The 113,772-nt window shown below is 62.7% G+C and carries 105 protein-coding genes and 2 tRNA genes (1 of these 107 only partly in view); 49 read left to right on the top strand and 58 right to left on the bottom strand.

What is annotated here, in order from left to right; all coding sequences use genetic code 11:
• From AC1D0I_RS09435 to AC1D0I_RS09445, 3 genes are all read right to left on the bottom strand, one after another.
• On the bottom strand, positions 1-1,131 hold a 1,131-nt coding region (locus tag AC1D0I_RS09435), incomplete at its 3' end, for a M24 family metallopeptidase (RefSeq protein WP_477394614.1).
• A gap of 9 nt (positions 1,132-1,140) precedes the next feature.
• Positions 1,141-3,711 carry a GcvT family protein gene (locus tag AC1D0I_RS09440; protein WP_477394616.1) on the bottom strand — a complete coding sequence of 857 codons (2,571 nt, stop codon included), beginning with the start codon at positions 3,709-3,711 and terminating at the stop codon, positions 1,141-1,143.
• Between the two features lie 92 nt (positions 3,712-3,803).
• A complete protein-coding gene (locus AC1D0I_RS09445) occupies positions 3,804-5,381 on the bottom strand; it encodes a trimethylamine methyltransferase family protein (RefSeq protein WP_477394618.1) in 1,578 nt (525 codons plus the stop codon).
• A gap of 251 nt (positions 5,382-5,632) precedes the next feature.
• On the opposite strand from AC1D0I_RS09445, the gene AC1D0I_RS09450 reads away from it, so the two are divergent.
• From AC1D0I_RS09450 to AC1D0I_RS09460, 3 genes are all read left to right on the top strand, one after another.
• Positions 5,633-7,540, top strand: coding sequence for a phospholipase D-like domain-containing protein (locus tag AC1D0I_RS09450; protein WP_477394620.1), 1,908 nt, complete (start codon positions 5,633-5,635; stop codon positions 7,538-7,540).
• A 183-nt stretch (positions 7,541-7,723) separates the two neighbouring features.
• A complete protein-coding gene (locus AC1D0I_RS09455; RefSeq protein ID WP_477394777.1) occupies positions 7,724-8,905 on the top strand; it encodes an MFS transporter in 1,182 nt (393 codons plus the stop codon).
• Complete coding sequence (locus AC1D0I_RS09460; RefSeq protein WP_477394622.1) at positions 8,902-10,065, top strand: MFS transporter; 1,164 nt, start codon at positions 8,902-8,904, stop codon at positions 10,063-10,065. Before AC1D0I_RS09455 ends, AC1D0I_RS09460 begins: the two co-directional genes overlap by 4 nt.
• Here AC1D0I_RS09460 and AC1D0I_RS09465 read toward each other — a convergent pair.
• On the bottom strand, positions 10,057-10,626 hold the full coding sequence (locus tag AC1D0I_RS09465) for a hypothetical protein (RefSeq protein ID WP_477394624.1): 570 nt from the start codon (positions 10,624-10,626) through the stop codon (positions 10,057-10,059). The two genes, AC1D0I_RS09460 and AC1D0I_RS09465, sit on opposite strands and share 9 nt — an antisense overlap.
• Positions 10,627-10,775: 149 nt before the next feature.
• Here AC1D0I_RS09465 and AC1D0I_RS09470 point away from each other — a divergent pair, with 149 nt between their 5' ends.
• The 4 genes from AC1D0I_RS09470 (at position 10,776) to AC1D0I_RS09485 (ending at position 15,816) form a co-directional block, all read left to right on the top strand.
• Positions 10,776-12,851, top strand: coding sequence for a prolyl oligopeptidase family serine peptidase (locus tag AC1D0I_RS09470; protein ID WP_477394626.1), 2,076 nt, complete (start codon positions 10,776-10,778; stop codon positions 12,849-12,851).
• A 348-nt stretch (positions 12,852-13,199) separates the two neighbouring features.
• Entirely contained in the window at positions 13,200-14,579 is a 1,380-nt protein-coding gene (locus AC1D0I_RS09475; protein ID WP_477394628.1) for an aspartate aminotransferase family protein, read from the top strand.
• Between the two features lie 136 nt (positions 14,580-14,715).
• Positions 14,716-15,081, top strand: coding sequence for a hypothetical protein (locus tag AC1D0I_RS09480; protein WP_477394630.1), 366 nt, complete (start codon positions 14,716-14,718; stop codon positions 15,079-15,081).
• Between the two features lie 90 nt (positions 15,082-15,171).
• Entirely contained in the window at positions 15,172-15,816 is a 645-nt protein-coding gene (locus AC1D0I_RS09485) for a cytochrome c oxidase assembly factor Coa1 family protein (RefSeq protein ID WP_477394632.1), read from the top strand.
• 281 nt (positions 15,817-16,097) lie between these two features.
• On the opposite strand, the gene mmsB is transcribed toward AC1D0I_RS09485, so the two are convergent.
• Together mmsB and AC1D0I_RS09495 are read right to left on the bottom strand one after the other, a co-directional pair.
• Positions 16,098-16,982, bottom strand: coding sequence for a 3-hydroxyisobutyrate dehydrogenase (gene mmsB / locus AC1D0I_RS09490; RefSeq protein WP_477394634.1), 885 nt, complete (start codon positions 16,980-16,982; stop codon positions 16,098-16,100).
• A 26-nt stretch (positions 16,983-17,008) separates the two neighbouring features.
• Positions 17,009-18,175, bottom strand: coding sequence for an isobutyryl-CoA dehydrogenase (locus tag AC1D0I_RS09495; RefSeq protein WP_477394636.1), 1,167 nt, complete (start codon positions 18,173-18,175; stop codon positions 17,009-17,011).
• A gap of 289 nt (positions 18,176-18,464) precedes the next feature.
• Between AC1D0I_RS09495 and AC1D0I_RS09500 the strand changes: the two genes are divergently transcribed.
• Both AC1D0I_RS09500 and AC1D0I_RS09505 read left to right on the top strand, forming a co-directional pair.
• Positions 18,465-19,079: a dimethylsulfonioproprionate lyase family protein gene (locus AC1D0I_RS09500; protein WP_477394638.1), complete on the top strand. Its 615-nt coding sequence runs from the start codon at positions 18,465-18,467 to the stop codon at positions 19,077-19,079.
• The gene (locus tag AC1D0I_RS09505) at positions 19,079-20,554 is read left to right on the top strand and encodes a cobyric acid synthase (RefSeq protein WP_477394641.1); all 1,476 of its coding nucleotides are present in this window, start codon (positions 19,079-19,081) and stop codon (positions 20,552-20,554) included. Before AC1D0I_RS09500 ends, AC1D0I_RS09505 begins: the two co-directional genes overlap by 1 nt.
• Positions 20,555-20,561: 7 nt before the next feature.
• Here AC1D0I_RS09505 and AC1D0I_RS09510 read toward each other — a convergent pair whose 3' ends face one another.
• The 4 genes from AC1D0I_RS09510 to AC1D0I_RS09525 form a co-directional block, all read right to left on the bottom strand.
• On the bottom strand, positions 20,562-20,981 hold the full coding sequence (locus AC1D0I_RS09510; protein WP_477394643.1) for a VOC family protein: 420 nt from the start codon (positions 20,979-20,981) through the stop codon (positions 20,562-20,564).
• A gap of 120 nt (positions 20,982-21,101) precedes the next feature.
• Positions 21,102-21,929 (bottom strand): helix-turn-helix domain-containing protein, encoded by an 828-nt coding sequence (locus tag AC1D0I_RS09515; protein WP_477394645.1) that lies wholly within the window; start codon positions 21,927-21,929, stop codon positions 21,102-21,104.
• 103 nt (positions 21,930-22,032) lie between these two features.
• A complete protein-coding gene (locus AC1D0I_RS09520) occupies positions 22,033-22,203 on the bottom strand; it encodes a hypothetical protein (RefSeq protein ID WP_095088023.1) in 171 nt (56 codons plus the stop codon).
• Positions 22,204-22,256: 53 nt separating this feature from the next.
• On the bottom strand, positions 22,257-23,042 hold the full coding sequence (locus AC1D0I_RS09525) for a TSUP family transporter (protein WP_477394648.1): 786 nt from the start codon (positions 23,040-23,042) through the stop codon (positions 22,257-22,259).
• A gap of 151 nt (positions 23,043-23,193) precedes the next feature.
• On the opposite strand from AC1D0I_RS09525, the gene AC1D0I_RS09530 reads away from it, so the two are divergent.
• The gene (locus AC1D0I_RS09530; protein WP_095087434.1) at positions 23,194-23,625 is read left to right on the top strand and encodes a TerB family tellurite resistance protein; all 432 of its coding nucleotides are present in this window, start codon (positions 23,194-23,196) and stop codon (positions 23,623-23,625) included.
• 45 nt (positions 23,626-23,670) lie between these two features.
• Entirely contained in the window at positions 23,671-24,156 is a 486-nt protein-coding gene (locus AC1D0I_RS09535) for an NUDIX domain-containing protein (protein ID WP_477394649.1), read from the top strand.
• A 152-nt stretch (positions 24,157-24,308) separates the two neighbouring features.
• Here AC1D0I_RS09535 and AC1D0I_RS09540 read toward each other — a convergent pair whose 3' ends face one another.
• From AC1D0I_RS09540 to AC1D0I_RS09560, 5 genes are all read right to left on the bottom strand, one after another.
• Positions 24,309-25,931, bottom strand: a complete 1,623-nt coding sequence (locus AC1D0I_RS09540; protein ID WP_477394651.1) for an ABC transporter ATP-binding protein — start codon at positions 25,929-25,931, stop codon at positions 24,309-24,311.
• A complete protein-coding gene (locus AC1D0I_RS09545) occupies positions 25,928-26,797 on the bottom strand; it encodes an ABC transporter permease (RefSeq protein ID WP_457153535.1) in 870 nt (289 codons plus the stop codon). The genes AC1D0I_RS09540 and AC1D0I_RS09545 overlap by 4 nt, the downstream gene beginning before the upstream one ends.
• Positions 26,794-27,741, bottom strand: coding sequence for an ABC transporter permease (locus AC1D0I_RS09550; protein ID WP_477394654.1), 948 nt, complete (start codon positions 27,739-27,741; stop codon positions 26,794-26,796). The genes AC1D0I_RS09545 and AC1D0I_RS09550 overlap by 4 nt, the downstream gene beginning before the upstream one ends.
• A 265-nt stretch (positions 27,742-28,006) precedes the next feature.
• The gene (locus tag AC1D0I_RS09555) at positions 28,007-29,485 is read right to left on the bottom strand and encodes an ABC transporter substrate-binding protein (protein WP_477394656.1); all 1,479 of its coding nucleotides are present in this window, start codon (positions 29,483-29,485) and stop codon (positions 28,007-28,009) included.
• A 162-nt stretch (positions 29,486-29,647) separates the two neighbouring features.
• Positions 29,648-30,928, bottom strand: coding sequence for an acetylornithine deacetylase/succinyl-diaminopimelate desuccinylase family protein (locus AC1D0I_RS09560; protein WP_477394658.1), 1,281 nt, complete (start codon positions 30,926-30,928; stop codon positions 29,648-29,650).
• Here AC1D0I_RS09560 and AC1D0I_RS09565 point away from each other — a divergent pair.
• The 4 genes from AC1D0I_RS09565 (at position 30,927) to AC1D0I_RS09580 (ending at position 34,523) form a co-directional block, all read left to right on the top strand.
• Entirely contained in the window at positions 30,927-31,124 is a 198-nt protein-coding gene (locus tag AC1D0I_RS09565) for a hypothetical protein (RefSeq protein WP_143748794.1), read from the top strand. The two genes, AC1D0I_RS09560 and AC1D0I_RS09565, sit on opposite strands and share 2 nt — an antisense overlap.
• A gap of 25 nt (positions 31,125-31,149) precedes the next feature.
• A complete protein-coding gene (locus AC1D0I_RS09570; RefSeq protein ID WP_095087450.1) occupies positions 31,150-31,578 on the top strand; it encodes a L,D-transpeptidase in 429 nt (142 codons plus the stop codon).
• A gap of 359 nt (positions 31,579-31,937) precedes the next feature.
• The gene (locus tag AC1D0I_RS09575; protein ID WP_477394660.1) at positions 31,938-33,146 is read left to right on the top strand and encodes a carboxylate--amine ligase; all 1,209 of its coding nucleotides are present in this window, start codon (positions 31,938-31,940) and stop codon (positions 33,144-33,146) included.
• 168 nt (positions 33,147-33,314) lie between these two features.
• The gene (locus AC1D0I_RS09580; protein ID WP_477394662.1) at positions 33,315-34,523 is read left to right on the top strand and encodes an NAD(P)-binding domain-containing protein; all 1,209 of its coding nucleotides are present in this window, start codon (positions 33,315-33,317) and stop codon (positions 34,521-34,523) included.
• Here AC1D0I_RS09580 and AC1D0I_RS09585 read toward each other — a convergent pair.
• The 9 genes from AC1D0I_RS09585 to AC1D0I_RS09625 form a co-directional block, all read right to left on the bottom strand.
• Positions 34,502-35,434, bottom strand: coding sequence for a class I SAM-dependent methyltransferase (locus AC1D0I_RS09585; RefSeq protein ID WP_477394664.1), 933 nt, complete (start codon positions 35,432-35,434; stop codon positions 34,502-34,504). The genes AC1D0I_RS09580 and AC1D0I_RS09585 overlap by 22 nt on opposite strands.
• Positions 35,435-35,443: 9 nt before the next feature.
• Positions 35,444-36,430: a lipid A biosynthesis lauroyl acyltransferase gene (locus AC1D0I_RS09590; protein ID WP_457154324.1), complete on the bottom strand. Its 987-nt coding sequence runs from the start codon at positions 36,428-36,430 to the stop codon at positions 35,444-35,446.
• A gap of 12 nt (positions 36,431-36,442) precedes the next feature.
• Positions 36,443-37,471 (bottom strand): zinc-binding dehydrogenase, encoded by a 1,029-nt coding sequence (locus tag AC1D0I_RS09595; RefSeq protein WP_457154322.1) that lies wholly within the window; start codon positions 37,469-37,471, stop codon positions 36,443-36,445.
• Between the two features lie 36 nt (positions 37,472-37,507).
• Positions 37,508-38,779, bottom strand: a complete 1,272-nt coding sequence (locus AC1D0I_RS09600; RefSeq protein ID WP_477394666.1) for a beta-ketoacyl-ACP synthase — start codon at positions 38,777-38,779, stop codon at positions 37,508-37,510.
• A gap of 54 nt (positions 38,780-38,833) precedes the next feature.
• A complete protein-coding gene (locus AC1D0I_RS09605; protein WP_477394668.1) occupies positions 38,834-40,024 on the bottom strand; it encodes a beta-ketoacyl-ACP synthase in 1,191 nt (396 codons plus the stop codon).
• A 56-nt stretch (positions 40,025-40,080) separates the two neighbouring features.
• Positions 40,081-40,362: an acyl carrier protein gene (locus AC1D0I_RS09610; RefSeq protein WP_010909964.1), complete on the bottom strand. Its 282-nt coding sequence runs from the start codon at positions 40,360-40,362 to the stop codon at positions 40,081-40,083.
• 177 nt (positions 40,363-40,539) lie between these two features.
• On the bottom strand, positions 40,540-41,658 hold the full coding sequence (locus AC1D0I_RS09615; RefSeq protein ID WP_477394670.1) for a slipin family protein: 1,119 nt from the start codon (positions 41,656-41,658) through the stop codon (positions 40,540-40,542).
• Between the two features lie 371 nt (positions 41,659-42,029).
• Positions 42,030-42,098 (bottom strand) — tRNA-Leu (locus AC1D0I_RS09620).
• Positions 42,099-42,100: 2 nt separating this feature from the next.
• Positions 42,101-42,174 (bottom strand) — tRNA-OTHER (locus AC1D0I_RS09625).
• Positions 42,175-42,443: 269 nt separating this feature from the next.
• On the opposite strand from AC1D0I_RS09625, the gene AC1D0I_RS09630 reads away from it, so the two are divergent.
• The gene (locus AC1D0I_RS09630) at positions 42,444-42,683 is read left to right on the top strand and encodes a hypothetical protein (RefSeq protein ID WP_477394672.1); all 240 of its coding nucleotides are present in this window, start codon (positions 42,444-42,446) and stop codon (positions 42,681-42,683) included.
• Positions 42,680-43,150 carry a hypothetical protein gene (locus AC1D0I_RS09635; RefSeq protein ID WP_477394673.1) on the top strand — a complete coding sequence of 157 codons (471 nt, stop codon included), beginning with the start codon at positions 42,680-42,682 and terminating at the stop codon, positions 43,148-43,150. Before AC1D0I_RS09630 ends, AC1D0I_RS09635 begins: the two co-directional genes overlap by 4 nt.
• On the opposite strand, the gene AC1D0I_RS09640 is transcribed toward AC1D0I_RS09635, so the two are convergent.
• Positions 43,147-43,695 carry a histidine phosphatase family protein gene (locus tag AC1D0I_RS09640; RefSeq protein WP_477394675.1) on the bottom strand — a complete coding sequence of 183 codons (549 nt, stop codon included), beginning with the start codon at positions 43,693-43,695 and terminating at the stop codon, positions 43,147-43,149. The genes AC1D0I_RS09635 and AC1D0I_RS09640 overlap by 4 nt on opposite strands.
• A gap of 96 nt (positions 43,696-43,791) precedes the next feature.
• Positions 43,792-46,812: a caspase family protein gene (locus AC1D0I_RS09645; protein ID WP_477394677.1), complete on the bottom strand. Its 3,021-nt coding sequence runs from the start codon at positions 46,810-46,812 to the stop codon at positions 43,792-43,794.
• Positions 46,813-46,924: 112 nt separating this feature from the next.
• Between AC1D0I_RS09645 and AC1D0I_RS09650 the strand changes: the two genes are divergently transcribed.
• From AC1D0I_RS09650 to AC1D0I_RS09660, 3 genes are all read left to right on the top strand, one after another.
• On the top strand, positions 46,925-47,872 hold the full coding sequence (locus tag AC1D0I_RS09650; RefSeq protein WP_477394679.1) for an AEC family transporter: 948 nt from the start codon (positions 46,925-46,927) through the stop codon (positions 47,870-47,872).
• Positions 47,873-48,099: 227 nt separating this feature from the next.
• A complete protein-coding gene (locus tag AC1D0I_RS09655; protein WP_095087470.1) occupies positions 48,100-49,557 on the top strand; it encodes an NAD-dependent succinate-semialdehyde dehydrogenase in 1,458 nt (485 codons plus the stop codon).
• 98 nt (positions 49,558-49,655) lie between these two features.
• Positions 49,656-50,672, top strand: a complete 1,017-nt coding sequence (locus AC1D0I_RS09660; RefSeq protein ID WP_477394681.1) for an aldose epimerase family protein — start codon at positions 49,656-49,658, stop codon at positions 50,670-50,672.
• Between the two features lie 141 nt (positions 50,673-50,813).
• Here AC1D0I_RS09660 and AC1D0I_RS09665 read toward each other — a convergent pair whose 3' ends face one another.
• A complete protein-coding gene (locus tag AC1D0I_RS09665; protein ID WP_477394683.1) occupies positions 50,814-51,734 on the bottom strand; it encodes a sugar kinase in 921 nt (306 codons plus the stop codon).
• Between the two features lie 151 nt (positions 51,735-51,885).
• Here AC1D0I_RS09665 and AC1D0I_RS09670 point away from each other — a divergent pair, with 151 nt between their 5' ends.
• Together AC1D0I_RS09670 and AC1D0I_RS09675 are read left to right on the top strand one after the other, a co-directional pair.
• Complete coding sequence (locus tag AC1D0I_RS09670) at positions 51,886-52,335, top strand: FixH family protein (RefSeq protein WP_095088046.1); 450 nt, start codon at positions 51,886-51,888, stop codon at positions 52,333-52,335.
• Between the two features lie 7 nt (positions 52,336-52,342).
• On the top strand, positions 52,343-53,542 hold the full coding sequence (locus AC1D0I_RS09675) for a cytochrome-c peroxidase (RefSeq protein WP_477394685.1): 1,200 nt from the start codon (positions 52,343-52,345) through the stop codon (positions 53,540-53,542).
• Between the two features lies 1 nt (position 53,543).
• Here the strand turns inward: AC1D0I_RS09675 and AC1D0I_RS09680 are convergent, their stop codons facing one another.
• Complete coding sequence (locus AC1D0I_RS09680; RefSeq protein WP_027029407.1) at positions 53,544-53,996, bottom strand: Lrp/AsnC family transcriptional regulator; 453 nt, start codon at positions 53,994-53,996, stop codon at positions 53,544-53,546.
• A gap of 162 nt (positions 53,997-54,158) precedes the next feature.
• Here AC1D0I_RS09680 and putA point away from each other — a divergent pair, with 162 nt between their 5' ends.
• Positions 54,159-57,767: a bifunctional proline dehydrogenase/L-glutamate gamma-semialdehyde dehydrogenase PutA gene (gene putA / locus AC1D0I_RS09685; RefSeq protein WP_477394687.1), complete on the top strand. Its 3,609-nt coding sequence runs from the start codon at positions 54,159-54,161 to the stop codon at positions 57,765-57,767.
• 12 nt (positions 57,768-57,779) lie between these two features.
• On the opposite strand, the gene AC1D0I_RS09690 is transcribed toward putA, so the two are convergent.
• Genes AC1D0I_RS09690 through AC1D0I_RS09710 form a run of 5 tightly spaced genes read right to left on the bottom strand, consistent with a single transcriptional unit; the run spans position 57,780 to position 62,260 of the window.
• Positions 57,780-58,151 carry a bleomycin resistance protein gene (locus tag AC1D0I_RS09690; RefSeq protein ID WP_457150913.1) on the bottom strand — a complete coding sequence of 124 codons (372 nt, stop codon included), beginning with the start codon at positions 58,149-58,151 and terminating at the stop codon, positions 57,780-57,782.
• Between the two features lies 1 nt (position 58,152).
• Positions 58,153-58,467, bottom strand: a complete 315-nt coding sequence (gene hmuQ, locus AC1D0I_RS09695; RefSeq protein WP_457150912.1) for a heme-degrading protein HmuQ — start codon at positions 58,465-58,467, stop codon at positions 58,153-58,155.
• Positions 58,468-58,513: 46 nt separating this feature from the next.
• Positions 58,514-59,605 (bottom strand): energy transducer TonB family protein, encoded by a 1,092-nt coding sequence (locus AC1D0I_RS09700; protein ID WP_477394689.1) that lies wholly within the window; start codon positions 59,603-59,605, stop codon positions 58,514-58,516.
• 1 nt (position 59,606) lies between these two features.
• Positions 59,607-60,050, bottom strand: a complete 444-nt coding sequence (locus tag AC1D0I_RS09705) for a hypothetical protein (RefSeq protein WP_457150910.1) — start codon at positions 60,048-60,050, stop codon at positions 59,607-59,609.
• Positions 60,051-60,055: 5 nt separating this feature from the next.
• On the bottom strand, positions 60,056-62,260 hold the full coding sequence (locus AC1D0I_RS09710) for a TonB-dependent hemoglobin/transferrin/lactoferrin family receptor (RefSeq protein ID WP_477394691.1): 2,205 nt from the start codon (positions 62,258-62,260) through the stop codon (positions 60,056-60,058).
• Positions 62,261-62,459: 199 nt separating this feature from the next.
• Between AC1D0I_RS09710 and hemP the strand changes: the two genes are divergently transcribed.
• The 5 genes from hemP to AC1D0I_RS09735 are packed head-to-tail and all read left to right on the top strand — an operon-like array spanning position 62,460 to position 66,596.
• Positions 62,460-62,666, top strand: coding sequence for a hemin uptake protein HemP (gene hemP / locus AC1D0I_RS09715; protein ID WP_477394693.1), 207 nt, complete (start codon positions 62,460-62,462; stop codon positions 62,664-62,666).
• Positions 62,667-62,688: 22 nt separating this feature from the next.
• Positions 62,689-63,741: a hemin-degrading factor gene (locus AC1D0I_RS09720; protein ID WP_477394695.1), complete on the top strand. Its 1,053-nt coding sequence runs from the start codon at positions 62,689-62,691 to the stop codon at positions 63,739-63,741.
• 11 nt (positions 63,742-63,752) lie between these two features.
• Positions 63,753-64,661 (top strand): heme/hemin ABC transporter substrate-binding protein, encoded by a 909-nt coding sequence (locus AC1D0I_RS09725; RefSeq protein ID WP_477394697.1) that lies wholly within the window; start codon positions 63,753-63,755, stop codon positions 64,659-64,661.
• An 11-nt stretch (positions 64,662-64,672) separates the two neighbouring features.
• Positions 64,673-65,776, top strand: coding sequence for a FecCD family ABC transporter permease (locus tag AC1D0I_RS09730; protein WP_477394699.1), 1,104 nt, complete (start codon positions 64,673-64,675; stop codon positions 65,774-65,776).
• A 28-nt stretch (positions 65,777-65,804) separates the two neighbouring features.
• Positions 65,805-66,596 (top strand): heme ABC transporter ATP-binding protein, encoded by a 792-nt coding sequence (locus AC1D0I_RS09735; RefSeq protein ID WP_477304355.1) that lies wholly within the window; start codon positions 65,805-65,807, stop codon positions 66,594-66,596.
• A 152-nt stretch (positions 66,597-66,748) separates the two neighbouring features.
• On the opposite strand, the gene rirA is transcribed toward AC1D0I_RS09735, so the two are convergent.
• The gene (rirA, locus tag AC1D0I_RS09740; protein WP_095087491.1) at positions 66,749-67,213 is read right to left on the bottom strand and encodes an iron-responsive transcriptional regulator RirA; all 465 of its coding nucleotides are present in this window, start codon (positions 67,211-67,213) and stop codon (positions 66,749-66,751) included.
• Between the two features lie 276 nt (positions 67,214-67,489).
• Between rirA and AC1D0I_RS09745 the strand changes: the two genes are divergently transcribed.
• From AC1D0I_RS09745 to AC1D0I_RS09755, 3 genes are all read left to right on the top strand, one after another.
• Positions 67,490-68,785 (top strand): DUF445 domain-containing protein, encoded by a 1,296-nt coding sequence (locus AC1D0I_RS09745; RefSeq protein ID WP_477394701.1) that lies wholly within the window; start codon positions 67,490-67,492, stop codon positions 68,783-68,785.
• A 107-nt stretch (positions 68,786-68,892) separates the two neighbouring features.
• The gene (locus AC1D0I_RS09750) at positions 68,893-69,321 is read left to right on the top strand and encodes a phasin family protein (protein ID WP_095087495.1); all 429 of its coding nucleotides are present in this window, start codon (positions 68,893-68,895) and stop codon (positions 69,319-69,321) included.
• A gap of 193 nt (positions 69,322-69,514) precedes the next feature.
• Complete coding sequence (locus AC1D0I_RS09755) at positions 69,515-70,012, top strand: MaoC family dehydratase (protein WP_477304349.1); 498 nt, start codon at positions 69,515-69,517, stop codon at positions 70,010-70,012.
• Between the two features lie 3 nt (positions 70,013-70,015).
• Here the strand turns inward: AC1D0I_RS09755 and AC1D0I_RS09760 are convergent, their stop codons facing one another.
• Positions 70,016-71,455, bottom strand: a complete 1,440-nt coding sequence (locus AC1D0I_RS09760) for an MFS transporter (protein ID WP_477394703.1) — start codon at positions 71,453-71,455, stop codon at positions 70,016-70,018.
• A 131-nt stretch (positions 71,456-71,586) separates the two neighbouring features.
• Between AC1D0I_RS09760 and AC1D0I_RS09765 the strand changes: the two genes are divergently transcribed.
• Positions 71,587-72,477: a LysR family transcriptional regulator gene (locus AC1D0I_RS09765; RefSeq protein WP_477394705.1), complete on the top strand. Its 891-nt coding sequence runs from the start codon at positions 71,587-71,589 to the stop codon at positions 72,475-72,477.
• A 13-nt stretch (positions 72,478-72,490) separates the two neighbouring features.
• Here AC1D0I_RS09765 and AC1D0I_RS09770 read toward each other — a convergent pair whose 3' ends face one another.
• Positions 72,491-73,840 carry an aminotransferase-like domain-containing protein gene (locus AC1D0I_RS09770; protein ID WP_477394707.1) on the bottom strand — a complete coding sequence of 450 codons (1,350 nt, stop codon included), beginning with the start codon at positions 73,838-73,840 and terminating at the stop codon, positions 72,491-72,493.
• Between the two features lie 160 nt (positions 73,841-74,000).
• Here AC1D0I_RS09770 and AC1D0I_RS09775 point away from each other — a divergent pair, with 160 nt between their 5' ends.
• On the top strand, positions 74,001-74,864 hold the full coding sequence (locus AC1D0I_RS09775; RefSeq protein ID WP_477394709.1) for a DMT family transporter: 864 nt from the start codon (positions 74,001-74,003) through the stop codon (positions 74,862-74,864).
• Between the two features lie 23 nt (positions 74,865-74,887).
• Here the strand turns inward: AC1D0I_RS09775 and AC1D0I_RS09780 are convergent, their stop codons facing one another.
• From AC1D0I_RS09780 to AC1D0I_RS09790, 3 genes are all read right to left on the bottom strand, one after another.
• Complete coding sequence (locus AC1D0I_RS09780) at positions 74,888-75,928, bottom strand: zinc-dependent alcohol dehydrogenase family protein (protein WP_477394711.1); 1,041 nt, start codon at positions 75,926-75,928, stop codon at positions 74,888-74,890.
• A 107-nt stretch (positions 75,929-76,035) separates the two neighbouring features.
• Complete coding sequence (gene maiA / locus AC1D0I_RS09785; protein WP_477394713.1) at positions 76,036-76,686, bottom strand: maleylacetoacetate isomerase; 651 nt, start codon at positions 76,684-76,686, stop codon at positions 76,036-76,038.
• Between the two features lie 4 nt (positions 76,687-76,690).
• A complete protein-coding gene (locus tag AC1D0I_RS09790) occupies positions 76,691-77,386 on the bottom strand; it encodes a fumarylacetoacetate hydrolase family protein (protein ID WP_477394715.1) in 696 nt (231 codons plus the stop codon).
• 276 nt (positions 77,387-77,662) lie between these two features.
• Between AC1D0I_RS09790 and AC1D0I_RS09795 the strand changes: the two genes are divergently transcribed.
• A complete protein-coding gene (locus AC1D0I_RS09795; RefSeq protein ID WP_477227478.1) occupies positions 77,663-78,346 on the top strand; it encodes a response regulator in 684 nt (227 codons plus the stop codon).
• A 551-nt stretch (positions 78,347-78,897) separates the two neighbouring features.
• Here AC1D0I_RS09795 and AC1D0I_RS09800 read toward each other — a convergent pair.
• The 3 genes from AC1D0I_RS09800 to AC1D0I_RS09810 form a co-directional block, all read right to left on the bottom strand.
• Positions 78,898-79,326: a hypothetical protein gene (locus AC1D0I_RS09800; protein ID WP_477394717.1), complete on the bottom strand. Its 429-nt coding sequence runs from the start codon at positions 79,324-79,326 to the stop codon at positions 78,898-78,900.
• A 557-nt stretch (positions 79,327-79,883) separates the two neighbouring features.
• Entirely contained in the window at positions 79,884-81,224 is a 1,341-nt protein-coding gene (locus tag AC1D0I_RS09805) for a hybrid sensor histidine kinase/response regulator (protein WP_477227477.1), read from the bottom strand.
• A gap of 1 nt (position 81,225) precedes the next feature.
• Positions 81,226-82,410, bottom strand: a complete 1,185-nt coding sequence (locus AC1D0I_RS09810) for an FIST N-terminal domain-containing protein (protein ID WP_477394718.1) — start codon at positions 82,408-82,410, stop codon at positions 81,226-81,228.
• A gap of 248 nt (positions 82,411-82,658) precedes the next feature.
• Between AC1D0I_RS09810 and AC1D0I_RS09815 the strand changes: the two genes are divergently transcribed.
• The 4 genes from AC1D0I_RS09815 to AC1D0I_RS09830 all read left to right on the top strand — a co-directional run bounded on the left by AC1D0I_RS09815 (position 82,659) and on the right by AC1D0I_RS09830 (position 87,745).
• On the top strand, positions 82,659-83,159 hold the full coding sequence (locus AC1D0I_RS09815) for a (2Fe-2S)-binding protein (RefSeq protein WP_477394720.1): 501 nt from the start codon (positions 82,659-82,661) through the stop codon (positions 83,157-83,159).
• A 123-nt stretch (positions 83,160-83,282) separates the two neighbouring features.
• Positions 83,283-85,634 (top strand): xanthine dehydrogenase family protein molybdopterin-binding subunit, encoded by a 2,352-nt coding sequence (locus tag AC1D0I_RS09820; RefSeq protein ID WP_477394722.1) that lies wholly within the window; start codon positions 83,283-83,285, stop codon positions 85,632-85,634.
• 12 nt (positions 85,635-85,646) lie between these two features.
• The gene (locus tag AC1D0I_RS09825; protein ID WP_457153142.1) at positions 85,647-86,444 is read left to right on the top strand and encodes an FAD binding domain-containing protein; all 798 of its coding nucleotides are present in this window, start codon (positions 85,647-85,649) and stop codon (positions 86,442-86,444) included.
• 278 nt (positions 86,445-86,722) lie between these two features.
• Positions 86,723-87,745 (top strand): acyltransferase family protein, encoded by a 1,023-nt coding sequence (locus tag AC1D0I_RS09830; RefSeq protein WP_477394724.1) that lies wholly within the window; start codon positions 86,723-86,725, stop codon positions 87,743-87,745.
• Positions 87,746-87,764: 19 nt separating this feature from the next.
• On the opposite strand, the gene AC1D0I_RS09835 is transcribed toward AC1D0I_RS09830, so the two are convergent.
• The 3 genes from AC1D0I_RS09835 to AC1D0I_RS09845 all read right to left on the bottom strand — a co-directional run bounded on the left by AC1D0I_RS09835 (position 87,765) and on the right by AC1D0I_RS09845 (position 89,597).
• Positions 87,765-88,250 (bottom strand): SRPBCC family protein, encoded by a 486-nt coding sequence (locus AC1D0I_RS09835; RefSeq protein ID WP_457153144.1) that lies wholly within the window; start codon positions 88,248-88,250, stop codon positions 87,765-87,767.
• Between the two features lie 94 nt (positions 88,251-88,344).
• A complete protein-coding gene (locus AC1D0I_RS09840) occupies positions 88,345-88,842 on the bottom strand; it encodes a GNAT family N-acetyltransferase (protein WP_457153145.1) in 498 nt (165 codons plus the stop codon).
• The gene (locus AC1D0I_RS09845) at positions 88,839-89,597 is read right to left on the bottom strand and encodes a copper homeostasis protein CutC (protein ID WP_457153146.1); all 759 of its coding nucleotides are present in this window, start codon (positions 89,595-89,597) and stop codon (positions 88,839-88,841) included. The genes AC1D0I_RS09840 and AC1D0I_RS09845 overlap by 4 nt, the downstream gene beginning before the upstream one ends.
• Positions 89,598-89,846: 249 nt before the next feature.
• Here AC1D0I_RS09845 and AC1D0I_RS09850 point away from each other — a divergent pair, with 249 nt between their 5' ends.
• On the top strand, positions 89,847-90,302 hold the full coding sequence (locus AC1D0I_RS09850) for a carboxymuconolactone decarboxylase family protein (protein ID WP_457153147.1): 456 nt from the start codon (positions 89,847-89,849) through the stop codon (positions 90,300-90,302).
• Positions 90,303-90,333: 31 nt separating this feature from the next.
• Here AC1D0I_RS09850 and AC1D0I_RS09855 read toward each other — a convergent pair whose 3' ends face one another.
• Together AC1D0I_RS09855 and AC1D0I_RS09860 are read right to left on the bottom strand one after the other, a co-directional pair.
• A complete protein-coding gene (locus tag AC1D0I_RS09855) occupies positions 90,334-90,765 on the bottom strand; it encodes a cupin domain-containing protein (protein WP_457153148.1) in 432 nt (143 codons plus the stop codon).
• 78 nt (positions 90,766-90,843) lie between these two features.
• Positions 90,844-91,677 carry a PA3715 family protein gene (locus tag AC1D0I_RS09860; protein WP_477394727.1) on the bottom strand — a complete coding sequence of 278 codons (834 nt, stop codon included), beginning with the start codon at positions 91,675-91,677 and terminating at the stop codon, positions 90,844-90,846.
• 280 nt (positions 91,678-91,957) lie between these two features.
• Here AC1D0I_RS09860 and AC1D0I_RS09865 point away from each other — a divergent pair, with 280 nt between their 5' ends.
• Positions 91,958-92,326: a hypothetical protein gene (locus AC1D0I_RS09865; RefSeq protein WP_477394729.1), complete on the top strand. Its 369-nt coding sequence runs from the start codon at positions 91,958-91,960 to the stop codon at positions 92,324-92,326.
• Positions 92,327-92,415: 89 nt separating this feature from the next.
• Here the strand turns inward: AC1D0I_RS09865 and AC1D0I_RS09870 are convergent, their stop codons facing one another.
• The 6 genes from AC1D0I_RS09870 to AC1D0I_RS09895 all read right to left on the bottom strand — a co-directional run bounded on the left by AC1D0I_RS09870 (position 92,416) and on the right by AC1D0I_RS09895 (position 98,888).
• A complete protein-coding gene (locus AC1D0I_RS09870) occupies positions 92,416-93,156 on the bottom strand; it encodes a ribonuclease activity regulator RraA (protein WP_457154462.1) in 741 nt (246 codons plus the stop codon).
• 21 nt (positions 93,157-93,177) lie between these two features.
• Positions 93,178-94,341, bottom strand: coding sequence for a mandelate racemase/muconate lactonizing enzyme family protein (locus AC1D0I_RS09875; RefSeq protein WP_477394731.1), 1,164 nt, complete (start codon positions 94,339-94,341; stop codon positions 93,178-93,180).
• Between the two features lie 33 nt (positions 94,342-94,374).
• Entirely contained in the window at positions 94,375-95,472 is a 1,098-nt protein-coding gene (locus AC1D0I_RS09880; RefSeq protein ID WP_477394733.1) for an ABC transporter ATP-binding protein, read from the bottom strand.
• Positions 95,473-95,482: 10 nt separating this feature from the next.
• On the bottom strand, positions 95,483-96,373 hold the full coding sequence (locus AC1D0I_RS09885; RefSeq protein ID WP_477304304.1) for a carbohydrate ABC transporter permease: 891 nt from the start codon (positions 96,371-96,373) through the stop codon (positions 95,483-95,485).
• Positions 96,370-97,329, bottom strand: coding sequence for a carbohydrate ABC transporter permease (locus AC1D0I_RS09890; protein ID WP_457153281.1), 960 nt, complete (start codon positions 97,327-97,329; stop codon positions 96,370-96,372). Before AC1D0I_RS09890 ends, AC1D0I_RS09885 begins: the two co-directional genes overlap by 4 nt.
• Before the next feature lie 80 nt (positions 97,330-97,409).
• Positions 97,410-98,888, bottom strand: a complete 1,479-nt coding sequence (locus tag AC1D0I_RS09895) for an ABC transporter substrate-binding protein (RefSeq protein WP_095087549.1) — start codon at positions 98,886-98,888, stop codon at positions 97,410-97,412.
• A 214-nt stretch (positions 98,889-99,102) separates the two neighbouring features.
• Here AC1D0I_RS09895 and AC1D0I_RS09900 point away from each other — a divergent pair, with 214 nt between their 5' ends.
• The 5 genes from AC1D0I_RS09900 to AC1D0I_RS09920 all read left to right on the top strand — a co-directional run bounded on the left by AC1D0I_RS09900 (position 99,103) and on the right by AC1D0I_RS09920 (position 104,098).
• Positions 99,103-99,813, top strand: coding sequence for a GntR family transcriptional regulator (locus tag AC1D0I_RS09900; protein ID WP_477227464.1), 711 nt, complete (start codon positions 99,103-99,105; stop codon positions 99,811-99,813).
• 54 nt (positions 99,814-99,867) lie between these two features.
• Complete coding sequence (locus AC1D0I_RS09905) at positions 99,868-101,034, top strand: mandelate racemase/muconate lactonizing enzyme family protein (RefSeq protein WP_457153279.1); 1,167 nt, start codon at positions 99,868-99,870, stop codon at positions 101,032-101,034.
• A gap of 64 nt (positions 101,035-101,098) precedes the next feature.
• Positions 101,099-102,457: a mandelate racemase/muconate lactonizing enzyme family protein gene (locus tag AC1D0I_RS09910; RefSeq protein ID WP_457153278.1), complete on the top strand. Its 1,359-nt coding sequence runs from the start codon at positions 101,099-101,101 to the stop codon at positions 102,455-102,457.
• Positions 102,458-102,565: 108 nt separating this feature from the next.
• Complete coding sequence (locus AC1D0I_RS09915; RefSeq protein WP_095087556.1) at positions 102,566-102,892, top strand: NIPSNAP family protein; 327 nt, start codon at positions 102,566-102,568, stop codon at positions 102,890-102,892.
• Positions 102,893-102,901: 9 nt separating this feature from the next.
• Entirely contained in the window at positions 102,902-104,098 is a 1,197-nt protein-coding gene (locus AC1D0I_RS09920) for a mandelate racemase/muconate lactonizing enzyme family protein (RefSeq protein ID WP_477394735.1), read from the top strand.
• A gap of 395 nt (positions 104,099-104,493) precedes the next feature.
• On the opposite strand, the gene AC1D0I_RS09925 is transcribed toward AC1D0I_RS09920, so the two are convergent.
• Complete coding sequence (locus tag AC1D0I_RS09925; protein WP_477394737.1) at positions 104,494-105,630, bottom strand: mandelate racemase/muconate lactonizing enzyme family protein; 1,137 nt, start codon at positions 105,628-105,630, stop codon at positions 104,494-104,496.
• Between the two features lie 68 nt (positions 105,631-105,698).
• Here AC1D0I_RS09925 and AC1D0I_RS09930 point away from each other — a divergent pair, with 68 nt between their 5' ends.
• Positions 105,699-106,400: a GntR family transcriptional regulator gene (locus AC1D0I_RS09930; RefSeq protein ID WP_477394739.1), complete on the top strand. Its 702-nt coding sequence runs from the start codon at positions 105,699-105,701 to the stop codon at positions 106,398-106,400.
• Between the two features lie 18 nt (positions 106,401-106,418).
• Here the strand turns inward: AC1D0I_RS09930 and AC1D0I_RS09935 are convergent, their stop codons facing one another.
• A complete protein-coding gene (locus tag AC1D0I_RS09935; protein WP_477394741.1) occupies positions 106,419-107,234 on the bottom strand; it encodes a helix-turn-helix domain-containing protein in 816 nt (271 codons plus the stop codon).
• A 112-nt stretch (positions 107,235-107,346) separates the two neighbouring features.
• On the opposite strand from AC1D0I_RS09935, the gene AC1D0I_RS09940 reads away from it, so the two are divergent.
• The gene (locus AC1D0I_RS09940; protein WP_477394743.1) at positions 107,347-108,237 is read left to right on the top strand and encodes an NAD-dependent epimerase/dehydratase family protein; all 891 of its coding nucleotides are present in this window, start codon (positions 107,347-107,349) and stop codon (positions 108,235-108,237) included.
• A 38-nt stretch (positions 108,238-108,275) separates the two neighbouring features.
• Here the strand turns inward: AC1D0I_RS09940 and AC1D0I_RS09945 are convergent, their stop codons facing one another.
• Genes AC1D0I_RS09945 through AC1D0I_RS09955 form a run of 3 tightly spaced genes read right to left on the bottom strand, consistent with a single transcriptional unit; the run spans position 108,276 to position 111,832 of the window.
• On the bottom strand, positions 108,276-109,091 hold the full coding sequence (locus AC1D0I_RS09945) for an alpha/beta hydrolase (RefSeq protein ID WP_477394745.1): 816 nt from the start codon (positions 109,089-109,091) through the stop codon (positions 108,276-108,278).
• A 9-nt stretch (positions 109,092-109,100) separates the two neighbouring features.
• Complete coding sequence (locus AC1D0I_RS09950; RefSeq protein WP_477394747.1) at positions 109,101-110,588, bottom strand: NAD-dependent succinate-semialdehyde dehydrogenase; 1,488 nt, start codon at positions 110,586-110,588, stop codon at positions 109,101-109,103.
• A complete protein-coding gene (locus tag AC1D0I_RS09955; RefSeq protein WP_477394749.1) occupies positions 110,585-111,832 on the bottom strand; it encodes an iron-containing alcohol dehydrogenase in 1,248 nt (415 codons plus the stop codon). The genes AC1D0I_RS09950 and AC1D0I_RS09955 overlap by 4 nt, the downstream gene beginning before the upstream one ends.
• A gap of 257 nt (positions 111,833-112,089) precedes the next feature.
• On the opposite strand from AC1D0I_RS09955, the gene AC1D0I_RS09960 reads away from it, so the two are divergent.
• Together AC1D0I_RS09960 and AC1D0I_RS09965 are read left to right on the top strand one after the other, a co-directional pair.
• Positions 112,090-112,788, top strand: a complete 699-nt coding sequence (locus AC1D0I_RS09960) for a GntR family transcriptional regulator (RefSeq protein WP_095087567.1) — start codon at positions 112,090-112,092, stop codon at positions 112,786-112,788.
• 20 nt (positions 112,789-112,808) lie between these two features.
• Positions 112,809-113,772: the 5' portion of a sugar ABC transporter ATP-binding protein gene (locus AC1D0I_RS09965; protein WP_477394751.1), read on the top strand. Its footprint extends 602 nt past the window's final position; 964 of the gene's 1,566 nt are visible here — the first part of the coding sequence; the start codon lies at positions 112,809-112,811; the stop codon falls past the right edge of the window.

Consider the following 113,772-nt stretch of genomic DNA (forward strand, 5'->3'; position numbering starts at 1 on the left):
GTGATAGAGCACGCCGTAACGCGTCGGAAAGCAGTCTCCGGGCGGTACCGCCGAGCGTTCGACAAGGTCGCGGAACGAGGTGCCCGGCTGCATCAATTGCGTGTTGTGCCCGATCTGATCGGCGGCGATGCGGAACAGGTCGCGCTGTTCGTTGGTCGGCTTTGCATCACCGCACAGCCAGGTGCGCGACAGGTCCGCGCAGAAGCCGTAGGGGCCGATCAGGTCGGTGTCGAAGGCGACCAGGTCGCCGGCTTCGATCTTGCGCGACGAGCATTCCTGGAACCACGGGTTGGTGCGCGGGCCGGACGTCAGCAGCCGTGTCTCGATCCATTCGCCACCGCGCGCAATGTTGCCGCGATGCAGTTCGGCCCACAGCGCGTTCTCGGAAATGCCAGGTTGCAGAGCCTGCTCCATCTCGCCCATCGCCGCCTCGCAAGCGACGATGGCGCGGCGCATGGCGAGAATTTCGTCCGATGATTTGATCAGCCGCGCATTTTCCATCACCGCTTCGCCATTGCCGATCGTCACACCCAGACGCGCGAGTTCCTCGACGCCTTCCGGGTTGATGTGATCGACCGCGATGCGGCTGTTGCCGCCGCCATGTTCCCTGACCAGATCGGCAATGCCGGCGGCCCAGCGGCGGACTTTTTGCTCGGTCAGTTCGCCGCCATAGAGATACATCCATGAGACAGCCGGCCGCACCTCGTCGACGACGCCGGAATGGTCGGACAGGTGCTCGCAGGAAAAATAATCGAACAGCACCACCGGCCCGTCGGTGGCGACGAAACAATGCCGTGTCGGGTTGTGCGCCACCCACAGCTGCATGTTGGTGGAATCGGTGGCGTAGCGGATGTTGACCGGGTCGTAGAGCAGGGCGCCGGCATAGTCACGACGCTTCAACTCGGCGCGGATGCGGTCCAGCCGGTATTGGCGCATCGCCGGCAGATCGGGAGCGGCAATACCCGCCGCTGCCCATTCAGCTTCCGCCTGGGCGCCATAGCCCAGCACATGCTGGTTGAGCGACGCCGCCTTCTGGCGGGAAGCGTCGCGCAGCGCCTCGATCGAGCCCGGCTCGAACGGCATGATCTTGCGATGACGGCCAAAGCTGCCCTTCGGCCCCGCGGTGTCCATGACCGAACCTCAGGCCCGCATCTTCTCGCCACTCGGGTCGAAAGGCGCTTCGACGTTGATGCGGGCCGGGCGCCGGTGTCCCAAGATCTCGATCTCGAACAGCCCGGCACTTTCGTCCTCAGCAAGTGCCGCCGGAACGTAGCCCTGCGCCATCGACTTCTGCACATAGTGCGCATAGCCGCCTGATGTCACCCAGCCGACCACGCGCCAGTCGCCGTCGACGATACCGCGCACGGCCGAAGCGCCTTCAGCCGCCTTGGAGCCGCGTATTTCCTCGCCGCCATCGTCGAAGCGCGGCGCGCCGTAGCCATGCGGCTTTTCCACCGTGCCGTAGTCCTTGGAGACCTTGGCCCAGATCGGCTCGTCGCCCATCACATCGGCGTCGGCGGCATCGACGATGAAGGAGACGCGGCGCAGTTTTGGCCCCTGGGCCTGTTCCTTGGCGGCAGCCTCGCGGCCTATGAAATCGTTCTTCTCGAGCTTGATGAAGCGGTCCATCGCGCCTTCGAACGGTCCGTAGATCGGCCGCAACTCGCGGAACCAGGTCGGGAAGTTCTTTTCCAGGCGCATCGACAGCAAAGCGCGCATGCCGAAATCGACGAGGCCGAATTCCTCGCCGGCATCCTTGATCGCCTTATAGACAAGGCGCTGGTAGGCCGGCGCCATCCAAATCTCGTAGCCGAGATCACCGGTGTAGGTGATGCGATTGACCAAACAGGGCGCACCGCCGACCGCCATCTCGCGGAAATCCATGAAGCGGAAGGCTTTTGTCGAGATGTCGACATCGACGAGCTTCTGCAAGAGGTCGCGGGACTTAGGCCCGGCGATCGACAGACCGACCAGCGTCTGGTCGAAACGGTGGATGCGCACGGAACCGTCCTTAGGCAGATGCTTCTCGAACCAGCGCATGTGATATTTCTGCGCCGCCGACGAGCCCCAGATCATGAAGCGGTCCTCGCCGGCCTTGGCGATGGTGAAGTCGCCGATCAGCTTGCCGAATTCGTTGATCATCGGCGTCAGCACGATGCGGCCGGTCTTCGGCATACGGTTGGTCATCAGCCGGTTGAGGAAATCCTCCGCCCCTGGTCCGGCCACTTCGTATTTGGCGAAGTTGGCGATCTCGGTGACGCCGACGCGCTCGCGGGTAGCGCGCACTTCCTCGCCGATCGGCCCAAAATCATTGGAGCGGTGGAAGGAGACGATGTCCTTCGGCTCCTTGCCCTTCGGGGCGAACCAGAGAGGGGTTTCGAGACCCCAGGAGTCGCCCATGACGGCGTTGTTGGCGAGCATCGTGTCGTAGAGCGGCGTCGTCTGCGCCGGGCGCGCGGCCGGCAGTTCCTCATTGGGGAAGCGGATGGAGAAGCGGCGCGAATAATTTTCGCGCACCTTGGCGTTGGTGTAGCGCAGGCCGGCCCATTCGCCGAAGCGGGCGACGTCCATGCCCCAGACGTCGAAGCCGGGATCGCCGTGGACCATCCAGTTCGACAGCGCCAGGCCGACGCCGCCACCCTGGCTGAAGCCGGCCATAACGGCGCAGGCGCACCAGAAATTGGTCAGGCCCTGCACCGGGCCGACCAGCGGGTTGCCGTCGAGCGCGAAGGTGAAGGGGCCGTTGATGATCTGCTTGATGCCGGCCTTCTCGATGCCGGGGAAATGCTTGAAGCCGATCTCCAGCGAAGGCGCAATGCGGTCGAGGTCGGGGGCGAGCAATTCATGGCCGAAATCCCACGGTGTGTTGACCGGCGACCACGGCTTGCACGCCTTTTCATAGGTGCCGAGCAGGATGCCGTTGCGCTCCTGGCGGGTGTAGATCTCGCCCTTGAAGTCAAGCACGCCGATCATCTCGCGGCCGGTCGACTTGTTGAATTCCTCGACCTCCGGCATTGGCTCGGTGAGCAGGTACATGTGCTCCATGGCCAGCACCGGCAGTTCGACGCCGACCATGCGGCCGATCTCACGTGCCCACAGGCCGCCGCAGTTGACAACGTGCTCGGCGTGAACCGTGCCCTGTTCAGTGACGACGTTCCAGGTGCCGTCGACCTCTTGCGTCAGCTCGACGACGCGGTTGCGCAGCACGATCTCGGCACCGAGCTTCTTGGCCGCCTTGGAATAAGCGATCGTTGTGCCGGACGGATCAAGATGGCCCTCGACCGGATCCCACATGGCGCCGACGAAATTGGTCTCGTCCATCAGTGGGAACATCGCCTTGGCTTCGGATGGCGTGATCAACTCGGTGTCCATGCCGAGATAGCGGCCCTTGGCGTGGGCGAGCCGCAGGAAGTCCATGCGCTCCGGGGTATCGGCCATCATCACGCCGCCGGTCAGGTGCAGCGAGCAGGACTGGCCGGAAATCTCCTCGATCTCCTTGTAGAGCTGCACCGTATAGGCCTGCAGCTTGGCGACGTTGGGGTCGCCGTTCAGCGTGTGGAAGCCGCCCGCCGCGTGCCAGGACGAGCCGGAGGTAAGCTCCGAGCGCTCGATCAGCATGATGTCGGTCCAGCCGGCCTTGGCCAGATGGTAGAGAACCGAGCAGCCGACGACGCCGCCGCCGATGACAACCGCTTTTACATGAGATTTCATCAAGATAGGTCCGTTTTTGCGTAAACTGAATCAGGTTTTTGGGTCGGCGGTGGAACGCCTCGACGCCGAGGTCAGCGGTCGCCGCGTGCCATTCAAAAGTCGGTCGGTGCACCGCCCTCGGACCGGCGCTTTTCGACGAAGGCGTTGAGTTCCTCGCGAATGGCCGGGTCCATAAAGGGCTCTTCGTAGGAGGCCAGGCGCTCCTTCCACACCTTGTTGGCCTTTTCCAGCGCCGTCGGCGAGCCGGCTTCCGCCCAGGTCTCGAAATTGCGCCAGTCGGAGAGGATCGGCGAGTAGAAGGCGGTCTTGTAGCGGTCCTGCGTGTGCTGGGTGCCGAAGAAATGGCCGCCGGGACCGACCGACTGGATGGCATCGAAGCCGAGCGCTTCTTCGGACAGGTCGAGCGGGGTCAGGAACTCCGCCACCATCTGCAGCAGGTCGATGTCCAATATGGTCTTCTCATAGGAGYAGCGCAGGCCGCCCTCGAGCCAGCCGGCCGCATGCATCATCAAATTGCCGCCGCCCTGGATGGCGCCCCACAGCGAGAACACGCTCTCGTAAGCCGCCTGCGCATCGACCGTGTTGGCGGCGCAGGTGTTGGAGGTGCGGTAGGGTATGTTGTAGCGGCGGGCAAGCTGGCCGCCGACCAGCTGTGCCTTCATGTATTCGGGCGTACCGAAGGCCGGTGAACCGGACTTCATGTCGACATTGGAGGTGAAGCCGCCATAGCCGACGGGCGCGCCCTTGCGCACCATCTGGGCAAAGGCGATGCCGGACAGCGCCTCGGCGTTCTGCTGCACCAGTGCGCCGGCGATCGTCACCGGCGCCATGGCCCCCGACAGGGTGAACGGCGTGACGACGACGACCTGGCCCTTGCTCGACATCTGGATGATGCCTTCCATCATCGGCACATCGAGCTTGAGCGGCGAATTGGTGTTGATGATGGTGAAGACCGACGGCTCCTCGAGCAACTGCTCGTGGCTGATGCCGCGCGCGATCCTGGCGATCTCGATGCCGTCGACGTTGCGCTCCTTGCCGAGCGAATAGATGTGAAACACCTTGTCGGTCAGCGTGGCGAGGTCGCGGACGCACTCCAGGTGCCGGACCGACGGATGGATATCGGTCGGCTCCACCGGATAGCCGCCGGTGCAGTTCAGGATGTTGTGCATCTGAGCGAGCTTGAGGAAGTTGCGGTAATCCTGCTGGTTGCCAGGCCGGCGGCCGCGATCGATGTCGGAGCAGTTGGGCGCCGATGCCATCATCGAGATGATCAGATTGTTGCCGCCGAAGCGCACATTGTGCGCCGGGTTGCGCGAGTGGATGGTGAACTCCGAAGGGCAGTTCGACACCAGCTCGAGGATCATGTCGCTGTCGAAGCGCACCCGCTCGCTGCCGTCGCGCACGTCGGCGCCATGTGCCTTCATGATGCGGCGGGCTTCGTCATGCAGAACGTCGACGCCGATTTCCCTCAGCACGCGCAAGGAAGCGAGATGGATCGATTCCAGCTCGTCGTCCGAAACCAGCCTGGTCGGTGCGAGCGGGTTCTTCAGCTGGCGGAAAGCCGGCTGCTCGAACGCGGCCGAACCGCCGGCGCGCTTTCCAGCGCGGCCGCCACGACGGGCGCGGTCGGTGGCCAATGCCGGTTCTGCAGGTTGTAGGGCGGCGGTCATGATGGTCCTCGTACGATGCGGTGGCGGGCGGCATAATGGACCGGCGACCCGCCGGTCGTTGCGGAGGCGGCGACCACTAGGGCGAGGGAAGCGACATGCCGGAACGGCAGTTGCACGGTCAGAATATCGCCCGATCGTGGCGATGCGCTGGCCTGAGAGCGGCGGCCGGATCGACGCTAAGTGAAACGCGTTACACATCCGTCTTTTACTTCTGCTATATTGGCGCGCCGAACGTCTCTGGAGGGAACGCCATGCCTGACGTCGTCAAAGTGCGCGCCGCGACAAACAACGAAGTCGCATTCCTTTCCTGGGATATAGACGGCATGATCCCGGGCTGCCTCGGCTTCGAGATCGTGCGCATCTATCCCGACACCGGCGAGGAACGCTGCCTGGCCTCCTGGGTGCCTTTCAAGGGCCAACGCAATCCACGATGGATTCCCCAGGATACCGGCGTCTGGCCGGTGCAGAAGACATTCTGGCGCGATCTCACCGTGCGGCGGCGGCGCGACAGCATCGACGTCAGGCCGGAGGGTGAAATGATAGCCTACCGGGTGCGCCCGGTCGGCGACATGAAGCCGGGTCTCGACCCGGTGCCGGTGCGACCCGATCAGATCGTCGATGGCAAGCCCGCCTATACCGGGCCGGCGCGTCCGCTCGGTTATCTCGGCCAGGGTGCGGTCAGCCCGTCGATCTTTCTCGGCCAGATGTTCGGCAAGGCGCGGGTTGCCTTCACCAATGGCGTGCTGTCGACGCAATGGATGTCGCATGCGCTGCAAGAGGCCGGCATCAAGGTCGGGCAGCGCGACAAGATCAGGGCGGTGCTGCAGGATCCGACCAGCAAGATACGCGCCTATCTGCATGGCGATGTGCCTGATGTGCTGACCAGCCTGCTGAAACGGGCCAAGACCGAAGGCGGCACCGTCAGGCTTGCGCTCTACGAGCTTGGCGACGACGAGCTGTGCGACGCGATCATCGCCGCCAAGGATGTCGTCGAGGTCATTCTTGCCAATTCGGGCAGGGACGACCAGACCAAGGCCTGGGACGCCGGCAACGCGCCGTACAGGAAGCGCTTGCACGACGCGGGCGTCGTGGTGAGCGACCGCCTGTTCAACAACAACCATATCGGCCACAACAAGTTTGCCGTCTACCGCGATGGCCAGGGCAAGCCGCAAGCGGTGATGACCGGCAGCACCAACTGGACGTCGACGGGCATTTGCGGACAGTCCAACAACGCCTTCATCCGCGACGATCCGGCGATGGCCGAGATCTTCGACGCCTATTGGCAGCGCATGAAGGCCGATGTGTTCCCGCCGCCAGCCTCGGAAAGCGCCGCCGGCCACGTCGTGCAGACGCAAGGCGTGCCGTTTCGCAGGGAAAACCACCTGCCCAATCCGCTGAACGGCGCCACGGCAACGCTGGACGGTATGACGGTCTGGTTCTCGCCCAACGATCCCGACCGCAACAAGAAGGACATCTCGGTGCGGCCGGTCGACCTCGAGGATGTATTCGCCCGCATCAAGGCGGCGAAACGCGCGGTGCTGTTCCTGGTGTTCAATCCGTCGCTGCTCGGCGAAAACTCGATCGTCGACCAGGCGGTCGCGGCAGCCAAGGCCGATCCGAATCTGATCGTGCAAGGCGCGATCAGCGACGAAACCGCGATGCCCAATTATGTCGCGCCGACCAAGGATCCGGTCACCCACAAGTCGAACAAGGACGGCAAGTCGCCCTTCGTATTCCCTGAGAAGGTCTGGGAGATGCCCAACGTCTCCATTGTGCGGGCGGCAAACCTGACCGGCGCCACGATCGCCCGCGACTTCCAGGCAGAAGTACTGACCGTCGGCCATGCGATCGTGCACGACAAGATCGTCATCATCGACCCGATGGAGGACAACGCCACGGTCATCACCGGCAGCCACAATCTCGGTTACAAGGCGTCCTATGAGAATGACGAGAACATGGTGATCGTGGAGGGCGACAAGACCTTCGCCGCCGCCTATGCAGTGCATATGCTCGACGTGTTCGACCACTACAAGTTCCGCGCCTGGCGCAGGACGATCGGCAAGGGACCTTCCGACGATGACGGGATTTCCATCGACGACAAGTGGCTGAAGCCTTACGCCGACGGCAAGAAGGGGGCGATCGCCCGGTATTTTCCGTAGCCTCCACCAGGTTCAGCACCTGCCTCCATTCGATGAGGGGCCGATCGGCTTCAGCCGACAGGACGGGTCCGGTGGCGCAAGCGGATTTCACCGTCCGGCCCTTCCTTTCCCTAAATCGAACCAGTAGCTAGTCGGGCTTGCCGGCGGGATGGCCTGCACTTTCACATGGATGACAGTATCAGCATGGTCGCGACCGGCTCGAGCGAAGGCGAAGCGGGAACGCAGTGGGCAGCGCTTGCCGGCGTCACCGCAGCACTTGCCATGTTCGGCGCCGCGCAAGGGCTGAGCTCGCCGCTGTTCACGCTGCTGATGCAGAAGCAGGGAATGTCGCCCGCGCTGATCGGCTTGTCGGCGGCGATGATGCCGCTCGGCCTGATCCTTTCGGCTTCCTTCGTGCCGGCCGCGGTGCGGCTGGTCGGCGCACGCACGCTGGCGGTCGGCTGCTCGCTGATCGGCGCGCTCTGCTTCCTGGGCATCGGCTATCTGCAGGACTGGGTGGCCTGGTTCGTCATCCGCTTCATCATCGGCGTGGTCATCAATCCGCTCTACATCCTTGGCGAGGTCTGGGCGCTGTCGCTGGCGCCGCCATCGCGACGAGGCCGGGTCATGGGCGTGTTCAACACGCTGCTGGGCGCCGGCTATGCGGCCGGGCCATTCGCACTGACCCTGCTGGGCACGTCGGGTTGGGCTCCCTTCCTGGTCGGTGTCGCCGGCTTCACACTCTGCGCGGTGATCCTGCACGCCGTCTCTTCCAGGCTCACCGGTTTCGAGGATGACGGCCAACCTGCCAGCGGCCTTGTCGGCTTTGCCAAGGTGGCGCCGGCACTGCTGCTTGCCGTCCTGGTTTCGGCCGCGGTCCAGCAAAGCACCTATGCGCTGCTGCCGGTGTTTGGCGCCAGCTACGGCCTGGTGGAGGCCGTGCTTGGCTCGCTGGTGATGGCGCTTTCGCTGGGCAACATCCTGCTGCAGATCCCACTCGGCCTGCTGGCGGAGCGTTTTGGCGGTCGTGCCATGATCATCGTCTGTGCGCTGGCAACCGCGACTTGCGCGCTTTTGCTGCCGCTGCTGGTCATGACGCCGCTGATCTGGGTCGTGCTGCTGGTGATGGGCGCCGTCGGCTACGGCGTCTACACAATGGCGCTGGTCGAACTGGGCAGCCGCTTCAAGGGCTCGGTGCTGGTCGCCGGCAACGCCGCCTTCGCGCTGATGTGGGGCGTCGGCGGTATTGTCGGCCCGCCGGGTGCCGGGCTGCTCATGCAAGGCATCGGCCCGCTCGGCCTGCCGGTCGTGATCGCCGGTCTCGACGCGTTGCTGGTGATGTTCGCGCTGTATCGCTCGTCCGTGCGCCGGAGCGGCAAGGCATGATCGCGAACGGTTCGAGCGACAGTGAGACAGCGATGCAGTGGGCGGCGATCACCGGCGTGATCGCGACCGTCTCGGTGTTCGCCATCGCGCAAGGCCTGTCCTATCCGCTGCTGAGCTTCATCCTGCAGCGCCAGGGCGTCTCACCGGCGATGATCGGCTTGTCGGCGGCAATGACACCGATAGGTTTCATCGTCTCGTCACCACTGATCCCGGCGCTGGCGCGCCGGTTCGGGGCAGGGCGCACGGCACTCTCCTGCGCGGCGCTTTCGGCGATCGTGCTGGTGCTGATCGGCTGGACGCAGGATGTCTATCTCTGGTTTCCCCTGCGCTTCATGATTGGCGTGGTGACCAACCCGCTTTACGTGCTGAGCGAGATCTGGGTGATCGCGCTGGCGCCGCCGGCCCGGCGCGGCCGCGTCATGGGCGTCTATTCGACGATCATCTCGGCCGGCTTCGCGGCCGGGCCGCTATGCCTGCTTGCCGTCGGCACGGAGGGCTGGCCGCCTTTCCTCGTCGGCATTTTCGCCTTCGTGCTGTGCGGCATCTGCCTGGCCTCGGTGCTGCCGCGTCTGCCCAAGGTCGACGAGGCCGGGCATCAGGTTTCCGTCCTGGGCTTCGTGCGGTTGGCGTGGCTGCTTTTGTTTGCCGTTATCGTTGCCGCCGGCTTCGAGCAGGGCGCGCTGGCCTTGCTGCCCGTCTATGGCACCCATCACGGCATCTCTGAAACCCGCATGTCGGCGCTGCTTTCGGTGATGATCGCCGGCAACATCGCCATGCAGGTGCCACTTGGCCTGCTGGCCGAAAGGCTCTCCGCGCGTCTGGTGCGGCTTGCCTGTGTCGCGATCACGGTGCTTGGCTGCCTGCTCCTGCCGTTTCTCATCGAGACGCCACTGATCTGGCCGATGATCTTTGTCTGGGGTGCGGTTTCCTACGGCATCTACACGATGTCGATCATCGAGCTCGGTGAGCGCTTCACCGGCTCGACACTGGTTGCCGGCAACGCCGCCTTCTCCCTGATGTGGGGCGTCGGCGGCATCGCAGTGCCGCCGCTGGCCGGTACAGCGATGGATGTTCTGGGTGCAAGAGGCCTGCCGATTATCCTTGGCCTGATGTGTCTGACGCTGGCGGTTGCGAGCATCGTAGGTCGAAGGTTAGCCTGACGCTATTGTGGGATGCTGCTGCTCGTCATCGCCTCGCCATCTCGAAATTGCCCATATGTCACAATGGGCGTGACGTTCCTCGGGGTGTATCCGGCGCAGCATGTCCTGAATTTCAGCGGCACGATCAAAGTCGGGTATCAGCCCAACTTGAGATAACTCCGAATTCGAAAACACGTCGGGAAATCCGCCGCAGTTGGTCAACGCGCTTATGGAACCTTCTTGATCCAACAAATCGTAGCCCAGGAAGATGAAACCGCCCCAATCAATCGAATGCACGTCCGTCGACGGCTTTCGAATTACGCTTAAAATATTCAGTTCGTTCGTATCCGCCAGTTGCGAAAGCAGAAACTCAAGATCCACAAAGAAATCGAGCATCCAGTCCTCGTTGACAATGTGGGGCCAGTAGCTGTCCTTTGTCTCGCCAAGCGCGACCGGGCCAAGCATTCCATCGAGGGTGACGACTTCGGTCAGTTGGGTGAGGCCCGACCACTCGATGTATTTCGTCCATTCCGTGCCCCTGGACGGATCAAATCTCTCTTTCGCAATGTAGAGAAATTGCATGCGGCTTCCTCGTAGCGACACATGGCCGGATAAGGTTTCGCACTTGATGCGGTATGGCGGGTCGCTTCTTTCGCGCGTTCCAATTGAATTTCGGTAGTGGCATGACGATGTGTGCGACACCGAGCCTTGATGAGTTTACCGGAGACCCTATGACCAAGTCGACCACGCAGACCCTGCCAAATTCCACCCCTTCGACCGAAGATCCCTTTCTCTGGCTGGAGGACAGGACAGCCAAGCAGTCGCTCGACTGGGTGCATGGTCAGAACGAGGTAACGGTCGGTGAACTGCAGGGCGATCCGTCCTATCAGGCGTCGTTCCAGACGGCACTCGACCTGATGACTGCCGAGGACAACATCGCGGTCGGTGCCGCGATTGCCGGCCATGTCTACAATTTCTGGCAGGACAAGACCAATGTGCTCGGCCTGTGGCGCCGCACGACGGTCGCTTCCTACAAGACCGAGAAGCCCGACTGGGAAACGATCGTCGACTTCGACCAGCTTGCGGCCAAGGACGGAATCAAGTGGGTGTTCAGCGGTGCCAGCCGGCTCTATCCGGACTTCAACCTCTGCCTTGTCTCGATGTCGCCGGATGGCGGTGACGCCAGCGAGATGCGCGAATTCGACATCGCGACCAAATCCTTTGTCGAGGACGGATTTCGCGCACCCGCTTCCAAGTCGGGCTTCGGCTGGCTGGACAAGGACACCGTCATCGTCTCGGCGGCTTTCGAGGAGGCTGACAAGACGCAATCCGGTTATCCGCGCGTGGTCAAGCTGTGGAAGCGCGGCACCAAACTGGAAGACGCGACACCGATCTTCGAGGGGCAGAAGGAGGATCTCGCGGTTGGCGCTGGCGTCGAGTTCGACGGCGACAGACGTTATCTGATCCTGGCCCGGACGCTCGATTTCTTCGCCTCACATATCTTCCTGCGGCTTCCTTCCGGCGAGAACAAACGCCTGCCGTTGCCTGACTACGTGACCGATACGGCGATCTTCAAGGATCAACTCGTCTTCGGCGTGCGCAGCCCGTGGACGGCGCCCGACGGCACTTCGTGCAAGCCTGATGGCCTCTATTCGCTGGATCTGGCACACTGGGTCGAGGCTGGCACGCTCGGCCCAGTGGAGACCTTGCTGGAGCCGGCGTATCGCGTGTCGATTGCCGGCATTGCCCGCACGCAGGACCGCCTGTTCATCAACCTGATGGACAATGTGCGCGGCAAGATTGTCGTCTGCGAGCGCAAGGATGGCGGCTGGTCGCAGAAGCCCGTGGCACTGCCCGAGAATGGCAATGTCGGCATCAGCCACGCCGAGCATTTCGGCTCCAGCGTTTCCTTCTCCTTCACCGACTTCCTGACACCGAGTTCGATCATCTGGTCGGACGACGATGGCGAGACGCTCGCCACCGTGAAGTCGCAGCCGGCCCGCTTCGATGCGGCGCCGCTGATCTCGGAGCAGTTCGAGGCGCGCTCGAAGGACGGCACGATGATCCCGTACTTCGTCGTCCGGCGGCGCGACCAGAAGGGTCCGGTGCCGACGCTGCTTTATGGCTACGGTGGTTTCGAAGTCCCGCTTCTGCCAAGCTATGCCGGCGTGCGCGGCAGGTTGTGGCTGGAAAGCGGCAATGCCTATGTCCAAGCCTGCATTCGCGGCGGCGGTGAGTTCGGCCCGGCCTGGCATCAGGCGGCGCTCAAGGGCAACCGTCAGAACGCCTTCGACGATTTTGCCGCGGTCGCGCAGGACGTCGTCAAGCGCGGGATTGCCACGGCGGCTTCGCTCGGTATCCAGGGCGGCTCGAACGGCGGCTTGCTGACCGGCGTTTCCATGACGCAGCATCCCGAGCTTTTCGGTGCCGTCATCATTGAGGTGCCGCTGCTCGACATGCTGCGCTACACCGAATTGCCGCCCGGTGCCTCGTGGATGGCCGAATATGGCGATCCGTCGAAACCGGAAGATGCGAAGTGGCTTTCGGCCTATTCGCCCTACCAGCATGTCGCGGCCGATGCCGCCTATCCTCCGGTGCTGCTGACCACCTCGACCGCTGACGACCGCGTCCATCCCGGTCATGCGCGCAAGATGGCGGCCCGCCTGCAGGAAGCCGGCCACACCCGGACGCTGTTCTTCGAGGAGACCGAGGGCGGACATGGCGGCCGCGGCGACCGCCGGCCGCAGGCGGCGCAGACGGCGATGAAGTATGTGTTCCTGCAAAGGGCGCTGAGCGGCAAGGCATGAGCCGAAGTCTCGGCGCTGCAAACGCAAAGGGTGGTTCACTTCGACCGCCCTTTGCTCGATCTTTGTTTTGATGCAATTCCCTGAGGGAGAGCGATACGAGCTTTTCCCGGGAAAACCGCTTCACTCTTTTCCCGGAATTGCTCTAAGGTGCCGTCCATGGCTTTCGTCAGGACCTTGGCTCCCGTATTTGGGGCTCGCGCATTCCGGGTCGCGGTGACACCGTCACCGCGCACGCTGCGCGCCGAGCTTCTGCGCCTGTGCGCCCGCATCGGTTATTCGCCACCTGCTTGCCTCTGACGCATTCGCTCCCGGCACGGCCGGATAGAATCCAGAGGAAAGATCAGATCAATGACCTATCAGAATTATTCGCTGAAGCAGCTTCAGCAGATCGACGCCGCGCACCATCTCCACCCGTTCACCGACCATAAGGATTTGCGCGAAGCCGGCTCGCGCATCATCACCCATGCCAACGGGCCGTTCATCTACGATACCGAGGGGACTGAGATCCTCGACGGCATGGCTGGGCTGTGGTGCGTCAACATCGGCTATGGCCGCGACGAACTGGCCGAGGCCGCCTACGCGCAGATGAAGGAACTGCCCTACTACAACTCCTTCTTCAAATGCTCGACGCCGACACCGGTGCTGTTGTCCAAGAAGCTGGCGGAGATCGCGCCGAAGCACGTCAACCAGGTATTCTACGGCTCGTCCGGTTCGGAAGCCAACGACACGGCGCTGCGCCTTGTCCGCCACTACTGGGTGCTGGAAGGCAAGCCGGAGAAGAACCGCATCATCTCGCGCAAGATGGCCTATCACGGCTCGACCGTTGCCGGCACCTCGCTCGGCGGCATGGATGCCATGCACAAGCAGCTCGGCGGCGCGGTGCCCAACATCGTCCATGTGATGATGCCTTATGCCTATGAACTCGCACTGCCGGGCGAGAGCGATCATGACTTCGGCCTGCGGGCGGCCAAGGCCGTCGAGGATGCGATCCTCGAAGCCGGTGCCGACAAGGTTGCGGCCTTCATCGGCGAGCCGGTGATGGGGGCAGGCGGCGTGAAGATACCGCCGGTCAGCTACTGGCCGGAAGTGCAGCGCATCTGTCGCAAATACGATGTCCTGCTGATGCTGGACGAGGTCATCACCGGCTACGGCCGCACCGGTGAATGGTTCGCATCACAAACGCTCGGCATCGAGCCGGACACCATCACCACGGCCAAGGCACTGACCTCGGGCTACCAGCCGCTGTCGGCATTGCTGGTCGGCGACCGCATCGCCGCGACACTGGTCGGGAAGGGCGGCGAGTTCAATCACGGCTATACCTATTCCGGTCATCCGGTGGCGTGTGCCGTGGCGCTGAAGAACCTTGAGATCATCGAGCGGGAAGGGCTGGTCGATCGCGTCAGGAACGATACCGGGCCGTATTTCGCCAAGGCGTTGCAGGAGCGCATTGCCGGGCATGATCTGGTCGGCGAGGTGCGCTCGATCGGGCTGATGGGCGCGATCGAAATCGTCAAGGACAAGGCCACCAAGGAGCGGTTCCTGCCGTCGGGAAGTGCGGCGGTGACCGTGCGCGACCATGCGATCGCGCAAGGCATGATGCTGCGCGCCACCGGCGACACGATGATCCTGTCGCCGCCGCTGATCTGGACCCGTGACACGATCGACATGGCTTGCGAGCGCATCTCCAAGGCGCTGGACCTGGCGCAGGCGGATCTGCGCAAGCGATAGGGATCGGTACCTCGACCGGGCGTTCTCGATGGGAATGCCCGGCTTCGAGAAACATTTCGTTAGGGAACGAATTTCACCCTCAGCGCTTAGTGTGCGGGTCAGCAGCCGACGTGGCTGCGACAAGGGGACTGTTTCCATGAAAAAGACCGGCAAGAGCCGACGGCTGCAAGATGCAGCCAGCATCGGCGGTGACCTGATGTTGGCGCCGATGGTGGCGCTGATGCGGCTGCCGTTGATGGCGCTGGATGCCGGGAGCGGGAAGCCATGGGGCACGGAGACGGCGCGCGCCGTGAACGAGAAGACCGTAGCGGTGGCCGAAGGAGCGTTTGCGGCGCAAATGTCCTTCCTGCAGTCGGCATCGCGGTTCTGGCCGGAAATCCTTGCCGGCCGCACGCCGTCGTTGTTCAACGGCGTCGCCGCGGAACGGTCGATCAGCGCCGCGCTGAAGCCGGCAAGCCGTACGGTGAAGGCGAATTTTCGCCGGCTTTCCAACAAGGCCTGACAAAGAAAGGCCGCTCCGGAAAAACCGATTCCCGTTTTTCGAGGTCATACGCTAGAACCCATCAAGCACATCTGCCGATGGGGGAACATCATGGCCGGACAGCCGCTCAACCAGCCTGCCGAAATTCCCGCCGAACTTGACCGCTGGAACTGGGGCGCCTTCTTCCTCAACTGGATCTGGGGTATCGGCAACAGCACCTTCATCGCGCTGCTGGCACTGATTCCTGTCGTCAACATCGTCATGATCATCGTACTGGGTGCGCGCGGCAGCCGCTGGGCCTGGCAGAACCGCGCCTGGCGCGACGCGGAACAGTTCCGCAAGACGCAACGCAACTGGGCGATCGCGGGCCTTGTCATCTGGGTGGTCAGCATCGGCGGCTGTGCGGCGATGGTCGGCGGTATTCCTTACGTCCTGAAAGGCAGCGATGCCTATCACATGACCATGGACAAGCTTCGCGCCGACGACCGCGTCAAGGCCGCCCTCGGTGATGACCTGACCGAGAGTTTTTGGGTCGGTGGCCATCTCAATGTCAATGCGAATGGGGCGGGCGATGCCCAGTTCAGCATTCCGGTCCATGGTACCAAGGGCAAGGGCACCGCCTTCTCGACCGCTGTCCGGACAGCAGGCACGTGGAGCCTGCGCCTGCTGGTCGTCCGGGTCGAGGGAGCCGATGCACCGATCGTGCTGATCAATGAAGATCATGTCGCGATCCCGAATGCGGCAATCGGTATATAAAACAGGCTGCGCTGATGAAGCCGGCGGAAATGCAAAAACCGCGCTCCAACGGGAACGCGGCTTTGCCAGATACGCATGGCGTTTCGCTACGCAAACACTTGGCGAAACTTACGGGCTCCGGTACGCGAGACCTGATCCGGAGCGCCGGGCGGATGCGATATGTCCGCCTCGCATTCCGTTTTACAGAAACATCGTTACCGGGGGGTTATCGAGAGCTTAAGCAAACCTAAATTTGACCAGTTTCTCTCAAGATAAGCAAAAAAACCAGTTATATTAGGAGCTTATGGATTGGCTCCGCGCAGAAAATTAATGATTCCGGAAAAATCGGCGCCTGCATGCCCCTGGGCGTTGAACAGCGCATAGAGCTGAGCCGCCTCAGCACCAAGCGGGGTCACCGCGCCGCATCCTTGTGCTGCCTCCTGCGCCAGCCTCAGGTCCTTCAGCATCAGAGCGGCGGCAAAGCCCGGCTTGTAGTCGCGGTTGGCGGGCGAGGTCGGCACAGGGCCGGGCACCGGGCAGTAGGTGGTCAGCGACCAGCACTGGCCGGACGAAGTCGAGGCGACGTCGAACAGCGCCTGGTGCGAGAGGCCGAGCCTTTCCGCCAGCACGAAGGCCTCGGCGACGCCGATCATCGAAATGCCGAGGATCATGTTGTTGCAGATCTTGGCGGCCTGTCCTGCGCCGTCGCCGCCGCAATGGACGATACGCCCGGCCATCGGCTTCAGGATCGGCTCGGCGGCGGCGAAGGCATTGTCGGAGCCACCGGCCATGAAGGTCAGCGTGCCGGCCGCCGCACCGCCGGTGCCGCCTGAGACCGGTGCGTCGATGGACAGCAGGCCGTGCTTGGTGGCGACGGCATGCGCCTTGCGGGCCGATTCGACATCGATGGTCGAGGAATCAATGAACAGCGCGCCCTTTTTGGCCTTGGGAGCAATGTATTCATAGACCGACAGCACATGCTTGCCGGCCGGCAGCATGGTGACCACCACATCGGCGTCCTTCACCGCGGCCGGTGCATTGGCCATAATGATGACGCCATGCTCGCGGGCGACCGTCAGATTCTCCGGCATCAGGTCGAAGCCATGCACGGCATGCCCGGCCTTGACCAGATTGGCCGCCATTGGATTGCCCATGTTGCCGAGCCCGATGAAGGCGATCGTCGTCATTGTCTGTCTCCCAGGTTCTTCTGGCGTCAGCGGCCGATCAGGGCTCGCGCGATGATGACGCGCATGATCTCGTTGGTGCCTTCGAGGATCTGATGGACGCGCAGGTCCCGCACCAGCTTCTCGATGCCGTAATCGTGCAGGTAGCCGTAGCCGCCGAGCAGCTGCAGCGCGTCGTTGGCCACGGTGAAGCCGGTGTCGGTGACGAAGCGCTTGGCCATTGCCGACCATTTGCCGGCGTCCGGCGCCTTGCCGTCGAGCTTCGAGGCGGCGGCGTAGAGGAAGATGCGCGCCGCCTGCAGTTCGGTCTCCATATCGGCCAGCCTGAACTGCAGCGCCTGGAACTGGTTGATCCTGGAGCCGAACGCCTTGCGCTCGGCGGCGTAGGACAGCGCCTTGTCGAGCGCCGATTGCGCGCCGCCCAGCGAACAGGCGGCTATGTTCAGCCGGCCGCCGTCGAGCCCGGCCATGGCGATGCCGAAGCCGGCACCTTCGCCCGATAGCAGGTTTTCCGCCGGCACCTTGCAGTCTTCGAAGATGACCTGGCGGGTCGACTGCATGTGCCAGCCCATCTTGTGCTCGTTGGCGCCGAAGGAGAGGCCGGGCGCGTCCCTGGGAACGACGATGGTGGAAATGCCTTTCGGCCCGTCGGCGCCGGTGCGCACCATGACGGCGTAGACGTCGCTGTCACCTGCGCCCGAGATGAACTGCTTGGTGCCGTTGAGGACATAGTCGCCGCCGCTCTTCACCGCGCGCGTCTTCAGCGCCGCGGCATCCGATCCGGAGCCCGGTTCGGTCAGGCAGTAGCTCGCCAGCCATTCCATTGAGGTGAGCTTAGGCAGGATGCGCTGGCGTTGCTCTTCATTGCCGAAACGGTCGATCATCGAGGCGACCATGTTGTGGATCGAGATGAAGGACGAAAAGGCCGGATCGGCGCGCGAGAGCGCCTCGAAGATCAGTACAGCGTCGAGCCGGCCGAGCGCGGAGCCGCCGACATCGTCTCGGACATAGATGCCGCCGAGGCCGAGCGGCCCGGTCTCGCGGATCACGTCGGCGGGGAAGTGTTTCCTGCGGTCCCAATCGAGTGCGTTCGGCGCGACGCGGTCGGCAGCGAAGGCCTGCGCCATCTCCTGGATGGCGCGCTGTTCCTCGTTGAGTTCGAACTGGCTGGTGCTCGCATCGACCGCGGCGTCCATGGCGTGCTCCCTATGTGCTGGCCAGCTAACTTATGTTGATACTCAGGTGATGCCGGCCTGCAAACGTCGGTTTCCTGCGCTTCCGGTGCTCACGTACCTTAAGGACGCTCCGCTCCGGTTCTCGAAAACCGCCGTTTTCAGCTCGGCCTGACCTGAATCTCAACACATCTTAAGCTCGCTGGCCTGTTGTTTTTGGCTTTGCGCGCGCACCAATCTAGACCAATGATGCCGCCGCGCAACCCGACCTCCTGCGGAGCGGCTGTGCACCAATGCATGTTCGGAGCGAGACGTGGCGACAAAATTCGATGAACTGCTGGAACAGTTCCACGCCTATCTCGCTTCCGTGGACGACGCCTTGGTGCGCTACGCCGTGGCGGGGATCGCCTGGGACATGCCAGCCCGCGCGCTGGAGCCGCATCCGCTTGGCTGCCTGCGCCACCTCGATCGCGCCGCCGAACTGGCGCCGCCCGATGCCAAGCCGCTGGTGCGATTGCTTGCGGAACGTCGGAATGATCTCCGCTGGGGGCAGACCTATAGCAAGGCGGATTTCGGTGAGGCATTCATCGACAATTACGGCTGGCTCGAAGTGTTCGGCACCCGTGGCCACTTCGCCAATGACCAGGTTGCGGCCGGCCTGCTGATTCTTGGCCCCGATGTCGTCTATCCCGACCATCATCATGTTGCCGAGGAGATCTACATCCCGCTGACCGGCGGCACTGAGTGGCGGATGGGTGAGAGCGGGTTTCGCCGGCGCGCGGCCGGCGAGGTGGTCCACCATGCTTCCAACGTCAACCACGCCATGCGCACCGGCATAGAGCCATTGCTGGCGCTCTACATCTGGCGCGGCGGGCCACTGGCTGCAAAATCCACGATCACCGGAACCGTGGCGCAGGGCAGGGGCTGATGGCCAAGGCGATCATGCTGCAAGGCACGGGTTCGGATGTCGGCAAGACGGTGCTGGTCGCCGGCCTTTGCCGGGCAGCAAAAAAGCGTGGGCTGAAGGTGCGGCCCTTCAAGCCGCAGAACATGTCGAACAACGCTGCGGTCGCCGACATTCCCGGCGACAACAAGGCCGGCGGCGGCGAGATCGGCCGCGCGCAATGGCTGCAGGCGATCGCTTGCGGTGTGGCGCCGTCGGTCCACATGAACCCGGTGCTGCTCAAGCCGCAGACCGATGTCGGCGCGCAGGTCATCGTGCAGGGCAAGGTGTTTGGCGAAGCACGGGCGCGCGACTATCAGGCGCTGAAGGGCCAACTGATGGACGCCGTGATGGACTCCTGGAACAAGGTCGGCGAGGGCGCCGACCTGGTCATCGTGGAGGGCGCCGGTTCGCCGGCCGAGATCAACCTGCGCAGCCGCGACATTGCCAATATGGGCTTTGCGACCCGCGCCGACGTGCCGGTGGTGCTGGTCGGCGATATCGATCGCGGCGGCGTCATCGCCTCGGTGGCCGGCACGCATCTGATCCTGCCGGAAGAGGACCGGCGCATGATCGTCGGCTACCTCATCAACAAGTTTCGCGGCGACGTCTCGCTGTTCGACGACGGCATCAGGTCGATCGAGAAATTTACCGGCTGGCGGTGTTTTGGCGTGGTGCCGTGGCTGAAGGCGGCAGCGCGGCTGCCTCCGGAGGATTCGGTGGTGCTGGAACGGCTGGCGTCCGGCGAGACGCGCGCGCTGAAGGTGGCCGTGCCGATGCTTGGCCGCATCGCCAATTTCGACGATCTCGATCCGCTCAAGGCCGAACCGCAGGTCGAGGTGGTGTTCGTGCCGCCCGGAAAGCCTTTGCCGGCCGATGCCGGGCTGGTGGTCATTCCCGGCTCCAAGTCGACGATCGGCGATCTCTTGAAATTCCGCGAGAACGGCTGGGACCGGGACCTTCTTGCCCACTGCAAGCGGGGCGGCCATGTCGTTGGCATTTGCGGCGGTTTCCAGATGCTTGGCCGCTCGGTGCGCGACCCCGACGGTATCGAAGGCAGCGTCACCGAAGCCGAAGGGCTTGGCCTGCTCGACGTCGAAACGGTGATGGAACCGGAGAAGACGGTGCGCAATGTCAGTGCCCGCTCGGTACAATTCGATCTGCCGCTCGAGGGCTACGAGATCCACCTTGGCCACACCACGGGTCCGGACACCATGCGACCGTCGGCGATCATCAATGGTGTCGAAGATGGCGCTGTCTCCGCCGACGGCAAGGTGATCGGCACCTATATGCATGGCCTGTTCGGCGCCGACGGCTTTCGCGGGAAATTCCTTGAAAGCCTCGGCATCAAGGGTGGCGGCATCGATTATCGGGCCGAAGTCGAGCGGGCGCTGGACGAGGTCGCAGCCGAGCTGGAAATCCATCTCGACTGTGATGCGATTTTTGCGCTGGCGCGCTAGACCTTGCCTATGCCTTGTCGCCAGCCTTCGGCCAGTAGGTGCCGAACGACCAGACACTGCCTTCGGGATCGCGGCAGATGAACTCGCGGCTGCCATAGTCGCGGTTGGTCAATTCCTGGATGATCGTGGCACCGGCCTTCCTGGCTTTGGCATAGGCGGCATCGGCATCGTCGACCGCAATGTAGATCGACTTGCCGCCGCCTAAGCCGGGCTCGCCGACCATCTTGCCGTAGTCGTCGTCGCGCACCGTGCCCAGCATGATCATCGACGAGCCGAAAACCAGTTCGGCATGGTGCACGACATCGCCTTCGCCATAGCGGGCACGGACGCTGAAGCCGAAGGCTTCGCACAGCCAGTCGATCATTTTTGCCGAGTTCTTGTAGCGCAGGGCGGGGTAGAGACGCGGCGCTTCCGTGGTGGTGGGCATGGGAACTCCTTCACTTGGGTTGGTCGATGAACCTTGATTGTGCATGCCCAAAACCGCTGCGCACTTTTGGGCGACATGCATCACTCTGGTCGAAGGCCGTTCCAGCGTCTTGAAGAAATGTTACCTGGCAAGTGCGGTCGGCGTCTCGCCGGCAAGGTCGCGGAATTCGCGTACCAGATGCGCCTGGTCGGCATAGCCGCAATCGGCGGCGATATCCGCCCAGTCGACGGTCTGCTGCCTTGACAGGCCGAGCGCCCGGTTGAAGCGCACGATGCGCGACAGCGTCTCGGGGCCGATACCGATCGCATCGGAAAAGCCGCTGGCGAGATGCTTGCGGCTCCGGCCCAGCTTTTCGGCAAGCACCGAAATGCGGGTCCGGCCGCCAGAGGTGATGATGCGGTCATAGGCCCAGGCGATTTCGAGCGGGGTTTCGGCGGCATTCTTGAGACGGGCCGCGACGAAGGCTTCGGCGATGTCGAAACGCGCCGCCCAGTCCGGCGCGTTGCCAAGCCGCTCGCGCAGCGCCATGCCTTCGGCGCCAAGCACGTCGTCGAGCACGACCATGCTGTCGGTCAGTTCGCTCATCGGCTGCTTGAAAAACCGGCGTGCGCCGAGCGGCGTGAAGTTGACCTGGACGCAGCAGGCGCCGCCGAAGGATTCGATCACCACCGGTCCGGCAAAAAGGCCGGCGGCGAAACTGGCGAAGCGGTCATTGTCGCCCGGCGTCTTGCCGAGGCCGATGGCGAAGGGCTCGGCAAAGCTGATCACCAGCGGCACGGTCAGCGATGCATATTCGACATTGTGGAAATGGCCTGGCGCCGTTTCGCGATAGCCGCAGATGTCGGTGACGATGCCTTCAAGTGCAGGACTGGGCAGGCGCCGGCGCATCTCGAACCGCCCGGCAATGGAGCGGTCCTGTTCCTTCCGGTGCTGCATCTCGACTGGCATCGGCCATCCTTCCGCCGAGGCAAATCTAGCAGACCATTGGCCAGAATCAAAAGCGCCCGGCTTTTGGCCGGGCGCTCCAGGTCCCCACTTGAAGGGAAACTGGTCAGGCGCCGCGCATCAAGCAGCCGCCGGCAAGCACGATGAAGGCAATAAGAACAATCCACACCGATGCGAGTGGAATGAACGCAAGAACGCCAAGCGCGGCAAGAACACCGATGATGGCGATAACAACTGCAATGATGAAAACAATTTGGGTCGGTGCGCTAAGATTCATGTCTGGCTCCTCGCAACATGATTCGAACAGCGGCATTCTATCAGGGCGGGTGTTCACACACCAATCATGACACGCAGCGGGTTCGCCGGGTCGGCCAAGAGCTTCACGGCCAGCGCAAGGCAGACGACCACCAGCAGCGGCTTGATCAGTCTTGCACCGATGCGCATGGCCAGGCTGGCGCCGACGCGAGCGCCGAGGAATTGGGCAACGCCCATCATCAAACCGATCTTCCAGTAGACGACGCCGACCGCGGCGAAGACGATGAAGCCGCCGATGTTGGAGGCGAAATTGAGCAGCTTGGTATGCGCGGTCGCCTTGAGCACGCCGTAACCGGCGAGTGCGACGAAGGCCAGCATGTAGAAGGAGCCGGCGCCGGGTCCAAACAGGCCGTCGTAGAAGCCGATCGCGGGCGCGACAGTCAACCCGAACAGGAACGGTGACAGCCGCTCGGCACGGTCGACATCACCCATGTTGGGTTTTATGGCGAAATAAAATGCGATGGCGATCAGCAGAAGTGGCAGCGAGGCGCGTAGAACATCGCCCGGCACAATCGTTGCTAGCAAGGCACCGGCAGTGCCGCCGGCAACCGCCAGCAAGGCTGACGGCAGCTGTCGTCGCAGGTCGACATGGCCATTCGCGGCATAATGCATTGTGGCCGAGCCAGAGCCGAACATGCCTTGCAGTTTGTTGGTTCCAAGCGTTTCGATCGGTGAGAAACCGGCGAGAAGCAGTGCGGGAATGGTGATCAATCCGCCGCCGCCGGCGATCGAGTCGACAAAGCCCGCGGCAAAGCCGGCGAACGCCAGCATGGCGACGGTCTGGGTGGTGAGGTCGATCATTTGTTGTATGGAAATGTCCGGTCGGCTGAGATATCGGGCGTTCGACCACGACGGCCCTGTTTGCGCAAGGCCGATTCCGCGCTACCTCTATTCAAGCGCGTCGCGCTTGGGTGAAATCATGCGACGCATCTGAATCGGAAAGGGGCTCCTGATGGCATTCGCATTGCTGGACCAGATACGCTCGATCTTCGACGGCGACCCGGGCGTGCGCAAGGTGGCGGACGATCCGGTCCTGTCGGCGGAACTCTTGATGCTGTTCCGCATGATCCTGGCCGACGGGTCGGTCAGCGAGAGCGAGATGGTTGCCTTCCGACGCATCTGCAAGGATGCCTTCGGCATTGCCGAAACCAGCATCGACAGCGTCATCGAATATCTCAACGAGTTCGGCTACGAGACCAACGGCTCGCAGGCCATCGCGCTGTTCCGCGATCTAGACCTCGAGCGGCGCAAGCAACTGGCCCGCCATATGGCCGAGATCGCCAAGGCGGATTCGCAGCTGGCCGAGAGCGAGGTGCGGCTGCTCCGCCGCACGCTCGACCTGCTCGACATCAGTCCGGTCGACGTGGTCAAGCCGGAAGGCTGAGGTATTGCTCGCACAACGGTTTTGCTAGCTGCGGGGAGCGTTGGAATGGCCTTTGCCGACAGCTATCTGGGACAATTGCGGGCGCTGATCGGGGATCGTCTGGTGCTGATGCCGGGCGCTCGCATCRTCATCGAACGCGCCGACGGCAGCATCCTGTTGCAGAAACGAACAGATTTTGGCTTGTGGGGCCTGCCTGGCGGCAATGCCGAGGAAGGCGAGGGCCTAGAGACCGTGGTTATCCGGGAGGTGCTCGAGGAAACCGGGTTGATCGTCAGCGATGTCGAGCCGTTCGGGTTCGGCTGTGACCCGCACTATGAAACCTTCCAGTTTCCGAATGGCGATCGCGCCCAGTTTTTCGCGCTGATGTTCTACACGCGCTCCTTTGAAGGCGAGCCGGCCGTCACCGATGACGAGAGCAGTGCCGTCGGCTGGTTCGCGCCCGACGACTTGCCGGAAATGCTGCCCAATATGGCGCGCAGCATCGAGGCCTATCTCCGGTTCAAGACCACTGGAAGATTCCAGATGATCTGAGAGGCTATTTGGAAATTCTACTCTGGCGGCCATCTAGCGGCGTTTTCTGCGCTTCCGGTGGTCACGGACCCAAATGTCCGCTGCGCTCCGGTTCTCGAAACCCGGCACCATATGGCTCACCAGAGCGATTTCGAAACAGCCTCTGAGAATTTCTAACCTTGCTCCTGCATCCGCCGAGCGATTGCCCGCTGCAGGTTCGGGGCAGCAGTGACCAGCGCCTTGGCCGCCTCGGATTGCGGGTGATCCAGCACCTCGTTCGTCTTGCCGCGCTCGACGATCTTGCCGTCATGCATGACCAGCACCTCGTCCGTGATGGCACGGGCGACGGACAGGTCGTGTGTGATGAAGAGATAGGCGATGCCGAGTTTTTGGTTGAGCTCGGCGAACAAATCGAGGATCTGGGCGCGGATCGAGACATCGAGCGCCGAGACCGGCTCGTCGGCGACGACCAGCTTGGGGCGGGTGATGATGGCGCGGGCGATCGAAAGGCGCTGGCGCTGGCCGCCGGAAAACTCATGCGGATATTTGTCCATGTCGCGCTGGTCGAGGCCGACTTCATGCAGCGCATGCGCCACCATTTCGTGGCGCTCGGCGCGCGTCGGCTTCTTGTCCAGAACATACAGGGTTTCGGCGACCAGTTTTTCAACCTTCTGGCGCGGGTCGAAGGAGCCGTAAGGATCCTGGAAGACAACCTGCATGTCACGCCGGGCCGGCTTCAGTTCCGCTTCGCTCTTGCCGGTGATGGACTCGCCGCGAAACCGGATCGTGCCCGAGCTTGGTCGGTCGAGCGCCAGGATCATGCGGGCGAGCGTTGACTTGCCGCAGCCGGAGCGACCAACCAGCGCCACCGATTGGCCTGGCGCCATCGACAGGGATACATCGTCCACGGCACGGATATCAGGCGCACGCCTGAACAGCGAGGTGCGCCGGCCGGGATAGTCGCGCGTCACGCCCTCGACCTGAAGCAAGAGTTGGCTCGATCCGACGCCATGCGGCCTCGCCCGCGCCGGCACATGCATCGAGGCCTGCGCCAGTTGGCGCGTGTAGGGGTGGAGCTGTTCGGACAGCGTGCGCGCCGTGTCGCCGGCCTCCATCACCTCGCCGTGGCGCAGGATGGTGATGCGGTCGGCCATCTCGGTCACCACCGCAAGATCGTGCGAGATCAACAGCAGGCCCATGCGGCTCTCCGCGACGAGGTCGCGCAGGAGGTCGAGGATCTGGGCCTGCAGCACCACGTCGAGCGCTGTCGTCGGCTCATCGGCAATCAGCAGCTTCGGTTTCAGCGCACAGGCGATGGCGATGACGACGCGCTGGCGCTGGCCGCCGGACAGTTCGTGTGGATAGCGCGAGAGCGGGAATTTTGCCGAGGGCAAGCCGACGCGGTCGAGCATTTTTCGCGCACGCTCCTCGGCCTCGGCGCGGCTTGCCCTGGTGTGCCAGCGTATGCCCTCGGCGACCTGTTCGCCGATCGTCTTGACCGGATTGAGCGCCGTCATCGGCTCCTGGAACACCATGCCGATGTCGTCACCGCGCAGCGCGCACATCTGGTCCTCGGTTGCCGCGAGGATGTCGATGCCGTCGAACGAGACGCGCCCGGTGGCGCGCGCGGCATGAGGCAGAAGCTGCATCACCGTGAGCGCCGTCATCGACTTGCCCGAACCGGATTCACCGACCAGTCCCATGACCTCGCCAGGCACAACGGACAGCTCCATGCCTCTGAGGATCGGCGTGTCGCCTATGGTCAGCGACAGGTTCTCGACCTCGAGCAGGCTCATCGCTGCCGCCGCGATTTCGGGTCGAGGATGTCGGCGATGCCATCGCCCAGAAGGTTGAGCCCAAGCACGGTGACGACGATCGCCATGCCGGGAAAGATTGCCATCCACGGCGCCACCACCATGCGGGTCTGCGCGTCGAACAGCATGCGGCCCCAGCTCGGCATTGGCGGTTGGGCGCCCAGGCCCAGATAGGAAAGCCCAGCTTCGGCCAGGATGCCCAGCGCGAACTGGATGGTGCCTTGCACCAGAAGCAGCGTGGCAATGTTGGGCAGCACATGTTCGATGCTGATCTGCGTGCTGCTCTTGCCGGCGGCGCGCGCGGCAAGGATGAACTCGCGCGGCCAGATCGCCAGCGCGCCGGCCCTGGCGACACGGGCAAACACCGGAATGTTGAAGATGCCGATGGCGATGATGGCGTTGACGGCGCCCGGTCCGAAGATGGCGGTGATCATGATGGCCGACAGCAAAGCGGGGAAGGCGAAGACGAGATCGTTCAGCCGCATCAGCGCCTCGTCGACGAGGCCGCTGCGCGCCGCGGCAAAGGCGCCGAGCGGCACGCCGACACCCATGCCGATGCCGACCGCGACCAACGCCACGGCAATCGAATTGCGGGCGCCGACCATGACCATCGACAGGATGTCGCGGCCGAAATGATCGGTGCCGAACCAGTGCGCCAGCGAGGGGGCCTGCGTCTTGTCTGATATCACCAGTTTCGTGACGTCGTAGGGTGTCCAGACGTAGGAGATGATCGCCATCGCCAGGATCAGCAAGGTGATGACGAAACCGGCAACGAACGCGGTGTTCCTGAAAGCCTTGACCAGGATGCTGCCGAACGTCTCCTCGGGAATTTCGATGTGCAGCGTCATTGCCGGCTCCTCAGGCGCGGATCGACGACTGCATAGGAAAGGTCGACGAGGAGGTTGACGGCAATGACGGCGGCGACCAGCAGCATGACGACGCTTTCGACGACGATCAGGTCGCGCTGGGTGATCGCCTGGAACACCAGCCGGCCGAGGCCGGGCAGATAAAAGACATTCTCGATGATGATGGTGCCGGCAAGCAGGAAAGCGAACTGCAGGCCAAGAATGGTCAGCACCGGGATCATTGCGTTGCGCAGCGCGTGCCGCCATAACACCGCGCGGTAAGGCAGGCCCTTGGCGCGGGCGGTGCGGATATAGTCCTCGTTCAGCACCTCGATCAGCGCCGAGCGGGTGACGCGTGCCAGGATGGCGGCCTGCGGCAAGGCAAGCGCCACTGCCGGCAGCAGCAGCGATTTCAGCGCCGGCCAGAGGCCTGCGCTCCAGCCGGGAAAGCCGCCGGCCGGAACCAGCCGCAGCCAGACGGCGAAGACATAGATCAGCATCAGCGCGAACCAGAAATTGGGGACAGCGACGCCAAGCTGAGCGGCGCCCATCGCCACCGTATCGCCGGCCCGTCCGCGCCGGCTGGCGGAAAACAAGCCGACCGGAATTGCGATGATGGTGGAGAGCGCCAGCGCAATCAGCGCCAGCGGCAGGGAGACAGCCAGCCGCTCGCACACGAGATCGATGACCGGCACCGAATAGGTGTACGAACGACCGAAATCGAGACTGAGCAGGCCGCCGGCCCAATGCAGGTAGCGCCAAGGCAGCGGCGCGTTGAGCCCCATCTGATTGCGCAACAGCTCGACCTGGTCGGCGCTAGCGTTCATGCCCAGCATCAGCCGCGCCGGGTCGCCGGGCAGGATTTCCAACACGGCGAACACCACGATGGAGGCCAGCACCAGCGTGGCAATGGCGATGGTGAGGCGCTTGAGGAGATAGACGGTCATGAGGCCGCTGCGTTGCCGATGGCAAAGAGCTGGGAATGGTGTCGCTCCGTCCCACCCCACTCAGCCCTGCCGGGCATCTCCCTCGCAAGGGGGGAGATTGCGCTCTCACCGCGGCTTTCGCCAACCACCGATGTCGTGCAAATCAATAAGATCGCAAAACGGGGGCCATCGGCCGAACTGCCGATCTCCCCCCTTGCGGGGGAGATGCCCGGCAGGGCAGAGGGGGGTGGGACGGAACGCAAGTTCCGCAGGAAAGAATGAGTCTTCAATCCGACCACTTCACCTTGGTCAGGTCATTGGCCTGGATCGGCGCGTTTTCCCACAGTCCTTGCAGCTTGGCATCCCAGACGCCGACCTTGGGCAGTTCGAACAGGAAGCCGACCACGGCATCATCGGCCAGGATCTTCTGCGCCTGTCCGAGCAGTTCCTTGCGCTTGGCCTCGTCGGAGGTGAGGTTGAGGTCGGCAATCACCTTGTCGAAGGCGGGGTTGTCGTAGTTGAAGTAATAGTCCTTGCGCGAATAGATATCGATGTCGTTGGGCTCGGTGTGCGAGACGATGGTCAGGTCGTAATCCTTCTTGGTGAACACCTGATCCAGCCATTGCGCCCATTCCACCGGGATGATCTCAAGATCGATACCGACGTCGCGAAGTTCCGAGGCGATGATCTCGCCGCCGAGCCGCGCGTAGGAGGGCGGCGGCAATTTCAGCGTCGCCTTGAAGCCGTTCTCCAGTCCCGCTTCCTTCAGCAGTTCCTTGGCCTTGGCGACATCATGCGGATAACGGCCGGTGAGGTCGACATAGTCCTTGTTGGCCGGCGACATGTGCGATCCGATCGGCTGGCCGAGGCCGGCCGAGGCGCCGTCGATGATCGCCTTGCGATCGAGCGCATAGGAGATCGCTTGTCTCACCTGCAACTTGTCGAAAGGCGGCTTCTTGTTGTTGATCGACAGGAGGGTTTCGCCTTCGGTCGCGCCGATCACCACTTTGAAGCGCGGGTCGTCCTTGACCTGGGCGACGCTGTCGGCATCGAAGAACGGGAAAGCCTGGATGTCGCCAGACAGCAGCGCCGGTACGTAGGCCGCCGCATCCGGTACGATACGGAACTCGGCCTTGTCGAGGGACACAGGCGTGCCCCAGTAATTGTCCGACTTGACCAGCGTGATCGACGACCCCTTGGCCCAGCTCTGGAATTTGAACGGGCCGGTGCCGATCGGCTTCTCCTTGTTGGTGTCGGCCGATTCAGGCGCCACGATCACCGCGTCGCCCCAGCCCATATTGTAGAGGAAGGACCCTTGCGGGTTCTTCAATGTCACCTTGACCGTTGCCGGGTCGACGACATCGACCTTGTCGATCGCTGCGAACAGACCCTTCTGCGCATTGACCGAATTGTCGGCGCGGGCGCGGTCGAGCGAGAACTTAACGTCACTGGCGTCGAAATCGGTGCCGTCGTGGAATTTGACGCCGGTGTGCAGCTTGAAGGTGTAGACCTTGCCGTCATCGGAAATGGTCCAGCTTTCGGCCAGGTCCGGCAGCACCTCGCCATTCGGCCCGATACGGGTCAGGCCCTCGAACACATTGGCGTAGAGAACCTCGTCGATGGCCGCGGCAGCACCGGCGGTCGGATCGAGGTGCGGCGGTTCGAGCGGGATGCCGATGACGAGATCGGTTCGCGCGGCGAATGCCGACGTGCCAGTGGCCAGCGACAGCACCGCTGCGGCCAGGATGGTTTTCCACAATCTCATCGTGCAACTCCCCATGCGTTTTCAGACACGTGCTCAAACCCGGGCGATAGAAGCGTGATTTGGCCACGGAGTAAATTGCGTTTCGTTCTGCCCGGCAGGATGGCTGGGAATGTTTTTGCCGTGACAGCCCTGTCGGCTGGTCGAAGCTTGTTTGCGATGCGACTATCCCGTGGCTGTGCCGCGCAGCAGCACGTTGAGCCCGATCGCCATCACCTTGGCCGCTTCCACCATGTCCGATATCCCGACCCATTCGTCCGGCCGGTGGGCGAGGTCGAGAATGCCCGGACCGTAGGCGATGCAATCATAGATATGGCCGATGCGGGCAATGTGCTTCTGGTCGTAGGTGCCGGGCGAGATGACATAGTCCGGTTCGCGGTCGAAGATCGCCATGATGCCTTGCGCCACCGCCTTGACCACTGGCGCGTCGCGCTCCGTCATCAGCGGCAGCACTTCCATCAAGTCGCGGATCTCATAGTCGAATTTTTTCCGCTCGCGCTTCAGCCGGTCGAGAATGCCGGTCACTTCACCTTTGACCGTGTCGAGGTCCTCCTCGAGCAGGAAGCGGCGGTCGATGGTCAGCCGGCAGGAATCGGGCACGTTGGGCGAAGGCAGGCCGGGCCGGAAATCCTCGGTCTGGCCACCGTGGATGGAGTTGATGTTCATGGTCGAGCGCTTGGCGCCTTCGGGCACCACCGGCATGCGCGTCGTCTTGCGATCGAGCGCGGGGAATAGTTCATCCTCGAAGGCCTGCAGGACGGCGCCCATATGGCGCACCGCATTGTCGCCGAGAAACGGCATCGAGCCGTGCGCGATCTCGCCCTTGGTCTCGATCTCCGCCCACCAGACGCCGCGATGACCAAGGCAGATGCGGTCCTTGTTCAGTGGTTCGGGGATGATGACGTGGTCGACCCTGGGTTTCGAGAAATAGCCGAGCCTGGCCAGATGGGCGACGCCGCCGAAGCCGCCGGATTCCTCGTCGACAGTGCCCGATATTTCGATGGCGCCTGGAAAGTCGGGAAACACCTCCATGAAGGCTTCCGCTGCAATGACCGAGGCGGCAAGGCCACCCTTCATGTCGCAGGCACCACGGCCGTAGACCTTGCCGTCGCGGACCACGCCGGCAAAGGGATCGACGCTCCATCCGTCGCCGGCTTCGACAACGTCGATATGCGAGTTGAAGTGGACGCAGGCGCCCGGCGACCGTCCGTCGAACCGTGCAACGACATTGACACGCGGGTAGCGATCGGTATCGCCGGGTGTGCCCTCGGCACGGATGAATTGGGTCTCGAAACCACTCTTCTTCAGTCGCGCACCGAGATATTCGGCGCATGGCCGATAGGCCTCGCCGGGTGGGTTGATGGTCGGAAATCGGATCAGGTCGGCGGTTAGCGCGACGACATCGTCGCGCCGGTCATCGATCGCCTTGAGGAGTCGCTCGTTCATGCGACGAGTTGAGCAGCGATATCAGCGGTTTTGCAAGCCCGACGGTGAACAGACCGGTGCGGCGTGTCGTTGCGGCAACTATCGCGCGAAATCGTTCAAATTCGCTGCTTTGGATTGGCGAATTGGTCAAGGAGTGTGTGCTATCGCATCACTCGCCATTAAAAAGATGAAAAACAACGTGATGGCAGGCAAGTAAGGGGCAATCAAAGGGGTTTGATCGCATGAAAAAGACTGTTCTCATGGCAGCCGTGTTTGTCGCGATGCTGTTCGGTGCCGCGGGGCAAGGCTGGGCGGCCAGCCTCGTTGCAAACATAGACGTGTCGTCGCAGACGATGACGGTCAGATACGGCTTTTCGGTTTACCGGTGGAGCGTGTCCACCGCGCGATCCGGCTATTTCACGCCGCGCGGCACCTATCGGCCGCAACGCACGGCCCGGATGTGGTATTCGCGCAAATACCATATGTCGCCAATGCCTTATTCCGTGTTCTTCCATGGCGGCTATGCCATTCATGGAACCGGCGCCGTCAGGCAACTCGGCAGGCCGGCATCGCATGGCTGCGTGCGGCTGCACACCGCCAACGCCGCGACCTTCTATTCGATGGTGCGGGAAGTGGGTTTCGGCAACACGCGGATCGTCGTGACGAACTAGGGCCGTCAGTCGGGCATCGTCCACGGCGCAGTCTTGTCTTAGCCGGTTCAACGTCGGTGGATTGCTGAACCGGTCCAACTGTTTGTTGGCACTTTCTTGTGAATTGCTTTGGCTGTCGACGCCAGTGGCAAGTCGGAACGCATAACAATCCTGGCATGGTCACTGCCGACTGCCGGGGCCTCTTTCTAAAGTGGCGCCAATTTTCATTACCATGTGGAAAGCATTGGTATGAGACGTTCCGCCGGCGGTGGCAGCACCTGGGCGACCAGTTTCTATATTAGATGTCTCTTACTTTTTGCAGGCCGGTCAATCGGTAACCAGAAGTCTCGCCACTGCGCACCGATTGTCGGATTTGACGGATGCTCTCCCAGCCAGAAATGGACGATCGTCTTTCCAGTCGGCCCGCCGGGGTGGTTATTCTTGGTGGGGCGCACGGGACGCTGGCGCTGGCCAGGAGCCTTGGCGCGCAGAAAGTGCCGGTCTGGCTGATAAGCGCCGACACGCCTTTGCCCCGCTTTTCACGTTACGCTCATCGGCAGATGACGTGGCCCGGCCCCGAGGATGAAGGCGCCGTTGCCTTCCTGCTCGACCTGGCTGCGACCCAGGGATTGGGCGGCTTTCTTCTGGTTCCCGGCGGCGACCCTGAAGTTCGCCTGGTGTCGCGAGCCATCGAGCAACTGTCCGATATATTCGACGTGGTGCTGCCACCATGGCAGCAGCTGAAATGGGTTTGTGAGAAGCCGCTCCTGTATCGCCGTGCCCGTGAACTGGCGCTCGCCATTCCGCTGACCTACGAGTTTACTTCGGTCGAGCAGGCAGGGGCGGCCGAGCTTCGCTTCCCCGTCATCCTGAAGCCGAACATGGGCGGGCGCAGCCGTTTCGCCCGTGCAAAGGCCATTCTCGCCAACGACCAGGCGTCGTTTCTGACCGCCTACAAATGGGCCGCCGAAGAGATCGGTTTCGAGAATGTCGTCGTCCAGGAAATGATACCGGGAGGAGGTGAAAACCAGTTTTCCTACGCGGCGCTGTGGAACCGGGGCGCGCCGGTGGCCGAGTTCACTGCCTGCCGCAGCCGGCAATATCCGGTCGATTTCGGCTATACCAGCACCTTCGTGGAGGTCGTCGACGAGCCGCAACTGATCGACGCCGCGCGCCGGCTTCTGGGATCGATCGGTCACCACGGACTGGTGGAGGTCGAATTCAAGCGCGACCCCCGCGATGGCTCGTTGAAGATACTCGATGTCAATCCGCGACCCTGGACATGGTTTGGGCTTGCCGCTGCCGCGGGCGTCGATCTCGGCGCCATGCTTTGGGCGATCAGATCGGGCCGCGAGGTCGGGGCGGTCTCGGCGCGGCCGAATACATCCTGGATGTACCTGGTTCGGGATATAGTGGCCGTCAGCAAGTTGATTTCAAGTGGCCGGCTGACAAGGCGGGCCTATTTGCGCTCGTTCGGTTCGGTGCGGGCATGGGCGACATTCACGGCAAGCGACCCGATGCCAGGCCTGATCGACATACCCTTGACCATGTGGAGAGTGTTGACGAGGCGAATACTTCGCAGGCGGTGAAACCATTAACCGACAACGCCAGGTCATCTGTCGGACAGGCGGTAGGATGCGGTTCATTTCCGCATTCTTAACCTGGGAATGTTTAGGACGACGGGTGTCCGACCGGGTTTCAGTCGGGATCAGGCGTCGAGAAAACGGAACCACGAGACCAGTGACATGATCGCTCCCATGCCCAGGACCGATTGCGAGATGGCTGTGATCGGTGCCGGACCGTTTGGGCTGGCCGTTGCTTCCGCCCTTAAGGCGGCGGGCATTGAAACGATCGCCTTCGGTGGCGCCATGTCTTTCTGGCGCGACCACATGCCAAGAGGCATGCGGCTGCGCTCGCCCTGGCATGCGACCTATATCGGCCACACCAAAGGTCCGCTCTCGCTTGATTCCTACGCAGCGGTCCTTGGAATCTCGCCGCGCGAACCGCTGCTGCTTGAAAACTTCGTCGACTATGGACTGTGGATACAGGCCCAGACGGTTCCCGATCTGGATACGCGCATGGTTGTCCGTGTCGAGACGGCGAGGGGAGGGTTTCGCCTCGCCCTTGCTGATGGTGATGCCGTCCAAGCGCGGCGTGTCGTCGTTGCCACCGGGCTGATGAACCAGCAGATGATCCCCGCCGTCTTCAATGGAATGCCCGCCGAACTGGTCAGCCATGCCAGCGAACATGCCGGCTACGAGGCCTTTCGCGGCAAACGGGTTGCCGTCATCGGGCGCGGGCAGAGCGCCTGCGAATCCGCGGTGCTGCTCAAGCGTAGCGGGGCGGATGTCGAACTTGTCTGCCGTGGCGACATCCATTGGCTCGGGTATCGAACGCTGTCGGGAAACAAAAGCTGGAGTTTGCGCGACTTCGCTTCGGAGCATCTTGCGTCTCCCTCCAGGGTCGGCCCCTTCCCACTGTCCTGGCTGGTCGAAGTTCCAGGCTTCGTGCACCGGTTTCCGGAGGCGGCCAGAGACGGGCTCAACATCCGCAGTCTTGGGGCCGGCGCGTCGGGCTGGCTGAAGCCGGACTTCGATGGAATAACGGTCAATGCTGGCAGCAGGATTGTCGGTGCTGCCGCCAAGGACCACGCCATCGAACTGCGGTTCGAGAAGGATGTCGCCACCTTCGATCACGTGCTGCTGGGAACTGGCTACCGGATCGATATCGCCAGGCTCGGGCTGTTCGCGCCAGATGTGCTTGCCGCCATCGCGCGCCGGGAAGGGGCTCCGGTGCTCTCCGCGGGGTTCGAGTCGAGCATTCCAGGCCTGCATTTCGTCGGTGCGAGCGCCGTCGGCAGTTTTGGCCCGCTGATGCGTTTCACTGCCGGCACGCCATACGCCGCGCGCAACGTCACGCGTTTCGTCAAGGCCAGAAGCAAGAGCTACGCTCCGGCGCGAAACTGAAAGACCGCGTAGTCGATGGTTCGGATCGCATCGAGGAAGCCGGGCATCGGCGGCACGGGAATTTCCATGAAAATGCCGGCCGCCCGGATTGCCGGCCTTGCCCAATCGATGGCGCGGTGGCTTGAGCTTCCGTAGACGATGAAACAGTTTCTCGGGTGCCGTTCGAGCGACGACACGAGATTTTTCAGCACGATGTCGAAAACGTCTTTGGAAAAAGGATTGTAGAAATAGACCACCAGGGGCGCGTCGGGAAATTCGTAGGTCGCCGCGTCCGCCTCGACGACACTGAGCGCGCGGCATTTCTGCGACGGATTCCTGAAGCGCCTTATGTTGCTCCTGGCGATTTCGACCAGCTCGCGAGCGAACTCCACCCCGATGATCTCTGCAAACGGATAGCGCGACGCCAGCAACAGCGTCCGCGATTTTCCAGAGCCGATGTCGATGAATGTGCGGCCCTGGAGGTCCTGGGGCAGCGACTTCATGATGAAATCAAAGGTCTTCGGCGAGGTGCATACCGCTTCGTTGCCCTTGCTGCGATGCGGGCCGACGACATCGAGCGCAGCGAGCTGGATCGAACCGGCCGTATCGACATCGTGCCGGCGATCCCATTTTCGCGCGAGGCGGTCGGCGACGATATAGCGGACGTTCCGCAGGACAAATCCAACGCTCTCGCCGATCCCATGCTGACGAACGAGCCTGATCGGCTCCAGCAAGCCTCGCTGGCGGATAAAGGACCAGGCCCTGCCAAAACGGCCAAACGAGCGGTCTTCGAGCCTATCCCGGTCGGCGCGACGCGTTTCGAGACTAACCATGCAACGGTCCCAGCCGATGAACATCCCTGGGATATCTGCGCCCCGGCCGTTTAAGATTCCCTGACCAACAACGCTACGAATGTCAGGACCGGTGGCCAATCAACGGGCTTAGGCGCCAGCGACTGGCGCTCCCGCCTGCGGGGGCCGCTTTCTGCGCCGGCCGCCGATCTCCCACCTTTTGTGGAACCACATCCACTGACCAGGGTCTTCGCGCACCCAGCGCTCGACCACGTCGTTGAGAAGCTGGGTGGTGGCACGGACGTCGACGATGCCGTCAGCGGTCCGCGGCAAGGTCAGCTTGTCCTCGATCTCGAGCCGGAAGCGGTTGCCCGGAAGCCTGACGCAGCGCGCCGGATAGACGTCGCAGTCGTAGTGACGGGCAAGGGTTCCCAGGACGCGATTGCTCTGGCAGGGGCGGCCGAAGAACGTCGTCTCGAGGCCGTTGGTGAATTTCTGGTCGACCAAGACACCGATGTTGCCGCCTTTCTCCAAGACCCCGGCCAACGCAAACGAGGCGCCGGCCATCGATGGCAGCAGTGATCCCATGGTCGAGCGGCGCGTCGAGAGGATGTAGTCGGCGAGATAGGGATTGTTGGGAGGGCGAAACAGCGCCGTGATGTTCATGCCGAAGGTTGCGGCGGCCACCGGCAGCAATTCGAAATTGCCGAGATGGCCGGTGAAGACGATGTGCGGCTGCTTTTCGGCGGCGATCTCGATGAAGTGTTCTATCCCCTTGACCTCGACGCGTCCCGGACTGGTGGCAGCGGGATCGTAGTCGAACAGGGCGTCGAGAAAGATGTATTCGGCGGCCAGGCGGGCCATGTTGCCCCACATGTCGGAGGCGATGGCCTGGATCTCGGCTTCGCTCTTTTCCGGATAGGCCCTGCGCAGATTGTCGACGGCGACCTGATGGCGCCCGACCCGAGGGCCGACACGGCGTGCGACGCGGTCGGCGAAATTCAGCGCGCTGTCGGCCGGCAGCAGGCGCAGCGCCGAGATGATCATCATCGCCGCACGCGCCACCAGCCAGTAGTTCAACTGGCGCAACTGCCTGCCATAGCGAAATTTGAGATCCCGGCGAAACTTCTTGAGCACTGAGGTCAAGCTCTAGTCGACGCGCAGGATGATCTTGCCGAACACGTCGCGGCCTTCCATGCGCTTCAGCGCGGCATCGATATCGTCGAAGCCGACTTCGGTGTCGATGACCGGTGCGACCTGTCCCGCCGCCATTTTCTGCATGGCGTTGGCCATGTTCTCCATGCGGCAGCCGAAGGAGCCGAGCAGTTTCAACTGCTGCTGGAACAGCTGCATCAGGTTGATCTGCGTCGACACGCCCGAGGTCGAGCCGCAGGTCACCAGGCGACCGCCGCGCTTCAGGCACAGCATCGAGGCGGCAAAAGTGTCGGCGCCGACATGTTCGAAAACGACGTCGACGCCCTTCTTCCTGGTCAGCTTGCGCACGACGCCTTCGAAACGGTCGTCGCGATAGTTAATGACATGATCGGCGCCGAGCGCCCTGGCCTTGTCGATCTTGTCGTTCGAGCCGACCGTGGTGATGATCGTGCAGCCCATCCGCTTCGCCAGCTGGATGGCCGCCGAGCCGATGCCGGAGCCACCGGCATGGACCAGGATGGTCTCGCCTGGTTGCAGCCGGGCATTGTCGAACAGCATGTGCTCGACGGTGCCGAAAGTGACGGGCGCCACTGCGGCACCGATATCTGTCACGCCGGGCGGGGCGGGGACCAGAAGGCGCGCCGGCAGGTTGATCTTTTCCTGCGCGAAGCCGTCGAGATGGAAGCCGTGAACCCCCGAAACATGCTCGCAGAGATTGTCGCGGCCTTCGCGGCAGGCACGGCAAAGGCCGCAGGTGCGCGCGCCGTAGATCGAAACCAACTGTCCGGGCAAGAGACTGGAAACACCGGGACCGACCGCCTCGACCTCGCCGGAGGCTTCCGCGCCGACGACCAACGGCAGCTTGCGCTTGGCGAAGGCCATGCCGCGCCAGCCCCAGACGTCGATGTGGTTCAGCGCCACCGCCTTGATACGCAGCGTGACTTCACCGAGTGCCGGCGGCGGGGGAGGCGGCAGGTCCACCGTTTCAAGACGGCGGTCCTCGATAAGTTGCAGTGCGCGCATGGAGCCTGTCGGTTCTGTTTGGCGGAAAAAGGTCGCTTAGACCGGTTCCCGCGCCATGACAAGGCAAGTGTTCTGGCCGCCGAAGCCGAAGGAGTTCGACAGAACGGTGCGAACCTCGGCATTGCGCTTCTTGTTCGGCACCACGTCGAGCACGATCGCGGGGTCGGGATTGTCGTAGTTGATGGTCGGCGGAATGACGCTTTCGCGCATCGTCATCAGCGAGAACGCCGCCTCGACCGCGCCAGCCGCTGACAGCGTATGGCCAATCATCGACTTGTTCGAAGAGATCGGCATCGAACCGATCCGCTCGCCGAACACCGTCGACAGCGACAGGTGCTCCATCTTGTCGTTTTCCGGCGTCGAGGTGCCGTGGGCGTTGACGTAGTCGATCTCGTCTTCGCTCAGGCCGGCATCGGCGAGGGCGGCACGAACCGCCGCGATTGCCGGCGAACCGTCGGGCTTCGAGCGGGTGCGATGGAAATCATCGGCTTTCTCGCCGCAGCCGCGCAGGATGCCGAGAACGGTGGCGCCGCGCGCGAGGGCGGCCTCCAACGATTCCAGCACGAGCGCGCCGGAACCCTCGGCCAGCACGAAGCCGTCGCGGTCCTTGGAGAAGGGTTTTGAGGCTTTTTCCGGGATGTCGTTGTGGGTCGAAAGCGCCGACAGCAGCGAGAAGCGGATCAGTGCCTCGGCGGTCGCCGAACCATCGGCGCCGATCGACAGCGCCCGGTCGCATTCGCCGCGGCGGATCGCCTCGACACCGAGCTGGATGGCGGTGGCGCCGGAGGCACAAGCGGTCGAGAGCGTGATCGGCAGGCCGCGGGTGCCGAAACGGTCGGCGAGACGGTCGGCGATCGAGCCGAACTGTGTGGTCTCGAAAATGTCTGTTTCCTTCAGCCCGCGCGCGACCCGCAGCAGCCTTTCGGCGCCGGCATCCTGTTTGTCGGAATTGTAGAGCGAGAAGCGTTCGCGCCAGTCGAGTTCTACCGGTGGCGAAGCCAGGAAAAGCGGACCGCCGAAATCACTGGAATTGAGACCGGCTTCGGCCACGGCCTCGTGCGCGGCGGTTTCGGCCAGTTCGTAGGTGAGGGGACTGGCGCCCTTCGAACTCGACGCCAGGAAGTCGACAGTGCCGGAGATGCGGGTGTTGAGATGGTCGACCGGAAAGCGGGTGATCGGGTGGATGCCCGACTTGCCCGAGGTCAGCGCCGCCCAATTGTCGGCCTTGCCGACGCCAAGCGAGGTCACCACGCCGATGCCGGTGACGGCGACGATCGGCCTGCCCATGTGATCGTTCAGATTGGCCATCCGGTAGCCCTCGACCTTTTAGTATCGTTGCAGCATGGATCGCAGGGCACCGCCTCAGGCGGCGTTGACCAGCGCCATGCCCTCGAATTGGTGATAGCCGATCGCCGTTGCAAGGACACTTGCGGGAACGCCTTCGAATGGCGTCTCGGCAGCGGCATCAAAAACAGGGTAGGCGGCCTTGCGGTCGACGGCGAGTGCGGCCAGCGCCACGGCGAACGGAAACTGCGCTTCCTTCATATGTCCGGTCAACGTCGAGAAGCCGCGAGAAGCGATCGCCGGATTGGCATCGAGCGCCGCTTTCTCGGCGCTGGTTGCCGCATGAGCGCCCGACGCGCCCGACAGGGCAAGCAGCTTGCCGTTCGGCAGCGCGGCCTGGCTGAGCAGCGCCGCGATCTCGGCGTCGAGTTCTCCGCGCCGCCGCCTGGCGCGGCCGGAGACGACCGGCCCGAGTTCGGCATAGATCTTGCGCCCACGGCTTGTCGCGTGTTCGCGCTGCTCCAGCACCAGGAAGGCGCCACCGGAGCCCGACACCACGCCGCCACCTTCAGCGCCCTGTCTTTGCCAGACCGGCTTCCACGGCCCGCGATGCAGGTAGCCGGCAAGCTCGTAGCCGAGCAGCATATCGGAATGTTCGGTCTGGAAGGCGCCGCCGACCAGGATGTGCGTCGACTGGCCGGAGCGGATGCGCGCGGCAGCCGTCTCGACGGCGGCGACGCCCGCACCTTCCTCACCCATGAAGGTTCTGGACGAGCCGGTTACCTTATGGACGATCGAGATGTTGCCGGCGAGCAGATTGGAAAGCTGGGCCAGGAACAGGGTCGGCCGCAGTTCTGTCGTCAGCTTCTCGTTGAGCAGCACGTCGCGGTCGTTGCGGCTTTCGGAAGCGGCGAGAATGGCGGCATCGACCGCCTCGTCACGTTCGCCGCCACCGGCGGCCACAACCATGTCCATGGTCGTGCAGAGTTCGTCATTGCCCTTGATACCGGCGTCGTCCAACGCCAGGCCGGCGGCATAGGTGCCGAGCCTCTGCCAGGTTTCCATCTGACGCTGGTCGCCGCGCTTGGCGATCTGCAGGTTCCAGTCGATCTCCGGCAGCGGATGGACGGTGTAGGGCGCGAAACGCGCGGCCTCGAGCACCGGCTGCAGGCCGGGCTGGGCGAGCTTCTGCCAGTGGGCGTCCGGACCCTCTCCCAGCGAGGAGACAAGGCCGATACCAGTGATGACGACGTCGCGGGGGCTGCTCATGGGCGGCTTTGTGGGTCAGGCGGCAGAGCGCGTCAAGATCGCGCGCTCAACTGACGTCAAGCAGTCTTGGCGGCGACCAGCGCGTCGATCTTGGCGCACAGGTTCTTCATAACGAAGTAATCGTCGGTCGAAGCCTTGCCGTCATTGACCTCCTGGGTCCACTTTTCCAGCGGCACCTTGATGCCGAATTCCTTGTCGATGGCGAAGACGATGTCGAGGAAATCGAGGCTGTCGATGCCGAGATCGTCGATCGTGTGGCTCTCGGGCGTGATGGTGTCGATATCGATCTCGCTGGTGTCGGCAATGATCTTGGCGACTTTGTCGAACGTGGTGGACAAGAGGCTTTTCCTTCGGTTGCGGGCGGAATCTGTCCGCATGTGTTTGGGCGCTGTCTAATCGGTTTTTCCCGGCAGGAAAAGGCCTGATACGCGGGGCGCAGATGGGTAGGGCGCTCAAGAAACGCAAGAAGGGCCACCGGTCGACCCGGTGGCCCCTCCCATTGACGTAACGTAAGCTCAGCTGTCGCGGAGCTTGACCAGGTCGTTGAGCAGCCCGCCCGTTCCGTTGTGGACGGTCAGCCGCTCGACCTTGCCGGCGATGGTTTCCAGAGCCTCGAGCTCCTTCAACCGCAGCATCACCGGGTTCTCCGCCATCACCTTGGCCGTGTTGAGCAGCGAACGCGTGGCGTTCGTCTCCTCACGGCGACGGATGATGTTGGCCTCGGCCTGCTTTTCGGCCGAAACCACCTGGTTGAGGATCTCGCGCATCTCGCCCGGCAGGATGACATCCTTCAGGGCGATATCGCTGACCTCCACCCCGATCTCGGCCATGTCGGCGCGGACCTTGGCCGCCGCTTCCTCGTCAACCGTCACCTTCTTCTCAAGGATCTGGTCGAGCGTCAGCGCGCCAAGCGTCTTGCGGAAGGCGTACTGCAGGGCACGGTAGAGGGCTTCGGAGAAGTCCTTCACAGCGCTCACCGCCTTGACCGGATCGACGACCCGATATTCGGCGGCGATGTTGACACGGATCGTGACGCGATCCTTGGTCAGCACTTCCTGCCCGGCAACGTCGAGCGACTGGCGCTTGAGGTCGACGACCTTGATCTGCACCATGCGTCCGACGTTCCAGAAAGCATGCACGCCCGCCGTCAGCGTCCGCACAAGGACACCGTCGATGAACAGCAATCCGGCCTGGCCGTCGACGACCGGATGGACGGACATCAGTTCCGCCTTCCGGGCCTGGCCGAGCCGGCGCATGACCGCCGCATCGATGGCCAGATCGGCCGACGTGTCGATCAGCGTCACCTTCCACGGACCGGCATCCGTCCACAGCACGAGCTTGCGATCTGGCGCCAGCACGGCATGCAGGTTGCCGTCACGCTCGATGACGGCGACGTCGATGCGCCCGGTCCGAACAACGGTGAAGTGACGCGCGGCCACATCCGGGAGCTTGTCGAACAACGCCTTCTCGTACGCCGAAACGAATTCGGGGTTCTTCAGATCGTGCCGCGACACCTCGAGGCTTCCGCGCCGGTTGRCGAGCCGATGTTCGCCCGGCAGCAGGACAGCCTGGGCACGTTCGTTTTCCCTTACGAGGACGCGCTCGCGTCCAAGAACCTTGTCGAGAATGGTCATTGTCTTACTCCTGTCGGGCATGGCCCCATGCGAGGCGTCAAGTCATGCGTCGATCTTCCCTTCGTTTCTCGTTTCACATCGTCTCTTGCGTCTTGATCTGGGCACGAATGATCCGGGGACTGGTGGCATCAATCCGTGGCGGGCCTGCGGGAGCGGATCGCGGGGCAGCGAAACGGGCGCCGGAGGCCTTGGCCTCCCTTGCCGGCGACGCTGCGCCTTGACCATCACCGCGGGCCTGGCCGCGAGCCGATGGCGTCAGACTTTCAGGATGGCCCGCGCCCGAAGGGCTTGGGCCGTCCGTCAGATCTTCAGCATTCCAGTCCCCGGACCGTTTTTCAGATAACACCGTGGCAGGGTGCTGGCTTATCAGGCCAATGGAGAAGGATTCGAACCTTCGACAATCAGAACCTAAATCTGATGCTCTACCAATCTGAGCTATCCGTGGTGCAGACAGCAGGAATCGAACCTGCGACCTCCGGACCCAAATCCGGCGCTCTCCCGCTGAGCTATATCCGCGATCCCAATCCCCAAAGCGGCGCCGCATACAGGGCGGCAAAGCCGCCTGCACGGGCGGAGACGAAAGCTCCAACCGTTGTGCTCACTTCGGTTTTGGTGACCGGGTGCGCGCCTATAGCCCTTGCGACGGGTTGTCGCAAGCGGCATTGTCGTGGTCAATTTGCGGCTTCTTTCAGTGGTGGCATTTCGGCAACACAAACGGCAGTCGCCGGCGTGCGCTTGCGTGTACCAATGTACCATGGTACACGATGGCCATGGATATAGAGCGCGTGCAGACAGGGGTTCGCCTGGAAAAGCGGCTGGTGAAGGTCCTCAAGGCCTTGGCTGAACATCGCGACATGAGCCTCGGCGATCTCATCGAGGGCATCGTGCTGCATGCTTTCGAAGGGCAGACGCCGTTTTCGCCGGCGACACTCGAAACAATCGGCCAATTGAAGCGCATCTATGGGCTGGAGCTTGGCGCCGCGGACGGCCACCGTCTGACCGAACGGAAGGGCGAAGGCGGATGACGAGCCATCTTGAGCGTTGCCACAGCATCGTCCTTTCCGGTCCGGTCGATCGCGTCTTTCCGCTGTTCTCGCCGATCGGCGAGACCTTGTGGGTGGAGGGCTGGGATCCGGAGTTTCTGCATCCGCAAGGCGGCGAAATGCAGCAAGGCATGGTCTTCCGGACCGCCCACGGTGATGAGACGACGCTCTGGGCCTGCGCTGACTGGGATCCTGTCGGGCATCGTGTCCGCTATGTCAGGGTCACGCCGGATTCACGTTTCGGATTTGTCGAGGTGGCTTGCCGTCCGTCGGCGGATGGTGGCACCGAGGCATCGATCGCCTACACGTTCACCGCCCTGAACGCGTCAGGCAGGTCGTATCTATCGGCGCTGACGGAGGACGCGTTCGCGCGCATGATCCAGGCGTGGCAAGTCCGCATCGATGCGTGGCTACTCACCGACGCGTCAGTCGGTCATCACCACGACTAGAATGTGACCCGGCCGAGCACGCGCAGCCCATCGCCCTGCGGCTCGACGACCACGGCTTCGCCTTCGCGGGGCGAGACGCCGGTCAGCGCCACGATGTCTTCCAGATGGGTGACCATGACCAGATTGTCGGAGCCGGAATAGGCGCGGATTTCCTTCATGATCGCCGCGATCTGTGCCGCCTTCTGCGTCTCATCCCCCTTCAGGAGATCGAGCGGCGCAAACAGCTCCGGCTCGGCCTCGAAGGCAATGCGCGCGGTGTCGAGGCAGCGGCAATAGCGGCTCGACAGCACGCGCTCGATGGGTGCCGCCCGCGCCGCAAACAAGGCGCCGATCTTGCTCGCCTGCTGCTTGCCGCGCGCCGACAGGTTGACCTGGGTGGCACAGCTGTCGATGTCGAAATTGGTCGGATCGGTGGTGCCGGTGACCATGGCATGGCGAAGCAGCACGACATGTCCGCCGTCGCGCAACAGCGCCCAGCCGGCGTCCGTTGCGTGGGCCGCGGCCGGGATAGCGAACAGAAGCAAAGCCAACAAAAATCGAATCATAGGCTATCCTTCTCCGGTTCCCGGCATGGGCTCCGGTGACTCGACATATAGGGACGGTAAAGCCAGCCGAAAGACAAGGCGCGGTAGGACAGAGCCCTACTTCTTCGCCAGTTGTTTCTTCACCAGATCGATCTTCTGGTCGGTCAACGGGATGGGCATCGTATAGCCGGCTTCGGTAAAGCCCTGCTTGGCGTTCTCGAAGAATTCGATCGCCTTTCGATATTCGGCCTTGCCGCCGCCATAGCTGGCGCGGTTCCAGTGGATGTCGCCGAGATTGTTCTGTTCGAAGGCCCACTGCATCGGCTGGCTTTCGCGGGTGAACACCTTCAACGTTGCCGTGAAGGCGGCCTCGGCATCGCCGAGATATTTGTCGGTCCGCTGGAGATTGCCGAGGTTGAGAAGGCTCATGCCGATGCCGTTCTGGGCATTGGCCCAGTCGACGGGTGCGGCTTCGACGGTCAACACTTCAAGTGCCGCCCGCCGTGCGGCGATGGACTCGAGCAGGGTCTTCGGGTCGGCGTTGCTCATGCTCAGCCAGTGCAGCGTCGAGCCAAGGCCGGCCTGGGCCAGCGCCCATTGCCGCGGGTTCGTCTCGCGCTTGTATTCGCGCAACGCATCGCGGTAGGCGGCGATCGCCTCGCCATAGTGTTCCGGCTTGTCGGTCACGCCTCCAAGCAGCTGCAGCGTGTTGCCGAGATTGTAGTGGCTCATTGCCCAGTCGAGCGGGAATTTCCGTCTGACATAGACCTGTCGGGCGGCCTGGAACGCCGCCGCCGACTGTTCGAGCCTGGCCGCGTCGCGGGTGCGCTGGCCAAGCGTCTGGTAGATCGAACCGAGATTGTTCTGCGCCGACGCCCAGTCCATCGGAAAACGCTGCCGGGTAAACACCGTCAGCGCATCGTCATAGGCCACCGCGGCCTCCTCAAGTGCACTGGTGCCCAAGTCGAAGCGGGCGACGCCACTCAGCGCATTGCCGAGGTTGAGCCGGCTGGTGGCCCAGGAGACCGGGAAGGTTTCACGGGTTCGCACCTCAAGCGCGGCGCGGAAGGCGTCGGCCGCCGCGTTGATCTTTGCCTTGTCGTTGAGCTGGATGCCAAGCGACACAAGCGTATTGCCGAGATTGTTCTCGACCATCGCCCATTCCACAGGCGCCTTTTCGCGCGTGTATTCCTCAAGCGCCAGCCGGTAGGCCGCTTCCGCTTGCGTCAGATGTTCGCCGGCGGCCTCGCGCTCGGAAAGCGCATAGAGCGCCAGGCCGAGGTTGTTCTGCGAAGCTGCCCAGTCGAGCGGCACCTTGTCGCGCGGGCGCTTATCAAGGGTGGCGCGCATTGCCGCCACCGCTTCATTCAGGCGCTTCGGGTCGCTCTCGCGTTCGCCGATCTTCAAGAGCACATTGGCGAGGTTGTTCTGCGCGGCGGCCCAGTTGAGGTCGTCCTTCTCGCGCTCGAACACGATGAGGGAATCGCGAAATATCTGTGCCGCTTCGTCGAGATGAGCGGTTTCGGTCTCGCGCTCGCCGATGGTCTGCAGCACCACCGCCATGTTGTTGCGGGTGATCGCCCAGTCGCGATTCTGTTGGCCGTTGGGGATAAAGTTCAGGATGATGCGATAGGCCTCGATGGAATGCTGCAGCGCCTCGAGATCGCCAGAGGCATAGCCATAAGCATTCAACGCCTCGGCTTCCTGGTTCTTGTAGTTCCAGCGCAGCTTGTCGTCCCATTTTTCGGCCAGCGAAAACGCCTTGGCGTAGTCGCCGGCGGCGGACTTGTAGTCAAAGACCAGCGCCGAGGCATCGGCGCGCCTGGCGTAGATCGCTGCATCGGCAAGGCGCTTCTGCTTGACGAGATCTTCGGCTTCGTCGACCGCATCGCCTGTCTGCTCGACCCAGCCGACCGCGTCATCGAGGAATTTGCGCGCCGTCACGATGGCGCCCTGGCCGATGGCCTTATCGGCGGAAGCAACGAGGCGCTTGATCTCGGGATCGTCGGTGCGCAACGCCGCGCGCTCGGACATCATCTTCTTCAGGCGCTCGGCCTGGGCGTCGAGCACCTTTTGCAGATCTGTCGGATCCTCGGGGATTTTTTCCGTGCCAAGTGCCTTCAGCACGCCATAAAGCGCGTCGAGCGGCACGCCCTCCTGCAGCGAGGCCAGTTCCACCTGTGCCCGCTTCGGGTCGGGCAGGTCGGAAATGGTCAACAGCAACTGCCGCCGCTCACCGGTGATCAACCCGTCGTCGCCGGTCGGCTCCGGTGGCGCAATGCCGAAATAGAGCAGGCGGCGGAGGCTCTCATTGACCCAGGGGCGCTGCTTGGCCTTGGTGTCGAGATAGACCTCCTCGGTCACCATGCGCATGACCGAGCCGAACTCGGTGCCTTTCATCGCCGCGAGGTGGCGCAGCAGGGCGGCCGCGTAAGGGCTGTTTTCGCCAGCAGCGCCATCGAGCGCCGGGCGACCGGGTTCGGCGGCGAAGCCGACCACAGTGCCCAGGCTCGCGTCTGTCGCCGCCGCGTTGCCGAGGGCCTTGGCACCACGCACCGGTTCCAGGCCGCCAGCGCCAATCGGCGAGGCGGAGGCGGTCGGGGCGCGCCGCACCACTGCGTCCGCCGGAAACGGATTTGTGCGGCATGCATCGAGCAGCACGATCGTCACCGGCACGGTCGTCTTCAAGGCACCCATGACGGCGGAAATCGACACCAGGGCCGCGTCGGCATCCTTCAGGGAAGATATGTCGGCATCGACCGGTACCAGATAGTTCTCGCCGCCGGCCTCGATGCCATGACCGGAATAGTAAATGAAGGCGACATCGGCGCCTTCGGCATCCTCAGTGAATCGCTCCAGGTCGCGCTTCAGCTTGGCGGCGTCGCGGTCGGTGACGTTACGGGCGTCGAAGCCGAGGTCGGTCAGCATCTTGGCCATGTCGCGGGCGTCGTTGGCCGGGTTGGGCAGGGCGGCGATATGTTCGTATTTCGACTGGCCGATGATCAGCGCCACACCCTTCAGGCTTTTCGCTTCGCCGGCCTGCAGCGCAGTCGCGGCAAGGCAAAACAGGGTGGCGACGAAAGCTGTCAGCCACGCCTGCCGGAAAAGATTACGCTTCGATGTTTCGACAAAGTCCATTTGTCGTTCGCGCCCGCCCCGATGATCCATACCCTCTATAACGCTGCCAGCCGACCATGATCAAATTCAGGCGCGATTGCGCCACGACCGTGGCTCGCCTATCACGGGAAAAATGTCTCCGCTCACCGAAACCGTCCTGTTCGTCTTCAGCCTTGTCGCGCTCGGCTATCTCGCCGGGTTCACGGGCTATCTCAGACCGGCGAGCGGCGAGGGGATATCCGATTTCGCGGTCAGCGTGGCGATGCCGCTGCTGTTGTTCCAGACCATGGTGAACGCCGATTTCCACGGCGTCGCACCATGGTCCCTGTGGGGCGCCTATTTCGCCGCAGTGGCAATCACCTGGGCCGCTGGCCATCTCGTCACCACGCGGATCTTCGGACGGGATGCACGTGCCGGGGTCGTTGGCGGCGTGTCGTCGGCCTACTCCAATGTCGTGCTGCTCGGTGCTCCCTTCATTCTTGGCATATTCGGCCCGAGCGGCTTCGAAGTGCTGTCGCTGCTCGTCTCCGTGCATCTGCCGGTCATGATGATGGCGTCGATCGTCCTGTTCGAGATGTTCGGCCGGACTGGCAGCGAGCCTATGCACCCCTTGCGCATCATCCGCAGTTTCCTGCGGCGGCTTTTCATCAATCCACTGATCATCGGCATTCTGGCAGGACTGGCATGGCGCCTCAGCGGCGTACCGCTGCCCGACCTTGCCATGCGACTGGTCGATGCGCTGGCCGATACGGCCGGGCCGGTTGCGCTGTTTGCCATGGGGCTCAGCCTGCGCCGCTTCGGCATTTCGGGGAATGCCCGTCCGGCGCTGGCGCTTTCGGTGCTGAAGCTGTTCCTGATGCCGGCGCTGGTTCTCGCCTTCGTCTGGCTGCTCGGCCTGCCGCCCTTGACGGCCAAGGTGGCGGTCGTGATCGCGGCGCTGCCATCCGGCATCAATTCCTATCTCATCGCCGTGCAGTTCAACACCGGCCAGGCGCTGGCATCGAACCAGATGACCATCGCCACGGCCTGCGCCGCTGTGACGACGGCTTTCTGGCTGACGGTGGTGCTCCACGTTTTCTGACAGGTTATGCTGATATTCAGATAATGCCGGCCTGCGATCTTCATGCCATATGTCGGCATGCTCTCGCCTCGGGCTGGCCCAACCCCTATATGCCATGTAGCGATTGCTTGCGGGCCTTGCCCTAGGTAAAGAGCAGTGGCTCCGGCGTGCCGGCTTCAGTTCCATGGCGCACGCTCACCGAAGACTTCACAGACCGGCCCGTCAGTGCGCCGAACGGAGGATAGACCATGCTTCAGAAAACCAGCCATTTCATGCGGCAGGCCAATCTCATCAACGGCGAATGGGTGCAGGCCGACAGCGGCCAGACGGTCGACGTCAACAACCCGGCCACCGGTCTCAAGATCGGCACTGTGCCGAAGTCGGGCAAAGCCGAGACCCGCCGTGCCATCGAGGCCGCCGAAGCTGCCTTCAAGTCGTGGCGCAAGACGACCGCGCTCGAGCGCTCGAAGCTGCTGCGCAAGCTGCATGACGCGATGATGGACAATCAGGACGTGTTGGCCGAATTGCTCACCATCGAGCAGGGCAAGTCCCTGTTCGAGTCCAAGGGCGAGATCGGCTCGGCCGCTTCCTACATCCTGTGGTTCGCCGAGGAAGGCCGCCGCACCTATGGCGACGTCGTGCCTTCGCCATGGGCGGACCGCCGCATCCTGGTCACCAAGGAACCGGTCGGCGTCATCGCCGCCATCACGCCGTGGAATTTCCCGTCCTCGATGCTTGCCCGCAAGCTTGGCCCGGCGCTTGCCGCCGGCTGCACCGCGGTCGTCAAGCCAGCCTCGCAGACCCCGTACTCGGGTCTGGCCTGGGGCGCGCTCGCCGAGGAAGTCGGTTTCCCCAAGGGCGTCATCAACATCCTGACCGGTTCGGCCAGCGAGATCGGCGACGAGATCTGCGCCAATCCGCTGGTGTCGAAGATCACCTTCACCGGATCGACCGAGGTCGGCAAGCTTCTCATCCAGAAGTCCTCGGTCACCGTCAAGAAGGTGTCGATGGAGCTTGGCGGCAACGCGCCGTTCATCGTCTTCGACGACGCCGATCTCGAGCGTGCCGTTGCCGGCGCGATCACCGCCAAATACCGTAATTCCGGCCAGACCTGCGTCTGCACCAACCGCTTCCTGGTTCAGGCCGGCGTCTATGACAAGTTCGTCGAAAAGCTCGCTGCCGCAAGCAACGGGTTGAAGGTCGGTTCCGGCCTCGAGGACGGCGTGCAGCAGGGACCGCTGATCGACGAAAAGGCTGTCGAGAAGGTCGAGGAGCTGATCGCCGATGCGACTGCCAAGGGCGGCAAGATTGTCGCCGGGGGCAAGCGTCATGCGCTCGGCGGGTCTTTCTTCCAGCCGACGGTCATCGCCAATGCGACGCCCAAGATGCGCTTCATGAAGGAAGAGATCTTTGGCCCGGTCGCACCGGTGTTCAAGTTCGAGACCGAAGAGGAAGCCATCGCGCTCGCCAACGACACCGAATTCGGCCTCGCCTGCTATTTCTACACCGGCGATCTCGGCCGCGCCTTCCGCGTCATGGAAGGTCTGAAATACGGTATGGTCGGCGTCAATGAAGGCCTCATCACCACGCCCGAGGCGCCGTTCGGCGGCGTCAAGGAATCCGGCCTCGGCAAGGAAGGCGGACATCAGGGCATCGAGGACTACCTCGATACCAAATATGTCTGCATCGGTGGCCTCGGCCTCTGATAGACTAGCTCCAAGCGGGCAGGTCTGTGACCTGCCCGCTTGCGTCGAGAAAACCAGCCGAAATTCTCTGAATCAACTGGCTTTTGCGGGCATGGCGAATGAAGGACGGTGAGGTTTTCGGCACGACGCAGGCAGGCGAGCCTGTGCGTCGCTTCGCGATCAGGGGTGGCGGTCTTACCGCCAACATCATCGGGCTCGGCGCAATCATCCAGGATTTGCGCCTCACCGGACACGATGCGCCGCTGGTGCTCGGCTACAACAATTTGGCAGCCTATGAGACCGACACTGCCTTCTTCGGCGCGGTCGTCGGCCGCTACGCCAATCGCATCCGGGACGGCCGCTTCACCATCGCCGGCCAGCGCTACCAGACCGAACGCAACTTCCTCGACAAGCACACGCTGCATGGCGGCTCGCAAGGCTATTTCCACCGGCCGTGGACGGTTTYRCTGCATGGCAGGGATTTCGTCACGCTGACGCTGCATGATCCCGACGGCACGATGGGCTTTCCCGGCGCGCTCGACGTCACCTGCACCTACCGGCTGAAGATCCCCGGCACGCTCAGCGTCGAACTCACCGCGACCTGTGAGGAGCCGACGCTGTGCAACCTCACCCAGCATTCCTATTTCAACCTGGATGACGGTGGCGCCGGCGACATTCTCGACCACAGGATGATGCTGAATGCCGGCGCCTATCTGCCCGTCGATGGCGACATGATCCCGACCGGCGTGGTCAAGCCGGTTGACGGGACGCCCTTCGATTTCCGCCAGGCGCGGCCGCTACGCATGGAGACTGAGGGCGAACAGCTGCCCTATGACCAGAATTTCTGCCTCGCTCCAACGCGCGGGCCGCTCAAACAGGCAGCTTGGACGCAAGGGGCGAGTTCCGGTGTCGAGATGGAGGTGTGGACCACGGAGCCCGGCGTCCAGCTCTACACCGGCCAGTATGTGACGCCGCGCAAGGGGTTGGAAGGGCGAGACTACAAGGCCTTCTGCGGCTTCTGCCTGGAGCCGCAGGTCTGGCCGGATGCGCCGAACCGCCCGTATTTCCCGCAGGCAACGCTGTGGCCGGGCGCGATCTACCATCACGTCACCGAATACCGTTTCCGGCTGCCCTAAGGTCTGTTGATATTCAGGTCAGGCCGGCCTGCAAATGGCTGATACCTGTGGTTCCGGTGCTCACGTACCCAAACGTACGCTCCGCTCCGGTTTTCGGAACCCGTTATTTTCGACTCGGCCTGACCTGAATCTCAACGGACCCTAGCCGTCGAAAGCGGTTCGTAGAACCTCGAACGGGGCCAAGGCGCCGCGCACCTGTACTACGGCTGCGGCGACGCGGTGTGCGCGCAATACGGCATCCACCGGGGCGTGACCGGCGAGGCGTGCGGCGAGATACGCCCCATTGAAGGAATCGCCCGCGCCGGTTGTGTCGACGGGTGCGGCGACATGGATGGCCGGCACGTCGTGCGATGTTCCGTTGTCGGCAATCAGTGCTGGCGCCTCGCCGTTCTTGACGACGACCTCGCTGACCAGTTGCCCAAGCCGGGCGGCGGTCGCTTGCGGCGTTGCATCGCCGAACAGCATCTGCTCGTCGGGAAAGGTCGGCAAGGCGATGTCGGTGACGGCAAGCGCTTCGGCGATCGCTGCCTGCGCATCCTCGTGCCGGCGCCAGAGCCGCGGCCTGTAGTTGGGGTCGAACGCGACAGTCGAGCCTGCCGCCCGCGCCCTGGCCACGGCCGCCAGCAGCGTAGCCCGCGCGGCATCGTCCAGAATTGCCAAAGTAATTCCGCTGAAGTAGACAAGCACCTGATTTTCCAGGTTTTTCGACAATGCCGCATGATCGGAGGCGAGCTGCCGGGCGGCGGCGTCGCCACGCCAGTAAGTGAAGGAGCGCTCGGCGCCGGTCAGCGTGATCGCGTAGAGACCGGGCCGCGCCCCGGCTATGACCGGGCTGGAACCGATGCCGATGCCGTTTTCAGCGAAGAAAGCGATCTGGCCTTGTGAGAAGGGATCGTCACCAAAGGCTGAGACATAGGTTGCTGGCCGCTCAGTGCTCAACGCATGCAGCGCCCACAGCGTGTTGAATGTGTCGCCGGCAAAACCCATGCGCCAGTTCGGGCCGGTCTGGCCCGAGAGTTCGAGCATGCATTCGCCGATCGAGGCGACGCCGTTTCCCGCCATCTACAATCCTCCAGTGATCCCGGTGCTGTAGCTTTTTGCCACGGGCAGCGCCATGCTTGGCAAGCAGGCTTTTTTCCGCCACAGCGTTTTCCCACAGGCTGGCGGGATGCGATCCGTCCGGCAAAACGTTGTCTGCAGAAGAGGAACCGGTTTGGCATCGTTATGGCGTTATCTTCTGGCGGGTCTTGGTCTGGCTGCCTTGCTGGTCGGCATTCTCGCGGTCGTCTATCTGACGGCGCCGCGATCGTCGCAGCCTGCCGGCCCGGATGTCTCGCGGACGAAGAACACCGACAACGGTCTTTTCGTGGCAAGTTTTTTGCCGGAGCGGGGCGTCGTGCGGCAAGGCGAACTGGAATCCTGGCTGCTGACCCTGAAGACAAAGGCCGGCGCGCCGGTGGAGGGGGCCGCGATCGCGATTTCTGGCGGCATGCCGCAGCACAATCACGGCCTGCCGACCAGCCCGCAGGCGACCGACTATCTCGGCGACGGGCGCTATCGGATCGAAGGGGTGAAATTCACGATGAGTGGCTGGTGGCAACTGCACTTCGCCATCTCGGCCACGGCCGGCTCGGACACGGTGCTGTTCAACGTGGTGCTGTGAGCGACCGATGAGGCACTTTCCGCGTTTTCTGGCGCTGTTGGCGGCCATCGTCCTCGTCGGTTGCGGCAAGCCGGATTTCTCCGACGCCGAGAAGAAGACCGTCGCCTCGCTGGCACTGTCAACGCTGCCGTCCCTGAAGCCCGACACCACCAACCGCTTTGCCGATGTGCCGGCGGCCGCCGCACTCGGCTCGACGCTGTTCTTCGATCAGGGGATGAGCCGCGACGGCACGGTGTCCTGCTCGACCTGCCATAAGATCGACCGCCAGTTCCAGGACGACCTGCCGCAAGCGGTCGGCGTCGGCCACACCAACCGGCGCACCATGCCGCTGGCGGGCGTGGCGCGCGATCCCTGGTTCTTCTGGGATGGCCGCCGCGACAGCCTGTGGGCGCAGGCGCTGACGCCGCTCGAAAATCCGCTGGAGCAGGCGGGAAACCGTACCGCCTATGCGCATTACATGAAGACGCGATTCGGCGAACGCTATGAGCGCATCTTTGGACCGCTGCCCGATTTTTCCGGCATGCCGTTGAATGCAAGCCCACTCGGAACCGATGCCGAGAAGGCCGCCTGGAACGCGATGAGCGGCGCGCAGCGCGATGCCATCAACGGCGTCTATGCCAATATCGGCAAGGCTATCGCCGCGTTCGAACGGTCGATCGAGCCGGCGCCGACGCGCTTCGATCGCTTTGCGCTGGATCTCGCCACCGGCGCCGAGGCGAAAGGCGATGCCGCCTTTTCCCAGGAGGAAATCCTCGGGCTGAAACTGTTCATCGGCAAGGCCAATTGCGTGACATGTCACAATGGGCCGCGCTTCACCGACAACAGTTTTCACAACACCGGCGTGCCACCTGTCGCGGATCTGCCGCCCGACCGCGGCCGCATCGATGCGGTACGCCAAGTCGAGGCCGACCCGTTCAACTGCCTGGGCGCCTACCGTGATGGCGACGCCAGTGCCTGCGGCGAACTGCGCTTCATGGTCAAGGATGGGCCGCAGCTGATCCGGGCCTACAAGACGCCGTCGCTGCGCGGTGCCGCCACGCGTCCACCCTATATGCATGCCGGGCAGTTTTCGTCGCTCGACGAGGTGATCGCGCACTACGCAAAGGCTGCGCCCAGCGTTGAAGGGACATCCGAAATCCATCCGCTGGAACTGTCGGATCGCGAACGTGCGGCGCTGGTGGCCTTCCTGAAGACGCTGGCCGAGTGATCTACCTATCCTTGACCGTCTCCATCGCCACGAAGGTCGAGGTCTGGGCGACATGGGGCAGGGCCGAGATGCGTTCGCCAAGCACGCGGCGATAAGCAGCGATGTCCCTGGTGCGGACCTTCAGCAGATAGTCAAAGCTCGACGCCATCATGTGGCACTGCTCGATCTCCGGTACCGCCTGCACGGACCGGTTGAAGGCATCGAGTGCTGCGGATCGGGTATCGGACAGTTTCACCTGGACGAAGGCGACATGACCTTCGCCCATGCGCTCGCGGTCAATGATCGCCTGGTAGCCCCTGATGTAGCCGTCCTTCTCCAGCCGCTTGACCCGCGCCTGCACCGGTGTCTTCGACAAGCCGACCTTTGCCGCCAGTTCGGACATCGAAAGCCGGCCATCACTTGCCAGCGCTGACAGGATATTCCGGTCGATGCGGTCCAATTGGTCTTCTGTCATCGAAAACACAGTCCATATGCCAAATCTAGACCGTAATGTTAGACCGAATGACCTAAAATGTCGATTTCTTCGGACCGACTGAAATTCGCACTTGTGCTAGCTTGCGCCATTCGGTCCGGTGACCGCCGGCCCGATCCCCTTTGCTCGATCCACGGGACCGCCATGCCGCTAGATACCATCCGCCAGCAGATCCGCGCCAACTATCTGCCCGACGAAGACGAGGCGGTGCAGCGACTTGCCGAGGCCACGGGGCTTTCCGCGAAAGACCGCAAGGCGATCTCGGCCCGCGCCGCCGATCTGGTGCGGGCGGTGCGCGGCTCGTCGGACCCCCGGCTGATGGAAGTCTTCCTTTCCGCCTACGGCCTTTCCACCAAGGAAGGCGTGGCGCTGATGTGCCTGGCCGAAGCGCTGCTGCGCGTGCCCGACACCGAGACGATGGACGATCTCATCGCCGACAAGATCGCGCCGCACGACTGGTCGGCGCATTCGGGCGGTTCGAGCTCCATCTTCGTCAACGCCTCGACCTGGGCGCTGATGCTGACCGGCCGCGTCCTCGATGAAGGCGAGGGCGGCATCGAAGGCACACTGCGCTCCATGGTGCGCCGGCTGGGCGAGCCGGTCATCCGCAAGGCGGTGGCGGCAGCCATGCGCGAGATGGGTGAGCAGTTCGTGCTCGGCCGCACCATCACCGAGGCCGTCAAGCGCGGCCGGCCGATGACGCAGAAGGGCTATCTCTATTCCTTCGACATGCTGGGCGAAGCCGCACGCACCGAGGCCGACGCGTTGCGTTATCATAAGGCCTATGCAGACGCGATTTCCTCGCTCGATTCCGGTTCCAACGGCCCGGACATCCGCCAGAATCACGGCATCTCGGTCAAGCTCTCGGCGCTGCATCCGCGCTACGAGGTGGCGCAGAAGGACGAGATGCTGCCTGTCATGGCCGAGCGGCTGTTGTCGCTGGCGCTGGCCGCGCGGCATTCGCGCATGGGTCTCAACATCGATGCCGAGGAGGCCGATCGCCTCGATCTGTCGCTCGACGTCATCGACCGGGTGCTGGCCGAGCCGGAGCTTGCCGGCTGGAACGGCTTTGGCGTCGTCGTCCAGGCCTATGGCCCGCGTGCCGCCTTTGCCATCGACTGGCTCTACGCGCTGGCGAAGAAATACGACCGCACCATCATGGTGCGGCTGGTCAAGGGCGCCTATTGGGACACCGAGATCAAGCGGGCGCAGACGCTCGGGCTTACCGGTTATCCCGTCTTCACCCGCAAGGCCAACACCGACGTTTCCTACATGGCTTGTGCCAAAAAGCTGCTGTCGATGACCGACCGCATCTATCCGCAATTCGCCACCCACAACGCCCACACCGTCGCCGCCATTTTGTCGATGGCCGGGGACCGCGATTCCTTCGAGTTCCAGCGTCTGCACGGCATGGGCGAGGCCCTGCACGAGACGGTGCGCAAGGCCGAAGGCACGCGCTGCCGCATTTATGCGCCGGTCGGCGCGCATTCCGATCTGCTTGCCTATCTGGTTCGGCGGCTGCTGGAGAACGGCGCCAATTCCTCCTTCGTGCATCAGCTAACTGACGAGGAGGTCGAGCCCGAGGACATCGCCCGCGATCCGCTCGAAACGGTCGAGAGCCAGGGCCCCGCCGCCAATCCGGCGATTGCCCGCCCTTCCCAGATATTCGGCGCTGGTCGCCGCAATTCGAAGGGTTTTGATATCACCGACACGGTGACGCTGGCGGCGATCGACAAGGCCAAGGCTGCGTTCGCCGGCCCCGATCGCTGGCATGCCAAGCCGATCACGCGGGCCGCCGGTTATGGCAAGCAACGGCCGATCGTCAATCCGGCCAAACCCGCGGAAGTCGTCGGCACGGTCAGCGAAGCCGCCGCCAAGCAGGTGGCGACCGCCGTGCGCATCGCCGTGGAGGCGCAGCCAGCCTGGGCAAAGCGTCCTGTGGCCGACCGCGCCGCCATCCTCAATCGCGCCGCCGATCTCTATGAGGCCAACGCCGTCGAGTTCTTCGCACTGGCCACCCGGGAAGCCGGCAAATCGCTGGCCGACGGTGTGGCCGAGGTGCGCGAGGCCGTCGACTTCCTGCGCTACTACGCTGCCGAGGCGGCCAACGCCGAACCGGGCACGCAGGCGCGCGGCGCCATCGTCTGCATTTCACCGTGGAATTTCCCGCTCGCCATTTTCACCGGCCAGATCGCGGCGGCACTCGTCACCGGCAATTCGGTGATCGCCAAGCCGGCCGAGCAGACGCCGCTGATCGCCTTCCGTGCCGTCGAAATGCTACGCGAGGCCGGTGTACCGGAAGACGTCATCCAGCTTCTGCCCGGCGACGGGCCCTCGGTCGGCGGCCCGCTGACTGCTGATCCGCGCATCGCCGGTGTCTGCTTCACCGGCTCGACCGAAGTCGCCAAGCTGATCGAAAAGCAACTGGCCGAGACTGCCGCGCCCGACGCCATGCTAATCGCCGAGACCGGCGGCTTGAATGCGATGATCGTCGATTCCACCGCGCTGCCCGAACAAGCGGTGCGCGACATCCTGGCCTCGGCCTTCCAGAGCGCCGGCCAGCGCTGCTCGGCGCTGCGCGTGCTCTATGTGCAGAAGGACGTCGAGAAGAAGATGCTTGAGATGCTGAAAGGCGCCATGGAGGCGCTCAGCATCGGCGATCCCTGGCGGATTTCGACCGATGTCGGCCCGGTCATCGACGACGAGGCGCAGACTTCGATCCGCGATTACTGCACGAAGATGGGCCTGCAGGGCCGGCTGATCGCCAAGCTCGAAGCGCCGAAGGATGGCCGCTTTGTCGCGCCGCATGTCTTCCGGGTCAAAGGCATCGAGGACATGGAGCGCGAGGTGTTCGGGCCAGTGCTGCATGTCGCCACGTTCGACGCCGACGAGATCGACGCGGTCATCGCCGCCATCAACCGCAAGGGCTATGGCCTGACCTTCGGCCTGCACACGCGCATCGAGGGCCGCGTGCAGCATTTCGTCGACGGCATCCACGCCGGCAACATCTACGTCAACCGCAACCAGATTGGCGCCGTCGTCGGTTCGCAACCGTTTGGCGGCGAGGGGCTGTCGGGCACCGGGCCGAAGGCCGGCGGCCCGCACTATCTCCGTCGCTTCCGCAAGGGGCCGGAGGCCGGCACGCACATTGCCGAAGGCCACAAGGTCACGGCGACCGAACTTGCCGACAATCTGCCCGATCCGGCGTTGGGTGGCTGGTCGACGCGGCCCGACCGGATTGCCATCCTGAGGAAGCATCTGCGCGGCAAGGGTGCCGCGGCCATTGGCGCCGCCGCCGGCATCGACTTCGGCCAGGTCGACCTGCCCGGCCCGACCGGCGAGGCCAACACGCTGTCGCTGTCGCCGCGCGGACGAGTTCTGTGCCTCGGTCCCGATCAAGACACGCTGCTTGCCCAGGTGATCCAGGCACTCGCCGCCGGCAATGCGGTGCTGGCCGTTGCACCGGGCGCACCGGCGGCGCTGTCTGCGCTGACCGGCAAGGGCCTGCCGCTGGCCGCCATCGACGGCCGTCCGGATCCGGTCGAAGCGCGCTCGCTGCACGTCGATGTCGTCGCCTTCTCGGGCACTCAGGAGGCCGCGCGCATTGTTCGCAAGGTCATCGCCGACCGCTCAGGGCCGATCGTGCCGCTGGTCAGCGAGGTGCTCAACCCGGCGGCCTATGCGCATGAACGCGCCGTCTGTGTCGACACCACCGCGGCGGGGGGCAATGCCAGCCTGCTGGCCGGCTCCTGAAGGACCGGCTGGTCACACCTCTTCGGGTGCGCAGCCGAACTTCAGCAGATTGCCGTGCGGGTCCCGGATATGGAATTCCTTCATGTTCCACGGCCGCACGGTGAACGGACTGAGTTGCCTGACACCGCGCGCTGAAAATTCGGCATGCAGCGCCGGCACCTCGCCGCCCCTGATATAGCAGGACGAAACTTCGGGGAGTTTGCGGTCGTCGCTCTTCCAGAAATGGATTTCGATGTCGCCCCGGCGCACGATCAGATAGTCGTCCATCTCCGGCTCGACGACACCAAAGCCGAGCTCATCGCGGTAGAAATCGCGCGTTGCCTCGATGTCGGGCGAGGGCAGGATCGGAATGCTGCGCGCAGGATCTTGGGCAGGCGTTGCCATCTCAGGCCCCTTCCACGACGGAAAAACCCTCGAATTGCGGATGGCCGAGATAGTGGACTTTCGTGGTGCCGACATTTCTGTGGGCGGCACGGAAATTCTCGGACTTGGTCCAGGCGACGAAATCATCGTGGCTCGCCCACACCGTGTGCGAGGCAAACAGCGTGTAGCCTTCAGTCTCGTTGACCGGGCCACGCAGCAGATGGAACTCCCGGAAACCTTTCATCTGGGCAAGGCTTGAATCGCGGTTCTTCCAGACGGCTTCGAAATCGGCTTCCGAGCCGGTCTGCACCTTGAAGCGGTTCATGGCGATGTACATGGAGGTTCCTTTCATTCGGGTGTTGATGGTTGACGCCGCGACAGTTTCAAAATGGGCCGATTTCGGCCTCGAACGCCAAACTCTTGCTCACGGCCTGTGGTGGAATTGGAGGAAAAGGAGCTGCCTTGCGCACGATGCCGAGCGCGACCTTGTCGAAATTCGGCGATCCAGAGCTTTGCACAATGCGCAGGTCATCAATGCCGCCGCGGCTGCCGATGATGAATGTCACAACGGCATTGTTGCGAGCAGCCAACTGTACCGAAGGCGGGACGCCGCGATTGACACGGCTGAGCTTTCGGAAGACGTCGCCGCGGTAATTGTCTTCCGCCGCGCTGCTTGCCTCCTTCTGTTTCTTGCCCTTGCTGGCCGCCTGCGCCAATCGGTCCTGGCCATTCGCCGTGCCACGCTTCTCATCCGCTTGGCTGGTGCTGGGCGGGGCGGCTGCCGGAGTTGGCCTGGCGCTGGGAATCGCTTGCTGCTCCGGGACGACGGCAGGCTCGGCCTGAACGGTCGGCTGTGCAAGGGTTTCAGTCTTTGCAACGATGCTCCTGTCATCGGTGCGCGGGGCTGTCGCCACCAGAATGTCCGGCGTGACGGAAGGCTGTTTGACAGGCGCTGACAAAGGCTCGACCGGCTGTTTGGCGGTTTCTTGAACAGGTTGAGACGGCTCTGTTGGTGTCGTCGGCCTGGCCGCCTTTGAAGGCTCTGATTTGGTCGGCCGTGGATTGGGCACCAGCTTGACATTTACAGCCGCCGGATCCTGGTCCAGTGCGCTGCCGACCACCTTGTCTCCGGACTGATCGCTGCCCTCCGACCGCATGGCATCCTGGGAATCGAATGTCCCCGAGGGCGAAATCAGAAAACCCGCCGCCACCGCCGCATGGAGCAGGCAGGAGACGATGATCGCCGCCGTCCATCTGCGGTTCCAGGCCGATGGCCGCGGCGGCGCAAGCGGCTCGGTTGGCACGATCGCCAGTTCGGCGCCGGGTTCGGGGAGGGGACTGATGTCACGCATGTCGCGGGACGAGACCTGCAGCGACCCGTGCGGACTTGTCAAATCAAGATCGCTTGGTCCAAACGACAAGCCGGCCAGGGGCCGTGCCACCGTGCTTTGCAGGAATGCGGGATGCAGTCCCATCTCAGACGCCGAAGGCGATACCGGTCTTGGTGTCGGTCTTCAGCTTGCGCATGCAGGCGTTCGGATCGACGGCTGTGCCGGCGCATTCCGTCGCGCTGTTGATCAGCACACGGCTGACCTTGGCGCAGTCGGTGCCGGCCAGATCGAAGCGTGTCACCTTGGTCTTGCCCGCAGGCAATTCCTTGAAGTCGAGCACGGTCAGCCGGTCGACGATGCCTGCCTCGTTGAACAGGGCGATCTCGAACGCCGCCTTGGAGAGGTCGGCGCCGAGGTTGTTGCTGACCACGAAGGTCAGGCGGCAGCCCTTGTCGGAGGCTTGCGCGCCGTTGAGTTCGAGGGCCAGCGCGGGAACCGGCGCGGACTGCTCAGGCCATGCCGGAACCATCGCAAGCGACATCGCCAACGTCGAGGTCAGCAGACGAAGGGATGTCCTCAAGCTCGCCATTGCCGTCAGCCTCCAAATCGCATCGTTGCCGCCAGCTTCAGGGTTATGCCCGGTTCGTAGACAGCAACCGTCGTGCTGCCGTTCAACGGGTTGGCGTATTTGACATCGAACAGATTGTCGGCGCGGAAATCGACCTTCAGATTGTCGGTCGCCTGATAGCTGGCGAAGGCGTTGACCAGCGTATAGTTCTTGGCCACTGCATTGCCTTTCGGCTTGCCATTGTACTGCACTTCGCCACCGACGGTCAGCTTGTCCTCGAGGAAGCGCAGGCCGAGTTGAGCCGTGACCTGAGAGGACGGGATGGTGGCAAGGTCTGCCCGGTCGCCTTCATAGGATATGGTGTGACCATTGATGATGGAGGCGGAAAGTCCGGCGTAGCCCCATGCCGCATCGTAAACCCCCTCCATCTCGAAGCCGTCGATCTTGGCCTTGGCAAAATTCTGGTACTGGAAGCAGATCGGGATGCCTTTGCCGAACGGGCAGCCGCTGGTCGGGTCGAACGGCGACAGCGTCACGCCGTCGATATAGTCATCGACATTGTTGTTGAAATAGGCCGCCTTGATGCGAAGCGCGTCGCCGGCCTCCAGGATGTCATTTTGCTTGTAGTTGACGCCGAATTCCGTCGTCTTGCCGGTTTCAGGCCGCAGATTGGGATTGGGCAGGAACGGGAAGGAAACACCGGCCGGATGGTTGCCGCTGATCAGCGTCTCCGTCAGCGAGGGAGAACGGTAGCCTTCCGCATAGGTGCCATAGAATTGCAGGCCGGCAAGGCCAGCGCTTTCGAAGGGCGAGACGCCGACAGTGATGCGCGGCGACACTCTATCGCCGGAAGTTTCGTGGGTATCATCCTTCAAGCTGTAATTGTCGTAACGCAGACCGGCGATGACTTCGAGCCAGTCCCAGGTGAGCTTGTCCTGGACATAGGCGCCGGAAACGTTGCGCTTGCCGGAAGGCGTGTAGAAGCTGTCACCACCGGCCGTGCCGCCGGTCTTGACGTTGTCGCCCGCCCAGTCACCGCCATAGGTCAGTTCGTGCGCGATGCCGGCGGTCTCGAATCTGGACGTGTTCCAGATGTCGATGCTGGTCGTGCCGACATCGAAGGTCGAGGTCGAACCTGTCGGCAGCACCACAGGCAGGCCAGTGACCGGATCGAAGCGTTTTAGCGGGACGAGGCTCGTCAGGTCGAGGTTGGTCTTGTTGTAGGAGGTGTTGATGTGGAGATCGAGCCAGCTCTTGTCTTCGTCGGTGACGTTGTAGCGGGCTGTGAATGTGTTCGACTTCAGGACGACATCATTCACCGGCGCGCCGCCGCTGATCTCGTTCCAGCCATCACTTGAGCCGACCCAGCCGAGCTTCAGCTCGCTGTTGTCGGTCGGCCGCATGGTGGTCTTGAGCATGCCGCTGAGCACGTCGAAGCCAGTGCCCTTGACGGTGTCGCCATCGCCATCCTTGTAGTCGTCATAGTTGCGGTAGACGATGTTGCCGAGCGCATCCCAGTTCTCGTTGAAGCGATAGGCGCCGGATGCGCTGGTGGTCCAGCCCTTGCCACTGCTCTCATAGCGCCCGGTGACGGAACCAGCCCATGTCTCGTTCGGCTTGAGGAAATCCTCGGCATCCTTGGTGTCGAAGAAGACCACGCCGCCGATGGCGCCCGAGCCATAGGTATTGGCGACAGGACCGCGGATCACGTCGACGGATTTGACGAGCTCCGGATCGATATAGAAGGTCGACTGCGTGCCGTGGTCGGAACGTTGGAAATTCTGGCGGGCGCCGTCGACGATAACCGCGACGCGGCCGAAATCCTGCAGGCCGCGGATGTTGATGCTGGTGCTGACGCGCCTGGCGTCGGCCTGCGCCGCGATACCGGGCACACCGAGCAGCATCTCGTTCGGCGTCGTCGCCATGCGGCGGTCGAGCTGTTCCTGGTCGATATGGCTGGCCGAAGCCAGCGATTCGATCGCTGTCTCGCCGGTGCGGCTCAGCACCAGGATCTTGTCGAGCAGTGTTGAGCCCGCCGGGGCGGGCTTTGCCTCCTCAGCCTTCGGTGATTGCGCCGCTTGCTGGGCGCTGGCCGGTGGCGCCAGCAAAGCGACTGCCGCGACGCTTGCCAGCAAGGCCGTCATCGCTCTTGCCGTGGATCGCCCGCCAAGACCCTCATCAGACGGGCCAGTGTCAAACCGGCCACGCCATTCCCAATTCATCAACCCCATGCCCCAACTCCAAAGTCCAGGTTCGTTGCTGGCTGGCCTGGGGCTCGCTGGCGTTTTTGATCGTGTCCGGCGTCTTAAATGTTGACTCATTTACTCCGGTATTGCACTGACTAGTAAACATGATTATTCGAGTCAAGAAATGAATCGGCGTTTATGCAGGCCTAGCCAGGCTCCCGGCACAGGAAAGGGATCGATCCAGATGAACACGCACAATCCCAATGACTTTCGCTATAGCGGCCGTCGTTCCGACGACACCTCCACCCGTTTCGATCGGGTTCCGCTGGCGGTGCGAACGCTGTCCAGCAACACCCTGTTCCAGGGCGAGCACGAGATCGGCATCGAGCATCATGGCGCGCTCTAYAGGCTGAAGATCACCCGCCAGGGCAAGCTCATTCTCAACAAGTAAGGCAAGGCAGTAGGGACGAAACATGGACCAGCGCGTAAAACCCGCCCCGCATGAAATCCGGCGGGCACGGACAGAGAATCCGAAGACGCGCGAGCGTGATCTGGCTGCCCAGCTCGGCATTTCGGAGGCCGAGTTGCTCGCAGCGCATTGCGGCGGCGGGGTCGTCCGCATCGAGCCGCGCGTCAACGATCTCCTGACTGGCCTCGAAGCCGTCGGCGAAGTCATGGCCTTGACCCGCAACGAAAGTGCGGTGCACGAGAAGATCGGCGTCTACGACAAGATCGTCACCGGCAACCACAATGCCATGGTGCTCGGCGAAAACATCGATCTGCGCATCTTCCCGAAAGTCTGGGCGCACGGCTTTGTCGTGGAAAAGCGCGATGGCGACGACATCCGCCGCAGCCTGCAGTTCTTCGACGCGGCGGGCGAGGCGGTGCACAAGGTGCATCTGCGGCCTGCCTCCAGTCTCTATGCCTACCAGAAGCTGGTCGCCGCGCTCGAATCGTCGAATCAGGAGCCGACGATCGACATTTCTGGACACGTCCCCGACGACGAGGTCCATGGCGGGGAAACCACCGCCAATCTCGACGATCTGCGCGACCGCTGGAGCCGGCTGACCGACGTGCACCAGTTCTTCGGCATGCTGAAGACGCTGAAGCTCAGCCGCAGGCAGGCGGTGCGCATGGTCGGCCAGGACTATGCCTGGCGGCTCGACAATGAAGCCGTCCGCGCCATGTTCCATCATGCCGCCGAGGGCGAGATGCCGATCATGTGCTTTGTCGGCAATCGCGGCTGTATCCAGATCCATTCCGGTCCGGTCAAATCCATCAAGCCGATGGGGCCATGGATCAACGTACTGGACGAGACCTTCCACCTGCACCTGCGCACCGACCACATCCATGAGGTCTGGGCGGTGCGCAAGCCGACCAAGGACGGTCACGTCACCTCGCTCGAAGTCTATGATGCCAACGGCATGATGATCATCCAGTTCTTCGGCAAACGCCACGAAGGCGAGAGCGAGCGCGACGACTTGGCGGAACACCTGCCGCGCATCCCTAGCCCGACCGCAGCTTGAGGACGCTACCTATGGTTTCCTTTTCCAGACTGGCGCCTGTTCTCAGGCTGGCGCTTGGACCGGCAATCGGTCTCTCCCTGGCTTTTGTCGCCTTGCAGCCCGGCAACGCCGCCGAGGGTGCGACCGTCTTTGCCGATCGCTCGAAGACAGTTGCCATTGGCGGCTCCATCACCGAGATCGTCTACGCGCTCGGCGAGGAGAAGCATCTGGTGGCTCGCGATTCCACCAGCCGGTATCCGAAAGCCGCACTTGATCTGCCTGATGTCGGCTACATGCGCCAGCTGTCGCCGGAAGGTGTGCTGTCGGTCAACCCGACCGGCATCCTTGCGCTGCACGGCAGTGGTCCCAGAGAAGCCGTCGATGTGCTGAAGAAGACGAGTGTCCCATTCATCGAAGTGCCCGAACACTATAGCCACGAAGGCATCCTGGAGAAGGTCCGCATCGTCGGCAAGGCACTCGGAGTCGACGCCAAGGCCGAGGTGCTGGTCAGGGAGCTTGATGCCAAGCTCACCGCGGCCGAAAGGCAGACGGCCTCGATCAAGCAGCGCAAGCGCATCCTGTTCGTGCTGTCGATACAGGGCGGCAAGATCCTGGCGGCCGGCAGCGAGACCGCCGCCGACGGCATGGTCAAGCTCGCCGGCGGGATCAATGCCGTGGAAGGCTTTTCCGGCTACAAGCAAATGTCCGACGAGGCGATCATCACCGCCAGGCCGGACGCGATCCTGATGATGAGCAATGCCGGGCCTCCGGTCTCGGACGACGAATTGTTCTCCAATCCGTCGATCGCCTCGACGCCGGCGGGTGCCGCACGCAAGCTGATCCGCATCGACGGCGCCTATCTGCTCGGCTTCGGGCCGCGCACGGCCGATGCTATCCACGATCTCGCCGTCTCGCTTTATGGCGGGCAGGTCACGGATTGAGCGGGCAGATCATGGTCGATGAATCAATCGCCGGCCCGGTGAAGGTGATGGCGGGTGGATCCGAAGGCGATCGCTCGGATCGCGCCCGCATCATCATCCTTCTGCTGTGCCTGGGGCTCGTCATTGCCGTGCTTTTGTCGCTCACGTCGGGGGCGTCGGACGCATCGGCCGCCAACGTCATCAGCGACTGGCTGTTCGGCACCGTGCCCCGCGACACCGCGTTGAGCGCCCGCGACAGGCTGATCGTCTACGACATCCGCCTGCCGCGCCTCATCCTGGGAACGCTGGTCGGCGCAGCACTTGCCGTCTCCGGCGCTGTCATGCAGGGGCTGTTCCGCAATCCGCTCGCCGATCCCGGCCTGATCGGCGTTTCGGCCGGGTCCAGCCTCGGCGCGGTTGCCGTCATCGTGCTCGGCGCCACGGTGCTGGCGCCGGTGACGGCCTGGCTTGGCACGCTTGCGCTGCCGCTGGCGGCATTCTGCGGCGGGCTCGCCACGACATTGGTGCTCTACCAGGTTGCCACGCGACGGGGACAAACCTCGGTCGCCACCATGCTGCTCGCCGGCATCGCGCTGGCGGCGCTTGCCATGGCGCTGACCGGCATCCTGATCTTCGTTGCTGACGACCGCCAGTTGCGCGACCTGACCTTCTGGCAACTCGGATCGCTCGGCGGCGCGACCTGGGCGAAGATCGCTTCGGTCGGACCGATCATCGTGCTGGCGCTGGCGGCGATGCCGTTTCTGGCGCGCGGCCTCAACGCACTGGCGCTGGGCGAGGCGACCGCCGGCCATCTCGGCATTCCGGTGCAGCGGCTGAAGTACACGGCCATCATCGGTGTCTCGGCGGCGGTCGGCGCATCCGTCGCCGTCAGCGGCGGCATCGGTTTCGTCGGCATCGTCGTGCCGCATCTGCTGCGGCTGCTGATCGGTCCCGACAATCGTTATCTGCTGCCGGCATCGGCGCTGCTCGGCGCCYCGCTGCTGCTGTTGGCCGACACCATCGCGCGCACCATCGTGGCGCCGGCTGAATTGCCGATCGGCATCGTCACCGCGATCGCCGGTGCGCCGTTCTTCCTGTGGATACTGCTGCGCAAGCGCGGCGTCGTTGATTTGTGATTTGGGATTTGTGACCTGTGAGGCTGGGATGATCGAGGCAAGGGATGTTTCCGTGGCGATCGCCGGCAAGCGGATCGTTGCCGGTGTCGATTTCGCCGCACACCCCGGCGAAGTGACGGCAATCGTCGGCCCCAACGGATCCGGCAAGACGACCTTCCTCAAGGCGCTGTCCGGCGAACTTGCCTACACCGGACATGTCGTCCTCAACGGCCGCGATCTCTCGGGGATGAAGCCGGTTGAGGTCGCCATCCATCGGGCCGTGCTGCCGCAGGCGACGACGCTGTCGTTTCCGTTCACGGTGCGAGAGGTCGTCAAGCTCGGCCTTGTCGGCGGCCGCTCGGGCGTCCTTCCGGGCGAGGACGCGCGGCTGCCGGAGCGGGCGCTGGCGCGTGTCGACCTCGACGGTTTTGCCGGGCGTTTCTACCAGGAGCTTTCGGGCGGCGAGCAGCAGCGTGTCCAGCTTGCGCGCGTGCTGTGCCAGGTCTGGGCGCCGGTGCTCGACGGCAAGCCGCGCTATCTGTTCCTCGATGAGCCGGTTTCCAGCCTCGATATCAAGCACCAGCTGATCATCATGAACATCGCCCGCGACTTCGCCAGAAGGGGTGGCGGCGTGGTCGCCATCCTGCACGACCTCAATCTGACGGCCATGTTTGCCGACCGGATTTTTGTCACGCATCGCGGCCTGCTTGCCGCCACCGGCTCGCCGCGGAACGTGCTGAGCGACGATCTGATCGAAAAAGTGTTCGACTGCCGGCTCAGGATCGGCGTGCTGCCTGACGGCGACATGCCATTCGTTTTGCCGCAGTCGACGGTCTATTGAGATTCAGGTGAGGCCGGGCTGCGAATGGCGTTTTCCTGCGCTTCCGGTACTCACGTACCCGAAAGTACGCTCCGTTCCGGTTCTCGGAACCCGCCATTCTCGACTCGTCCTAACCTGAATCTCAACAGACCTACTCAGACGGGGAGACTTGCTCAGGCGGCAGGTGCGCGGCGCTCAACCAGCATGTCGATACCGAGCAGGTTGCGCACATTCGGCCGCGCCGCCACGAGATCGGCGATCGTGTAGCGCTCCAGCACCGCGAAGAACGCGTTCAGCGCCTCGCGCAATGCCGAGTTCAGCGCACAGCTGTCGACCAGCGGGCATTCGGCGGCATCGTTCTCGAAGCATTCGGCCATGGCGAAGCTCTCTTCGGTCACGCGCACGACATCGAACAGGCTGATGGACTCAGCGGCACGGCCAAGCCTGACGCCGCCATTCCTGCCACGCACGGTCTCGACCAGGCCGTGCTCGACCAGCGGCTGCAGGATCTTGAACAGGAACAGCTCCGACACCGAGTAGGCGGCCGCGATCTCGGGGATGCGGCTCAATCGATCATTGTTGGCGGCACAATACATCAGGATGCGCATGGCATAGTTGGTCTGGCGCGTAAGCCGCATTTTGTCCTCACAACGCGCTGGCGCGGTAGAACCACGCCAGATTTCAAAACTTTACTGATGCGGCTCTGACCCCGAAATTTCGGATTCGCCACATTGGCCTGGGCGGAATATGGCCTATACCTTGGAACAATTCCAGACTAGCCGGGCACAATAGATGAACATTCTCGTCAACTTTGTGTGTGCATCCGAGCAAGGTGCGAGCGAAACCGGCTGTAACGGGCATTTCGCCTGATGAAACACTAAATAGGCCCGAGATTGACGAGGAGCAGCTCATCCATGTCACAATCGGTCCAGTCGCTGGCGCCTGTCCGTTTCGATGCCGACGCGGAGGCCAAGCTTTCCGCCTTGCGGTGGACAAAGTTTATCGCGGCGGCGGCGCTGGCGCTTTGCGTGCTGGTGTTTGCGCTCGCCAAATCGTTCGAGCACATCTATCCGTGGCTCGGATTTGTTGCTGCCTTTGCCGAGGCCGCGACCATCGGCGGGCTGGCCGACTGGTACGCGGTGGTGGCGCTGTTCAGGCGGCCGCTGGGATTGCCGATCCCGCACACCGCCATCATCCCCGAGAACCAGAGCCGCATCGCCGACAATCTCGGCCGCTTCATCGAGGTCAATTTCCTGGCGCCCGAACCAGTGCGTGAAAAGCTTGCCGAGGTCGATTTCTCGGCGCTGGTCGCCGACTGGCTCGCCGATGCCGAACGTGCGGCAGGCCTGTCGCGCTTTGTCGTGCGGCTGGTCCCTCAGACGCTCGCCGCCGTCGAGCAATCCGGCCTGCGTGGCTTCGTCACCAGCCGCATGCTCGAGCAGATCGAAAAGGTGCCGCTGGCGCCGCTGGCGGCCGAGCTGTTGTCGGCGCTCACCGACGACCGTCGCCACCAGAAACTGTTCGACGAATTCACCAAGGTGATCGGCCGGTTCCTCAACGACGAGCAGGCGCTGGCGACGATGCGCGAGAAGATCCGCGAGGAGTTGCCGTCGCTGTTCAACCTGTTCCGCGCCGACGCTTACCTGCTGAAGAAGATCGTCGCCTCGGCCGGTTCGCTGCTCGACGAGGTGCGGGCCGATCCCGACCATCCAATGCGCGCCGAATTCGACCGTTTCGCTCAAGCCTTCATCGAAAGGCTCAGGACATCGAAGCAGTATGCCAAGCGCGCCGAGAAGCTGAAACGCGATTTCCTGGCCCGGCCGGAGGTCAAGGGATTGGCCGGCGACATGTGGGCAAGCCTCAGCCAGTTCATCGAGCAGGACGCCAAGGCGCAGGAGTCGATCATCCGTACGCATCTCGCCAACATGTTCGTCGAGATCGGTCGCCATCTCGCCGGCGATGCGCAGATCCGGGCCGACATGAACCAGGGGTTCGTGGTGGCGCTCGCTTCGTTCGTGGAGAGCCAGAAGAGCGGCGTGTCGAAATTCATCGCCGACCAGGTCAAGCGCTGGGACCTGACGCAGCTGACACGGCTGATCGAGATGAACATCGGCAGGGACCTGCAATACATCCGCTTCAACGGTATGATCATCGGTGGGCTTGCCGGTGTCGTGCTCTATGTCGCCGAGCGGCTGTTCCTTGTCGGCTGACGCCCATTCGGGCCTGGGCCATTCACTGCGATCGAATGGACACGCAGCACTTCGGTGCTATTCTCTTGTCCGGAAGCCCAATCGGCGGCGACAGGGGAGAGACCATCATGGCCAAGCAACCGGAATCTGATTCCTTCATGGACATGTTCGGCAAGTTCGGCCGCGACCTCAAAGTGCCCAACGTCGATGTAGAGGCAATTCTTGCGCATCATCGCAAGAACCTCGAAGCGCTGGAAAAATCGGCCCGAGCCAGTGCTGCCGGCGCGACCTCGCTGTTGTCCAGGCAGCGCGAAATGCTGCAGGACACGCTGCGCGAGGTTACCGAGATGGCGCAAAGCTACAGGGCGCCGGGCAATCCGCAGGAACTGATGGCCAAACAGACGGAATTCGCGCGCAAATCCTTCGAGGCTGCGTTGAAGAACGCCGGCGAAGTGGCTGAACTGGTCAAGAAATCCGGCACCGAATCGGTCGACATCCTGCGCACGCGCATCAAGGAGGCGATGGAGGAAATCCGCGCCGGCTACGACAGGAAGTAGCGGTCTCCGGCCAAGGTGGCATTGTTGCCGCCGGCAGCCCGAAAGCCATAGAAATCCCGATTTACCCTGCCGTTGCGGCGGGCGGCATGGCACGATCGCGGCCGAAGTCGGCGGAACGGATTCGCGCAGGGCGAATTGACAGGGGCCGCCAGTTCGTGGTCCGGAGGCGTTGGAAGCTATCGGGAAACCAGGAATGACTGAAATACGGCTCAAGACGCCGCCGACCTACGAGCAATTGAGGACGATGGCCGGGCAGGAGCTTGGCGTGTCTGAGTGGACGACGGTCGACCAGAATCGTATCAACCAGTTCGCCGAATGCACCGGCGACCATCAATGGATTCATGTCGACCCTGAGCGGGCGCGACGGCAAAGCCCGTTCCGCACGACGATCGCGCACGGTTACCTGACGCTGTCGATCATCGGCGCGCTGGCGCTCGGCATGGGCATCGTGCCCGAAAACACCCAGGCTGCGTTCAACTACGGTTTCGACAAGGTGCGTTTCCTGGCGCCGGTCAAGGTCGGCGCGCGTATCAGGCTGCGCGCCGTGCTGTTGTCCATGGAGGATAGAGGCCCTGGCCAGTATCTGATGAAGGCGGCCAACACGGTAGAGATCGAAGGCGAGGAAAAGCCGGCGCTCACCGCTGAAACGCTGGTCATGCTCTACGAGCGCCGAAAACGGGCAGGGGCCTGAGCGTTACGAAACGCTGGGCTGCGCGCGGCCAACGGTGCGGGCCGAGAGCAGCGCAAGGAACAGCGCGACCAGCGCCAGTGCCGTTGCCGTCTGAAAGGTCACCTGCATTCCCCGGGCGGCGGCCACGGAACTCAGAATGTCTTGTTCCCCAGCCGATGCGACGGCGAAGACGGCGCCCATCAACGATGCGCCGGTGATGAGGCCGAGATTGCGCGACAGATTGAGTAGGCCGGAGACGACACCGCGCTCGCCGGCGCCAACACCGGTCATGATGGCTGCATTGTTGGACGTCTGGAACAGCGCGTAGCCGATGCAGGTGATGGTGATCGGCACGACATAGCTGGCAATGCCGAGTTTCGTCATGGCGAGCGACAGCAGGAAGGTGCCGGTGGCGAGGGTGGCCAAGCCGGCAACCATCATCCTGTGGGCTCCGAAGCGGTCGGTCAGGCGTCCGGCCAGCAGCGCCGACAGGGCCGAGAGGAGCGGGCCGGTCGACAGCACGAGGCCGACCATAGCGGCATCTAGCCCGAGCCCGCGCGACAGGTAGAACGGGGCAACCACCAGGGTCGCCATCATCACCGTTGCGACGACGAGGCTCATCGCCAGGCTGGCGCTCAACTGGAGGTCACGGAAGCCGGCAAGCTTGATCAAGGGGTTCTTCACTTTCGCCTGCGCAGCGGCGAACAGAACGACGCCGATGCCGGCAGCTATCAGCAGGCCGAGGTTGAGTGCGCCGAAATTGCCCCTGCCTAGAGTCATGGCCAGCGCATAGGCGGCCAGCGTCAGGGCCAGCAGGGCGGTGCCTACGGCGTCGAACTTGCCTGGATCGGTCTGGGCTGCCTTGCCGCGCGCCGGCAAGGCACGATAGGCGAGAGCGAAGGTGAGCATGCCCAGCGGCACGTTGACGAGGAAAATCGCCCGCCAGCCGAAGCCCGCGATCAGAAGGCCGCCGAGCGACGGCCCGAGTGTCGTGCCGATTGCGGACATGGCGCCGAGCAGGCCCATGGCGCTGCCGGTTTTGGCCTTGCTCACCGTTTCGGCGACAAAAGCCAGCGTCAGCGCCATCATCAGCGCCGCACCAAGTCCTTGCACGGCCCGCGCGGCGATCAGCAGCCAGAGCGTTGGCGCCAGGCCGCAGAGTATGGATGCCAGCGTGAACAGCGCGATGCCGCCAAGCAGCAACGGCCGGCGCCCGAACATGTCGGCCAGCCGTCCGGCGCTGACAATCAATGTGGTGATGGCGAGCAGATAGGCCAGAACAACCCACTGCACCGACTGGAACGAAGCGCCGAACGCCTGCATCAGCGACGGCAGGCCGACGCTGGCAATGCTGGTTCCCAGCGACGACAGCAGGGTGGCGAGCGAAAGGCTCGCCAGCGCCCGGCGGGAGGATTGGACCTGGGGCGGCGCCGATACGCGCTCATTTTGCTGTGCGATTGCCAAGGCGATCTCCTTTCCATCGGCTCCAGAACCGGAGCTGTCGGAGATCTAGTCTCTTGGTTGATATGGCGGAAGGCGCAGCATTTGCATGTTATTCGTGCACCAAACGCCATATCGTGTGCTATGATCCGCCGATGGCATCGCCCGATCTCAATTTGCTCGTCGCTCTCGACGTTCTGCTGACCGAAGGCAGTGTGGCGCGCGCCGCCAATCGTCTTGGTCTCAGCCCCTCGGCGATGAGCCGGACGCTGGCGCGGCTGCGCGAGGCGACGGGCGATCCGCTGCTGGTTCGCGCCGGCCGCGGCCTGGTTCCGACACCGCGTGCGCAGGAGTTGCGGCAGCAGGCTGGTCGCGTCGTCCAGGATGCGGAAACACTCCTGCGCCCTGCCACGCTCCTCGACCTTTCAGGTCTCGCCAGGACTTTCACACTGCGCACCAATGAAAGCTTCGTGGAAGAGTTCGCGCCGCGCCTTGTTGCTCGCATCGAAGCGGAGGCGCCACGCGTGCGACTGCGTTTCGCGCCGAAGTCCGACAAGGATGTCACGTCGCTGCGCGAGGCGGCGGTTGACCTAGAAATCGGCGTCGCTGGTGAAACCGGGCCTGAGATGCGTATCCAGGCCCTGTTTCGCGACCGCTTCATCGGTGCCGTGCGCGCTGGCCATCCCTTGAGCGAGGGCGTCGTGACGCCCGACCGCTACGCGGCAGGTCGCCACATCAGTGTTTCGCGGCGTGGCCGCGAGAAAGGGCCGATCGATCAAGCCCTTGAGCGGCTCGGACTCCAGCGGACTGTCGTGTGCATGGTTTCCGGCTTTTCGGCGACGCTTGCCTTGGCGCGTGCATCGGACCTGATTGCCAGCGTGCCCGAGCGGCACACCGAAGGCGCGCGCGCCGGCATGCACAGCTTTCCGCTGCCGGTCACCACCGTGGAGGTCACCATCTCCATGCTCTGGCATCCGCGTCTCGATGCCGATCCGGCACAGCGCTGGTTGCGCGACTGCGTGCGGGAGGTCTGTGCGGCTCGCTGACCACCTCGCAACGTCAACGCGCCATCGCCGCCTCAACCACCTTGAAAATCCGCTGGTCCGCGCACTGGGCAACGTTGAAGCGCAGGAAGCGGCTGGCTGCCTGGGATAGGCTGAACGCATTGCCGGGGGCCAGCACGATGTTGTCGGAGAGAGCCCGGCGGGCGACTTCGGCCGCATCGACGCCATCCGGCAGGCTGCACCATAGGAACATGCCGGCCGGCTGGTCGATCCAGGGCGTGATGCCGATTGCCCTCAGGCGGGTGTTCGTCTCGCCCATGGCGCGCGAAAGTCGTGCCCGCAGCAGATCCATGTGCTTGCGGTAGCTGCCGTCCTTCAGCAGTGTCAGCACCAGTTCGGCTGCAAGCCGCCCGCCGCCGAAGGTGGTGGCGATCTTGAGATCGGTCAGGCGCTCGATCCAGTCGCGGGGTGCTGCGATGAAGCCGCAGCGAACCGACGCGGACAGCGTCTTGGAGAAACTGCCGATCTGGACGACCCGGCTCAGTCCATCGAATGCCGCCAGCCTGGGGGCTGGCGCATGTTCGAAATCGGCAAAGATGTCGTCCTCGACGATGGTCAGGTCGGATTGATCGGCGAGCTTGAGCAGCCGGTGGGCCGTGACTGGCGAAAGGATCGCGCCGGTCGGGTTGTGGATGGCCGAATTGGTGATGTAGAGGCGAGGCCGATGCTCGGCCAACGCCTGCGCGAACAGGTCGATATCCGGCCCCGACGGTGTGTAGGGAACGCTGACGACCTTGGCGCGGTGGGCGCGCAGCAGAGCGTGGAAATTGAAATAGCAGGGATCGTCGACCAGTACCGTGTCACCGGGCTCGATCAGGAACCGGCACAGGAGATCGATGGCCTGCGTGCCCGATTCCGTCAACATGATCTGTTCGGGAGAGGCTTCGATGCTATGTTCGGCCATGCGCCTCGCCAGCAGGTTCCGCAGCGGCGGCAGGCCGAGCGGCGTGCCGTAGTCGGCGAGCGCGACATCCTCGGCGCGGGCCACGGTGCGCAGCGCACGGCGTAACCCTGCCTGGGGCATCCACGCGGCCGGCAGCCATCCGCAGCCGGGTTTCAGACTGTCATCGCCTGCCTCCAGAGACTGGCGCGAGATCCAGAGCGGATCGACCGCGCGATCGAGCCGGGGACCGATCTCGGCCAGAGACAGCGGCGCCAGCGAGCCGGCGGCATAGAAGCCTGAGCCCGGCCGGGAGCGGATCGCGCCTTCTGCGGCGAGCCGCTCATAGGCTTCGACCACGGTGGATTTGGAAACCTGCATGGATTTGGCGAAGGCGCGGATCGACGGCAATCGCGCTCCCGGAGTCAGGCTGCGCGCGGCAATCCGCTGGCGGACAGTTGCCATCACACTCTCGACCAAAGTGACCGTGTCCTCAGTCTCAGGCGCTGTTATCGTCATCTGTACTGCCTAGTCGACCATTACAGTTTTGCAAAATTGTACCCCATTGTCTCTGGCGACGCCATAGGTGCAGGCCCGATAGAGGGCGAAACAAACGGAGCCTGTGATGGACAAGATGGCGAGCGGCTGGGTGAACGGATTCGTCGGCGTGCTGATTTTCAGCGGCTCGCTTCCGGCAACGCGCGTCGCCGTGATGGATTTCGATCCAACCTTCGTGACATCGGCCCGCGCGGCGATTGCCGGACTGCTTGGTCTCGCCCTGCTGCTGGTGTTCCGCCAAAAGCGCCCGGAGCGAGGGGATCTGCTGTCGCTGGTCATCGTCGCGCTCGGCGTGGTGGTGGGTTTTCCCCTGCTGACGGCACTGGCGCTCAAGCACGTCACCTCGGCCCATTCCATCATCTTCGTCGGCCTGCTGCCGCTGGCGACGGCGATTTTCGGCGTGCTGCGCGGCGGTGAACGTCCTCGCCCGGCGTTCTGGCTGTTCTCGTGCGTGGGCAGCGCGCTTGTCGCGGGCTTTGCCCTGATGCAGGGCGTGACAGCCTCGCCGGTCGGCGATGGTCTGATGCTGGCCGCCATCGTCGTCTGCGGCCTGGGTTATGCCGAGGGTGCAGCGCTGTCGCGCAAGCTCGGCGGCTGGCAAGTGATCTGCTGGGCGCTGGTGCTGTCGCTGCCGATCATGCTGGTGCTGACTTTCGCGACGCTGCCGCCATCCTTTGCCAGCGTCGGCTCCAACGCCTGGATTGGGCTCGCCTATGTCTCGCTGTTCAGCATGCTGATAGGCTTCGTGTTCTGGTACCGCGGCCTTGCGCAAGGCGGCATCGCCGCCGTCGGACAGTTACAGCTTTTGCAGCCGTTCTTTGGCCTGGCGCTGGCGGCGACGCTGCTGCATGAGCAGGTCAGTCCGCTAATGGTGGTCGTGACGCTCGGTGTGGTGCTATGCGTGTTCGGCGCGAAGAAATTTGCCAGGTAGTTCCGGGGCGGCGGCTCCTGTCCCTAGAACTTCGTCACCACCCCGATGCCGATACCCTCGAAGCCGCCCATCGCCATCAAGGCCGCGGGCGCCTCGTCGAGGCTGATCTTCTTGCCGACCAGAAGTTCGGGCTTGAGCTTGCCGTTGCGGATCATCTCCATCATCGCCTGGTAGCGATAGGCCTGCATGCCGTGGCTGCCGAGAATCTCGAGCTCGAAGGCAATCACCTTGTCCATCGGCACCTGTGGGCGGGCGTGCTCCCCCAGCATCAGGCCGACCTGCACATGGCGGCCGCGCCGGCGCAGGTTCGCGATCGAGTTGAATGAGGTGGTGGGGTGGCCGAGCGCGTCCATCGACATGTGCGCACCGCCATTGGTGATCTGCTTCACGGCCTTGACGACATTCGGCGTTTTCGACGCGTTGATGGTGGCGACGGCGCCGATCTTCCTGGCGAAATCGAGCTTCTCGTCGGTGAGGTCGATGGCGATGACATTGGCGCCCATCGCGCTGGCGATCATGATCGCCGACAGGCCGACGCCGCCGCAGCCATGCACCGCCACCCATTCGCCCGGCGTCACCCGGCCCTGATCGACGATGGCGCGAAACGAGGTGACGAAGCGGCAGCCGAGGCTGGCGGCGGTGGCGAATTCCATTTCGTCGGGCAAGCGCACGAGATTGGTGTCGGCGTGTTCGATGGCGACATATTCGGCGAACGAGCCCCAGCCGGTGAAGCCGGGCTGCGTCTGATGTTCGCAGACTTGGTGATTGCCCGAGGTGCATTCGAAGCAGTGGCCGCAGCCGACGGCGAACGGCACGGTGACGCGCTCGCCGGCCTTCCAGCGGGTGACATGCTTGCCGGCGGCAACCACGACACCGGCCAGCTCATGGCCCGGTACATGCGGCAGACGGATGCCGTCGTCATGACCCATCCAGCCATGCCAGTCGCTGCGGCACAGCCCGGTCGCCTCGACCTTGATGACGACGCCATCGGCAGCCGGTTTCGGATCGGGAACGGTCTGGATCGTCGGCGCTTCGCCGAATTTCTCGAAGACGACGGCTTTCATTGGTAACTCCCAACCTTCAAATGGCCTGTGGGAAACGATAGCCGATTCCCTGTGCGGTCAAGCGGAAATCGAATCCGCCAAACATGGTGKCCGGAGCGAATGAAGTCCTACTCGGCATCGATCTGGTTCTGGGGAGCCGCCTTCTGGAAGGCCGAAAGGGCCATGCAAGCGGCGTTGATGCGCGCGATCGTCGGGTAAGGCGTCATGTCGAGGCCGAAACGGGCATTGCTGGTGACCTGCGCAGCCAGGCAGATGTCGGCCAAGCCCGGCATGTCGCCATGGCAGAATGTTCCTGTCTCGGCCGAGGCAGCCAGGATCTTTTCCAGCGGCTGAAAGCCTTCGTTCACCCAGTGGCGGAACCAGTTGGCGATGTCGTGGTCGCCGGCGCCGAACAAGGTGCGCAGCGAGGTCAGCACGCGCAGATTGTTCACCGGATGAATGTCGCAGGCGATCATCTGCGCCAGCATCCGGACCCGCGCCCGGCCAGCCGCGTCCTTCGGCAGCAGCGGTGGTTCGGGACGGGTCTCGTCGAGGAATTCGATGATCGCCAGCGATTGCGTCAAGAGCGTTCCGTCGTCGAGGATCAGCGCCGGCACCAGCCCTTGCGGATTGACCGCGAGATAGGCTGGCTCCAGATGCTCGCCATGGCGCAAATGATGCGGGACATAAACATAGCTCAGCCCCTTCATCTCCAGCGCAATCCGCACCCGATAGGAGGTGGAGGAGCGATAGTAGTTGTGCAGGACGATGTCGCTCATGCGCTCACCTCGGCTGGCCGACGGTGATTTCGATCGTGCCGATGCCGTCGACGCCGCCAGTCATCGTGTCGCCTGGGCCTACCGCGCCGACACCGGCCGGCGTGCCGGTGAAGATCAGGTCGCCGGGTTCCAGTTCCACCGCCTCGCTGCAGATCGATACGATATCGGCGATCGGCCAGATCAGTTCGGCGAGGTCGGCATCCTGCCTGACCTTGCCATTGACGGCGAGCCAGATGCGGCCCTTTTGCGGGTGGCCGGCTTTCGCCGCGGGGACCAGCGGGCCGCAAGGCGCGGAGCGGTCGAACGCCTTCGACCAGTCCCAGGGCCGCGCCGTCTTCTTGGCTTCATCCTGCAGATCGCGGCGGGTGAGGTCGATGCCGACGCCATAACCCCAGACATGATCTAGAGCCCGCTCGCGCGCGATGCGAAAGCCCGGCTTGCCGATCGCGGCGACCAGTTCGATCTCGTGGTGCAGATTGCCGGTCAAGGGCGGGTAGGGGATGGTGGTGCCGGAATCGACCACCGCATCGGCCGGCTTGGTGAAGAAGAAGGGCGGATCGCGCTCGTCATTGCCGAATTCGCGGGCATGCGCCGCATAGTTGCGGCCGACGCAGAAGATACGGCGCACCGCAAAACGCTCGGGCGAACCTGCAACGGCCACCGATGATGTCGCGGGCGAGGGAAGGACGAAGGCGGTCATGTGGGTCTCTGCTTGGTTGCCGGAACATTCGGCCGATTTGTGCGCCCGGGCAAGGCGAAGCGATCGAGAAAGCGCGGCCGCGCTTCCCGATGGAGATGGCGATGTACTATTTGGCAATAATCTGGCCATGGTCGCGAGGCTATTCTAAAGCGCGTCGCGTTTGAACGGATTTGAGGCGACGCGCTTTAGGTCTTTGTCTCATGCATGTCGTTCACCCAAAACCGGGGCCACTTTTGGGCGACATGCATCAATCGCCCCTGAGCCGAAATGAACCCCATGACCGCAATCCACGATCGCGCCCGGTTCCTGATCATCGACGACCATCCGCTGTTTCGCGAGGCGCTGCACAGCGCGGTGCAGATGGCCTATCCGGAAGTCGACACGGTGGAGGCGCGCTCGATCACCGAGGCGCTCGATCTTCTGGCCGGCGCCAAGCCGTTCGATCTGGCGCTGCTCGACCTCAGCATGCCCGACGTGCACGGCTTCGAAGGGCTGCTGCAGCTCCGAACTCGCTATCCGCGCCTGCCGGTGGTCATCGTCTCGGGCTATGAGGAGCCAAAAATCATTTCCGAGGCGCTGTCCTATGGGGCGGCCGGCTTCATCCCGAAATCGGCGCGCAAGAGCGACCTCGCCGCCGCCATACGCTCGGTGATGGAAGGTGCGATCTATGTGCCGGAAACCTATGAAGCCCGCACGCCGGACGCCGACAGCGTCGACCGCGCCGACATGGTGCAGCGCCTGTCGACGCTGACGCCGCAACAATTGCGGGTGCTGCAGATGCTGCGTCAGGGCCTGCTCAACAAGCAGATCGCCTACGAGCTGCAGGTCGGCGAAACCACGGTCAAGGCCCATGTGTCGGAAATCCTGCGCAAGCTGAATGTGTACAGCCGCACGCAAGCGGTGATCGAGGTGTCGAAACTGGACAATGCGGAGTTGTTCAGGGATCAGGCGGGGTTTTGAGGCGAAGCGGAACGGGGGTGGGGTGGTGGCGCCGGTTGGCAAAAAGTGCTTTTCGTCATATTGAAATTTAATAATGCGACCGATTGACGTACTTTCTCGCGAGATGACGCGTTTTCTGGTTAACCCATCTGGACGACACAATATCCGACAAATAGGGCTGGAGTTCGCGAAGGTCTTCGTCTGCTAGTGAGGGCAGCCATGCTGTGGCTTTCTCGGATGCTAACCGTGACTTTGATAAGAATGCTGCCGCAACGATCTTCCACATAGGAAAATTCTGTTGCGTGCGTCCATCAATCCATTCTTTGACGGTATCAGCGGCGGTCAAGAACGAATCATCCAGCAACGAACAAAGTCGGAAGAAATCTCTAACTTCTTTGAGATGATATTCCCCCTTAGACCTTCTAGCATCCATAAATTATTTTCATACCGCAATCGCGGTTGATCTCCCATTAATAAATCCCCTCGTTATGAAATGGCGCCCAAGCGAACATCGCGAAAAAAGCGCACTTGTCACAGTAATTCTCACCTTGAATAGCGCGTGTTTCGGGGCGCTAAAGCGATATAGACGAAACAATTTCTGTCGCTTCATCCAACTCCTTATTCATACGGTCGTTTTCCACACCCAGGGCGACGTATGTCACGAATGCAAAATCGTTTCCGTTTGATAAATACCACGCGGACAACGTCTTATCTTCAGTCTCTGAGGAGACGCCGACGCACATTGTGCTGTCAAATTTTCGTGCCCAAATACGCTTGGCGTCTATGAGGTTGTTTTGACAAAATTCAATCATGAACGATCTAAGGACGCCGAAACCTGCGTTTGGCTTTTCCCCAGCACGATACTTCGCAATAGAGAATTGAAGGGCGCCGACACCTGATGCTCTAGCCAAGGTGGGTGGTGATCCTGCGGGAAGGTCGTCGGTTATGTCTTCCCATCCGGCAGGCAGGTCGAAGGTGATGCCATAGAACTGTACTATCATTGTCGATTCTTTGGGCCGGGTGATTTGTCAGGGCGAGTGGCAGACATGATGAAAGTGCACTGTCGCCGTAATTGCCTCGATAAAAGTGCACTGTCACCGCAATTCGCATCTTAGAATTATCATCTCGAGACTGCGTCGGCGCGCGCCAAGGTCACCCTCCTTATTCTGTCAACATAAGCGTGATACAAAATATGTATCGAATAGTCTGCTTTATCAAATCGGTCCCAAGGGCCGTATTCACCCAAAATGGGATCTCTCCGTGCGTCGCCGCTTTTCGAGGGCACACCGAGGGTACCCAGCACATCGTTGCGACTGGATGAAAAGGGGATATCAAGAAGCTCTCGACCCAAATTGTCAGATTCTATAAATATGGTGTCTATTTTTTCATCGTTATCGCATGTGAATGAAAATTTGTTGCTCGCAGAAACGTAATCTATGCGGATTTCTGGAAGGTCATCTTCAACAGTTTTTCGGAATTTCCAGAATTTAAACGGTGCCGACGATAGGAGTAACGACGCCGGCTTTCCTAGACATTCAAGAATCCCATTGATCATTCGCTAAGCCAGTAGATGCGCCAGCAGCGCCCTCAATTGCGCCGGCTTCAGCGGCTTGCGCATCAGTTCGATGCCGCCGGCGCGCGCCGCCTTGGCGACGGCTTCGGAACTGTCGGCGGTGACGATCAGCGCCGGCACGGCGCGGCCGAGATAGTCGCGGACCTCGGCGATGGTGGCCGTGCCGAGATCGCCGCCGTCGAGATGCTGGTCGGCGATGACGATGTCGGGCACCCAGTCGGTATCGCCCAGCATGTCGAGGGCGTCGTCGGTCGAGGTCGCGGCCCGCACCAGGCATTGCCAGCGTTCGAGCAGGAAGGTCATGGCCTGCAGCACCTCGACATCGTTCTCGATCAGCAGCACCTTGGTGCCGAACAGGCCGTAGCCGCGCGGCCGTTCCATGTCGGCGCTGCTGGCGATGGCGTCGGCCGGGGCGCCGATTCCGACCGGAACATCGATGTGGAAGATCGTGCCGCGCCCGACCTTGGATGAAAATGTCACGGGATGGCCGAGCGCGCTGGCCATGCGGCGCACGATGGCAAGCCCGAGCCCGAGACCGCCGCCGTCCAACTCGGCATTGGCCGACGAGGTGCCGCGATGGAATTCCTCGAACACCGCCTCGCGCTGGTCTTCGGGAATGCCGCAGCCGGTATCGGCGACGTCGATGCGGATGGTGTCGCCACGATGTCTGGTGCCGACCAGCACACCGCCCGAGCGTGTGTAGCCCAGCGCATTGGAGAGAATGTTCTGCAGAATGCGGCGCAGCAGCGTTCGGTCGGAGCGGACCACGGCGTTGACCGGCCGGAATTTCAGCGACAGTCCCTTCAGTTCCGCCACCGGCAGGAAATCCGAGCGCAGCGACGAGAACAGCGCCTCCAGGCTGACGTCGCCGGTGTCGGGTTGCACCACACCGGCGTCGAGCTTGGAGATGTCGAGCAGCGTGCGAAGCAGGTCCTCCATCGTCTCCAGCGAGCGCTCGACCTGCCGCACCAGCTTCCTGCCCTCGTCGCTGGTCTGCACTTCGGCCAGCGCCGAAACCGAGAGGTGGGCCGCGTTCAGCGGCTGCAGCACGTCATGGCTGGCGGCGGCGAGGAAGCGGGTCTTGGACAGGTTCGCCAGTTCGGCGTTTTCCTTGGCGGCGCTGAGGTCGATGTTCGACTGCTCCAGCCGGCGCAAGGTCGAATGCAGCTCCTCGGTGCGCGTGCGCACGCGATTTTCCAGCGAAATCGCGGTCTGGAACAGCGAGAAGGCATTGCCCTGCTGGTCCATCGACCGCTCGACACGGCTGACCAGTGCGGCGTTGATCTTCTTCAGCTTTTCGAGATCGTTGATGTCCCTGAGCGGCATCTTATTCCGCCGCCTGTCGTTCGCCAAAGGCGATGCCGGTGAAGGTCTGGTTCAAATGCATCGACCGGTATTGTTCGCCATAAGTGCCGAAGCCGATGACATTGTTGACCCGGTAGAGCTCCGAGATATCGCGAAACACCTGGCGGTTGCGCGCGTCCAGGCGGCGCAGCACGCAGTCGAAGCCGAGGATCATGTCGATGCCGCCAAGCCGCTCCTCGACATCCCTGAGCGCGGCGCGCGTCGATTCGACCATGTCCTTGGGCTGGGCGATCGACAGCACGACCCCGTCGTCTATGGCGCAGAAGAACGACAGCGAGCCATCGGGATGCATCTTCTGGATAGACCGGCAATAATATTCGCCGCCTACCTTCACCACCACCGGATGCGAGGCAAAACTCAGCGGCGTTAGCGTCTGAGCAACGATGCCGACGGACGCGGCATATTCCTCCGCCGCGTTGGTGGCGTTGAACTCGCGCACGATGCGGTGATCGGGATCGGCCGAGGTCACCACCAGCTTCTCGTCGGTGGGAACGAAATTGTCGGTCTTGAAGACGTGGAAAGGGATTTCGGTGGCGATCAGCACGATGATGGCGCTGTCGGAGGTGACGTTGCCGTTCGAGATCAGGCGCGTCGTCTCGAACTTCAGGTCGTCGCCGGCCGAGCCGCCGAGCAGCGGTATGTCGTCGAGGCCCCAATGGATGGCCGAACTCACCGCTTCCTCGGCATAGGAGAGCCCGTCGATGAAGCACAGCGCGAACGTGCCTTTGGTGCGGTCGCAACCCAGGCGCGCGCGCAGCGACCGCCGCAAGGCCTCGACCTCGCTGGTGATCCTGTCCATGCCCGACGAGGACAGATCGTCGACCATCACGCTGACGGCGGTGAACGCGGCGGACGGAAGCAGCATGGCGAGCACGTGGCCATCCTCAAGGCCTTGCGGCGTGATCTCGCCGGCGGTCGAGCAGCCCGCGTGATGAAGCGCGGGCGCGTGGCTCATGAGCGCCTGGGAAAGGGTGTCGGCCTCGACCAGGCTCTGGGAAAAGAACAGCAGCGCGAAGCCGGCGTCGATTGCCGCGGCCTCCAACGCGATCGCCTTGGCGAATGCGTCCATGTCGGGCTCATCCGTGGTGAGCGCCGACAGGCCGCATGCATAGCGCGTCCGTGAACTGGCCAGCGGTGTTCTCCGCATTTCCTCCGACGCTGTTTTATGCGCGTCGGGCGCGCGGGCGTCTGATAACATTGTTGCCCTCAAACCCTGTTTTGGCAATGGGCGACCGGGGCCGTGCGTTTGGGCTCGGCCCATGACCGAAAGTACAATGTAACGAGTTTGCGACGTGCTGTTTTTTGTCGATTGTGCAGTGTACGAATAACGCATGGCCGAAGCGCCAACACCGCGTCGGCAGTGTGATGACCAAGGTTGATACCCAGGGAGGAAGCATGTCGGACATTTCGTTGATGGTGAACGGAAAAAGGGTCAGCGGCGCTGCCGAGGACCGAACGCTTCTGGTTCACTTCCTGCGCGAGAATCTCGGCCTTACCGGAACGCATGTCGGCTGCGACACGTCGCAATGCGGTGCCTGCGTCGTCCATGTCGACGGCAAGGCGGTCAAATCCTGCTCGATGCTCGCGGTACAGGCCTCCGGCTCGACCGTGGTGACGATCGAGGGCCTTGCCAATGGCGCCGATCTGCATCCGGTGCAGRCCGCCTTCAAGGAGCATCACGGGCTGCAGTGCGGCTTCTGCACGCCGGGCATGATCATGACGGCGACCGACATGATCAACCGCCACCCCGAAGGCCTCGACGAAGCGACGGTGCGCACCGAACTCGAGGGCAACATCTGCCGCTGCACCGGCTACCACAACATCGTGAAGGCGATCCTTGCCGCATCGAAGACGATGTCCAAGGGGTCGAAGGGCAAAGCCAGGCAAGCGGCGTGAGAAGGAAGTGAACAGCGAATAGGGAGTAGCGAATAGTCAGCAGTCTGACGAAACGCCAACTCACCACAATTCGCCAATCACTACTCACTATTCGCTATTTCAGCATTTCGGGAGGAATTTCTGATGGGCATTGAAGGTGTTGGCGCTCGGGTCGCGCGCAAGGAAGACAAACGATTCATCACCGGCGCCGGCCGCTATGTCGACGACATGGTGGTTCCCGGCATGAAGCACGCAGCCTTCGTGCGCAGCCCGCACGCGCATGCGCAGATCAAGAAGATCGACGTCAAAAAGGCTCAAGCCATGCCCGGCGTCATCGGCGTGCTGACCGGCAAGGAGCTCAAGGCCGACGGCATCGGCAACCTCATCTGCGGCTGGATGATCCACTCCAAGGATGGTTCCCCGATGAAGATGGGGGCGTGGTCGCCACTTGCTTTCGACCGGGTCCGATACGTCGGCGATGCCGTCGTCATCGTCGTGGCCGAGACCAAGGGGCAGGCGCGTGATGCCGCCGAGGCGGTCGAGATCACCTACAAGGAACTGAAGGCCGTCGTCGATGCCTCGAAGGCCATGGACAAGGGTGCTCCGCAGATCCACCCCGAGGCCGACAACAACCTGATCTTCGACTGGGACATCGGCAATGCCGACGAGACGGCCGCGGCGTTCAGGAAGGCGGCCCATGTCGTCAAGATGGATATCATCAACAATCGCCTCGTGCCCAACGCCATGGAGCCGCGCGCGGCGCTTGGCCACTACGACAAGGCAGAGGACCACTACACCTGCTGGACGACCTCACAAAACCCGCATGTTGCACGGCTGGTGATGAGCGCGTTCTACAATGTCGCGCCGGAAAACAAGCTGCGGGTCATAGCGCCCGATGTCGGCGGCGGCTTCGGCTCGAAAATCTACATCTATCCCGAAGAGATCGTCTGCCTGTGGGCGTCGAAGAAGACCGGCGTGCCGGTCAAATGGGTGGCCGACCGCACCGAGAGTTTTCTGACCGACGCACATGGCCGCGACCATCACACCCATGCCGAAATGGCCTTCGACAGCGATCACAAGATCCTCGGCCTGAAGGTCGAAACCAAGGCCAATCTCGGCGCCTACATGTCGCTGTTCTCGTCGGCGACGCCGACCTACCTCTATGCGACGCTGCTGTCGGGCCAGTACAACATCCCCGCCATCCACGCCAATGTGAAGGCGATCTACACCAACACCGCACCCGTCGATGCCTATCGCGGGGCAGGGCGACCGGAAGCAACCTTCGTCATGGAACGCATGATGGAGACCGCCGCGCGCCAGTTCGGCGTCTCACCCGCGGAGTTGCGCCGCAAGAACTTCATCACCTCGTTCCCGCACCAGACGCCGGTCATCATGTGCTACGACGCCGGCGACTATGCCGCTTCGCTCGACGCGGCGATGAAGGCGTCGGACTATGCCGGCTTTGCCAAGCGCAAGGCTGCCGCAGCCAAGAAGGGGCTGCTGCGCGGCATCGGCATGAGCTGCTACATCGAGGCTTGCGGCATCGCGCCGTCGGCGGCGGTCGGTTCGTTGGGCGCCGGTGTCGGTCTGTGGGAATCAGCCGAAGTGCGGGTCAATGCCGTCGGCACGATCGAGGTGCTGACCGGCTCGCATAGCCACGGCCAGGGCCATGAGACGACCTTCGCCCAACTCGTCAACGAGCGCTTCGGCGTGCCGCTCGATTCGGTCTCGATCGTCCATGGCGACACCGACAAGGTGCAGATGGGCATGGGCACCTATGGATCGCGCTCCGGTGCGGTCGGCATGTCGGCCATCGTCAAGGCGCTCGACAAGGTCGAGGCCAAGGCCAAGAAGATCGCCGCCCATCTGCTCGAGGCGGACGAGGGCGACATCATCATCGAGAACGGCGCGCTGAAGGTCGCCGGCACCGACAAGAACGTGCCATGGTTCCAGATGGCGCTCGCCGCCTACACCGCCCACAATCTGCCGGGCGGCATGGAGCCCGGGCTGAAGGAAACGGCGTTTTATGATCCGTCGAACTTCACCTTCCCGGCGGGCTGCTACATCTGCGAGGTCGAGGTCGATCCGGAAACCGGCATGACCGAGATCATCCAGTTCGTCGCCGCCGATGATTTCGGCAACATCATCAATCCGATGATCGTCGAGGGCCAGGTGCATGGCGGACTGGCGCAAGGCATCGGCCAGGCGCTGCTCGAAGGCGCCCACTATGACAATGGCGGCCAGCTGCTGACCGCGAGCTTCATGGATTRCACCATGCCGCGCGCCGGCGACTTGCCGTCGTTCAAGGTCTCGACGTCGAACACGCCATGCCCGGGCAATCCGCTCGGCATCAAGGGCTGCGGCGAGGCCGGCGCCATCGGCTCGCCGCCGGCGGTGATCAACGCCATCACCGACGCCATCGGCAGCAACGATCTTGCCATGCCGGCATCGCCGTCCACCGTGTGGGCAGCGATCCGCGCGACGACGAAACACTGAGGAGGAACGAGCATGTATTCGGTCAACTATCACCGCGCCGCCTCGGTCGCCGACGCCGCCAAACTCGTCAAGGCGGGCGATGCGAAGCTGCTTTCGGGCGGCATGACGCTGATCCCGGCGATGAAGACACGGCTTGCCGCGCCCTCCGACCTTGTCGACCTGTCGAAGATCAAGGAGTTGCAGGGGGTCAAGGTGTCGGGCAAGACGGTGACCATCGGCGCCGCGACCACGCATTACGACGTTGCCAATGACGAGAAGCTGAAGAAGGCCTGCCCGGCGCTTGCCCATCTGGCGTCGCTGATCGGCGATCCGGCGGTGCGCCACCGGGGGACGATCGGCGGCTCGATCGCCAACAACGATCCGGCGGCCGACTATCCGGCGGCGCTGCTGGCGCTGGGCGCCACCATCGTCACCAACAAGCGCCAGATCGCCGCCGACAAATTCTTCAAGGGCCTGTTCGAGACGTCGCTGAAGGAAGGCGAGATCGTTACCGCCGTCACCTTCACGGCGCCGGCCAAGGCGGCCTACGAAAAATTCCGCAACCCGGCATCGCGCTATGCGATCGTCGGTGTGTTCGTGGCCAAGGGCAAGGATGGCGTCAGCGTCGCCGTCACTGGCGCCGGTGATGACGGCGTCTTCCGTTCGAAGGAGATCGAGGCAGCCCTGGCCAAGAATTTCGCGGCCTCGGCGCTCGAAGGCGTGAAGGTATCGGCGAAAAATTTGATGACCGACATCCACGCCTCGGCCGACTACCGCGCCAATCTGATCGCGGTGATGGCCAAGCGCGCTGTGGCTGCCGCCACCGCCTGACACCATCAGTCGCGCACAAGGAAAGGGGCCCCTGCGGCCCCTTTTTGCGTGCGGTGACTTGCAACTGTCCGGTTCCGATGGAATCGCCGACGCACGCCAACCGTTTGCTTGAAGCAATTCCCGTCCATACTTCGCCAGGAACTGCGTCAGCGACAATCTCGCACTTGCACAAAGCGATATTGCACTGCACTATGCCGGTGACCAAACGCGAGCCGGGTTGTTAGTGTCGATCACGGCCTGCGACCCTTTCAGCATCTTTCAATGCGAAGGGAGCCGGCATGACCGACATCTCCGCGACGCATGTCGTTGCGTCCCGACCCGTCGCCGACAGAGCGGCCAGAACGAGACTAGCCTATCTCGATGGCTGGCGCGGCCTGTCGATCGCCCTGGTGCTGATCGGCCATTTCTTTCCTGTTCCCGGGATCAATCTGGGCGTGCTGGGCGTCGAATTCTTCTTCGTGCTCAGCGGCCGGCTGATGAGCGAGATCCTGTTCATCGAGCGCTACCCATTGAAGAAATTCTTCAAGCGGCGTTTTTCCCGCATCTATCCGGCACTTCTGGTCTTCGTGGTCGTCGCCATGATTGCGCTCTCCGGCACATTCATCGCCTTCAAATGGAAGGCGGCGCTGACCGCGCTGACATTCACCTACAATTATGCCGGCATTCTCGTCACGCGGGCGGGCGCGCTCGACCATATCTGGTCGCTCTGCATCGAGGAGCACGCCTATATCATCTTGGCGCTGATCAGCGTCGTCGTCTTAAGCCGCTCTCGCGTCGTCGTGCTGCTCCTGGCGCTGGCCTTGCTTGCCATGGCCAATGGCGCGGTTTCGTACTGGGTGTTCGGGATGGACTACGAAACCACCTACTGGCGCACCGATGTGCATATCGCCTCGATCCTGCTGTCGGCCTCGATCTGCTTGCTCAAGGCGGATGGCAGACTGCCGGCGATCTTCAGAGGCAGGCACGTGGCACTGGCGGCATCGATCTTCGCCATTCTTCTGTTCCTCGATCGGGTGCCGACGCCGATCCACTATCTCTTCGCGGTGCCGCTGCTGGCGCTGGCCGTCAACGCGCTCGATTTCAGCCCGCGCTATCTGACCGGATTGCTGTCCTCCTGGCCGATGGCGACGCTCGGGCTGTGGTCGTACTCGCTCTATCTGTGGCAGCAGCCGTTCTACAAATTCGTCTATGAGCAAGGCAGCGCGCCGATCCCGATGCTGGCCGGGGTCTTCGTCTGCGCGCTCTGCAGCTACTACATCGTCGAGCGACCGGCACGCGAATGGCTCAACCGCAACTGGTAATGCTGGAGCGCTGTTGGCGCTAAGCCGACCGGCGCTTCTTGTCCGTCAGATACCGCTTGAGGCCGGCTTCGCCGCGCGGCGTCGTCCAGCGATGGTTCCAGGCGAAGGCCTGCCGCAGCAGCGGTGCGAGGAATTTGAGGATCGGCCGCAGTACCGTGACCTGCCAGGTCAATTGCACATGGGTCCCGGTGCCGGACGGCGACAATTCCGCCCGCCACAGCCCGTCGAAATCGCCAAGGGTTTTCACAACCACCAGCTTGCCGGGTTCGAGCTCGGCGGCCTCGATGATGAAGTTCAGCTCGTAGGGCAGGGCGCCGCGAGCCCGCGCCCTTGCGCGCGATCCGATGGTCGCCTTGCCCTTCCTGTCGAGCGGCACCACCTCCTTGTAGACATCGCCCCACCAGATCGGCAGCAATTCGGCATCCGAGAGCACCTCCCACACTTCCTGCGGTGTGCCCTCGGGGATGTGCCAGCTTTCGTCGAAGCGAAAGACGTTGCTCGGCATCGCGTTTCCTCCGGTTGGCGGAAACATTCATATTAGCTGCGGCTTCTTTGTGTGGCCAGCGCCAGCGGGATCAGGCGGAGATTCGCCTGATGTATCAGTCGGAAATCTGTCTGATGTAGTAGCGCACCGCCTTCTTGCCGCCGTGGATGACGGCGTCGCCGGCTTCGGCGAAGCCAAGCGCGGCGTGGAAGGCATCCGAGGCGGGGTTCGGCGGGTCAGTGTTGACCTCGCAGGTGACCAGCGTGTGGCCGGCGCGCTCAACGTGGCCGAACAGATCCTGATAGAGCCGGCGCGCATGGCCGCGGCCACGCGCCTGCGCCGCCACCACGACACGGTCAACATAGACGAAGCGGGGGTAGCGTTCGCGGAACCAGACGAAATTCGGGCTGTCGTAACGGGCGTCCTGGTCGAAGGTCATGATGAAGGCTTCGAGATTGCCGATGCGCCGCGTGTAAAACGCCTCGCCGAGCAGGAAGGATAGCCGTTCGGGCTCCAGCCACGACAGTTCGGCTGCGTGCTCGTTGTTGAGCGCGAGGATTGCCGCTTCGTCTTCGGCCGATACAAGGCTGATCGGGGCAGGGGTCGCGCTCATGCCTTCGCAGCCGCAATGGTGGCCGCCACGAGGTCCGTGTCGGTCAAGGTGTTGCGGTACTCTCTGTCGAGGTCGGAGCCGCCCATGCCGACATGCGGGTTGCGGTAATCCATGGCGCTCGGCACATCCTTGAGGGCGGCGAAATGCATTTCTGACAACCCGGTCCTTCTGCGCACTTCGGCGATGTTGCCGAGGTCCAGCCCGCCGCAGCCGAGGATGACGATGCGGTCGCCGGCCTGTCGAACCAGATCCGCCAGCAGCGACATGCCCTCGACCGCCGTATCGCGCTGGCCGCTGGTCAGCACGCGGCCAACCTTGCTGCGGATCAGCGCTTCGAGCGCCTCGGCGGGGTCGCGGGTCATGTCGAAGGCACGGTGACAGGTCACGTTCAACGAGCCGGCGGCTTGCGTCAATTCACTCATGCGCGCCTCGTCGATGGTGCCATCGGCGTTCAAGCAGCCAAACACCACGCCGGGCACGCCGAGGTCGCGCAGCGCTGCGACATCGGCGAGCATCGAGGCGTACTCGGTTTCGCTGTAGAGAAAATCGCCGCCGCGCGGCCGCACCATGACGTGGAAAGGCACGGTCGCCTGGTCGAGGGCAGCGCGCACCGTGCCGAGGCTCGGCGTGATGCCGCCTTCAATGAGGCTGGCGCACAGTTCCACCCGGTCGGCGCCGGCCGCCTGCGCGGCCAGCAAGCCATCAATGCCTTCGACACAGATTTCGATCAGCGGCAGGCGAGTTTCTTCGGTCAAGGGGCAATCCAATCGATGATGTCGCCGCAAGCCCTAGCATCGGGCCGGTTGGCGCGAAAGCGTGAACAGCGCGTGGCCATTTGGGCCAGACGGCAAACTCCGCGCTTGACAGTCAAATAACCGTTGAGTTATGGAATAATCATAACCGGATGGTTATTAATCTCACTATCCGAACTCAGAAAGCCTGGATGCGCGGCATCCGGGCCCGACGAGACACGCCCTGACGAAACCCTTCAAAAGGAGAAGACCATGCAAGCAAGGATCAAGAATCCGGTGGTGCTCATTCCCGGATCCCTGCAGGCGCTGCTGGCGCTGGACAAGTCGACCGAAGCGGCCGAATTGCCCTATGTGACGCGCAAGCTCATCCATCTGCGCGCCAGCCAGATCAACGCCTGCAGCCTCTGCGTCGACATGCATGCGCGCGAGTTGAAGAAGGCCGGCGAAAAGGACGAGCGCATCTTTGCCCTCGCGGCTTGGCGGGAGACGCCGTACTTCACCGATGCCGAACGCGCAGCCCTGGCGCTGGCCGAGGCCGGCACACGGCTCGCCGACCGGCCCGACGCGGTGCCGGACGACGTCTGGGACGAGGCCGCCCGACATTACGATGAAAAGGCGCTCGCCGCCCTGGTCATCCAGATCGCCCTGATCAATGCCTTCAACCGGCTGAACGCTACGACACGGCAGATGGTCGGCGCCTGGGGCTAACCTTGTAGCAAAGGCGCGTCAGCCTTGGCCGCTACTGGCGCAACTCTGTGTTCTTGGCGCCTTCCTCGACCTGGTCGATCACCAGCAGTTTGACCGGACCATCGCCGATGTTGGTGGCCTGGTGCCATTGGCCGATCATTTCGATGATGAAATCTCCGGTCTTGTATGTGTTGCTGTTGCCGGTCTCGACATTGGTGACCTTCAGCGTCCCCGCCTGGACATAGGCGTAGCGCGGGAAGGGGTGTCTGTGCACCGGCAAGGTCGCACCCGGTGCAATGTCATAAGTCGACACCAGAACCTGCACGTTCTTCTGCGGCAGAGTAATCGGCTGGCCGGAAGCAGTCGTCGTGCGTGATGCCAGCGGTGTCACGACGACGGGCGTGCCGCTGCTGTCCAGCGCCAGGGCGGGGTGTGCAAATGACGCGACCGCCAGCAGCAATGCCGATGCCAAGATTTTCCGCATGTATCCTCCCAAAGCAACACATCTATCGCGCGGCGGCCCTCCGCGTGCAAGCAGGCCTTCTCGACGCGAGCGGCTTTCTCACGGCTCCATTGCCTTGAGCGCCGCCGGAACCGGATAGTGGGCGCTGTCGTAGCGTAGCCGGTAGGTCCGCTTCACGGATTTGCCTGGATGAGACTGGCACTCGCCATCCTTGTCGGGCAAGGGTTCGTCGGTATCCGCCTGCTCGAACGCTGTGATGTCGTGATAGCCGTGGTGGCTCGCCGCGCCCATCGCCAGGCTGACCTGGCTGGAATGAAAGGATCCGGCGCAACTGGCGTCGCCTTCGCCGCCATGGCCGGCCACGGCTAGGCCGCCGAGCACCAAGCGCAGGGTGTCGCCGGCGACGGCATAGAGCCGCAGGCCGGTTTCGTCGAAAGGAGTGACCTGCGAATGGGTTGCCAGTTCGATGCGCAAGCCAAAGGCGGAGACATCGGGTGCCAACCGATAGCGACCGGTATCGAATTCGACCTTGCGGATGGCGATGGCGTCATCGGTCATCAGGCCGGGCTGGAGCAGGCGCTGGCGCACGCCCAGGCTCTTCCTGTCGACGACCAGAAGCTCAATATCGCCAACATGCCTGTCTTCGCTGGCTTCGACGCTGTCCATCAGCGGTACTGCGACCAGAAGCAGGTCATCATGCGCAGGCCAGATCTTGCAGACCAGGCCAACTGGGGTTTCGTAGTCCGTGAGCGTCAGGGGGATGCTGATATGGGGTTCGAGTGTTAGCGAAGCTCCGTCGACGCTCCTCTTGGCCTTGGGATAGGCCTGCTGCACCAGGGCGACAACATCGCCGCAATCGCCGGCGGCGGCCCAGACGGGCGACAGACTGGCCGCGGCGAGGCCGAGGAAGAGGGTGCGCAACACTGTTCGCATGGGATTCTCACGTCGCAGGACCGAGTTCGCTTGGAGATCCGCGTGTACCACAGTTGTTGCGTTTGGACGGGCCCGGATTTTGCAACGTTACCTTCATCAACAAGATCAGTCTCCGGCCCCCCCGGGTCGATGGAACGAAGCGTCTTATATTAGCCAGCAACGATATATTAACGGCTGTGATGCAACCTTTCCTCCATGGGGACGGGGAACACCCTCCTCATCGACGTTCCAACGCGCGCCCTTGGGGCCGCGGGACGCTCGACCAATGCGGGGAAAACGCATGAGTGTCGGAACAGCTCTGGAACAATTGCTGCGATTGATTCATCGCAGGGCAATGAAATTGGCCGCGTTGCCGGAGGATGAAAGGGATTTACACTACGATCTCATTCGCCGCTCATGTTGCGAAGCTGCCGAGAACGTTGGGCAAAGTCCCGACAAGGCAGCCATCACGGCAAACGATATGGTCGAATTTGTTCGCGCACTGGTCGGAATTATTGAAGTGGGTTGTGAATCGGACCAAGAGCAAAGCGCCGACCGCCCGCTGCCAGAACGCCATTTTGGGAGTCGGGAGACTGTCGCCACGCCTAGCGCCGCCGCTTCATTGGTGTCGCCAATTTGGCGTCCCAGGGGGGCCGCTGCCTCACGGTGACGGGCGTTTCTCATTTTTCGCTGGCGGCGCCTTCAGAGGTAGTTTGATGCGTTGTCACGTATGGAAAGACGCGACCAACGTCCCGTCCATCAAGATCTGGAGTTGGCTTGGCGCCACGCCTCGTATTCCCCGCGGGCATCGTCATGCAGGGGATAATATCGTTGCAAGGACCCGCCCTCCATGAGCTTCGCTCGTGAGAACTCCTCCCAATCGTGATGCTTCTGCGATTCATCGATCACTTTTGCGGCCATTGCCACGGGAAGCACCACCACCCCGTCGTCGTCGGCGACGATGATGTCGCCGGGGATCACCGTGACACCGCCACAGGCAATCGGAACGTTGACGGCATTGGGATAGATGCTGGTCTGCACATGATAATTTGGCGTCCAGCCGCGCAGCCATAGCGGCAGATCGAGCTTTTCGACATTGGGCCGGTCGCGCATGCATCCATCGATGACGATGCCCGCGCCGCCTCTGCCCTTGAAATACGTCGACATCATATCGCCGAAGACGCCAGAGCTCATGTCGCCACGCGCGTCGACCACGACCACGTCGCCCTCCTGCGCGTGATAGAGCACGTGCCGGTGCAGTTGCGTCTCCGGATCGGCATATTCTCCCTCGTTGAAGAGGTCCGGCCGCTGCGGCAGGAACTGTAGCGTCAGCGCCGGCCCGACGATCGACTTCCCGTGGTTTTGCGGCACGGGACCAACCATGTGCGGATTGCGGAAGCCCATGTGGCCAAGTGTGCCGGCAACCGTCGCGGCGCCGATTTCCCTTAGCGCGTCGATCAGGTCCTTAGGCGGTCGCGTAATGTCGGGGGTATGCGTCATTTTAGACTCCGGTGGATGGAACTACCAGTTGGTAACAGAACCGTCGCGGCGCTTAAGGTGAGGCGCTTCCCAAAAACGAAAGCTCTCCGCCTGGACTGCCTCTTCGTTGACCTCGACGCCGAGCCCCGGCAGGTCGCTGACCGGATAATTGGGGCCGTCGAGCCGTGGTTGCACGGGGAAGAAGTTGGAATTGTCGAAGCCCAGCTTTCTTTCGGGCGCCCTAGTCTCAAGCCATGCGAAGTTGGGTACCGCGGCAGCGAGATGCACGGTCGCGGCCGTGCACACTGGGCCAAGGGGATTGTGCGGCATCAGGTCCACATAGTGCGCCTCGCTCCAGCCAGCGACTTTCATCGCCTCGGTGAACCCGCCGACATTGCAGATATCGAGCCGGTTGAACTGATGGATGCCGCGCTCGATGTAGGGGAGGAACTGCCACTTGCTGGCAAATTCCTCGCCGATGGCAAAGGGGATGTCGGTCATCCTCCGCAGGGATTCGTAGGCCTCCGGTGTCTCGTCGCGTATCGGCTCCTCGAGGAAATCAAGCACGCCACGGCCGAGCTTGTTGCAGAAGCTGGCCGCCTCGGCCACCGACAGCCGATGGTGATAGTCGATGCCGAGGACGACGTCGTCGCCCAGTGCCTCGCGCGCCTTGTTCAGCATGCTCGCGGTAGCGCCGATAGATTCGCGAGGCTCGAAGATGTCCCTGCTGCTTTGCCCGACGGGGAAGAAGCGGATCGCCTGCCACCCCTGTGCGCGCAGTTCGCGGGCTCGTTCGATGGCAACATCGCCCTCGGCCTCGTCTCCGGTCGAGGCGAAGGTGGGGATGCGGTCGCGCTGCTTGCCGCCGAGCAGTTCGTACACCGGCACTCCAAGCGCCTTGCCCTTGATGTCGTGAAGGGCGATGTCGATGGCGGAAATCGCCGCCTGCAGAACGCGCCCGCCTTCGAAGTACTGGCTGCGATAGACTTCCTGCCAGATCCGCCCGATCTGCATGGGATCGCGGCCGATGAGAAACTCGCGATAGTGCTCGACCGCGCCGGCCACGGCCCTCTCGCGACCGCTCAAGCCGCTCTCGCCCCAGCCGAAAATGCCGTGATCGGTCTCGACCTTGACGAGCATCTGGTTGCGCGTTCCCACCCACACCGGATAGGGCTTGATCGCAGTGATCTTAAGCTTCGTAGTCATCCAAGCCCACGTCCCACAAGCATCCGCCCGGTCTCAATCGGCCTTGAGGGCCATTTCAGTTTCGCCGTCGAACAGATGCATGCGCTCCTGGTCGAACTCGAGCCAGATCTGCTCATCGGGCGCGACGGCAATGGTCGGCGGCACGCTGACATTGACGATTGCGCCGGACAGGAACGCCTGAACGAAGGTGACGTCTCCGGTCGGCTCCACCGTGTAGGCCTTTGCCGGGACGCTGCCTGGCACTGCACTCTTGTGGAGCTTGATCGTCGAGTGACGTGCGCCGAGCACGACTTTCTTGGTCGTTGCCCCCGCGACTTTGCGGGCGTTGCGCGGCGAGAGCTCAAGGGTCCAGCCCTCCGCGCTGGTCAGCACGGTGTTGCCGTTCGCTGTCGATGCCTGCAGAGGAATAAGGCTCATCGCCGGGCTGCCGATGAAGCTTGCGACGAACATGTTCATCGGATGGGCAAAGACCTGCGCCGGTGAATCGTATTGCTGCAGGAAGCCGCCGTTCATCACCGCCATCTTGTCGGCCATGGTCACCGCTTCGAGCTGGTCGTGCGTCACATAGATGATCGTCGCCTTGAGGTCCTGGTGGAAGCGCTTGATCTCCGACCGCATCTGCACGCGCAGCTTGGCATCGAGGTTGGAGAGCGGCTCGTCCATGAGGAACACGGCGGGGTCGCGGACGAGGGCACGGCCCAGGGCTACACGCTGCTGCTGCCCGCCGGAAAGTTCGCGGGGCTTGCGCTCGAGCAGGTGCGTCATGTCGAGCACTCGCGCCGCGTCCTTGACCTTTTTGTCGATCTCGTCCCTGGGCAATTTTCGCATCTGCAGGGGGAACGCCAGATTCTTATAGACCGATTTCTGCGGATAGAGCGCGTAGTTCTGGAACACCATTGCGATGTCCCGGTCCTTGGGGTCGAGGTCGTTGACCACCCGGTCGCCGATGACGATGTCGCCCGACGTGATCGGGATCAGCCCGGCGACGAGATTGAGCGTGGTTGTCTTGCCGCAGCCTGAAGGACCGACGAGCGCGACGAACTCGCCATCGTTGACCGTCAGCGAAACGTTGTTGACAGCTTTGAAGCCGCCATAGGTCTTGACGAGATCTTTGAGGACCACGTGGGCCATCGGCAACTCCCTAGTGTTTGACCGCGCCTTCTGTAAGGGCGCGTACGAAGTATCGCTGCAGGACGAGGAACAACACGACGACAGGCACGCTCATCATAAAGCTGGCCGCCATCAGGCCCGGAAAGTCCGTCGTGTTTTCCGAGAAGAAGCGCTGGATGCCGACCGGCAGGGTCAGCTGCTCGTTCTTGGAAAGGAAGGTGTAGGCGTAGATGTACTCGTTCCACGCGCCGATGAAGGAATAGATCGCGGTGGCGATGATCCCGGGCGTCGAAAGCGGCATCACGATCAGGATGAAGGCCTGGAACCGCGTTGCCCCGTCGATGCGCGCCGCCTGCTCGAGCTGCACCGGGATGTTGTCGTAGAAGCCCTTGAGCAGCCAGATCGCCAGCGGCAGGCCGAAAGTGAGATAGGTGAGGATCAGCGAGCCATGCGTGTTCACCAGCCCGAGCATGCGCATCAGTATGAACAGCGGCACGAGAAAGATCACAGCCGGGAACATGTTGCGCAGCAGCACGGCGAAGAACAGGAAGTTCCGGCCGGGGAAACGGAAGCGCGAAAACGCGTAGGCCGCCGGGACAGCCACGATCACCGAAAGGATTGTCGTGGCAGTCGACACGAAAAGGCTGTTCCAGAAGAAGCGCAGAAAGTCCTGGCCGACGCTGTTCTGCGGATCGAGCAGCTTCTGGTAGCTGGCAAGGGTAGGCTCGTCTGGCCACCATTGCGGCGGAAATTGCATCGCCGCGAAGCCGGACTTGATCGAAGTGAGCAGCATCCAGATCATCGGCAACGCGGTGTAAAGCAGCATGAACACAAGGAAGATGCGCCCGCCCCACCGCCATCCGTCGACGCGCATGCGGCGACGGGTCTGACCCCGAGAGGCTGTTTCGGCAATCGTGCTCATGCGCTCCCCTCTTTGCGTTCGTTGCCGCTTAGCGCACGGACATAGAAATAGCCCAGCGTCATCAGGATGAGGAACAGGAGCACCGAGTAGGCCGATGCCACGCCCCATAGCTGTCGTCCGAAGGCGAGCTCATAAATATGGGTGATCCAGATATGCGATGCGTTGGACGGCCCGCCGCCGGTCATGATCCAGGGGATGATGAAGGAATTGAAGTTGGCCACTGCGAGCAGCAGGATGGTCACCGTCGAGACGCTGCTCAGATGCGGGAAGGTAACGTGCCAGAAGCGTTGCCACGCACTGGCCCCGTCGACTTTTGCGGCGCTCAGCAGCTGTTCGGGGACCGTCTGCAGGCCAGCCATCATCATGATCATGGCAAACGGAAACTCGCGCCAGATATTGACGACGATCAGGGAGGGCAGCACCGTGCTGACGTTGTCGATGAAATTCGGCGGCCGGTCGGCCAATCCGAGACCGACCAGCACCGCACCGATGACCCCGAAGTCCGAATGGTAGATCCACTTCCAGATGTAGGAAGCGGCGACCGCGCTGATAACCCAGGGAATGATCAGGATAGCGCGCAGGACGCCGCGGCCGATAAAGTCGCGGTGGAGCGCCAGCGCGGAGCCAAACCCCAGGACGAAGGAGATGAAAGTCGATGCCAGTGTCCAGATCATAGTGTTCCAGGTGACTTTCCAGAACACCGGACTGGTGAGGATGTTCGTGTAGTTGTCGAAGCCGACGTAGATCTTGTCGCGCAGCTGTAGGCCTGGCGGCGTCTTAAAAAACGACAGCTCGATTGTGTAATAGATCGGATAGGCGATGACGATGAGCATCACGGCGATCGCCGGGAGCACGTAGGCGTAATCGGCGCGATGCTCCCATACCCTCCGCAGCACGCCGGACCTACCGGATTGCAATCTTCGGCGAGCCTCGGCCTTACCGGTCACGATCGTCACTATGGCGCGCCCTTATTTTCCTTGGAACGAACCGGCTGCACCGTCGGTGCAGGCCGGTCGAATCGTAAGCCAGGTTCAAACTAGAGTTTGCCTTCCACCAGGCTCTTCACCTTTTCAGCCGCGTCGTCCGCTGCCTGATCGACGGTCATCGCTCCGGTCAGGGCATTCTGCAGCATGTCCGGGACGATGATGTTCATGATCTCGGGAGACTGCGGCAGCGCTGGAAACGGGATGCCGTATGGCAGCATCGACGTCGTGACATCGAGGAACTTGATGCTGTCCAGACGTTCCTTCATCCATTTGGTCTTGAAGCCGTTGAGGTTGCCCGGGTTCGACCCGGCGTAGGCCATCTTCAGCGACCATTCAGGGCTCGTCCACATGCAGATGATGGCCTTTGCAGCCGGCTCGTCCACCTTGCCGCCCTCGACATATTCGGGCTTCAGGATGTGAATGTTCGAGCCGCCGAATACAACGGCGCGCTTGCCGTCTGGGCCAGTCGGAATCAGCCCGTAGCGCATGTTGTCGATGACGGTCTGCGCCTTGTCCTTGTCGGTGCCCGTCGCCTTTTTCTGCAAGTCTAGCATGACGTTGTAGTCGGACGGGTGCGAGACCATCATGCCGAGTTGGCCGGCGAGGAACAGCGGCTGGTTATCGGCCTGCTGGTTGGTGAGTGCCGACACCGGAACCGACTTGTCGCGAACATACATATCGTACGAGGCTTGCAGCGCCGCCTTGCTCTGGGGACTATTGAGTTCGACCTCCTTGTAGGTCGGGTTTGCGGTGGCTTCGTCGAAGACGCCGCCGCCGTAGGCCCACAGCTGCGGCATGAACCGGTACGGCGTGTTGCCGGCATTCTTGCGAGCCACGAGGCCGTAACCGGAAATGCCGAGCTTGTCGTGGATCTGCTTGGAATATTTGACCACGTCGTCCCAGGTCGCCGGAGCCTTGTCCGGATCAAGGCCGGCACGCTTGAAGACGTCGGCGTTCCAGATGAACGCCATCGTCTCGTTGTTGGTTGGAATGCCGTAGGTCACCCCGTCCCAGGTCACCGCCTTCATGGCGCCGGGCCAGAAATCCTCGGTCGAATACCCCACATCCTCGGGCTTGAGCGGCTGCAGATAGCCCTTTGCGGCGAACTCGGTACCACCCAGGATTTGCAGTCGGACCGCCATCGGCGCGGCATTGCCCAGGAGCGCCGTCCGGAACTTGTCAAGAAGGTCGTTGTAGGTGAGGGCCTGTTCCTCAAGCTGGATGTTTGGATAGGTCTTGCGGAAGGTCTCGAAGAATTCCTTGTAGTACTGGCGCAGGAGGTCGGGATCGCCCTCGAACACGCCCTGATACCAGAAAGTCAGTCGCCCCTTGTAGTCGAGCGGGGTGACTTTGCCGCAATCGGCCGCCGTATCAAAATCCTGTGTGCCCGCAATGGAACGCACATATTCCGGCGACCACTTGCTCAAATCGACCGGCGGCGCACCCAGCGCCGATGCGGACAGCGATACCACTAAAGCAGTGGAGACAGTGCCGCGCAGGACGGCACCGCCGAGTGTAATCCTCGTCATAGGTATCCTCCAGGTTCTCTCCCATGCCGCTTTGCTTCGAGGCAAGCGGTCCATGCTCGTTCGATCGCGGAACGTCTTCCTGTTCTGTGTATCCCTTCGAGCACTTTGTACGTTTTCAGATCATGGATTGTCTGTCAACGCGATAAATCGTACATTGTTTATGGAAACCGTGCGTGATATCGATCAAAGTGTGTATTGAATTGGGGAGCCGGCCTTGGCCGAAACAAGCGATTTCAAAGCAGAGCCACCCGCGGGGATTGATCCCATCGGGGCCTCCAGCGAGGGCGCCTCGCTTTATGAACTGATCAGGGAAGACATCATTGAGGGGCGCCTCGCAGCCAACGAGCGGCTTGTGGTGACCGATCTCGCCCGGCGCCACGGCACCTCGACCAACCCCGTGCGAGAGGCTCTGCAGCTGTTGCGCGGGGAGGGCTTCGTCACTTTTGTCGCCAACCGCGGGGCGCGAGTCCGGCCCATAGATCAGGATTTTGTCCGCGATATCTACGAGATCGGAGTCCTGATCGAGCCAGCCCTGACGCGATGGTTTGTGAATATGGCGACCGTCGAAGACATAGCCGAACTCGAACGTATCCAAGGTCTGATTGAAGAGAACAACTTTGCCGACACGTTCAGGCACAGTGAGCTGGATACCGCCTTTCATACCGTGATGTACCAGCGGCACTATAACCGCCATGCCGCCGAGCTTTGGTGGAAGCATCGCGAGGTGCTGCGGGCCGTGAGCCGGCGATTCAATTTCACCCTCGCACGGCGCGCCGCAATCCTTCGCGAGCATCGCGAACTCATCGCACTCGTGAAGGCGGGAGAGGCAGACAAGGCCGCCGACCTCATTTCCCGCCATGTCGAGGGTTCCGGCCGGCATGTTCTCGAACAGATGCGTGCGCGCAACGCCGCTCGGGCCGGATAGACTCTCCGATCTGGAGCATCGTTAGCCTGACAATCAGATAAAGGTAGTTGAGAGATGAAAATCACGAGCGTTCGGCCGTGGCTGATCAAGTCCGATGCTTCATATTGGGGAGAGTACCTGTTCGTCGAAGTGACGACCGATGAGGGGGTGAGCGGCTGGGGAGAGATCACAACCACCACCAGGCTCGCCAACCGCGCTCTCTGCACGATCCTTCGGCAGATCGGCATCGCAGTAACCGGCGAGGATCCGGCGCGGATCGAGCACCTGTGGCACAAGATTTTCCGCAGCTTCACCTATATGGGCAGCCGCGGCGCTGCCGTCGAATGCGTGAGCGCCATCGACATCGCCCTCTGGGACATCCGGGGCAAAGTTCTTGGCAAGCCGATTTACGAATTGCTGGGCGGACCGGTACGCGATGAAATCGCGCTCTACACCCATCCCAACCAGGCCAAATTTACCAGCAAGGAGGCCGTGGTCCGCGAAATTCGAGACATCGTCGAATCCGGACACACCGGGCTCAAGTTTGATCCTTTCCCCCATCAGGGGCGCACCGCCGATGGCCTGTCCCGCGAACAGCGGGACGGCTACCTCGACGGCAGCATGACCCGCAAGGACGAGCGCGAAGCGGCCGAACTGACGGCGCTGATCCGCGAAACGGCGGGACCCGATGTCGACATCCTGATCGACGCGCATGGCCGCTTCGACGTTCCCACCGCCATTCGCCTGTGCCGGAGCCTTGAGGAAGCCGGCCAGATCGACTGGTTTGAGGAGCCTTGCCCGCCAGAGAGCCTCAATGCCCTCAAGCAGGTGCGTGAAAAGGTCAGTGCCGCTATCTCGTGGGGCGAGCGCGGCCACACGAAGTGGGATTTCGTGCCKGTGCTCGAGAACAAGCTCGCTGACTACATCATGCCGGACGTCACCTGGACCGGCGGCATTACCGAACTGAAGAAGATTTCCGCCCTGTGCGAAGCCTATTACATCCCGGTCTCGCCGCACGACGCCGCGGGGCCGATTAACGTGGTTGCGGGAGCGCAGGTGATGATGACGGTGCCTAACTTCTACAAACTCGAAACGTCGGAGTGGAACCTGGGCAAATACGATCACCTCATTGACAGACCGCTCGACGTCACGAACGGCAGCCTCAAGCTGACATCGAAGCCTGGTCTCGGCGTTGAGATGAACCGCGACTACCTTCAGGCCAACGAAATCGAGCTGGGCTAAGCAACGCTCCATGCCGCCCCGGCGTGCTTTCGACAAACCCCGCCGACCAGAATGAGGATAAGTCATGCCAAAGACAGGTGGAGCCGACGGGGCGCTCAATCGGGTGAACACGAATTCCAGGCCCAGCGACCTGCGCATCACCGACCTGCGCGTCGCCGAAATCGTCGGCGCGCCGTTCACCTCGGCGCTCGTTAAGATCTACACCAACCAGGGTATTGTCGGCCTGGGCGAGGTGCGCGACGGCGCCAGCGCGACCTATGCGCTGATGCTGAAAAGTAGGTTGCTTGGCGAGAACCCTTGCGACATCGATCGACTGTTCCGCCGCATCAAGCAATTTGGCGGTCACGGGCGGCAGGGTGGTGGTGTCTCGGCAATCGAGATCGCTCTCTGGGACCTCGCCGGCAAGGCCTACGGCGTGCCGATCTACCAGATGCTTGGAGGACGGTTCCGCGACAAGGTGCGAGTCTATTGCGACACCGACGCGGAGAAGCCCAGCGGCACCGAGACCGGAAGGCGGCTCAAGGCGCGGATGGACCTCGGTTTCACCTTCCTCAAGATGGACCTCGGGCTGGCGCAGATCTCCCACATCCCAGGCGCGGTCGTCGCGCCTGCCGGCGTGCTCGACGGTTTCCGCACGCATGCCGGCCGCGGGCGAGGAGGCACGCTGGACGAGCGCCGGGCGCGTAATGCCGCTTACGACGCGCAGAACGTGCCGCATCCCTTCACCGGCCTCCACTTCACCGAAAAGGGCATCGACCTGCTCGATCAATATATCCACGAGGTCCGCGAGGTGATCGGCTATGAGATTCCGCTCGCCATCGACCATGTCGGCCACGTCTCGCTGCAGGACGGCATCCGTCTCGCCCGGCGGATCGAGAAATACGCACCAGCCTGGCTCGAAGACGTGATCCCCTGGCAGTACACCGACCAGTATCGGCGGTTGCAGGAGGCAACGTCCGTGCCGATTTGCACGGGTGAGGACATCTACCTCAAGGAAGGCTTCGAGCCGCTGCTCAACTCAGGCATTTCGGTCATCCATCCGGACTTGCTTACCACCGGCGGCATCCTCGAGACCAAGAAGATCGGCGACGCGGCGCTGGACCACGGCGTCGCCATGGCCATTCACATGGCGGAAAGCCCGATCGCGGCAATGGCCGCCGCGCATGTCGCGGTGGCCACGGAAAACTTCATGGCGCTCGAATATCACAGCGTGGAAGTGGACTGGTGGGACGACATCGTCACCGGCTTGCCCAAGCCGCTGGTCAAGGACGGGTTCATTACAGTGCCCGACAAGCCGGGCCTGGGCATCGACGACGTGGTCGATGAAGTCATCAGCCAACACCTGCAGCCCGGTGTCACAGGGATATGGCAATCCACCGAGCAATGGGACAATGAACATAGCTGGGACCGGACCTGGAGTTAGCCCAGACCCCATACCCACATTCCCCCCCCCAGGCTCACAGGGCCAACGACCGACCATTCGTGTCGACCTCCTCCCAAGGGAGAGGCGAAGAAAGAAACGGACGAAACCATGATCTACGAACTGCGTATCTATGACTGCCTGCCGGGCAGGCTGCCGGCTTTGCTCAAGCGCTTTTCCGACCAAACGCTGGCCATCTGGGAGAGGCATGGCATCCGCCAAGCCGGGTTTTTCACCACGGCTATCGGCGAAAACAGCAATCGCCTCACCTATTTCCTCGCCTGGGAGTCGCTGGCCGAGCGTGAGGTGAAATGGGCGGCTTTCGTCGCCGATCCGGGATGGCACAGGGCTCGGGACGAGTCTGAGCGCGACGGGCAGATCATTGCCAATATCAGCAGCCAGCTGCTCACGCCGACAGCTTTCTCGTCTGTGAAATAGGACTGCGCCATGAAGATCACCGACCTGCGCTGCGCCGTCATCGGGCGGCATCCCATCGTTCGCGTCGTCACTGACGAGGGCCTCTACGGTCTGGGCGAGGTGGAGTACACCAAGCCTTATCTCAAGCCTTGGGTGCTGCATTTTCGCGACGCACTGATCGGCGAGGACCCGACCGACGTCGAGCGCTGCATGCTGAAGATCCGCCAGCGCGGCTCGTTCAAGCCCTATGGCGCCGCTGTCTCTGCAATCGAGCATGCCTTGTGGGACATCGCCGGCAAGGCGGCAGGCGTTCCGGTCTACAAATTGCTCGGCGGCAAGGTCCGCGACAAGGTGCGCGTCTATAACGGCTCCATCCGCAAGAAAAGGACCGGCGACAGGCCCGAGGACTATGCGGCGGATGTCAAGTGGATGATGGAGCAACCGCAAAACTTCTTCATGGTGAAGCAGGGGATCAGCTTCCACTCCAACATGAAGACGAGCGTACCCGACTTCCATTACGGTGTCCGGCAGCCGCCGACCTATCACGGCGCGATGGACCAGGGGCAGATCAGCGAGCGCGGCATGGCGCATATGATCGACTGCGTCATCGCCATGAAGGAAGTGCTCGGCGACAAGGTTTCGCTCGCGCTGGATTGCGGCCCCGGCTGGTTCCTGCCCGACGCCATCCGCTTCGCGCAGGCGGTGGAAAAATACAATCTCATGTGGCTCGAGGACATGCTGACGGGCGACTATGTGCCGTGGGTCAATCCGCAGGCCTACCGCGAACTCACCACATCCACCTCCACGCCCATCCACACGGGAGAGCAGATCTACCTGCGTCACAACTTCAAGGAACTGATCGAAACGCAGGCGGTCCGTATCATCGGTCCGGACCCCGCCGATATTGGTGGCATCGCCGAGCTCAAATGGGTGGCCGAGCACGCCTATATGCACTCGATCCTGATGGCGCCGCACGGCACCGCGAATGGCCTCCTCGGCCTCGGCGCGCTGATCAATGTCTGCGCCACCTTGCCCGCCAACTACATCGCCTTCGAATACCCGAGCGCCTCCGACCCCTGGTGGAAGGACATCGTCATCGGCCTGCCGTCGCAGATCGTGAAGGACAGCATGGTTGACCTGCTGGAAGCGCCGGGGCTAGGCCTCGATATCGACGCCGAAGCAGCCAGGAAATACCTCAGTGAGGAGAATGCAGGCTTCTTCGACTGACCTCTTTTCGCCACCTGACGTCGTGAGATGCGTGGCCGCCAAACTGCCCGATTGAGCGCGGCCGCGCCTTATAGGGCCGCCGCGCCTTCCGGAGCCGCGGATATACTCGTCATAATCCCTTGATCAGGACATCAACTATCGCTACCGCACGAGGCTTCCCATTTGCCTCGTCAGTACCGTCAATCAATGTGCCATCGAGCCGGGGAAAATCGTCCTGACGCCCGGTGTCCTTTTTGGGCCCAATCTGGTCAGCTGTGGACTCATAGGAATCCACGCCGGTTTTTGTAACGTCCGCCGACCTTCTATCTGAGATATTAATCACATAATATGAAATATCACAACAGCGTTAACGCCATCTACTCGACAGGTCAGGCTATTCGGAACAGGCGTTATGGTTACAGCGCGGTTCGCGCGTCGACAGGCGGCCTGTCGAGTTGATCGTGCGGCAGCACGTCTGGCTGCGCCCATTGCCTGCGGGCCGCTTCGGAGAGGACAAGGCCATGGCCCGGGCGCTCGGGGGCCTGAATCCACCCATCGACGATTGCCATAGGCTCTTCGACAAGGTGGTTCAGATTCTGGAAGGAATATTCGAGCCACTCGACTTCGGGCAGGGCGCAGGCCATGTGCACCCCGATCTCAAGAAACGTATTGCCAAGGGTCACCGGGATGCCGAGTTCAGCCGCCAGCCAGCCGATGCGCATCACGTCGGTCACCTGCCCATGAACATTCAGCATGTCGGTCGCCCCGGCCTGCATCAACAGGCGCTTGCCGGCGGCATCGAGATATTCGCCTGAATTGATCATGGTTTGGGGGGTTGCCCCCTTGAGCATCCGAAGGCCTTCGAAGTCATGGCGCAGAATCGGATCCTCAACCCATAGGAGTTCGTAGCCAAGGTTATGAATTTTATGGAGTTTTACCGATGCTTCCTTTGCGCCCCAAGCCTCGTTTGCATCGATCATGATCGATGCGCCCGGCCGCACCGTCTTTCTCAACAGCTCCAGCCGGGACAGGTCGCGGTCGAAATCGGGGTGCCCCACCTTGATCTTGAACGCGCGGTACCCGAGGGCGTCGGCATGGGCAAAAAACGCTTGGAACTCATCGTCGCCAAGGTGGAAATCGAGACCTGAGGCATAGGCTCTCACGCGCTTGCGGCGGCTTCCCAGCAGGCTGTGCAACGGTAGGCCGGCCTGCTTGGCGCTCAGATCCCACAAGGCAACCTGAAGGGCTTCTTCGAAAGGCAAGCCGAAGAGGCGCCGGTTGCCGCCGCGGGGCCGCTGGACCCGGTTCACGAGCGCCAAAGGCGGCTGTCCGACAAGACCGGACCAGACCTCTTCCTCAAAAACGCGGACGATCTCGGCCTGGGCGGGTAAAGGGTGAAACAAGCTCTGCACAAAGCCCAGTCCGGTTTGGCCGTCCTCGCCAACGAGCTCGAGCGCGGCTACATGCACCGCATCGATACGCACCTGACTGTCACCTATGATACGGTCACGAGCGAATTGATAACGAGTGATGCGGTATTCTGCGATGCGCATATTAAAGTCTCTATATTTGATATGTCAGAATGTTGTTTAGATATTTCAGATTCAGAGAGGTGAAGCAAGTGGCTGAGCGCGAAAGGAAGCCCGACGGAAACGACGGGGCGGCAGCGGGCCAACGCCTTGGCGATCGTGCCTACACGCGAATTCTCGAAACGCTGTTTGAGCGAAAGATCCCCGCAGGGGCCTTTCTGTCGCAAGGCGATCTCGTCAAAATGCTCCAGATCCCGGTTGCGCCGCTGCGCGATGCACTCAAGCTGCTCGAGGCGGAGGGGATCGTCATCATCCACTCGCGGTCGGGCATCCAGTTCGTGAAGCCCGGATTCGAATTGACCAGATCGACCTATCAGTTTCGCAGCATTCTGGAACGGACGGCGACAGGTGTTTACGCGCAAACCGCCGAAGAAGCGGAATTAGCGGAACTGGAACGACGACATCTGGCGACCATCGAAGAGATCGAGCGCACCGGGCTCACGGACCATGTCAGAGCCGACCTCGAGGAACTCGAGACCTTGCTGCATCACTCCATCATTGCCAGCCTGAACAATCCATTGATCGAGAGTTCTTACAAGCGGCTGCACAACTACGTTCGGCTGATCCGGCTGGACAGAAAAGTCACCGTCCCACTCGTGCTGCAATCCCTGCGCGAGCACATGCAGGTCATCCTGGCATGCAAGGCACGTGACCCGGAGGCGGCAGCAGCGGCGATGCAGGCGCATCTGGCGTCGGCCCTGCAGCGGGGCCTGGGGCTTTACTACGGTTACTAGGCTCAGGACCCTGATGCGTCAGGCGACGGAGCGCGACCGCTTGATGCCACGAGGCGTTTCGCCGATCTCGCGCCGCATCCAATGGGAAAGGTGGGATTGGTGAGCGAAGCCCGTTAGATGCGCCACCTCGCTGATGCTGAAGTCGCTTGCCAGCAGCAACAAACGCGCCCTTTCGACCCGGCGACGAAGCACATAGCGATGAACGGTCAGTCCCGTCGCAACTTTAAACCAGGTTCTGAGGTGTGAATTGCTGACCCCAGCGACCCTGCTCAATGTTTCCAGGGACAGCGGGGTTTGGATCTGGGCTTCGATGAAATCGACTACACGCTTCAGTTGGATCTCGGACAGACGGCTCGCTCGCTCGGTCTCCTTTTCATCAAGACCCAGCAGGCGAACCGCCAGCGCAACGCCGATGCTGTCCGCGAACAGCGATCCGCTCGGTGTGCCTGAGCGGAAATCGTTCTCGAGCGCGCGCGCGAGATGCTCAATCCGTTCGTCACGGAGAAGGTGACGCGTCTCAAGCCGTCGAAGGCTCCTCGAACCCAGTTCCGCTGCGACGTTCTCCATCAAGGCTGGTGAGAGGCTGAGTTCAATGGTGTTGAACCGCGTCTCGGCTTCAAATCCTCCTTCCTCTCCCGCGGGCACGAGATCGATATCGCCGGCGCGCCGTACGAAATACCTCCCAACCTGGCTGCAATAGGAACGTGTCGCTGCGCTTGCGTGGACGAAGACGCGGTGCCGATGGGCTTGGGGCAATTGGAAGCTGCCGGCCTGAACCTGCAATGCCGCGATGGTAACGGCGTTGGCCGCAGACGAAGCAAACTGCGGATGCATGGGCGGCCTCAACGATTGGCGAAACATGCTGAACATTTGGCGAATGCCGCGCGATTTTCAATGCGTTGCCTCGCTAACGTTGACGCTATCGCAATGTTCGAAGGGATTTGACATGAGTACCTATGTTGTTGTGGGCGCCGGTCCGGTGGGGCTCGAAACCGCTCGCCTGCTTGGAGAAGACGGACATGACGTTGTTCTCACAAGCCGAGGTGTCGGCTCCGTTGATCTGAAGCACGTGCGCGCGGTCCAGGCAGATGCCACGGACGCCGACGCGCTTGCGCGGATTAGCAGGGGCGCGGACGCCATTTTCATGTGCGCCATGGCCGCCTATGACCGTTGGCCAACTGATTTTTTCCCGATCATGGATGGGGTCACGCGCGCAGCCGAGATGGTCAGCGCAAAACTGATCGTTCTGGGAAATCTCTATGGATACGGCGCAAATGCCAAGGGCCAGCTTCGCCCCGATCTGCCGCTTGATCCCACCTCGCGCAAGGGCACCGTTCGAACCATAATGTGGCAGCGAGCCCTTGGCGCCGGTGTTCCCACCATTGAGGTTCGTTCCAGCGACTACCTTGGATACGGCGCAGTCACCTACTTCTCGATTTTGGCATTGCCTTCTCTGTTGGAGGCGAAACCCGTTACCTTCCTGGGCAATCTTGATGCGGATCATGCCTGGACCTTCACGAAGGACGTGGCCAGAACACTCGTGGCTGCCTCTTCCTATGCTGGAGAATGGGGCCGTGCATTTCACGTTCCGTCCCAGCATGCTTCGCCCCGGGTCATCATGCAGAAGGCCTCGGCGATGCTGGGAAAAAAACTTCCCGAAGTCAGCACCTACTCGCATGCCCAGATGGACGCGTTGGGGATGCACGAACTCGTGGAAATGAGCTACCTCTTCGAAAGTCCGCTGCTGGTCGATTCCTCCGATTCCGAGGCGATCCTCGGAGTGTCGGCACAGAGTATTGATGTCATGATCGCCGACACGCTTCGCGAACATATCTAGTTGCATTCCGAGCATGGCCGGCATGGTTGACCGGGGTTTCAGGCTGCCACGAGGCGGGCCAGCAGCGACGCGGCATTGGTGCCGGCCAAGCCAAGGTCGCGGACGCTGCTCATGTGGTTGGCCGCTGCAAGGATCGTGCGTGAAACATCCAGCCCTTGTTGCTCCAGGTGGTCCGCATAGATTGCGGCCTGGCCGTGGAAGGGAGGCGTTTCGTCGGCTCCGACCGAGATTTCGACAGCCACTGATGGATCGCAGGTTTTGCTGATTGGCGAGAACAGGCGGACCTCTTCGTCTGTGATCGCAATTTCGCCGGCAAGGAATGAGGTCTGCAATGGCTTCAGGTCATAGAGGCCGCCAAGCAGCAGTGCGGCTCTTATGCCGGATGGCCGGCTATCGTCGTCAAAAAGCATCGTTGCCAGATGCGCTCCGGCTGAATGACCGCTAACGGTCAACCGGCCGGGATCGCCCCCATAGTCCGCGATGTGGTCGGCTACCCACTGTCTGGCGCGGCGTACCTGGTCCACGATCGCCGCCATTCTAACGGCGGGCATGAGGGCGTAGTCGACAATGACCGCGATCGCACCTGCAGAGGTAACGGTCTCGGCGACATAGGAATAGTCGCGTTTGGAGAACATCCTCCAGTAGCCACCGTGGATGAACATGTGCACCGGCAGGCGCTCGCGTTTGCCTTTCGGGAAGAACAGATCAACGGTTTCAGTTGCATCAGGTCCATAGGCTACGTCGGCGACCATGGGTATGCTCGCCCTGCTTTGTGTGCTGCGGCGAACAATCTCGGCGACGATGGCGTCGAACTCGGCCACGTGATCACGAATGCGGAACGGATCTTTTTGCATCGTGTCTGCTCAGATGGTCACGGCGATGTACTTCGCCTCCATGAACTCGGCAACGCCGTGCTTCTGCCCACCTTCGCGGCCCAGTCCGCTCTGCTTGACCCCGCCAAAGGGCGCCGCAGGATCCGACATCAGGCCGCGGTTCAGGGCGATCATGCCCGACTCGATCTTCGATGCCACACGCATCCCCCTGGCCAGGTCGCGCGTGTAGATGTAGGCGGCGAGACCGTATTCGGTGTCGTTGGCCTTTGCGATCACTTCCGCCTCGCTGTCGAAGCGCAGAAGCGGAGCCACCGGACCGAATATCTCCTCATGGGCCATGACGGCGTCAGGGGACACGTCGCGAAGCACTGTCGGCGGGTAGAAGTAGCCCTTGCCTTCGGTGATCGTCCCTCCGCACAGAACCTTGGCGCCACGGGCAACTGCGTCCTGGACGAGCCGATCGATCTTGTCCACGGCCTTCCTGGTGATCATCGGGCCGCACTCGGTTTCCGAGTCTGTGCCAGGGCCTACTTGGAGGGCTGCCATGCGTTTGCGCAATCCATCGGCGAAGGCATCATGGATGCCGGCCTGGACGTAAAGCCGGTTGGCGGCGGTGCAGGCTTCGCCGGCATTGCGCATCTTGGCAACCATCGCACCGTCGAGCGCTGCCTCCAGGTCGGCGTCGTCGAACACAACGAACGGTGCGTTGCCGCCAAGTTCCATCGAACAGGAGATGACGTGTTTTGCAGCTTCGGCCAGGAGCACGCGGCCGATGCCTGTCGAGCCGGTGAATGACAGTTTTCTTACTCTTGGGTCGGCAAGCATGGCGGCCGTCACCGGACCGGGGCTTGAGGTCGTCAGGACGTTGACGACGCCAGGCGGTACGCCTGCTTCCTCATAGAGGGCTGCAAGCGCGTAGGCCGTCAGCGGCGTCTCACTGGCGGGCTTCAAGATAACGGTGCAGCCTGCCGCGAGCGCCGGCGCGATCTTGCGTGTCGCCATGGCGGCGGGGAAATTCCATGGCGTGATAAGCACGCAAATGCCGATGGGCTGATAGTCGACGACGATCCGGTTCGCGCCCGAGGGGGCGAGACCGAACTCGCCGCTGATGCGAACAGCCTCCTCGGCGTTCCAGCGAAAAAACTCCGCCGCGTAGGCGACTTCGCCGCGCGCATCGCGCAGCGCCTTGCCGTTTTCCAGCGAGATCAGCGCAGCCAGCGTGTCTGCCCGTTCGGTCATCAGTTCGAAGCAACGCCGCAGGATTTCCGACCGCCTGCGTGGCGGGGTTTCACGCCAACCGGCCGCTGCCTCCGCAGCCGCGTCGACGGCGAGGGCAGCATCGGCGAGCGTGGCGTCGGGAACCGCCGCGATCACCGCCTCGGTCGATGGATCGATCACTTCGATCACGCGGCCATCCGACGAGGGCTGCCAGCGGCCACCAATGTAGAGACCGTGCGAAAACGTGGCGTAGTCGGACATACTTTCATCCTCGTCGAATATGTCTGCGGAAATGTTCATTGGACCAGCTCCTGTCGCATCGTGGCTGCAGACATATCGCCGTCGTAAGCGGCTCTGATCAGTCGTCGCATCGCGGTGAGGTCGAAGGGGCGGGGATTGTTCTTGATCAGCCGGTCGATGCCGAGCGCCTGCTCGGCCGTCCAGTCGATCCTGTCCTCCGGAAGACCAAGTTCAGCCAATGTCGGCGTGATGCCGATGGCACCGAACAGCCGGCTCACCTCGCCTATGGTGGCAAGCGCCAGCGCATCAGGTCCGCTGCTGCTCCGATCGGACAGGCCGAGGGCGGTGCCGACTTCAGCGATCTCCGTAGACGCTGCCGCAAGATTGTATGTCATCACATAAGGCATCATGGTGGCAACGCCGAGCCCATGCGGCGTGTGGGTGATCGCGCCGACTGGATACTGCACCGCATGAGCGGCAGCCGTTCCAGCCGTGCCGAACGCGCAGCCTGCGGCCAGCGCCCCCATCATGACGTCGGCGCGTGCATTTTCGTCCGATCCGTCGCGATATGCCTTTTCCAGGCTACGGCCCAGCAATCTGATGGCCAGAAGCGCGAAATGGTCGGTCAGAGCGCTCTTCCCGACGAACACATGCTGTTGCGGCAAATTTGGATCAGTGCCGCGCTTGGCCGCTGTGAAGGCTTCGATTGCATGCGTCAGCGCGTCGGCACCGGCGATCGCCGTCAGGGAAGGTGGACATGTGGCCGTGAGATCCGGATCGCAGAGTGCCACCGCGGCAATGAGATGAGGACTCGAGATGCCGACTTTCAGCGTTCGCTCCGGATCGGATATCACGGCAACGGGGGTTACCTCCGAGCCGGTGCCAGCCGTTGTCGGCACAGCGATCACGGGAAGGGTTGGGCCCGGCACCTTGAACTCGCCATAGTAGTCCTGAAGCCTGCCGCCATGGCTAAGCAAAAGCGCGGCGCATTTTGCCATGTCGAGGCAGCTGCCGCCGCCGATCCCGATGACCATGTCCGGCTTGTAGTCCATCGCCTCCGCAACGCAGGCGGCGACGCTATCGCGGGGCACATCCGGCAGCGTTCGATCGTAGACCAGCGTCTCCACCGCGGCTTCGCGCAGGCCGGCAAGAATCTCGGCGAACTCAGCTGTCGTGGCGAAACGCTCATCAGTGCAGACGAACGCACGACGTCCATACCTGGCGGCAACGGCGGGCAGCACATGGCGCTGGCCTTTGCCGAACAGGATCTCGCGCGGCAGGCGCACGGCTGCGAACAACGTCATGGACAGAATCCTTCGAAGAGAGGCTGAAAACTGAGTGAATTGGGGCAGAGGCCGGCCCCGATCTCGAAGTCGTCGTTCAAAGCGCGAGCGCGCCTGCCGGACGCCCCGAAACCGGGGACGATGCCTGGGAGCGCGAGATCTGTTCTCGCGGCGCCTTGTGTTGGTTTCACGGATATCCCCTATAAAATCGTATAGGATATAGTATTGAATTGGCCGGAGCATCATGTTAGTGGGTGCTCCTGTCAAGAGGTAAAACCATGCAGAACCCCGACCTGACGGTTGACAATGAAGCCCGCCTGAGCGGCCGCATTCAGCGTGCCAACAGCCTGGCTGGCGACGTGTACGAGGCGATCTTCGGGCAATTGATGTCGCTGCGGATTGCTCCTGGTTCGCGCATCACCGTCGATAACCTCGTCAAGGAATTCAACGTCTCGCATACTCCTATTCGCGAAGCGCTTGGCCGGCTGGAAGGCGAGGGGCTGGTGGTCAAGACCCACCTGATCGGCTTTCGGGCCGCACCGCAGATCACCCGCCGCCGCTTTGACGAGCTCTATGAGCTGCGTCTTCTGCTCGAGCCCGCTGCGGCAGCCAAAGCCACYGCAACGCTCGACGACGAGCGTCTAGCCGTGCTGCAGGAGGCCGCAGGCGTCATGGCCCGGCGTGTGGGGAAGGATGAACGCCTGCGCTATTCGAACTTCGCCCGCCAGGATGCTATCTTCCATGACAAGATCGTGGAGTTCGCTCAGAACGAGCTCATTCGCGAGACCCTGAATCACCAGCATACCCATTTCCACATCTTCCGCCTGATGTACCACTCGCGAGTGACCGAAGAGGCGCTCGACGAGCACGAGGCAATTCTCGCCGCCTTTTCCGCGGGTGACCCGGACGCCGCCGAAAAAGCGATGCGTGTGCACATTGAGAATTCCCGGGACCGGCTCTTGCCTGCGTTCGAGTAGCCGTTGCGATGTCCCTTGCCATGCGATTTGAGACAGATACCGGCACCTTGCCGGCGCGGCCTGAACGGCAAGCTGAACCAGTGCTGCGCGCCGAGGGCCTTTCAAGGAAATACGGCCCGGTCACAGTACTGTCGGATGTGACGCTGGATATCTTGCCAGGCGAGATCCACGCGATCATCGGGGAGAACGGCGCGGGCAAGTCGACGTTCATGCGACTGCTGTCCGGCTACATCGAGCCGACCCAGGGCATGCTGTCCATGGCCGGAAATCGGGTGCGCTTCACCAAGCCTGATCAGGCTCAGGTAGCCGGCATTGCGCTCGTTCACCAGGAAATCCTGCTGGCCGAAGCACTCACCGTTACCGACAACCTTTTCCTCGGCCGAGAACTCACGAGGGGCGGCCTTGTCGACGACAAGGGCATGCGTCGTATCGCGGTGGCGAAACTGGCTGAGATCGGCTGCGCGGTGTCGCCAACCGCATTGGTGCGAGACATCTCACTGGCCGACCGCCAGCTCGTCCAGATCGCCCGTGCTTTGCTCGACGAGCATCGCCTCGTCATCTTTGACGAACCGACAGCGGTGCTGACCGGGGAGGAAGTCGAGCGCCTGCTTGCCATCATCTTTGGCCTCAAGTCGCGCGGCATTGCCGTCCTCTATATCAGCCACCGCCTCGACGAGGTTCAGCGGCTGGCAGACAAGGTGACTGTCTTGCGTGACGGCAAGATGGTGGGCACCTACCCGGGGCATTCATTGAGCCAGTTCGACATGGCGCGGCTCATGGTGGGCCGTGATCTCGCCGCGCTCTATCCGCAGAAGCGCGCAGTGCGGACGAACCAGCCAATGCTGAGCGTGCGGAACGCAAGGGTGCCCGGCTACGTCCAGGACGTGTCCTTCACCGTTCACAAGGGCGAGATCCTCGGCTTTGCCGGGATGATCGGGGCAGGGCGGACCGAGCTCTTCGAAGGCATCCTGGGTTTGCGGCCGG

The sequence above is a fragment of the Mesorhizobium sp. P2_D1 genome, assembly GCF_056404455.1.

Excerpts from the sequence above, each read along its gene's own strand:
- AC1D0I_RS09440 (WP_477394616.1), bottom strand. The coding sequence starts at position 3,711 with ATGAAATCTCATGTAAAAGCGGTTGTCATCGGCGGCGGCGTCGTCGGC.
- AC1D0I_RS09450 (WP_477394620.1), top strand. The coding sequence starts at position 5,633 with ATGCCTGACGTCGTCAAAGTGCGCGCCGCGACAAACAACGAAGTCGCA.
- AC1D0I_RS09455 (WP_477394777.1), top strand. The coding sequence starts at position 7,724 with ATGGTCGCGACCGGCTCGAGCGAAGGCGAAGCGGGAACGCAGTGGGCA.
- AC1D0I_RS09460 (WP_477394622.1), top strand. The coding sequence starts at position 8,902 with ATGATCGCGAACGGTTCGAGCGACAGTGAGACAGCGATGCAGTGGGCG.
- AC1D0I_RS09465 (WP_477394624.1), bottom strand. The coding sequence starts at position 10,626 with ATGCAATTTCTCTACATTGCGAAAGAGAGATTTGATCCGTCCAGGGGC.
- AC1D0I_RS09470 (WP_477394626.1), top strand. The coding sequence starts at position 10,776 with ATGACCAAGTCGACCACGCAGACCCTGCCAAATTCCACCCCTTCGACC.
- AC1D0I_RS09475 (WP_477394628.1), top strand. The coding sequence starts at position 13,200 with ATGACCTATCAGAATTATTCGCTGAAGCAGCTTCAGCAGATCGACGCC.
- AC1D0I_RS09480 (WP_477394630.1), top strand. The coding sequence starts at position 14,716 with ATGAAAAAGACCGGCAAGAGCCGACGGCTGCAAGATGCAGCCAGCATC.
- AC1D0I_RS09485 (WP_477394632.1), top strand. The coding sequence starts at position 15,172 with ATGGCCGGACAGCCGCTCAACCAGCCTGCCGAAATTCCCGCCGAACTT.
- mmsB (WP_477394634.1), bottom strand. The coding sequence starts at position 16,982 with ATGACGACGATCGCCTTCATCGGGCTCGGCAACATGGGCAATCCAATG.
- AC1D0I_RS09495 (WP_477394636.1), bottom strand. The coding sequence starts at position 18,175 with ATGGACGCCGCGGTCGATGCGAGCACCAGCCAGTTCGAACTCAACGAG.
- AC1D0I_RS09505 (WP_477394641.1), top strand. The coding sequence starts at position 19,079 with ATGGCCAAGGCGATCATGCTGCAAGGCACGGGTTCGGATGTCGGCAAG.
- AC1D0I_RS09510 (WP_477394643.1), bottom strand. The coding sequence starts at position 20,981 with ATGCCCACCACCACGGAAGCGCCGCGTCTCTACCCCGCCCTGCGCTAC.
- AC1D0I_RS09515 (WP_477394645.1), bottom strand. The coding sequence starts at position 21,929 with ATGCCAGTCGAGATGCAGCACCGGAAGGAACAGGACCGCTCCATTGCC.
- AC1D0I_RS09520 (WP_095088023.1), bottom strand. The coding sequence starts at position 22,203 with ATGAATCTTAGCGCACCGACCCAAATTGTTTTCATCATTGCAGTTGTT.
- AC1D0I_RS09525 (WP_477394648.1), bottom strand. The coding sequence starts at position 23,042 with ATGATCGACCTCACCACCCAGACCGTCGCCATGCTGGCGTTCGCCGGC.
- AC1D0I_RS09530 (WP_095087434.1), top strand. The coding sequence starts at position 23,194 with ATGGCATTCGCATTGCTGGACCAGATACGCTCGATCTTCGACGGCGAC.
- AC1D0I_RS09540 (WP_477394651.1), bottom strand. The coding sequence starts at position 25,931 with ATGAGCCTGCTCGAGGTCGAGAACCTGTCGCTGACCATAGGCGACACG.
- AC1D0I_RS09545 (WP_457153535.1), bottom strand. The coding sequence starts at position 26,797 with ATGACGCTGCACATCGAAATTCCCGAGGAGACGTTCGGCAGCATCCTG.
- AC1D0I_RS09550 (WP_477394654.1), bottom strand. The coding sequence starts at position 27,741 with ATGACCGTCTATCTCCTCAAGCGCCTCACCATCGCCATTGCCACGCTG.
- AC1D0I_RS09555 (WP_477394656.1), bottom strand. The coding sequence starts at position 29,485 with ATGAGATTGTGGAAAACCATCCTGGCCGCAGCGGTGCTGTCGCTGGCC.
- AC1D0I_RS09565 (WP_143748794.1), top strand. The coding sequence starts at position 30,927 with ATGCGACGAGTTGAGCAGCGATATCAGCGGTTTTGCAAGCCCGACGGT.
- AC1D0I_RS09560 (WP_477394658.1), bottom strand. The coding sequence starts at position 30,928 with ATGAACGAGCGACTCCTCAAGGCGATCGATGACCGGCGCGACGATGTC.
- AC1D0I_RS09570 (WP_095087450.1), top strand. The coding sequence starts at position 31,150 with ATGAAAAAGACTGTTCTCATGGCAGCCGTGTTTGTCGCGATGCTGTTC.
- AC1D0I_RS09575 (WP_477394660.1), top strand. The coding sequence starts at position 31,938 with ATGCTCTCCCAGCCAGAAATGGACGATCGTCTTTCCAGTCGGCCCGCC.
- AC1D0I_RS09580 (WP_477394662.1), top strand. The coding sequence starts at position 33,315 with ATGCCCAGGACCGATTGCGAGATGGCTGTGATCGGTGCCGGACCGTTT.
- AC1D0I_RS09595 (WP_457154322.1), bottom strand. The coding sequence starts at position 37,471 with ATGCGCGCACTGCAACTTATCGAGGACCGCCGTCTTGAAACGGTGGAC.
- AC1D0I_RS09600 (WP_477394666.1), bottom strand. The coding sequence starts at position 38,779 with ATGGCCAATCTGAACGATCACATGGGCAGGCCGATCGTCGCCGTCACC.
- AC1D0I_RS09605 (WP_477394668.1), bottom strand. The coding sequence starts at position 40,024 with ATGAGCAGCCCCCGCGACGTCGTCATCACTGGTATCGGCCTTGTCTCC.
- AC1D0I_RS09635 (WP_477394673.1), top strand. The coding sequence starts at position 42,680 with ATGACGAGCCATCTTGAGCGTTGCCACAGCATCGTCCTTTCCGGTCCG.
- AC1D0I_RS09640 (WP_477394675.1), bottom strand. The coding sequence starts at position 43,695 with ATGATTCGATTTTTGTTGGCTTTGCTTCTGTTCGCTATCCCGGCCGCG.
- AC1D0I_RS09645 (WP_477394677.1), bottom strand. The coding sequence starts at position 46,812 with ATGGACTTTGTCGAAACATCGAAGCGTAATCTTTTCCGGCAGGCGTGG.
- AC1D0I_RS09650 (WP_477394679.1), top strand. The coding sequence starts at position 46,925 with ATGTCTCCGCTCACCGAAACCGTCCTGTTCGTCTTCAGCCTTGTCGCG.
- AC1D0I_RS09655 (WP_095087470.1), top strand. The coding sequence starts at position 48,100 with ATGCTTCAGAAAACCAGCCATTTCATGCGGCAGGCCAATCTCATCAAC.
- AC1D0I_RS09665 (WP_477394683.1), bottom strand. The coding sequence starts at position 51,734 with ATGGCGGGAAACGGCGTCGCCTCGATCGGCGAATGCATGCTCGAACTC.
- AC1D0I_RS09675 (WP_477394685.1), top strand. The coding sequence starts at position 52,343 with ATGAGGCACTTTCCGCGTTTTCTGGCGCTGTTGGCGGCCATCGTCCTC.
- AC1D0I_RS09680 (WP_027029407.1), bottom strand. The coding sequence starts at position 53,996 with ATGACAGAAGACCAATTGGACCGCATCGACCGGAATATCCTGTCAGCG.
- putA (WP_477394687.1), top strand. The coding sequence starts at position 54,159 with ATGCCGCTAGATACCATCCGCCAGCAGATCCGCGCCAACTATCTGCCC.
- AC1D0I_RS09690 (WP_457150913.1), bottom strand. The coding sequence starts at position 58,151 with ATGGCAACGCCTGCCCAAGATCCTGCGCGCAGCATTCCGATCCTGCCC.
- hmuQ (WP_457150912.1), bottom strand. The coding sequence starts at position 58,467 with ATGTACATCGCCATGAACCGCTTCAAGGTGCAGACCGGCTCGGAAGCC.
- AC1D0I_RS09700 (WP_477394689.1), bottom strand. The coding sequence starts at position 59,605 with ATGGGACTGCATCCCGCATTCCTGCAAAGCACGGTGGCACGGCCCCTG.
- AC1D0I_RS09705 (WP_457150910.1), bottom strand. The coding sequence starts at position 60,050 with ATGGCGAGCTTGAGGACATCCCTTCGTCTGCTGACCTCGACGTTGGCG.
- AC1D0I_RS09710 (WP_477394691.1), bottom strand. The coding sequence starts at position 62,260 with ATGGGGTTGATGAATTGGGAATGGCGTGGCCGGTTTGACACTGGCCCG.
- AC1D0I_RS09720 (WP_477394695.1), top strand. The coding sequence starts at position 62,689 with ATGGACCAGCGCGTAAAACCCGCCCCGCATGAAATCCGGCGGGCACGG.
- AC1D0I_RS09725 (WP_477394697.1), top strand. The coding sequence starts at position 63,753 with ATGGTTTCCTTTTCCAGACTGGCGCCTGTTCTCAGGCTGGCGCTTGGA.
- AC1D0I_RS09735 (WP_477304355.1), top strand. The coding sequence starts at position 65,805 with ATGATCGAGGCAAGGGATGTTTCCGTGGCGATCGCCGGCAAGCGGATC.
- rirA (WP_095087491.1), bottom strand. The coding sequence starts at position 67,213 with ATGCGGCTTACGCGCCAGACCAACTATGCCATGCGCATCCTGATGTAT.
- AC1D0I_RS09745 (WP_477394701.1), top strand. The coding sequence starts at position 67,490 with ATGTCACAATCGGTCCAGTCGCTGGCGCCTGTCCGTTTCGATGCCGAC.
- AC1D0I_RS09750 (WP_095087495.1), top strand. The coding sequence starts at position 68,893 with ATGGCCAAGCAACCGGAATCTGATTCCTTCATGGACATGTTCGGCAAG.
- AC1D0I_RS09755 (WP_477304349.1), top strand. The coding sequence starts at position 69,515 with ATGACTGAAATACGGCTCAAGACGCCGCCGACCTACGAGCAATTGAGG.
- AC1D0I_RS09765 (WP_477394705.1), top strand. The coding sequence starts at position 71,587 with ATGGCATCGCCCGATCTCAATTTGCTCGTCGCTCTCGACGTTCTGCTG.
- AC1D0I_RS09770 (WP_477394707.1), bottom strand. The coding sequence starts at position 73,840 with ATGGCAACTGTCCGCCAGCGGATTGCCGCGCGCAGCCTGACTCCGGGA.
- AC1D0I_RS09775 (WP_477394709.1), top strand. The coding sequence starts at position 74,001 with ATGGACAAGATGGCGAGCGGCTGGGTGAACGGATTCGTCGGCGTGCTG.
- AC1D0I_RS09780 (WP_477394711.1), bottom strand. The coding sequence starts at position 75,928 with ATGAAAGCCGTCGTCTTCGAGAAATTCGGCGAAGCGCCGACGATCCAG.
- maiA (WP_477394713.1), bottom strand. The coding sequence starts at position 76,686 with ATGAGCGACATCGTCCTGCACAACTACTATCGCTCCTCCACCTCCTAT.
- AC1D0I_RS09790 (WP_477394715.1), bottom strand. The coding sequence starts at position 77,386 with ATGACCGCCTTCGTCCTTCCCTCGCCCGCGACATCATCGGTGGCCGTT.
- AC1D0I_RS09795 (WP_477227478.1), top strand. The coding sequence starts at position 77,663 with ATGACCGCAATCCACGATCGCGCCCGGTTCCTGATCATCGACGACCAT.
- AC1D0I_RS09800 (WP_477394717.1), bottom strand. The coding sequence starts at position 79,326 with ATGATAGTACAGTTCTATGGCATCACCTTCGACCTGCCTGCCGGATGG.
- AC1D0I_RS09805 (WP_477227477.1), bottom strand. The coding sequence starts at position 81,224 with ATGCCGCTCAGGGACATCAACGATCTCGAAAAGCTGAAGAAGATCAAC.
- AC1D0I_RS09810 (WP_477394718.1), bottom strand. The coding sequence starts at position 82,410 with ATGCGGAGAACACCGCTGGCCAGTTCACGGACGCGCTATGCATGCGGC.
- AC1D0I_RS09825 (WP_457153142.1), top strand. The coding sequence starts at position 85,647 with ATGTATTCGGTCAACTATCACCGCGCCGCCTCGGTCGCCGACGCCGCC.
- AC1D0I_RS09830 (WP_477394724.1), top strand. The coding sequence starts at position 86,723 with ATGACCGACATCTCCGCGACGCATGTCGTTGCGTCCCGACCCGTCGCC.
- AC1D0I_RS09835 (WP_457153144.1), bottom strand. The coding sequence starts at position 88,250 with ATGCCGAGCAACGTCTTTCGCTTCGACGAAAGCTGGCACATCCCCGAG.
- AC1D0I_RS09840 (WP_457153145.1), bottom strand. The coding sequence starts at position 88,842 with ATGAGCGCGACCCCTGCCCCGATCAGCCTTGTATCGGCCGAAGACGAA.
- AC1D0I_RS09850 (WP_457153147.1), top strand. The coding sequence starts at position 89,847 with ATGCAAGCAAGGATCAAGAATCCGGTGGTGCTCATTCCCGGATCCCTG.
- AC1D0I_RS09855 (WP_457153148.1), bottom strand. The coding sequence starts at position 90,765 with ATGCGGAAAATCTTGGCATCGGCATTGCTGCTGGCGGTCGCGTCATTT.
- AC1D0I_RS09860 (WP_477394727.1), bottom strand. The coding sequence starts at position 91,677 with ATGCGAACAGTGTTGCGCACCCTCTTCCTCGGCCTCGCCGCGGCCAGT.
- AC1D0I_RS09865 (WP_477394729.1), top strand. The coding sequence starts at position 91,958 with ATGAGTGTCGGAACAGCTCTGGAACAATTGCTGCGATTGATTCATCGC.
- AC1D0I_RS09870 (WP_457154462.1), bottom strand. The coding sequence starts at position 93,156 with ATGACGCATACCCCCGACATTACGCGACCGCCTAAGGACCTGATCGAC.
- AC1D0I_RS09875 (WP_477394731.1), bottom strand. The coding sequence starts at position 94,341 with ATGACTACGAAGCTTAAGATCACTGCGATCAAGCCCTATCCGGTGTGG.
- AC1D0I_RS09880 (WP_477394733.1), bottom strand. The coding sequence starts at position 95,472 with ATGGCCCACGTGGTCCTCAAAGATCTCGTCAAGACCTATGGCGGCTTC.
- AC1D0I_RS09885 (WP_477304304.1), bottom strand. The coding sequence starts at position 96,373 with ATGAGCACGATTGCCGAAACAGCCTCTCGGGGTCAGACCCGTCGCCGC.
- AC1D0I_RS09895 (WP_095087549.1), bottom strand. The coding sequence starts at position 98,888 with ATGACGAGGATTACACTCGGCGGTGCCGTCCTGCGCGGCACTGTCTCC.
- AC1D0I_RS09910 (WP_457153278.1), top strand. The coding sequence starts at position 101,099 with ATGCCAAAGACAGGTGGAGCCGACGGGGCGCTCAATCGGGTGAACACG.
- AC1D0I_RS09915 (WP_095087556.1), top strand. The coding sequence starts at position 102,566 with ATGATCTACGAACTGCGTATCTATGACTGCCTGCCGGGCAGGCTGCCG.
- AC1D0I_RS09920 (WP_477394735.1), top strand. The coding sequence starts at position 102,902 with ATGAAGATCACCGACCTGCGCTGCGCCGTCATCGGGCGGCATCCCATC.
- AC1D0I_RS09925 (WP_477394737.1), bottom strand. The coding sequence starts at position 105,630 with ATGCGCATCGCAGAATACCGCATCACTCGTTATCAATTCGCTCGTGAC.
- AC1D0I_RS09935 (WP_477394741.1), bottom strand. The coding sequence starts at position 107,234 with ATGCATCCGCAGTTTGCTTCGTCTGCGGCCAACGCCGTTACCATCGCG.
- AC1D0I_RS09940 (WP_477394743.1), top strand. The coding sequence starts at position 107,347 with ATGAGTACCTATGTTGTTGTGGGCGCCGGTCCGGTGGGGCTCGAAACC.
- AC1D0I_RS09945 (WP_477394745.1), bottom strand. The coding sequence starts at position 109,091 with ATGCAAAAAGATCCGTTCCGCATTCGTGATCACGTGGCCGAGTTCGAC.
- AC1D0I_RS09950 (WP_477394747.1), bottom strand. The coding sequence starts at position 110,588 with ATGAACATTTCCGCAGACATATTCGACGAGGATGAAAGTATGTCCGAC.
- AC1D0I_RS09955 (WP_477394749.1), bottom strand. The coding sequence starts at position 111,832 with ATGACGTTGTTCGCAGCCGTGCGCCTGCCGCGCGAGATCCTGTTCGGC.